Annotated in this window: 103 protein-coding genes (1 of these 103 running past the window's edge); 59 read left to right on the forward strand and 44 right to left on the reverse strand. The window is 63.1% G+C overall.

Going from position 1 to position 112283, the window contains the following annotated elements; genetic code table 11:
• Positions 1 to 185: 185 nt before the first annotated feature.
• The gene (gene rhtA / locus QRN70_RS24885; protein ID WP_285420528.1) at positions 186 to 1073 is read left to right on the forward strand and encodes a threonine/homoserine exporter RhtA; all 888 of its coding nucleotides are present in this window, start codon (positions 186 to 188) and stop codon (positions 1071 to 1073) included.
• A gap of 169 nt (positions 1074 to 1242) precedes the next feature.
• Complete coding sequence (locus QRN70_RS24890; protein WP_285420529.1) at positions 1243 to 1524, forward strand: hypothetical protein; 282 nt, start codon at positions 1243 to 1245, stop codon at positions 1522 to 1524.
• A 12-nt stretch (positions 1525 to 1536) separates the two neighbouring features.
• Here the strand turns inward: QRN70_RS24890 and QRN70_RS24895 are convergent, their stop codons facing one another.
• Positions 1537 to 2106 carry a TetR/AcrR family transcriptional regulator gene (locus QRN70_RS24895; RefSeq protein ID WP_285420530.1) on the reverse strand — a complete coding sequence of 190 codons (570 nt, stop codon included), beginning with the start codon at positions 2104 to 2106 and terminating at the stop codon, positions 1537 to 1539.
• Positions 2107 to 2196: 90 nt separating this feature from the next.
• Between QRN70_RS24895 and QRN70_RS24900 the strand changes: the two genes are divergently transcribed.
• Both QRN70_RS24900 and QRN70_RS24905 read left to right on the forward strand, forming a co-directional pair.
• Complete coding sequence (locus tag QRN70_RS24900; protein WP_285420531.1) at positions 2197 to 2925, forward strand: SDR family oxidoreductase; 729 nt, start codon at positions 2197 to 2199, stop codon at positions 2923 to 2925.
• 30 nt (positions 2926 to 2955) lie between these two features.
• On the forward strand, positions 2956 to 3546 hold the full coding sequence (locus tag QRN70_RS24905; protein ID WP_285420532.1) for a 2-hydroxychromene-2-carboxylate isomerase: 591 nt from the start codon (positions 2956 to 2958) through the stop codon (positions 3544 to 3546).
• Positions 3547 to 3624: 78 nt separating this feature from the next.
• Here QRN70_RS24905 and QRN70_RS24910 read toward each other — a convergent pair whose 3' ends face one another.
• The 4 genes from QRN70_RS24910 to QRN70_RS24925 form a co-directional block, all read right to left on the reverse strand.
• Positions 3625 to 5433, reverse strand: a complete 1809-nt coding sequence (locus QRN70_RS24910; RefSeq protein ID WP_285420533.1) for an aminopeptidase P family protein — start codon at positions 5431 to 5433, stop codon at positions 3625 to 3627.
• A 60-nt stretch (positions 5434 to 5493) separates the two neighbouring features.
• On the reverse strand, positions 5494 to 6660 hold the full coding sequence (locus QRN70_RS24915) for an aminotransferase class V-fold PLP-dependent enzyme (protein ID WP_285420534.1): 1167 nt from the start codon (positions 6658 to 6660) through the stop codon (positions 5494 to 5496).
• 205 nt (positions 6661 to 6865) lie between these two features.
• Positions 6866 to 7480 (reverse strand): LysE family translocator, encoded by a 615-nt coding sequence (locus QRN70_RS24920; RefSeq protein WP_285420535.1) that lies wholly within the window; start codon positions 7478 to 7480, stop codon positions 6866 to 6868.
• A gap of 100 nt (positions 7481 to 7580) precedes the next feature.
• A complete protein-coding gene (locus QRN70_RS24925; protein WP_285420536.1) occupies positions 7581 to 7850 on the reverse strand; it encodes a hypothetical protein in 270 nt (89 codons plus the stop codon).
• A 395-nt stretch (positions 7851 to 8245) separates the two neighbouring features.
• Between QRN70_RS24925 and msuE the strand changes: the two genes are divergently transcribed.
• From msuE to QRN70_RS24945, 4 genes are all read left to right on the forward strand, one after another.
• A complete protein-coding gene (msuE, locus tag QRN70_RS24930; RefSeq protein ID WP_285420537.1) occupies positions 8246 to 8809 on the forward strand; it encodes an FMN reductase in 564 nt (187 codons plus the stop codon).
• 10 nt (positions 8810 to 8819) lie between these two features.
• Positions 8820 to 9965 carry an FMNH2-dependent alkanesulfonate monooxygenase gene (ssuD, locus tag QRN70_RS24935; RefSeq protein WP_285420538.1) on the forward strand — a complete coding sequence of 382 codons (1146 nt, stop codon included), beginning with the start codon at positions 8820 to 8822 and terminating at the stop codon, positions 9963 to 9965.
• A gap of 106 nt (positions 9966 to 10071) precedes the next feature.
• A complete protein-coding gene (locus QRN70_RS24940) occupies positions 10072 to 11259 on the forward strand; it encodes an acyl-CoA dehydrogenase family protein (RefSeq protein WP_285420539.1) in 1188 nt (395 codons plus the stop codon).
• A 22-nt stretch (positions 11260 to 11281) separates the two neighbouring features.
• Positions 11282 to 12385: a sigma-54 interaction domain-containing protein gene (locus QRN70_RS24945; protein ID WP_285420540.1), complete on the forward strand. Its 1104-nt coding sequence runs from the start codon at positions 11282 to 11284 to the stop codon at positions 12383 to 12385.
• Here the strand turns inward: QRN70_RS24945 and QRN70_RS24950 are convergent.
• Positions 12382 to 12747, reverse strand: a complete 366-nt coding sequence (locus tag QRN70_RS24950) for an antibiotic biosynthesis monooxygenase (RefSeq protein WP_285420541.1) — start codon at positions 12745 to 12747, stop codon at positions 12382 to 12384. The genes QRN70_RS24945 and QRN70_RS24950 overlap by 4 nt on opposite strands.
• Positions 12748 to 12841: 94 nt before the next feature.
• Here QRN70_RS24950 and soxR point away from each other — a divergent pair, with 94 nt between their 5' ends.
• Positions 12842 to 13288, forward strand: coding sequence for a redox-sensitive transcriptional activator SoxR (gene soxR, locus QRN70_RS24955; protein WP_285420542.1), 447 nt, complete (start codon positions 12842 to 12844; stop codon positions 13286 to 13288).
• A 41-nt stretch (positions 13289 to 13329) separates the two neighbouring features.
• Here the strand turns inward: soxR and QRN70_RS24960 are convergent, their stop codons facing one another.
• The 3 genes from QRN70_RS24960 to QRN70_RS24970 all read right to left on the reverse strand — a co-directional run bounded on the left by QRN70_RS24960 (position 13330) and on the right by QRN70_RS24970 (position 16066).
• Entirely contained in the window at positions 13330 to 14100 is a 771-nt protein-coding gene (locus QRN70_RS24960; protein WP_285420543.1) for a MetQ/NlpA family ABC transporter substrate-binding protein, read from the reverse strand.
• A gap of 83 nt (positions 14101 to 14183) precedes the next feature.
• Entirely contained in the window at positions 14184 to 14849 is a 666-nt protein-coding gene (locus QRN70_RS24965; RefSeq protein WP_285420544.1) for a methionine ABC transporter permease, read from the reverse strand.
• Positions 14850 to 14851: 2 nt separating this feature from the next.
• A complete protein-coding gene (locus QRN70_RS24970; protein WP_285420545.1) occupies positions 14852 to 16066 on the reverse strand; it encodes an SfnB family sulfur acquisition oxidoreductase in 1215 nt (404 codons plus the stop codon).
• A 270-nt stretch (positions 16067 to 16336) separates the two neighbouring features.
• On the opposite strand from QRN70_RS24970, the gene QRN70_RS24975 reads away from it, so the two are divergent.
• The 10 genes from QRN70_RS24975 (at position 16337) to QRN70_RS25020 (ending at position 24252) form a co-directional block, all read left to right on the forward strand.
• Positions 16337 to 16795 carry a VOC family protein gene (locus tag QRN70_RS24975; RefSeq protein WP_285420546.1) on the forward strand — a complete coding sequence of 153 codons (459 nt, stop codon included), beginning with the start codon at positions 16337 to 16339 and terminating at the stop codon, positions 16793 to 16795.
• Positions 16796 to 17024: 229 nt separating this feature from the next.
• Positions 17025 to 17909 carry an alpha/beta fold hydrolase gene (locus QRN70_RS24980; protein ID WP_285420547.1) on the forward strand — a complete coding sequence of 295 codons (885 nt, stop codon included), beginning with the start codon at positions 17025 to 17027 and terminating at the stop codon, positions 17907 to 17909.
• Positions 17910 to 18103: 194 nt separating this feature from the next.
• On the forward strand, positions 18104 to 19303 hold the full coding sequence (locus tag QRN70_RS24985; RefSeq protein WP_285420548.1) for a PepSY-associated TM helix domain-containing protein: 1200 nt from the start codon (positions 18104 to 18106) through the stop codon (positions 19301 to 19303).
• Positions 19300 to 19842: a PA2404 family protein gene (locus tag QRN70_RS24990; protein WP_285420549.1), complete on the forward strand. Its 543-nt coding sequence runs from the start codon at positions 19300 to 19302 to the stop codon at positions 19840 to 19842. The genes QRN70_RS24985 and QRN70_RS24990 overlap by 4 nt, the downstream gene beginning before the upstream one ends.
• A gap of 20 nt (positions 19843 to 19862) precedes the next feature.
• A complete protein-coding gene (locus QRN70_RS24995; RefSeq protein ID WP_502941679.1) occupies positions 19863 to 20171 on the forward strand; it encodes a hypothetical protein in 309 nt (102 codons plus the stop codon).
• The gene (locus tag QRN70_RS25000; RefSeq protein ID WP_285420551.1) at positions 20168 to 20743 is read left to right on the forward strand and encodes a DUF6162 family protein; all 576 of its coding nucleotides are present in this window, start codon (positions 20168 to 20170) and stop codon (positions 20741 to 20743) included. Before QRN70_RS24995 ends, QRN70_RS25000 begins: the two co-directional genes overlap by 4 nt.
• Positions 20744 to 20777: 34 nt before the next feature.
• Complete coding sequence (locus tag QRN70_RS25005) at positions 20778 to 21707, forward strand: metal ABC transporter substrate-binding protein (RefSeq protein ID WP_285420552.1); 930 nt, start codon at positions 20778 to 20780, stop codon at positions 21705 to 21707.
• Complete coding sequence (locus QRN70_RS25010; protein ID WP_285420553.1) at positions 21704 to 22447, forward strand: metal ABC transporter ATP-binding protein; 744 nt, start codon at positions 21704 to 21706, stop codon at positions 22445 to 22447. The genes QRN70_RS25005 and QRN70_RS25010 overlap by 4 nt, the downstream gene beginning before the upstream one ends.
• Complete coding sequence (locus QRN70_RS25015; protein ID WP_285420554.1) at positions 22447 to 23346, forward strand: metal ABC transporter permease; 900 nt, start codon at positions 22447 to 22449, stop codon at positions 23344 to 23346. The genes QRN70_RS25010 and QRN70_RS25015 overlap by 1 nt, the downstream gene beginning before the upstream one ends.
• Positions 23347 to 24252 carry a metal ABC transporter substrate-binding protein gene (locus QRN70_RS25020; protein ID WP_285420555.1) on the forward strand — a complete coding sequence of 302 codons (906 nt, stop codon included), beginning with the start codon at positions 23347 to 23349 and terminating at the stop codon, positions 24250 to 24252.
• Positions 24253 to 24414: 162 nt separating this feature from the next.
• Here QRN70_RS25020 and QRN70_RS25025 read toward each other — a convergent pair whose 3' ends face one another.
• The 5 genes from QRN70_RS25025 to QRN70_RS25045 all read right to left on the reverse strand — a co-directional run bounded on the left by QRN70_RS25025 (position 24415) and on the right by QRN70_RS25045 (position 28901).
• Positions 24415 to 24639, reverse strand: coding sequence for an MbtH family protein (locus QRN70_RS25025; protein ID WP_123534988.1), 225 nt, complete (start codon positions 24637 to 24639; stop codon positions 24415 to 24417).
• A gap of 83 nt (positions 24640 to 24722) precedes the next feature.
• Positions 24723 to 26135 (reverse strand): aspartate aminotransferase family protein, encoded by a 1413-nt coding sequence (locus QRN70_RS25030; RefSeq protein ID WP_285420556.1) that lies wholly within the window; start codon positions 26133 to 26135, stop codon positions 24723 to 24725.
• Between the two features lie 142 nt (positions 26136 to 26277).
• Positions 26278 to 26763 (reverse strand): GNAT family N-acetyltransferase, encoded by a 486-nt coding sequence (locus QRN70_RS25035; protein ID WP_285420557.1) that lies wholly within the window; start codon positions 26761 to 26763, stop codon positions 26278 to 26280.
• Positions 26764 to 26898: 135 nt separating this feature from the next.
• On the reverse strand, positions 26899 to 28221 hold the full coding sequence (locus QRN70_RS25040; protein WP_285420558.1) for an ATP-binding protein: 1323 nt from the start codon (positions 28219 to 28221) through the stop codon (positions 26899 to 26901).
• The gene (locus tag QRN70_RS25045; protein WP_285420559.1) at positions 28221 to 28901 is read right to left on the reverse strand and encodes a response regulator; all 681 of its coding nucleotides are present in this window, start codon (positions 28899 to 28901) and stop codon (positions 28221 to 28223) included. The genes QRN70_RS25040 and QRN70_RS25045 overlap by 1 nt, the downstream gene beginning before the upstream one ends.
• A gap of 153 nt (positions 28902 to 29054) precedes the next feature.
• On the opposite strand from QRN70_RS25045, the gene dsbD reads away from it, so the two are divergent.
• Genes dsbD through dsbG form a run of 3 tightly spaced genes read left to right on the forward strand, consistent with a single transcriptional unit; the run spans position 29055 to position 32403 of the window.
• The gene (gene dsbD, locus QRN70_RS25050) at positions 29055 to 30788 is read left to right on the forward strand and encodes a protein-disulfide reductase DsbD (RefSeq protein ID WP_285420560.1); all 1734 of its coding nucleotides are present in this window, start codon (positions 29055 to 29057) and stop codon (positions 30786 to 30788) included.
• A complete protein-coding gene (locus QRN70_RS25055) occupies positions 30788 to 31657 on the forward strand; it encodes a TlpA disulfide reductase family protein (protein ID WP_285420561.1) in 870 nt (289 codons plus the stop codon). Before dsbD ends, QRN70_RS25055 begins: the two co-directional genes overlap by 1 nt.
• A complete protein-coding gene (gene dsbG, locus QRN70_RS25060; RefSeq protein WP_285420562.1) occupies positions 31633 to 32403 on the forward strand; it encodes a thiol:disulfide interchange protein DsbG in 771 nt (256 codons plus the stop codon). Before QRN70_RS25055 ends, dsbG begins: the two co-directional genes overlap by 25 nt.
• 34 nt (positions 32404 to 32437) lie before the next feature.
• On the opposite strand, the gene QRN70_RS25065 is transcribed toward dsbG, so the two are convergent.
• From QRN70_RS25065 to QRN70_RS25075, 3 genes are all read right to left on the reverse strand, one after another.
• Positions 32438 to 33475 (reverse strand): hypothetical protein, encoded by a 1038-nt coding sequence (locus QRN70_RS25065; protein ID WP_285420563.1) that lies wholly within the window; start codon positions 33473 to 33475, stop codon positions 32438 to 32440.
• A gap of 31 nt (positions 33476 to 33506) precedes the next feature.
• Positions 33507 to 34331, reverse strand: coding sequence for an alpha/beta fold hydrolase (locus QRN70_RS25070; RefSeq protein WP_285420564.1), 825 nt, complete (start codon positions 34329 to 34331; stop codon positions 33507 to 33509).
• Positions 34332 to 34559: 228 nt separating this feature from the next.
• Positions 34560 to 47558, reverse strand: a complete 12999-nt coding sequence (locus tag QRN70_RS25075) for a non-ribosomal peptide synthetase (protein WP_285420565.1) — start codon at positions 47556 to 47558, stop codon at positions 34560 to 34562.
• Positions 47559 to 47939: 381 nt separating this feature from the next.
• Here QRN70_RS25075 and QRN70_RS25080 point away from each other — a divergent pair, with 381 nt between their 5' ends.
• Positions 47940 to 48494, forward strand: a complete 555-nt coding sequence (locus QRN70_RS25080; RefSeq protein WP_285420566.1) for an RNA polymerase factor sigma-70 — start codon at positions 47940 to 47942, stop codon at positions 48492 to 48494.
• 110 nt (positions 48495 to 48604) lie between these two features.
• On the opposite strand, the gene QRN70_RS25085 is transcribed toward QRN70_RS25080, so the two are convergent.
• The 3 genes from QRN70_RS25085 to QRN70_RS25095 all read right to left on the reverse strand — a co-directional run bounded on the left by QRN70_RS25085 (position 48605) and on the right by QRN70_RS25095 (position 51216).
• Positions 48605 to 49618, reverse strand: coding sequence for a GNAT family N-acetyltransferase (locus tag QRN70_RS25085; protein WP_285420567.1), 1014 nt, complete (start codon positions 49616 to 49618; stop codon positions 48605 to 48607).
• An 85-nt stretch (positions 49619 to 49703) separates the two neighbouring features.
• Positions 49704 to 50501, reverse strand: coding sequence for a substrate-binding periplasmic protein (locus QRN70_RS25090; RefSeq protein WP_285420568.1), 798 nt, complete (start codon positions 50499 to 50501; stop codon positions 49704 to 49706).
• Between the two features lie 91 nt (positions 50502 to 50592).
• On the reverse strand, positions 50593 to 51216 hold the full coding sequence (locus tag QRN70_RS25095) for a TetR/AcrR family transcriptional regulator (protein WP_285420569.1): 624 nt from the start codon (positions 51214 to 51216) through the stop codon (positions 50593 to 50595).
• Between the two features lie 187 nt (positions 51217 to 51403).
• On the opposite strand from QRN70_RS25095, the gene QRN70_RS25100 reads away from it, so the two are divergent.
• The 8 genes from QRN70_RS25100 (at position 51404) to ppnP (ending at position 60660) form a co-directional block, all read left to right on the forward strand.
• Positions 51404 to 53194, forward strand: coding sequence for an acyclic terpene utilization AtuA family protein (locus QRN70_RS25100; protein WP_285420570.1), 1791 nt, complete (start codon positions 51404 to 51406; stop codon positions 53192 to 53194).
• 12 nt (positions 53195 to 53206) lie between these two features.
• Complete coding sequence (locus QRN70_RS25105) at positions 53207 to 54076, forward strand: SDR family oxidoreductase (RefSeq protein ID WP_285420571.1); 870 nt, start codon at positions 53207 to 53209, stop codon at positions 54074 to 54076.
• Positions 54077 to 54079: 3 nt separating this feature from the next.
• Positions 54080 to 55696: a geranyl-CoA carboxylase subunit beta gene (atuC, locus tag QRN70_RS25110; protein ID WP_285420572.1), complete on the forward strand. Its 1617-nt coding sequence runs from the start codon at positions 54080 to 54082 to the stop codon at positions 55694 to 55696.
• 30 nt (positions 55697 to 55726) lie between these two features.
• Positions 55727 to 56884 carry a citronellyl-CoA dehydrogenase gene (atuD, locus tag QRN70_RS25115; RefSeq protein ID WP_285420573.1) on the forward strand — a complete coding sequence of 386 codons (1158 nt, stop codon included), beginning with the start codon at positions 55727 to 55729 and terminating at the stop codon, positions 56882 to 56884.
• Positions 56881 to 57678, forward strand: a complete 798-nt coding sequence (locus QRN70_RS25120) for an enoyl-CoA hydratase-related protein (protein WP_285420574.1) — start codon at positions 56881 to 56883, stop codon at positions 57676 to 57678. Before atuD ends, QRN70_RS25120 begins: the two co-directional genes overlap by 4 nt.
• A gap of 52 nt (positions 57679 to 57730) precedes the next feature.
• Positions 57731 to 59692 (forward strand): acetyl/propionyl/methylcrotonyl-CoA carboxylase subunit alpha, encoded by a 1962-nt coding sequence (locus tag QRN70_RS25125; RefSeq protein WP_285420575.1) that lies wholly within the window; start codon positions 57731 to 57733, stop codon positions 59690 to 59692.
• A 70-nt stretch (positions 59693 to 59762) separates the two neighbouring features.
• Entirely contained in the window at positions 59763 to 60305 is a 543-nt protein-coding gene (locus tag QRN70_RS25130; protein WP_285420576.1) for a 3'-5' exonuclease, read from the forward strand.
• 70 nt (positions 60306 to 60375) lie between these two features.
• Complete coding sequence (ppnP, locus tag QRN70_RS25135) at positions 60376 to 60660, forward strand: pyrimidine/purine nucleoside phosphorylase (RefSeq protein WP_045058110.1); 285 nt, start codon at positions 60376 to 60378, stop codon at positions 60658 to 60660.
• A 71-nt stretch (positions 60661 to 60731) separates the two neighbouring features.
• Here ppnP and QRN70_RS25140 read toward each other — a convergent pair whose 3' ends face one another.
• Both QRN70_RS25140 and QRN70_RS25145 read right to left on the reverse strand, forming a co-directional pair.
• Positions 60732 to 61538 carry an MOSC domain-containing protein gene (locus QRN70_RS25140; RefSeq protein ID WP_285420577.1) on the reverse strand — a complete coding sequence of 269 codons (807 nt, stop codon included), beginning with the start codon at positions 61536 to 61538 and terminating at the stop codon, positions 60732 to 60734.
• 91 nt (positions 61539 to 61629) lie between these two features.
• Positions 61630 to 62565: a chemotaxis protein CheV gene (locus tag QRN70_RS25145; protein ID WP_003226705.1), complete on the reverse strand. Its 936-nt coding sequence runs from the start codon at positions 62563 to 62565 to the stop codon at positions 61630 to 61632.
• Positions 62566 to 63018: 453 nt separating this feature from the next.
• Here QRN70_RS25145 and QRN70_RS25150 point away from each other — a divergent pair, with 453 nt between their 5' ends.
• The 3 genes from QRN70_RS25150 to QRN70_RS25160 all read left to right on the forward strand — a co-directional run bounded on the left by QRN70_RS25150 (position 63019) and on the right by QRN70_RS25160 (position 65526).
• Positions 63019 to 63489 (forward strand): hypothetical protein, encoded by a 471-nt coding sequence (locus tag QRN70_RS25150; RefSeq protein WP_285420578.1) that lies wholly within the window; start codon positions 63019 to 63021, stop codon positions 63487 to 63489.
• Positions 63490 to 63976: 487 nt separating this feature from the next.
• A complete protein-coding gene (locus QRN70_RS25155; RefSeq protein WP_285420759.1) occupies positions 63977 to 64870 on the forward strand; it encodes a sensor histidine kinase in 894 nt (297 codons plus the stop codon).
• Positions 64867 to 65526 carry a response regulator transcription factor gene (locus QRN70_RS25160; RefSeq protein ID WP_285420579.1) on the forward strand — a complete coding sequence of 220 codons (660 nt, stop codon included), beginning with the start codon at positions 64867 to 64869 and terminating at the stop codon, positions 65524 to 65526. The genes QRN70_RS25155 and QRN70_RS25160 overlap by 4 nt, the downstream gene beginning before the upstream one ends.
• On the opposite strand, the gene yegS is transcribed toward QRN70_RS25160, so the two are convergent.
• Positions 65510 to 66427: a lipid kinase YegS gene (gene yegS / locus QRN70_RS25165; RefSeq protein ID WP_285420580.1), complete on the reverse strand. Its 918-nt coding sequence runs from the start codon at positions 66425 to 66427 to the stop codon at positions 65510 to 65512. The genes QRN70_RS25160 and yegS overlap by 17 nt on opposite strands.
• A gap of 315 nt (positions 66428 to 66742) precedes the next feature.
• On the opposite strand from yegS, the gene QRN70_RS25170 reads away from it, so the two are divergent.
• Positions 66743 to 67051 (forward strand): hypothetical protein, encoded by a 309-nt coding sequence (locus tag QRN70_RS25170; RefSeq protein ID WP_285420760.1) that lies wholly within the window; start codon positions 66743 to 66745, stop codon positions 67049 to 67051.
• Positions 67052 to 67107: 56 nt separating this feature from the next.
• Here QRN70_RS25170 and QRN70_RS25175 read toward each other — a convergent pair whose 3' ends face one another.
• Positions 67108 to 68295 (reverse strand): molybdopterin molybdotransferase MoeA, encoded by a 1188-nt coding sequence (locus QRN70_RS25175; RefSeq protein ID WP_285420761.1) that lies wholly within the window; start codon positions 68293 to 68295, stop codon positions 67108 to 67110.
• Positions 68296 to 68317: 22 nt separating this feature from the next.
• Positions 68318 to 68857 carry a molybdenum cofactor biosynthesis protein B gene (moaB, locus tag QRN70_RS25180; RefSeq protein ID WP_285420581.1) on the reverse strand — a complete coding sequence of 180 codons (540 nt, stop codon included), beginning with the start codon at positions 68855 to 68857 and terminating at the stop codon, positions 68318 to 68320.
• 81 nt (positions 68858 to 68938) lie between these two features.
• On the opposite strand from moaB, the gene mobA reads away from it, so the two are divergent.
• The gene (mobA, locus tag QRN70_RS25185) at positions 68939 to 69541 is read left to right on the forward strand and encodes a molybdenum cofactor guanylyltransferase MobA (RefSeq protein ID WP_285420582.1); all 603 of its coding nucleotides are present in this window, start codon (positions 68939 to 68941) and stop codon (positions 69539 to 69541) included.
• A gap of 78 nt (positions 69542 to 69619) precedes the next feature.
• Complete coding sequence (locus QRN70_RS25190; protein WP_039770418.1) at positions 69620 to 69841, forward strand: YgdI/YgdR family lipoprotein; 222 nt, start codon at positions 69620 to 69622, stop codon at positions 69839 to 69841.
• Between the two features lie 83 nt (positions 69842 to 69924).
• Here the strand turns inward: QRN70_RS25190 and QRN70_RS25195 are convergent, their stop codons facing one another.
• The 3 genes from QRN70_RS25195 to QRN70_RS25205 form a co-directional block, all read right to left on the reverse strand.
• Positions 69925 to 70815, reverse strand: coding sequence for a pseudouridine synthase (locus QRN70_RS25195; protein ID WP_285420583.1), 891 nt, complete (start codon positions 70813 to 70815; stop codon positions 69925 to 69927).
• An 80-nt stretch (positions 70816 to 70895) separates the two neighbouring features.
• Positions 70896 to 71213 (reverse strand): transcriptional regulator, encoded by a 318-nt coding sequence (locus QRN70_RS25200; RefSeq protein ID WP_285420584.1) that lies wholly within the window; start codon positions 71211 to 71213, stop codon positions 70896 to 70898.
• A gap of 161 nt (positions 71214 to 71374) precedes the next feature.
• A complete protein-coding gene (locus QRN70_RS25205; protein ID WP_285420585.1) occupies positions 71375 to 71611 on the reverse strand; it encodes a glutaredoxin family protein in 237 nt (78 codons plus the stop codon).
• Positions 71612 to 71817: 206 nt separating this feature from the next.
• Between QRN70_RS25205 and QRN70_RS25210 the strand changes: the two genes are divergently transcribed.
• Positions 71818 to 73533, forward strand: coding sequence for a monovalent cation:proton antiporter-2 (CPA2) family protein (locus tag QRN70_RS25210; RefSeq protein ID WP_285420586.1), 1716 nt, complete (start codon positions 71818 to 71820; stop codon positions 73531 to 73533).
• Here QRN70_RS25210 and QRN70_RS25215 read toward each other — a convergent pair.
• Positions 73530 to 74738: an ammonium transporter gene (locus tag QRN70_RS25215; protein WP_285420587.1), complete on the reverse strand. Its 1209-nt coding sequence runs from the start codon at positions 74736 to 74738 to the stop codon at positions 73530 to 73532. The genes QRN70_RS25210 and QRN70_RS25215 overlap by 4 nt on opposite strands.
• Before the next feature lie 305 nt (positions 74739 to 75043).
• Between QRN70_RS25215 and QRN70_RS25220 the strand changes: the two genes are divergently transcribed.
• The 8 genes from QRN70_RS25220 (at position 75044) to QRN70_RS25255 (ending at position 86393) form a co-directional block, all read left to right on the forward strand.
• Positions 75044 to 75358, forward strand: coding sequence for an ElaB/YgaM/YqjD family protein (locus QRN70_RS25220; protein ID WP_025113166.1), 315 nt, complete (start codon positions 75044 to 75046; stop codon positions 75356 to 75358).
• A gap of 2 nt (positions 75359 to 75360) precedes the next feature.
• Positions 75361 to 75747, forward strand: coding sequence for a phage holin family protein (locus QRN70_RS25225; protein WP_285420588.1), 387 nt, complete (start codon positions 75361 to 75363; stop codon positions 75745 to 75747).
• The gene (locus tag QRN70_RS25230) at positions 75744 to 76082 is read left to right on the forward strand and encodes a hypothetical protein (RefSeq protein WP_285420589.1); all 339 of its coding nucleotides are present in this window, start codon (positions 75744 to 75746) and stop codon (positions 76080 to 76082) included. Before QRN70_RS25225 ends, QRN70_RS25230 begins: the two co-directional genes overlap by 4 nt.
• Before the next feature lie 124 nt (positions 76083 to 76206).
• A complete protein-coding gene (locus QRN70_RS25235) occupies positions 76207 to 77370 on the forward strand; it encodes an EAL domain-containing protein (protein WP_285420590.1) in 1164 nt (387 codons plus the stop codon).
• A gap of 68 nt (positions 77371 to 77438) precedes the next feature.
• Positions 77439 to 78764 (forward strand): deoxyguanosinetriphosphate triphosphohydrolase, encoded by a 1326-nt coding sequence (locus QRN70_RS25240; protein WP_285420591.1) that lies wholly within the window; start codon positions 77439 to 77441, stop codon positions 78762 to 78764.
• A 355-nt stretch (positions 78765 to 79119) separates the two neighbouring features.
• Positions 79120 to 79746: a response regulator transcription factor gene (locus QRN70_RS25245; protein WP_285420762.1), complete on the forward strand. Its 627-nt coding sequence runs from the start codon at positions 79120 to 79122 to the stop codon at positions 79744 to 79746.
• An 8-nt stretch (positions 79747 to 79754) separates the two neighbouring features.
• Positions 79755 to 83399 carry a transporter substrate-binding domain-containing protein gene (locus tag QRN70_RS25250; protein ID WP_285420592.1) on the forward strand — a complete coding sequence of 1215 codons (3645 nt, stop codon included), beginning with the start codon at positions 79755 to 79757 and terminating at the stop codon, positions 83397 to 83399.
• Positions 83400 to 83447: 48 nt separating this feature from the next.
• Positions 83448 to 86393, forward strand: a complete 2946-nt coding sequence (locus tag QRN70_RS25255) for an HD domain-containing phosphohydrolase (RefSeq protein WP_285420593.1) — start codon at positions 83448 to 83450, stop codon at positions 86391 to 86393.
• On the opposite strand, the gene msrC is transcribed toward QRN70_RS25255, so the two are convergent.
• Together msrC and QRN70_RS25265 are read right to left on the reverse strand one after the other, a co-directional pair.
• Complete coding sequence (gene msrC / locus QRN70_RS25260; protein ID WP_285420594.1) at positions 86394 to 86876, reverse strand: free L-methionine (R)-S-oxide reductase MsrC; 483 nt, start codon at positions 86874 to 86876, stop codon at positions 86394 to 86396.
• Positions 86873 to 87763 (reverse strand): ATP-binding protein, encoded by an 891-nt coding sequence (locus tag QRN70_RS25265; RefSeq protein WP_285420595.1) that lies wholly within the window; start codon positions 87761 to 87763, stop codon positions 86873 to 86875. Before QRN70_RS25265 ends, msrC begins: the two co-directional genes overlap by 4 nt.
• 166 nt (positions 87764 to 87929) lie before the next feature.
• Here QRN70_RS25265 and QRN70_RS25270 point away from each other — a divergent pair, with 166 nt between their 5' ends.
• On the forward strand, positions 87930 to 90251 hold the full coding sequence (locus QRN70_RS25270; RefSeq protein ID WP_285420596.1) for a hybrid sensor histidine kinase/response regulator: 2322 nt from the start codon (positions 87930 to 87932) through the stop codon (positions 90249 to 90251).
• On the opposite strand, the gene QRN70_RS25275 is transcribed toward QRN70_RS25270, so the two are convergent.
• The 3 genes from QRN70_RS25275 to msrB all read right to left on the reverse strand — a co-directional run bounded on the left by QRN70_RS25275 (position 90235) and on the right by msrB (position 91698).
• The gene (locus tag QRN70_RS25275; protein ID WP_285420597.1) at positions 90235 to 90696 is read right to left on the reverse strand and encodes a MarR family winged helix-turn-helix transcriptional regulator; all 462 of its coding nucleotides are present in this window, start codon (positions 90694 to 90696) and stop codon (positions 90235 to 90237) included. The genes QRN70_RS25270 and QRN70_RS25275 overlap by 17 nt on opposite strands.
• Positions 90693 to 91178 (reverse strand): glutathione peroxidase, encoded by a 486-nt coding sequence (locus QRN70_RS25280; RefSeq protein ID WP_285420598.1) that lies wholly within the window; start codon positions 91176 to 91178, stop codon positions 90693 to 90695. Before QRN70_RS25280 ends, QRN70_RS25275 begins: the two co-directional genes overlap by 4 nt.
• A gap of 124 nt (positions 91179 to 91302) precedes the next feature.
• Positions 91303 to 91698 (reverse strand): peptide-methionine (R)-S-oxide reductase MsrB, encoded by a 396-nt coding sequence (msrB, locus tag QRN70_RS25285; protein ID WP_285420599.1) that lies wholly within the window; start codon positions 91696 to 91698, stop codon positions 91303 to 91305.
• 224 nt (positions 91699 to 91922) lie between these two features.
• Here msrB and QRN70_RS25290 point away from each other — a divergent pair, with 224 nt between their 5' ends.
• Together QRN70_RS25290 and htpX are read left to right on the forward strand one after the other, a co-directional pair.
• Positions 91923 to 93134, forward strand: coding sequence for a pyridoxal phosphate-dependent aminotransferase (locus QRN70_RS25290; RefSeq protein WP_103304753.1), 1212 nt, complete (start codon positions 91923 to 91925; stop codon positions 93132 to 93134).
• A gap of 305 nt (positions 93135 to 93439) precedes the next feature.
• Complete coding sequence (htpX, locus tag QRN70_RS25295; RefSeq protein ID WP_217830802.1) at positions 93440 to 94327, forward strand: protease HtpX; 888 nt, start codon at positions 93440 to 93442, stop codon at positions 94325 to 94327.
• A gap of 199 nt (positions 94328 to 94526) precedes the next feature.
• Here htpX and QRN70_RS25300 read toward each other — a convergent pair whose 3' ends face one another.
• Positions 94527 to 95174, reverse strand: coding sequence for a thiopurine S-methyltransferase (locus tag QRN70_RS25300; RefSeq protein ID WP_285420763.1), 648 nt, complete (start codon positions 95172 to 95174; stop codon positions 94527 to 94529).
• A gap of 102 nt (positions 95175 to 95276) precedes the next feature.
• Between QRN70_RS25300 and QRN70_RS25305 the strand changes: the two genes are divergently transcribed.
• Positions 95277 to 96044, forward strand: coding sequence for a DODA-type extradiol aromatic ring-opening family dioxygenase (locus QRN70_RS25305; RefSeq protein ID WP_285420600.1), 768 nt, complete (start codon positions 95277 to 95279; stop codon positions 96042 to 96044).
• A gap of 77 nt (positions 96045 to 96121) precedes the next feature.
• Here the strand turns inward: QRN70_RS25305 and QRN70_RS25310 are convergent, their stop codons facing one another.
• Positions 96122 to 97795, reverse strand: coding sequence for a DEAD/DEAH box helicase (locus QRN70_RS25310; RefSeq protein ID WP_285420601.1), 1674 nt, complete (start codon positions 97793 to 97795; stop codon positions 96122 to 96124).
• A 421-nt stretch (positions 97796 to 98216) separates the two neighbouring features.
• On the opposite strand from QRN70_RS25310, the gene QRN70_RS25315 reads away from it, so the two are divergent.
• Positions 98217 to 99008, forward strand: a complete 792-nt coding sequence (locus QRN70_RS25315; RefSeq protein ID WP_285420602.1) for a crotonase/enoyl-CoA hydratase family protein — start codon at positions 98217 to 98219, stop codon at positions 99006 to 99008.
• Positions 99009 to 99140: 132 nt separating this feature from the next.
• Here QRN70_RS25315 and QRN70_RS25320 read toward each other — a convergent pair whose 3' ends face one another.
• A complete protein-coding gene (locus QRN70_RS25320; RefSeq protein WP_285420603.1) occupies positions 99141 to 99896 on the reverse strand; it encodes a spermidine synthase in 756 nt (251 codons plus the stop codon).
• Positions 99897 to 100046: 150 nt separating this feature from the next.
• Here QRN70_RS25320 and QRN70_RS25325 point away from each other — a divergent pair, with 150 nt between their 5' ends.
• Positions 100047 to 101393 (forward strand): class II 3-deoxy-7-phosphoheptulonate synthase, encoded by a 1347-nt coding sequence (locus QRN70_RS25325; protein WP_064383296.1) that lies wholly within the window; start codon positions 100047 to 100049, stop codon positions 101391 to 101393.
• A 93-nt stretch (positions 101394 to 101486) separates the two neighbouring features.
• On the opposite strand, the gene QRN70_RS25330 is transcribed toward QRN70_RS25325, so the two are convergent.
• Both QRN70_RS25330 and QRN70_RS25335 read right to left on the reverse strand, forming a co-directional pair.
• On the reverse strand, positions 101487 to 102713 hold the full coding sequence (locus QRN70_RS25330; protein WP_285420604.1) for a winged helix-turn-helix domain-containing protein: 1227 nt from the start codon (positions 102711 to 102713) through the stop codon (positions 101487 to 101489).
• 64 nt (positions 102714 to 102777) lie between these two features.
• Positions 102778 to 102993 carry a DUF1127 domain-containing protein gene (locus tag QRN70_RS25335; RefSeq protein WP_285420605.1) on the reverse strand — a complete coding sequence of 72 codons (216 nt, stop codon included), beginning with the start codon at positions 102991 to 102993 and terminating at the stop codon, positions 102778 to 102780.
• Between the two features lie 97 nt (positions 102994 to 103090).
• Here QRN70_RS25335 and QRN70_RS25340 point away from each other — a divergent pair, with 97 nt between their 5' ends.
• Positions 103091 to 103945 carry a LysR substrate-binding domain-containing protein gene (locus QRN70_RS25340; RefSeq protein WP_007908606.1) on the forward strand — a complete coding sequence of 285 codons (855 nt, stop codon included), beginning with the start codon at positions 103091 to 103093 and terminating at the stop codon, positions 103943 to 103945.
• Here the strand turns inward: QRN70_RS25340 and QRN70_RS25345 are convergent.
• Entirely contained in the window at positions 103935 to 104684 is a 750-nt protein-coding gene (locus QRN70_RS25345) for a sulfite exporter TauE/SafE family protein (RefSeq protein ID WP_285420606.1), read from the reverse strand. The genes QRN70_RS25340 and QRN70_RS25345 overlap by 11 nt on opposite strands.
• Before the next feature lie 109 nt (positions 104685 to 104793).
• Between QRN70_RS25345 and QRN70_RS25350 the strand changes: the two genes are divergently transcribed.
• The 4 genes from QRN70_RS25350 (at position 104794) to QRN70_RS25365 (ending at position 108074) form a co-directional block, all read left to right on the forward strand.
• On the forward strand, positions 104794 to 105750 hold the full coding sequence (locus tag QRN70_RS25350) for a LysR family transcriptional regulator (RefSeq protein ID WP_285420607.1): 957 nt from the start codon (positions 104794 to 104796) through the stop codon (positions 105748 to 105750).
• A gap of 84 nt (positions 105751 to 105834) precedes the next feature.
• On the forward strand, positions 105835 to 106299 hold the full coding sequence (locus tag QRN70_RS25355) for a MarR family winged helix-turn-helix transcriptional regulator (protein WP_285420608.1): 465 nt from the start codon (positions 105835 to 105837) through the stop codon (positions 106297 to 106299).
• A 307-nt stretch (positions 106300 to 106606) separates the two neighbouring features.
• Positions 106607 to 107026, forward strand: coding sequence for an organic hydroperoxide resistance protein (locus QRN70_RS25360; protein ID WP_135844416.1), 420 nt, complete (start codon positions 106607 to 106609; stop codon positions 107024 to 107026).
• A 34-nt stretch (positions 107027 to 107060) separates the two neighbouring features.
• Positions 107061 to 108074 (forward strand): alpha/beta hydrolase, encoded by a 1014-nt coding sequence (locus tag QRN70_RS25365; RefSeq protein WP_285420609.1) that lies wholly within the window; start codon positions 107061 to 107063, stop codon positions 108072 to 108074.
• A gap of 65 nt (positions 108075 to 108139) precedes the next feature.
• On the opposite strand, the gene QRN70_RS25370 is transcribed toward QRN70_RS25365, so the two are convergent.
• Both QRN70_RS25370 and earP read right to left on the reverse strand, forming a co-directional pair.
• Positions 108140 to 108709 (reverse strand): elongation factor P, encoded by a 570-nt coding sequence (locus QRN70_RS25370; RefSeq protein WP_007955690.1) that lies wholly within the window; start codon positions 108707 to 108709, stop codon positions 108140 to 108142.
• A gap of 48 nt (positions 108710 to 108757) precedes the next feature.
• Positions 108758 to 109900, reverse strand: coding sequence for an elongation factor P maturation arginine rhamnosyltransferase EarP (gene earP, locus QRN70_RS25375; protein ID WP_285420610.1), 1143 nt, complete (start codon positions 109898 to 109900; stop codon positions 108758 to 108760).
• Positions 109901 to 110024: 124 nt separating this feature from the next.
• Between earP and QRN70_RS25380 the strand changes: the two genes are divergently transcribed.
• Together QRN70_RS25380 and QRN70_RS25385 are read left to right on the forward strand one after the other, a co-directional pair.
• Entirely contained in the window at positions 110025 to 110432 is a 408-nt protein-coding gene (locus QRN70_RS25380) for a hypothetical protein (protein WP_285420611.1), read from the forward strand.
• 2 nt (positions 110433 to 110434) lie between these two features.
• Complete coding sequence (locus QRN70_RS25385) at positions 110435 to 110917, forward strand: GreA/GreB family elongation factor (protein WP_285420612.1); 483 nt, start codon at positions 110435 to 110437, stop codon at positions 110915 to 110917.
• Positions 110918 to 110926: 9 nt separating this feature from the next.
• Here the strand turns inward: QRN70_RS25385 and cysB are convergent, their stop codons facing one another.
• Both cysB and QRN70_RS25395 read right to left on the reverse strand, forming a co-directional pair.
• Positions 110927 to 111901, reverse strand: coding sequence for an HTH-type transcriptional regulator CysB (gene cysB / locus QRN70_RS25390; protein ID WP_007908591.1), 975 nt, complete (start codon positions 111899 to 111901; stop codon positions 110927 to 110929).
• Between the two features lie 113 nt (positions 111902 to 112014).
• Positions 112015 to 112283: the 3' portion of a universal stress protein gene (locus tag QRN70_RS25395; RefSeq protein ID WP_285420613.1), read on the reverse strand. The gene runs 235 nt beyond the window's last position; the window shows 269 of its 504 coding nt (coding positions 236–504); its start codon lies off the right edge, out of view — the gene reads right to left on this strand; its stop codon occupies positions 112015 to 112017.

Consider the following 112283-nt stretch of genomic DNA (forward strand, 5'->3'; position numbering starts at 1 on the left):
TTCGACTGCGCCGGAAGTGGGGCGAATTATAGACCTCCAGAATCTGCCGTCAACAGTTAATTTCATTTTTCTATCAACCGGCATGAAATGCCCGCTTCTATATAGACGCGCCAGCAATCCATGCGCACTATATTGCCCAATTCAACCAATACCACCTCCTGCTACCCTCTCGGACGACCCGCGCAATGAATGACCAACCCCGCAGCCTGGCCTCAATCCTGTTTCCGGTTGGCCTGCTATTAATAGCCATGGCGTCGATTCAGTCCGGAGCCTCGCTGGCCAAAAGCATGTTTCCGATTGTGGGCGCCCAAGGGACAACGACACTGCGCCTGATATTCGCCAGCGTAATCATGCTGCTCCTGCTGCGTCCCTGGAGAGCGAAGCTGACGGCCAAATCCCTGCGCACGGTGATTGTCTACGGAATGGCCCTGGGCGGGATGAACTTCCTCTTCTATATGTCATTGCGCACGGTGCCACTGGGGATTGCAGTCGCGCTGGAGTTCACCGGCCCCCTGGCAGTAGCCATTTACGCATCCCGCCGCGCCATCGATTTCCTCTGGATCGCCCTCGCCGCCATTGGCCTCTTCCTGCTGATTCCGACGGGAGCGACCTCAGCCGGGCTCGACCTGGTCGGCGCCGGATATGCCTTGGGTGCCGGCGCCTGCTGGGCGCTTTACATTCTGTTCGGGCAAAAGGCCGGTGCCGACAACGGTGTCACCACGGCGGCACTGGGCGTCATGATCGCCGCGCTGTTCGTTGCGCCCATAGGCATCGTCCATGCCGGTGCCGCTCTGCTGACGCCTTCGTTGATCCCGGTGGCCATTGGTGTGGCGATTCTCTCCACTGCCCTGCCCTACACCCTGGAAATGGTCGCCCTGACGCGAATGCCGGCGCGCACCTTCGGTACGTTGATGAGTATCGAGCCGGCATTCGGCGCGCTGTCGGGTTTGCTGTTCCTGCAGGAATACCTGACTTTTGCGCAATGGATGGCGATCCTCTGCATCATTCTCGCCTCCGTGGGGGCCACCATGACGATGGGGGCGGCCGCCAAGCCCGCGGTTGCGGCGGATTGACAGCGGTTTTGACTTAGGTCTGGTATTTGGCGCGCATTTAGGCCATGTTTAGCCGCGTAACCCAATGCCAGGCATGGACTTTTTCGGACAGGGACATCAGAACGCTTACAGCGCCAGCGAATACGGGCAGACCCGGGCGTCAGACTCGAGGCCGCCATTAAGGATGGTAATGAAACGAATTTTGATATTGATCGCCGTACTTGCGGTTACGGGCTGCGCGGCGACATCGAAAACCCAGGTGAAGCACGGCAAGAAAGGCCTGCACATCAATTGCTCGGGGCTCTCGTCCTCCTGGGACAAGTGCTACACCAGCGCCGCCAACTCCTGCGCCCCCAAGGGTTACAAAGTCATCGCCAAATCGGGCGACGCCGTGGAGGAACCGGGTGATTATCCGTTCGGCCTGAACCCGGCCGGCTATACCAGCCGCAGCATGATCGTCATCTGCAAATAGTTCGATGCCACTTCATTCAGCGCATTGCCCATCGAGCTGACGAACGATCTCCTGATGGCTGGACTGCAGGACCCTACGCTGAATCTGCGGCGTGGCCAGCATGCGCGCTACCACCAAAGCCCCGACACATTGCGACAGAATGGCCCAGGCCAGGCTGTCGCTCTCCAGTATGTGTGCCCAGCTCTGCTGCAGCCGGCAGATCCATAGCTCGGCCTGCTCGCGCACCGACTCATCCGCCCGGGCGATCTCTGCTCCCAGCGCCGGCAAGGCGCATCCAGACTCGGGCTGCTCGACATGCGCCATGCTCAGGTAGTGCTTGAGACAGCGCTGCAGACGCTGCCGATCCTGAGTCTCCTCGCCGCCCAGGCGCTCCAGGCTTTGCTTCAGCTCGCGCTCGACGATCGCCGTGAACAACTCGTTTTTCGAGGAAAAATGGCTGTAGAACGCGGCACCGCTCAAGCCGATCGCCTTCATCAGGCCATCGACGCCCACCGAAGAGAAGCCAGACTTCTTCGCCGACAGCGCGCTGCTTTGCAGCAGTTTTTCGCGGGTTTCCAGTTTATGGCTGGCGGAGTAACGCATGGATTGTTCCTCAGAATGGCTGCCTTGACGCTGGGCGGATCCTAGCATAACGTTCGTTCACTTAACGATCGTTTACTAAAGGGATAACCCATGAATAACAACAAGGTCGTATTGGTGGTCGGTGCCGGCGATGCCACCGGAGGCGCCATTGCCCGACGCTTTGCCAAAGAGGGTTTCATTGCCTGCGTCACACGACGCAGTGCTGACAAATTGCAGCCATTGGTGCAAGCCATCCAGGCCGACGGCGGGCAGGCCCACGGATTTGCCTGTGATGCACGCAAGGAAGACGAGGTGATCGCACTGATCGAAGACATCGAAACCCGCATCGGGCCGATCGAAGCGTTCGTCTTCAACATCGGCGCCAACGTGCCGTGCAGCATCCTCGAAGAAACCGCGCGCAAGTATTTCAAGATCTGGGAGATGGCCTGCTTCTCGGGGTTTCTCAATGCCCGTGAGGTGGCCAAACGCATGGTCGAGCGACGTCGCGGCACGATCCTGTTCACCGGTGCCACCGCCGGCTTACGCGGTGCTTCGGGCTTCGCCGCATTCGCCGGGGCCAAGCACGGCATTCGCGCACTGGCGCAAAGCATGGCCAGGGAGCTGGGGCCGATGAACATTCATGTCGCGCACGTGGTGGTCGATGGCGCCATCGATACTGACTTCATCCGCGACAACTTCCCCGACAAATACGCCACCAAGGATCAGGACGGCATCCTCGATCCCGAGCACATCGCCGAGAACTACTGGTATCTGCACCGCCAGCCACGGGACGCCTGGACGTTCGAGCTGGATCTGCGTCCGTGGAACGAACGCTGGTAAATCCCCATAACAAAAAAGAGCGCAGCGACTATGAGCAAAACCGTGGAGTTCTACTTCGACCTTGGCAGCCCCGCTACTTACCTGGCGTACACCCAACTGCCAAAAATCTGTGCCGACACCGGCAGTCAGCTGATCTATATCCCGATGTTGCTGGGCGGGGTGTTCAAAGCCACCGGCAATGCGTCGCCGGCGATGATTCCGGCCAAGGGCCGCTACATGTTCCAGGACCTTGACCGCTACGCGAAACGCTACGGCGTACCGCTGAAATTCAACCCGCACTTTCCGATCAACACGCTGATGCTGATGCGCGCTGTCACCGGCGTGCAACTGCGCCAGCCGCAACGCTTCCTGGCCTTTATCGATTGTCTGTTCACTGCGCTGTGGGTCGAGGGGCGCAGTCTGGACGAGCCAGCAACCGTCGCAGCTGTGCTGGCCGAGCATGGCTTCAATCCTGAGGAGGTGCTGGCGTTGACCCACGACGAGGCCGTCAAAGCCGCACTCAAGGACAACACCGAAACCGCCATCAAACGTGGCGTGTTCGGCGCGCCGAGCATGTTCGTCGGCAATCAGTTGTTCTTCGGCCAGGATCGCCTCGACTTCGTCGCGCAGGCACTGGCCTGACGCTCAGCAGACGCCCTGGCGATTCATAGGCCGAGCACATGCCTCAAGCGCTGGCGACAGCGCCTGAGTTGCATGCCTTCAGATCGCCGCGGTGCGGGTGTGCAACCATTCCAGCGCCGCACCGTCGAGCAACGGGCTCAGGCGCTCGCGCACTTCGGCGTGATAGGCGTTGAACCACTGCTTATCTTCCTCGGTCAGCAGCGCCGGCTCCAGGCAACGGGTGTCGATCGGGCACAGGGTCAGCGTTTCGAACTTGAGGAATTCGCCGAACTCGCTGCTTCCCGCCTCGCGGTTCATCGCCAGGTTTTCGATGCGCACGCCCCAACGGCCCGGACGGTAGGTGCCCGGCTCGATGGAAGTGATCATCCCCGCTTGCATGGCAGTCTGTGGTGCCGGCGCTGCCTGATAGGCGATCACCTGCGGACCTTCATGAACGTTGAGGAAGTAGCCGACGCCATGCCCGGTGCCGTGTCCGTAGTCGACGCTGTCGGCCCAGATCGGCGCGCGGGCGATGGCATCCAGCAATGGCGAGAGAATGCCTTTCGGGAACTGCGCCCGCGACAGCGCGATCACGCCCTTGAGCACCCGGGTGCAATCGCGTTTCTGCTCGGCGGTCGGCGTACCGACCGGCACCATGCGGGTGATGTCGGTGGTGCCTCCCAGATACTGGCCGCCGGAGTCGATCAGCAGCAGGCCATCACCCTCGATCACCGCGTGTTCTTCTTCGGTGGCGTGGTAATGCGGCATCGCGCCATTGGCGTTGAACGCCGCGATGGTGTTGAAACTCAGCGACACATAATCCGGGCGACGCTCGCGGGCGGCGGTGAGTTTTTCGTCGATGGTCAGTTCGGTGATGCGCTCACGCCCCCAGGCCGATTCCAGCCAGGCAAAGAATTCGCACAGCGCCGCGCCGTCCTGCTCCATGGCCCGGCGGATATGCTCGGCGTCGGCCAGGCTCTTCTGCGATTTGGCCAGGGTCGTCGGGTTCAGGCCTTCGACCAGTTTCACCGCGCTGTCGAGGTTATCCAGCAGACCGCAGGTAACGCGCGCCGGGTCGACCAGCAAGCTCGCGCCCGCCGGCACTGCGCGCAAGGCGTCGGCCACTTCGCTGTAGTCGCGCAGGGTGACGCCATCCTGTTCCAGCACCGCGCGCAACTGCGCATCGACCTTGCTCAGGGCGACAAACAGCGTGGCCTGGTCTTTGCCGATCAGGGCGAAGGAGACGAACACCGGGTTGAACGACACGTCACCGCCACGCAGGTTGAACAGCCAGGCAATGTCGTCGAGGGTGGCGATGAAGTGCCAGTCAGCGCCCCGCTCTGCCAGGGTTTCACGCAGGCTGGCGAGCTTTTCGCCACGGCTGACGGTCGCCTGCGGCGGCAGGTGCTGGTAGATCGGTGCGTTGGGCAGCGGCGGACGGTCGCTCCAGACTTGCTGCAGCAGGTCGAGGTCGGTGCGCAGGCGTGCGCCGCGAGCTTCGAGCTTGCTGCCCAGCGTGCGCGCCGAAGCCACGGCCATTACCGCGCCATCGACCGCTACCACGCCACCCTCAGGGGTCTGCTCGGCCAGCCAGTCCAGCGGTCCCGGCTGCCCCGGTTGCAGCTTGACCAGGTCGATACCGCTGCCCTTGAGTTCCTTGGTCGCCTGTTCCCAGTACCGACTGTCGGCCCAGACCCCGGCGAAATCCGCGGTGACAATCAGCGTGCCGACCGAACCGTGGAAACCCGACAGCCACTGCCGGCCCTGCCAGTAACCCGGCAGGTATTCCGACAGGTGCGGGTCGGCGGAAGGCACCAGCAGCGCGTGAATGCCTTCGCGGCGCATCAGTTCACGGGTCTGCGCCAGGCGCCGGGGCACCGCGCCTTCGGTCAAAGTCTGGGTACTCATCATGTCTCCTGCTAACCACTTCATCGTTATTGTTCGGTGCCGATCACGTTCGGCGTTTTTTCACAGCCCGGTCGCCCAGAATGCCGGGGCACTGGCGCAGGCGGTCTTGATCAGTTGCGCGGCCTGCTCGACGTCTTCGGCGCTGGTGAAACGGCCGAGGCTCAGGCGGATGGTGCGGCCGGCGAGACGCGCGTCATGCCCCAGCGCCAGCAGGACGTGGGACGGCGCATTACTGGCGGAATTGCACGCCGACGTCGCGGAAAACGCGATGGCATGACTCAACGCGGCGCTGTCGAACTCGCCTTCGCTGAAGGTCAGGCTCAAGGTGTGCGGGATGCGCTGGCTGGCGCTGCCGTTCAGGCGCACGCCGGGCAGGCTGAGCAGTTGTTCGAGCAACTGCTCGCGCAGCGCAGCGATGCGGGCCTTCTCTTGCGTGAACACCTCGGCAGCCAGGGCAAACGCTGCCCCCATCGCGGCAATCTGATGGGTTGCCAGCGTGCCGGAGCGCAAACCGCCTTCGTGACCGCCGCCATGGATCTGCGCCTGCAGCCGCTGCTGCGCACGCGGACCGACATACAGCGCGCCGATCCCCTTGGGCCCGTAGAGTTTGTGCGCGGAAAACGACATCAGGTCGACGGGCCACTGTGCCAGGTCGATCGCCACTTTACCGGCCCCCTGGGCCGCATCGACATGAAACAGCGCGCCACGGTTGCGCACCACTTCGCCGATGGCCGGGATGTCGTTGACGGTGCCCAGTTCGTTGTTGACCAGCATCAGCGACACCAGGAAGGTGTCCTCGCGCATCGCCTCGCTGACGGCCTGCGCGGTGATGAGGCCCTCGGCGTCCGGTACCAGATAGGTCACGGCGACACCGGCGTCCTGCAATTGCCGGGCGGTATCGAGGATGGCCTTGTGTTCGATCTGGCTGGTGATGATATGGCCGCCGGACACGCCGCGCGCCTGCGCCACGCCCTTGAGGGCGAGGTTGTTGGATTCGGTGGCGCCGGACGTCCAGACGATCTGCTGCGCCTGGGCACCGACCAGGTCGGCGACCTGGCGCCGTGCCTGCTCGACCGTGTGCCGGGCCTGCTGGCCGAACGCATGGGAGCTTGAAGCGGGATTGCCGAAGTTACCGTGCAACCCCAGACACTCGATCATCACCTGGATGACCCGCTCGTCGACCGGCGTGGTCGCGGCGTAATCGAAATACAGCGGACGTTTGTTCATAAAAGACTCGCAGAGCGTGTTCCGGGATCAGGAGGCTCGTGTCTGCAAATGGCACGGCGCAGCCTTGTGGGCCGCGCCGGAATTCGAGAGCGTCATCAATACCTGATCGGATGCCGTTAAAGAAGTAGGGCTTCATTTCAAAGTGCGTAGGAACGCTCCTGCACGCGACTTTAACAGGCATCGGGCCGGCGGTTGAAGCAATGCGTCAGCGAAAGCTTTCCAGCAGCAGCGGATACAGGGAAATCACCAGCAGCGCGGCCATGCCCCAGTTGAACAGACGCAGCCAGCGGCGATCCTTGAGCACGTTGCGCAACAACGTGCCGCACGCCGCCCAGACGCCGACGCTTGGCAGGTTGATGATGGCGAACACCGCCGCGATCACCACCACATTGGTGAAATAACCCTGCATCGGCGTGTACGTGCTGATGGCGCCGATGGCCATGATCCACGCCTTGGGGTTGACCCACTGGAACGCCGCCGCACCGAGGTAGCTGATCGGCTTGGCCTCACCTTGCTCGTTGTCGCCGACGGGACCGGAATGGGCGATTTTCCACGCCAGGTACAACAAGTACGCCGCGCCGACGTAGCGCAACACGGTATAGAGCAGAGGATAGGTCTGGAACACGGCGCCGAGGCCGAAGCCCACCGCGACCACCAACACAAAGAAGCCGCAGCTAATGCCGAGCATATGCGGAATGGTGCGGTTAAAGCCGAAGTTCACCCCCGATGCCAGCAACATGGTGTTGTTCGGCCCCGGAGTGATCGAGGTGACAAGGGCAAACAGGGCAAAGCCCAGCAGCAGGTCGAGAGAGAGGTTCATGGCAGGCAGTCCGTAGGGTCGTTCAGACGTAGACCCTATCGCACCACGCCGGGCGAACCCATGGACAGTTGGGCAAAACTTCGACCAGTACAGTTTTCGATCAGCTAGGACGACCGTGCAGCTGTACGGCTCGTTCGGCGCTCATCTCACCCTTGTTGTCAAAGCCGAAAGTCCTCTGTGGCTGGCCGAGCAATTCGGCTTTTTTCGCGTGGTATTCATCGAAGGACAGGCCCCGACGATTGAGGGTTTCCAACGCCAGTTCGCGAGTTTCTTCCGCCGTGTAGGGGCGCAGTTCCGGGGATACATGGCTGGCACAACCGGCAAGTACGGAGACGGCGAGAAGCAGGGAAACGGTCAGTAAACGATTCATGGGGAGCGTCCTGGCGAGCAATGGGAGTCGATGGAGAAAGGCTACGCCCGGGCTCGTTCGAGCAGAAATCAACACGCTCGATAGTGGCTATCAGGAATGCGAAAACCAGCGCTTTCTTATTCACAAAAGACCTATCAATAGCAATTAACAGTCTTTTACGGAATAACAGGCAGGCTTTATAAAACGTTCATCGCGCTCGCCACTGTTGCTCCAGCAACTGTTGCCAGAGCAACAGCCGTTCAGCAAAGCCGCTGGATAAACACACCGCGCTGCCCCGGACGAACGCTTGAAGCCGCGTAAACCGGGCTTTCCAGGAATTGGTACAGCGCTTGCTCTGCCCCGGTGACTACTTCTGATCACTGCTCGCCGAGCAACTGTTGAAAAAGGAACTGATGATGTCGCGTCCACTGAAAGTCGTTGCCCTGTCCGGCGGAACCTGGCGTCCGTCGCGCACCCTGGTGCTGACCCAGGCCCTGCTGGCCGAACTGTCCGGCCACCTGGCCATCGACAGTCACCTGATCGAACTCGGCGACATCGCCCGCCCCCTCGGTGCGGCCCTGTCGCGCCAGGAACTGCCGGAGGCCATCGAAGCCGAACTGCAAGCCATCGAACAAGCCGATTTGCTGATCGTGGCCGCGCCGGTGTACCGCGGCTCCTACCCGGGCCTGCTCAAGCATCTGTTCGACCTGATCGACCTCAACGCGCTGATCGACACGCCGGTGCTGCTTGCCGCCACCGGTGGCAGCGAACGCCACGCCCTGGTGCTCGATCACCAGTTGCGCCCGCTGTTCAGTTTCTTCCAGGCCGTGACCCTGCCGATCGGCGTCTACGCCAGCGAAGCCGACTTCGCCGATTACCAGATCACCAGCGAGGCGCTCAGAGCACGTATCCGCCTGGCCGCCGAGCGCGCCGCGCCCCTGTTCGGCACGCAAATCAAACCCCTGCTGAAAATCGCCTGAGGAGTCGTTCATGGATGTTTTCTGGTTCCTGCCGACCCACGGCGACGGCCATTACCTGGGCACCACCCAAGGCGCGCGCCCGGTGACCCTCAACTATTTGAAGCAAGTGGCCCAGGCCGCCGACAGCCTCGGCTATTACGGCGTACTGATTCCCACCGGGCGCTCCTGCGAAGACTCGTGGGTGATCGCCTCGGCGCTGGTGCCGTTGACCGAACGCCTGCGCTATCTGGTGGCGATCCGGCCGGGAATCATTTCGCCGACAGTGTCGGCGCGCATGGCCGCCACCCTCGATCGGCTGTCCAACGGCCGCCTGCTGATCAACGTCGTGACCGGCGGCGATCCCGATGAAAACCGCGGTGACGGCAGCTTCCTCAGCCACAGCGAACGCTATGAAGTCAGCGACGAATTCCTGCGGATCTGGCGCCGGGTGCTGCAAGGCGAAGCGGTGGATTTCGAGGGCAAGCATCTGCAGGTGCAGAACGCCAAGGCGCTGTATCCACCGGTGCAGAAACCCTACCCGCCGCTGTACTTCGGCGGCTCGTCCGACGCCGCCCACGATCTGGCCGCCGAGCAGGTCGACGTGTACCTGACCTGGGGCGAGCCGCCGGCCGCCGTCGCGGCGAAACTCGCCGATGTGCGCGAGCGTGCGGCGCGTCACGGGCGGCAAGTGAAATTCGGTATTCGCCTGCATGTGATCGTTCGCGAAACCGCCGAAGACGCCTGGAAAGCCGCGGACAAACTGATCGAGCACATCAGCGACGAAACCATCGCGGCCGCGCAGAACTCCTTTTCCCGCTTCGACTCCGAAGGCCAGCGGCGCATGGCCGCGCTGCACAACGGTCGCCGCGACAACCTGGAAATCGCCCCCAACCTGTGGGCCGGCGTGGGCCTGGTCCGCGGCGGCGCCGGCACGGCCCTGGTCGGCGACCCGCAGCAAGTGGCGGCACGCATCAAGGAATACGCCGACCTCGGCATCGACAGCTTCATTTTCTCCGGTTATCCGCACCTGGAAGAGGCCTATCGCTTCGCCGAACTGGTGTTTCCGCTGCTGCCGGAACCCTACGCGAGCCTGGCCGGACGCGGTGTGACCAACCTCACCGGACCCTTTGGCGAAATGGTTGCCAACGATGTGCTGCCGGCCAACGGCAAGGCCTGAACAATCGCATGCCTTTGAGCGCCGGCCAGCGCTGGCGAGGACACTTGTGCCCTCGCCACTACCGCCCGGCCAGAGGGCGGCCGTCGAGACTGATGAGGAACCCCGTGTGACCGCCAAACCGCAAAGTACCCTGCTCTCCCCGTTGCAGACCGCCCGCCAGCTGGCCGGCGAATTTGCTTTGACCGCCGTCGAACGCGACGAACGCGGCGGCACGCCGAAAGCCGAGCGCGATGCCCTGCGCGACAGCGGCCTGCTGGCCCTGAGCATCCCCACCCGCTACGGCGGCCTCGGCGCGCGCTGGAGCGAAACCCTGGAGATCGTCCGCGAGTTCGCCAGGGTCGACAGTTCGATTGCCCACGTCTTCGGTTTTCACCACTTGATGCTGGCCACGGTGCGACTGTTTTCCCGCCCCGAACAATGGCAGCCGTGGTTCGAGCAGACCGCTCGGCAGAACTGGTTCTGGGGCAATGCCCTGAATCCGCTGGACACCCGCACCGTGGTCAGGGACCTCGGCGGCTGGCGCGAGTTTTCCGGCAAGAAGAGCTTCTGCTCCGGCGCCAGCGATTCGCAGATGCTGATTGCCTCGGCGGTGGACGACAGCAACGGCGGCAAACTGGTGATCGCCGCAATCCCCAGCGGGCGCAGCGGCATCACCCTGCACAACGACTGGAACAACATCGGCCAGCGCCAGACCGACAGCGGCAGCGCCACCTTCGAGCGGGTGCGGGTCGAAGAATCGGAACTGCTGCTCGACCCGGGTCCGCTGAGCACGCCATTCGCCTGCCTGCGGCCACTGATCGCGCAACTGACCTTCACCCACATGTTTCTCGGCATCGCCGAAGGTGCGTTTGCCGAGGCGCGGCAATACACCCTCAGCGAGACCCGCGTGTGGCACAAATCCTCGGTGCGCGAAGTGCGCGAAGACCCCTACGTGCTGGCCCACTACGGCGAGTTCTGGGTTGCGCTGGAAGGCATCCGCCTGCTGGTGGAACGCGCCGCCGCACTGCTCGACGAGGCCTGGGCCAAAGGCCCGCATCTCAGCGCCGAGGAGCGCGGACACCTGGCCACGGCGATTGCCACGGCCAAAGTCGCCGCCAGCCGTCAGGGCCTGGAGATTTGCAGTCGGCTGTTTGAGGTCACCGGCGCGCGTTCGACCCACGCCTCGCTGCGCCTCGATCGCCACTGGCGCAACCTGCGCACGCAGACCTTGCACGACCCGCTGGATTACAAACTCCATGAGCTGGGCGACTGGGCGCTGAACCAGTCCCTGCCGGTACCGACGTTCTATTCCTGATTCCTTTCGTGGAGCGAGCTTTATGCAACTGCTGACCCTACCGCCCTCACCTGCCCTGGCCACGTCGATCCGCGCCACCGCGCAGGTCTTCGAAGATCCGAAATCCCAGGCGTTGCTGGCGCATCTGCAGCAGGTCGCGCCGAGCGAAGCCAGCGTGCTGATCATTGGCGAAACCGGAACCGGCAAGGAACTGGTGGCGCGGCATCTGCATAACCTGAGCAACCGGCGCAACCGGCCGTTCATTGCGGTGAACTGCGGCGCGTTCTCCGAATCGCTGGTCGAGGCGGAACTGTTCGGCCATGAGAAAGGCGCCTTCACCGGCGCCCTCAGTGCCAAGGCCGGCTGGTTCGAAGAGGCGGACGGCGGCACGTTGTTCCTCGACGAGATCGGCGATTTGCCCATGGCGATCCAGGTCAAGCTGCTGCGGGTCTTGCAGGAGCGCGAAGTGGTGCGCCTCGGGTCGCGCAAAAGCATCCCGATCGATGTGCGCGTGCTGGCGGCAACCAATGTGCAACTGGAAAAAGCCATCAACGCCGGGCACTTTCGCGAGGATCTGTATTACCGACTGAACGTGGTCAACCTGGAACTGAGCCCGCTGCGCGAACGCCCCGGCGACATCCTGCCGCTGACCCGGCATTTCATCGAAGCCTACAGCCAGCGCCTGGGTTACGGGCGCGTCAGCATCAGCCCCGGCGCCGAGCACAAACTGCGGGGCTACAGTTGGCCGGGCAATATCCGTGAACTGGAAAACGTCATCCATCACACCCTGTTGATCTGCCGCAACGGCGTGATCGAACGCGATGACCTGCGCCTGTCCAACCTGCGCATCGACCGCCCGGACGATCAGCACGCCAGCGTCGACGACTCGGCGCAGGCGTTGCTCGAACGCGCCTTCCACAAACTCTTCGAGCAGCAGGCCGGGGCGCTGCACGAAAAGGTCGAGGACGCCCTGCTGCGCGCGGCGTATCGCTTCTGCCACTACAACCAGGTGCACACCGCCGCACTGCTCGGGCTGAGCCGCAACGTCACCCGCACGCGGCTGATCAAGATCGGTGAACTGGCGGTCAACAAGCGCCGCGCCACGCAGAACGTGCAAGGCGAGCGTCTGATCCAGCTGTCGATCTAGCCGAGCAGTTGGCAATGCAGCCCGGCATCGGGGCTGCGGGCGATGCTGCTGAGCACCTGGAATGCACCGAAGGTCACGGTGCGGGCCCGATGGGTGCGCAGCAATTGCCAGAAATCCTGCTCGCCGCTTTCAAAGCCCTGCAACGCCGCCTCGCCCGCTTCGCGGGACCGCCACTGGAGAAAACTCAGCACGCGGCGGCCGTCGTCGCTGGCCTGCACGCTGGCGCTGAGAAACCCGGGGTAACGCTGGGCCAGGTGTTCGCTGTGCAATGCCAGCGCCGAGACCAACGCCGATTGCTGGCGGGGCTCGATCTCGAATTCGATCAATTGGCTGAAGCTGCGGTTTTGCGCAGAAGCGTGCATAAAGTCCCCACTCGTGTGTCAGGCGAATCTTGCGACTCGAAGGCCAGAAGGGTAAAACCTCGAGTTAACTAGAGGTCAACAGGTAATTTTGCAAATGATCACCGCCGCCAATGTGCACAAGCAATTGACCGTCGGCGAGGTCGCGGCCCGCAGCGGCGTCGCGGTCACCGCCCTGCATTTTTATGAAGCCAAGGGTTTGATCAAGAGCCAGCGCAATGCCGGCAATCAGCGCCGCTATCCACGGGAAGTGTTGCGCCGGGTGGCGCTGATCAAGGTCGCGCAGCGGCTGGGGATACCGCTGGCAGAAATCGGCGAGGCGCTGAAACAGCTGCCCGATAACCGCGCCCCGACGGCGGCAGACTGGAAGCTCCTGTCCGAACAGTGGAGCCGCGAGCTGGACGCGCGGATCAATCAACTGATGCTGCTGCGCGACCGCCTCAATGGCTGCATCGGCTGCGGCTGCCTGTCGATGGAGGCGTGTCCGCTGCGCAATCAGGGCGACGTGCTGGGTGAGCGCGGACCGGGGGCGCATTATCTGTAAGCGCCTGGCGCCCCCCGACCGGATAACTCACTCAGCGTCCATCAGAAACCGGGAGCAATCTGCCCTTTGTAGCGGGTCAGGATGAACTCGCGCACCGCGTCGGAGTTCAACGCCTTGGCCAGTTTCTGCACGCCCGGGTCGTTGATGTTGTCCGGTCGCGCCACGAGGAACTCGACATACAGGCTCTTGCCCTTCTCGACGATCAGCGCACTGTTGGTATCGATCCCGGCCTCGAGTGCGTAGTTGGCGAACACGAACGCCAGGTCGACCTGACTCACCGAACGCGCCAGCAGCGCACCTTCCAGCTCACGGATTTTCAGATGCTTGGGGTTGTCGATGATGTCGCGCTGCGTGGCCAAGGTGTTGCTGGGGTCCTTGAGTTTGATCAGCCCCGCCTCGTGCAGCAGCACCAGCGCGCGCCCGGTGTTCACCGGGTCGTTGGGGATCGATACGCTGGCGCCATCCTTGAGCTCGGCGATGCTCTTGATTCGGGTCGAGTAAGCGCCGAAGGGTTCGATGTGCACGCCGACCACCGGCACCAGGTCGGTGTGGCGGGTCTTGTTGAAATCATCGAGGAACGGCCGGTACTGGTAATAGTTGGCGTCGAGGTTCTTCAGCGCCAGTTGCTGATTGGGCTGGATGAAATCGGTGAACACCTTGATGTCGAGATCCACGCCTTCCCTGGCCAGGGCCGGTTTGACGAACTCGAGGATTTCCGCGTGCGGCACCGGGGTGGCGCCGACGATCAGTTTTTCATTGGCGTGGGCGCCGAGCGAGAGAACGGCAGCCAGGACGGCCAGTGTCTTTTTCATGTTGTGCTCCAGGGCAGATCAAAATGGCCGTCGTGGGGTGGACGTGGGGCCTAGTCGGGGTTGAATGGTTTTTGCAGCAGTTTTCAGCGGCGGCTGTAGCGCGCCACCAGGCGGTCACCGGTCATTTGCAGGGCCTGCACCAGCATCAGCAGCAAGACCACGGTGACCACCATCACGTCGGTCTGGAAGCGCTGGTAGCCGAAGCGGATCGCCAGGTAGCCGAGCCCGCCGCCGCCAATCACGCCGGCCATCGCCGTGTAGTCCACCAGCACAATCGCCGTCACCGTGACCGCCGCGAGCAAGCCACCGCGGGCTTCCGGCAACAGCGTGTGACGGACGATCTGCCAGGTACTCGCGCCCATGGCCTGGGTCGCCTCGACCACGCCGCGATCGACTTCGCGCAACGCGGTTTCCACCAGCCGGGCGAAGAATGGCGTGCAGCCCACCACCAGCGGCGGGATGGTGCCCGGCACGCCGAGCGAGGTGCCCATCAGCAACGTGGTCAGCGGGATCAGCACAATCAGCAGAATGATGAACGGCAACGAGCGCAGCACGTTGACGATCACCGACAGCACGCGATAAACGCCGAGCGCCTGGTGCAACTGGCGCTTGCCGGTGAGAAACAGCAGCAGGCCCAGTGGCAGCCCCAGCAACACGGTGAACGCCAGTGCCGCCCCGAGCATGCTCAGGGTGTCGAGGCAGGCCTGGCCGATGTCGGCCCAGTACAGGTGTTTGAACCACTCGGCCATGATTACGACCAGTCGTGGCGTGGCGGTTTGACGTCATTGAGCAGCCAGTTCCCAACCACGTGGTACTTCCAGCGCACCGGGTCATGCAGGGTGTGCACTCGTGCATTGCGCCAGTGACGGTCGAAATTGTGTTTCTTCAGGGTCGAACGGGTGCCGCCGAGTTCGAACAGCTTGTTGCTGGCCTCGATGGCGATTTCCGTGGTCAGCACTTTGGCCCTGGCCACCGCTAGGGAGGCGTGGGCGACGTTGTCCTCATCCGGTGCCGAACGCGCCGCGTCCAGCGCGCGGCCGGCCCGTTCGAGCAAGGCTTCGGCGGCTTCCAGGCGAATGTCCAGGGCACCGATCTGGATGATGGTCAGCGGGTCTTCGCTGGCCCGCTCGACCCCGGCGTCGATCCACGGCCGGGCGAACTGACGGACAAACTCGATGGTGTCGCGCAACGCTGCCCGGGCGATGCCGGCGTCGATGGCAGCAGTGGTCAACTGGGCGAACGGTCCGGCCAGGGTCGGGCTTTCATAGGAGCGGTAGGTCGGGAACACATTGAATGACGCAACCGGCAGATTTTCCGCCAGCACGGTTCCGCTGGAGGTGGTGCGCTGGCCGATGCTGTCCCAGTCGTCGACAATCACCAGGCCCGGGGTACCGCGCTCGACGAAAGCCAGTTGGCCCTTCTGTTCTTCATCCAGGGCCAGCACCGCCAACCAGTGCGCGTACAGCGAGCCGGTGCAGTAGCCCTTGCGGCCGTTGATCACATAGCCGTCGCCGTAGCGGCGGATGGTCGCCTGGATGTCCTGGACGTTCTTGCCGCCGGTTTCCGACAGCGCATTGGCGAACCGATGGCCCTGCAACGCCAGTGCAAAGAAATGCGCCTGCTGCGCGGGTGTGCCTTGCAGGCGGATGTCTTCGAGCAGGCAGTAGTGGTTTTGCGGGATCTGCCCCAGGGACGGATCGGCGGCGGAAATGATCGCGATCACCTGCGCCAGCACCGCGTACGACACCTGCGCGCCGCCAAACGCTTTCGGCACGCTGATGCCCCACAGGCCGCTGTTGGAGTAAAGGTCAACGATCGCGGCAGGCACTTCGCGGCTGCGATCACGCTCGGCGGCGTGCTCCTGCAACACAGCGGCGACCTGTGCGGCCACGCGCAAGGCTTCGGCGTCGTCGGCGATCCGGTGGGCGGCGGGCGGGTTGATCGGATAAACGGCAGATTCAGACATACAGGACTCTCGGTAGCAGTGTTGTACCGGGTCATTGCAGCTTCTGTGCCTGACACGCAGGCCTTGGTTTCAGCGGCCTGGCGCGGGTTTCACGGCCGCGCAGGCGATGAAAAGCCGGGCATTGTGTTGCTTCACTGTCGATGGCTGAACAGTGCCGCCGGCTGCTCGTCGGGTACTCGGCCGGGGCGGCGCCACGGATCTATAGTGGAGCGACCGGAAAACCCGGCGAAGGCACACCTTCGATTTCCAATAAAAACAGGGAGTATCGCCATGAGCGTCAAACCCATTCCCGAGGGGTACCACAGCATTACCCCGTATCTCGGCATTCAAGAGGCCGTCAAGGCCATCGACTTCTACAAGCAAGCCTTCGGTGCCACCGAAGTCATGCGCCTGTCCATGCCCGACGGCCGCATCGGCCACGCCGAACTGCGCATCGGCGACAGCGCGATCATGCTTGGCACGCCGTGCGATCAGGGCCCATTGAGCAATCCGGAGCGTGCCGTGTCGGTCGGCTTGCACCTGTACGTGACCGATGTCGACAAATCCTTCCAGCGCGCGGTGGACGCCGGTGCCACCGCGGTGTCTGAGGTGAAGGATCAGTTCTACGGCGACCGCAGCGGCACGCTGAAGGACCCGTACGGGCACCTGTGGTTTCTCGCCACACGCAAGGAGGATCTGACGCAGGAGCAGATCGAGCAGCGGGCGAAGGAGATGTTTCAGCAGGGTTGACTCCCTCCGCACCTGACGCCCGCTCCTGCAGAAGTCGCCGCGTTGCCGGCGAGCCCCCCATTCACCCTGCAGGAGCGGGTTTGCCCGCGATGGCTCACCACAACACTGCTACCCGTGCTCGTTCGACACATTTCATGAACAGTCCGATCACGCTTCGCGCCTTGCCACACAACGCGGCCGCTTTCACGATGCCACTTAGCAGCCTTCCCTCTGAACAAGGATCAGCCCGATGTTTGCCGGATTCGTCAAAGACCAGCGCCACGTCAACGGTGTGGACATTGCCTATCGCCTCGGCGGCAGCGGCCCCGGCCTGCTGTTGTTGCACGGGCACCCGCAGACCCACGTGATCTGGCACAAGATCGCCGAGCAGTTGGCGGAGCATTTCACGGTGATCGCCGCGGACCTGCGCGGCTATGGCGACAGCTCGCGGCCGCCAGCCAGCGCAGAGCACGTCAACTATTCGAAACGCGAAATGGCCCGCGACGGTGTGGAATTGATGCAGGCCCTGGGCTTCACGCAGTTCTCTGTGCTCGCCCACGACCGGGGCGCCCGGGTTGCGCATCGCCTGGCCCTCGACCACCCCGCGGCCGTTGCGCGCATGGTGCTGCTGGACATCGCGCCAACCCTGGCGATGTACAGCCAGACCAACGAAGCCTTCGCGCGCGCCTACTGGCACTGGTTTTTCCTGATCCGTCCGGCGCCGTTGCCGGAAACCCTGATCGAAGCCGATCCCGAAGCTTATCTGCGCAGCGTCATGGGCAGCCGCAGCGCCGGGCTCAAGCCGTTCACCGAGCAGGCTTTCGCCGAGTACCTGCGCTGTCTGCAACGGCCCGGCAGCGCCCGGGGCATCTGCGAGGACTACCGCGCGAGCGCCGGCATCGACCTGGAGCACGACCGCGCCGACCTGGTCGGCGGGCGGCACCTGAACCTGCCGCTGCTGGTGTTGTGGGGCGCCGAAGGGACGGTCGGACGCTGCTTCGACCCGCTCAAGGAATGGCAGCAGGTGGCCAGCAACGTGCGCGGCAAGGCCCTGCCGGCGGGGCATTACCTGGCCGAGGAAGTCCCCGAACGGCTACTGGCCGAAGCGCTGGACTTCCTGCTGCCCGCGCACTGACTGGCTCGATTGCGCGCTGATTACGAGCGCGAAACATTTGCTTTCATATCCCTCATCGGGATTTGCTTCGGTCATCCGTCTTATAGAGATGCGGGCCGGTCGCGTAGGCAAAAGCCACGACCAGGCCCTTCCGGGAGTCCTGTGCTGCGAAGCCCGTAGCCGCGATGCCTCACTCTGAATCAAGACGTTGAATCATGTCGAAGAAATCCCGCTCGAAACTGTGGTTCCTGGTGCATAGCTGGCTGGCGCTGCCGATCTGGTTTTTTGTCCTGATCGTCTGTGTCACCGGGACCCTGGCCGTGGTCAGCCAGGAAATCGTCTGGCTGGCCAACCCGCAGATGCGCGCCAGCCCGCCGTCGGACGACGCACCGCGACTCTCCTACGACCAGGTGCTGGCCGCGATCAAACAAGCCGAACCGCAGACACTGGTCGAAAGCATCAACCGCCCCGACGAATCGCACTTTGCCCTGGATGTCGAAGTCAGCTACCCGGACGGCCGCTCGCTGACCGTGTACGTCAATCCCTACACCGGGGTGATCCAGGGCACGGCGCCGAGCTTCAACTTCAAGGCGTTCACCCGCGCGCTGCACGGCTGGTGGCTGGTGCCGTTCACCAACGGCTTCAGCTGGGGCTGGTATCTGGTGTCGTTCCTCGGCCTGCCGCTGCAGGCTTCGCTGGTCACCGGGCTGGTGGTGTACAAACGCTTCTGGAAAGGCTTTTTCCGCCCCACTCTGCGCTTCAAGCATGGTGCGCGGATCTTCTGGGGCGACTTCCATCGCTTGAGCGGCATCTGGTCGATCTGGTTCATCGCGGTGATTTCGATCACCGGCACCTGGTTCCTGATCCAGGCGCTGCTCTCGGACAACCAGATCTCCATTTCCAGCGAGCCGATCATTCCGGCCATGTCCCGCGAAGCCGTGCCGCTATCGAGCGATGGTTCGCCACCGCCGCGTATCAGCCTGGACCGCGCCATCGAAATCGCCCAGACCCGAATTCCCGGCCTGGAAGCCAGCTTCATCAGCCTGCCGGGCAATGCCTACGCGCACATGGATATCGGTGGACGCGGCTGGTATCCGCTGATGTTCCAGACCGCCACGCTCAACCCGTACAGCGGTGACGTGGCGGCTTCGCGGCTGTTGTCCGATCGCACGTCGCTGGAGTTCGTCACCGAATCCATGCGCCCGCTGCACACCGGCGACTTCGGTGGTCTGTGGATCAAGCTGATCTGGTTCTTCTTCGGCCTGCTGCTGAGCATGATGGTGCTCAGCGGGTTGTTGATCTGGACCAAGCGCACCGCGCTGGCCACCGCCAACGCCCTCAAGCGCGAGCACAAGAAACAGCGCGTACAGGCACAACCGGCCCTGCACCGTGAAACGTCGGAGGCCAACCTGTGAGCAAGTCCACGAGCGTGGCTCAGCCTTCACGGCTGAGCGTGATCTGGCACAAATGGCGCTTCCACATCAACGTGCTGTTGCTGCTGATCCCATTGGGCTTCATGCCCAAATACTTTGCCGACGCCGCCCTGTTTCGTGGCGACAGCGGCCTTGGCGAGCGCGAAATCGGCGAGATCCAGGTCGGGCCGTGGAGTCTGCGCCTGGCCGAATTGCGTGACGAGGCCCCGCGTTCCGACGGCCCGGCAGGCTATCTGAAAGGTTTCAATGCCGCGCTGTGCGAGGCCTGTATCGAGCCGGTCAAGGCCACTTACCTGCGCATCGGCAAGCCGCGCAGCCTGCGTGCCGCCGGTTCGATCTTCTTCGGCACGCCGTACCGCATGGGCACCCAGTTGCCGGTGTCGGAAAAAACCAAAGCCGACGCCGAACTGTGGATCACCATGGAAGGCTGGGACGGCAGTATGCATCAAGCCTCGATTCCGCTGAGCCAGGCCTCGCCCGCCACGGTTGCCTGGCTGAACAAACAAGGAGCCAAACCATGAGCCGTACCTTGCGCCTGAACATGAGCGCTGCATTGCTGGCGCTGTGCGCCGGTTTCAGCGCCAGCGCCCTGGCCCACAACCCGATGTGCGAGTGCAAGGCCATCGACGCCGAGCAGATCCAGTGCACCGGCGGTTTCTCTGACGGCAGCGGCGCGCCGGGGGTGACCCTCGACGTGATCGGCTACGACGAAACCATCCTCGTACCGGGCAAGCTCGGCGCCGACTCGACCCTGACCTTCAAGAAGCCCGGCGCCGAGTTCTATGTGCTGTTCGACGCCGGCCCCGGCCACGTGGTCGAAATCGACCAGGCGGATATCCAGGCCCCATGAGCACGCCAACCACGCAAATCGTCCGCCCGGCCGGTGCCGGCCATGAAACCCTCAACGTCCTGCTGCTGTGCCTGCTGATCCTGGCGGTCGCCGGTTCGCTGGTGATGTGGCGCGGGGTGTCCCATGAGCCGGAACCCGTCGCCAGCCACCAGCTCGATGCGCGACGCGATCTCAGCGCCGCCGAGCAAGGCATTTATGCCGACCTGCGGGTGACCCTCGACGAAATCCGTCTGCTGCGCGTCGAACAGCAAACCCTGCCGACCCCGCAAAACCTCGCCGACGAAGGTTTCGCGCCGTTCGCCCAGGACGCCAGTTCGGTCAGCCGTGGCGCCCACGCCTGGCAGATGCTCGCTGGCACGGCCTATTTCGGCCACAGCCGGGCGCCTGCCGTTGCCGGTTCCTTCGTGATGCGGGTGAGCGCCGATGACCAGGCCGCGCCGGACATCTGGCTCAACCGCAACAGCGACCTCGCGGCGCCAGCGGACTTGTCCGACAGCGCCCTGTCCGCCGCCGGCTGGAAACAGGTCGTCGCGCAATTCGATGCCGGGGTCACCCGCGAACATCGCCACTGATTCATCGCCCGATTCGAGAGAAGAGCGTTTGCCCATGTCTATTGCATCTCCACGCCGACCTTTCCTGCGCCTGCTGCTGATCGGCCTGTGCACCTGCCTGCTGAGTCCGCTGGTCGGCGCCGATCCGGCCAAGCGTCTGCGCATCGGCATCACCCTGCACCCGTACTACAGCTACGTGGCGAATATCGTCGGCGACAAGGCCGAGGTGGTGCCACTGATTCCTGCCGGTTTCAACCCGCATGCCTATGAGCCGCGGGCCGAGGACATCAAGCGCATCAGCGGCCTGGACGTGATCGTGCTCAACGGCGTCGGCCATGACGACTTCGCCGACCGCATGATCGCCGCCAGCGAAACGCCGAACGTCAAGACCATCGAAGCCAACGAAAACGTGCCGCTGCTGGCCGCCACCGGGGTGGCTGCGCGCGGTGCCGGCAAGGTCGTCAACCCGCACACCTTCCTGTCGATCAGCGCCTCGATCGCCCAGGTCAACAACATCGCCCGCGAGCTGGGCAAGCTCGACCCGGAAAACGCCAAAACCTACACCCAGAACGCCCGCGCCTACGGCAAACGCCTGCGACAGATGCGCGCCGACGCCCTGGCCAAACTGACCCAGGCGCCGAATGCCGAATTGCGCGTGGCCACGGTGCACGCCGCGTATGACTATCTGCTGCGCGAATTCGGCCTGGAGGTGACGGCGGTGGTCGAGCCGGCCCACGGCATCGAGCCGAGCCCGAGCCAGTTGAAGAAGACCATCGACCAGCTGCGCGAGCTGGACGTGAAAGTGATCTTCTCCGAGATGGACTTCCCCTCCACCTACGTCGACACCATTCAGCGCGAGTCCGGGGTGAAGCTGTATCCGCTGTCGCACATTTCCTATGGCGAATACAGCGCCGACAAGTATGAAAAGGAAATGACCGGCAACCTCGACACCGTCGTCCGGGCCATTCAGGAGTCGGGCGCATGACCGCACAGCAAACCCTGCAGATCATCGGCAACGGGCCGACCGTGGACTTCACCGAGGTCAGCCTGACCCTCGGGCGTACGACGATTCTCGACAAGGTCAGCTTCCAGGTGCAGCCCGGCAGCGTGCATGCGCTGGTCGGTCCGAATGGCGGTGGCAAGAGTTCGCTGATCAAGACCCTGCTCGGGCAGATGCCGCACCAGGGCCAGCTCAGCCTGCGCTGGCCCGGCGAGCCCGGCACCATCGGCTATATACCGCAGGCGCTGGAATTCGACCGTGGCCTGCCGCTGACCGTCGACGATTTCATGGCCGCCATGTGCCAGCGCCGGCCGGCGTTTCTCGGCCTGAGCAAACACTACGCCGCGGCCATTGGCGAAGCGCTGGAACGGGTCGGCATGCAGGACAAGCGCAAACGACGCATGGGCGCGCTGTCCGGTGGCGAGCGGCAGCGGGTACTGCTCGCCCAGGGCCTGATCCCGACGCCGCAACTGCTGGTGCTGGACGAACCGATGTCGGCCCTCGACGAAGCCGGGATCCAGGTGTTCGAACGCCTGCTCGGCGACTGGCGCGCGGCAGGCATCACCGTGCTGTGGATCGAACACGATCTGGAGGCGGTCAAGCGCCTGGCCAACCGGGTCACCGGGCTCAACCGGCGGGTGCTGTTCGACGCCACGCCGCAACAGGCGTTGACCCCGGAACGCCTGCTGACGCTGTTTTCCAGCCATCCACGGAGCGCTGCCTGATGAGTTATGAAGCCTTTCGCCTGATGGTCCAGGGCTGGGCCGCTGCCGGTCATCTGCCGCAAGCCCTGGCCTACGGTTTTGTCGTCAACGCGCTGCTCGCCGGCCTGCTGATCGGCCCGGTGCTCGGTGGCCTCGGTACGCTGGTGGTGGTCAAGCGCTTTGCCTTTTTCTCCGAGGCGGTCGGCCATGCGGCGCTGACCGGCGTGGCCATCGGCATCCTGCTCGGCGAACCCTACACCGGGCCTTACGGCAGCCTGTTCGGCTACTGCCTGCTGTTCGGCATCCTGCTCAATTACCTGCGCAATCGCACCGGCCTGGCCCCGGACACCTTGATCGGCGTGTTCCTCTCGGTGTCGCTGGCGCTCGGCGCGAGCCTGCTGTTGATCCTCGCCGGCAAGATCAACGTGCACATTCTGGAGAACGTGCTGTTCGGCTCGGTGCTCACGGTCAACGGCAACGATCTGCTGGTGCTGGCCATCGTCGGCACGCTGGTGATGGCGCTGGCCCTGCCGCTGTACAACCGCATCATGCTTGCCAGTTTCAATCCGCAACTGGCGGCGGTGCGCGGGGTGGCGGTGAAGACGCTGGATTACCTGTTCGTGATTCTGGTGACGCTGATCACCGTCGCGGCGGTGAAAGTCATCGGCGCGATTCTGGTCGGTGCACTGCTGGTGATTCCGGCGGCGGCCGCGCGTTTGCTCAGCCAGTCGCTGAAGGGCTTCTTCTGGTGTTCGGTGCTGATTGCCACCGTCAGCACCCTGTGCGGGATCCTCGTGCCGATCGTCTTCGATCTGCCGATTCCGTCCGGTGCCGCGATCATCCTGGTCGCCGGCATCGCCTTCGCCCTCGCCGCCATTGCCCGCGGCGTCGTCCCCAGCCTGAAAGGGAATCTTGGATAAATGTCTTTTTCACTGCGTCAACTGACCCTGGCCCTCGCCCTGTGCGGCATGGTTTCCGCCCCGGTGCTGGCCGCCGACAGCAACCAACCGCTGCGCGTGCTGGCCTCGCTGCCGATCACGTATGGCCTCGGCGAAGTGCTGCTCAAAGGCACCGACGTCAACCTGGAACGCGCTGCGCCGGCCAACCTGCCGGGCAGTCGCCAGACTGCCTATTTCAGCGGTCGCGGTGCCCCGGCCCTGAGCAAATTGGCCAGCGGTGCCGACGCGGTGATCGGCGTGCGTTCGCTGTGGGCCGAGGATCCGCTGTACCCGATGGCCCGCCGCAGCAACATTCGCATCGTCGAAGTCGACGCCGCGCGCCCGGTGGATGGTGCATTGCCCGGCATCGCCGTGCAGCCGGGGCTGAAGGTCGACGGTTTGAACAGCCAGCCATGGCTGGCCAGCAACAACATGGGGCGCATGGCCGACGTGATGGCGGCCGATCTGGTGCGCCTGGCGCCGTCCGCCAAGCCGCAGATCGAGGCCAATCTGGCGGCATTGAAACAGCGCCTGCTCAAGCTCAGCGCCGACAGCGAAGCGCGTCTGGCCGAGGCCGACAACCTGAGCGTGCTGAGCCTCAGCGATCACTTCGGTTACCTGATCGGCAGCCTGAATCTGGAGTTGATCGGCCAGGATCCACGGCCTGATGCCGAGTGGACGCCGCAAGACCTCAAGCAACTCACGGCGACACTCAAGGACAACGACGTGGCGCTGGTGCTGCATCACCGCCAGCCGTCCGAAGCCGTTAAAGCGGCGATTGCCAAGTCGGGGAGTCATCTGCTGGTGTTGAGCAGCGATGCGGCGGATCCGGTGGCGGAGCTGGAAGCGAATGTGGATGCGCTGCTCAAAGGTTTGGCCGGCGCGTAACGCCATGTTCGTGCCCACGCTCGGCGTGGGCATGCCGCCCGGGACGCTCCGCGTGCCTCGCCAAGCGTCCAATGCGGCATTACCAGGCCAAGCGTTGGAACGATCGACATGAAAAAACCCGCTGCCTGTTTCCAGTCCAGCGGGTTTCTTTTTGGCCGGCGATTACTGAGCAGTCGCCTGCGCTTCCATCTTCTGGCGCAGGCTCAGCGGTCGCATGTCGGTCCAGACTTCTTCGATGTAGGCCAGGCATTCCTTCTTCAGGCCGCTCTTGCCCACGGTGCGCCAGCCTTCCGGCACGGCTTTGTAATCCGGCCAGATCGAGTACTGCTCTTCGTGGTTGACCACGACCTGAAAGAGGATGTCCTCGCGGTCGAATACTGACGTCATGCTGTCTCTCCATCGCTGTAAGGGTGGGCCGCGCGACGGGCGCAGCCGGGTATGTAGAAGGAACGTTCGGCGCGGCGAAAAATTTACCCGGCGCCCGTCGCGGCGACCAAGGCCTGGCCGAAGATCTCGGCCACGCGATCGATTTCGCCGGCGGTGATGACCAGTGGCGGCAGGAACCGCACCACCGCGCCATGCCGCCCGCCCAGCTCGAGGATCAAGCCGCGTTTGAGGCATTCGCGCTGCACCAGCGGCGCCAGGCGGGCAAACGCTGGCGGGTGACCGAGGGCGTCCGGGGTGCCCTGTGGATCGACCAGCTCGACCCCGAGCATCAGCCCACGTCCACGAATGTCCCCCAGCTGCGGGAAGTCGCGCTGCAGGATGCGCAGGTGCTCGCTGAGACGCTCGCCCATTGCGGTCGCGTGTTCGCAGACCTTGTGCTCGAGCAGATAGCGCATCACCGCCGAGCCGGCCGCCATCGCCATCTGGTTGCCACGGAACGTGCCGGCGTGGGCGCCGGGCTGCCAGATGTCGAGCCAGTCGCGATAGACCACCACCGCCAGCGGCAGGCTGCCACCGATGGCTTTCGACAGCACCACGACGTCGGGGACGATCCCGGCGTGTTCAAAGGCGAACATCTTGCCGGTGCGGGCAAAACCGCTCTGGATTTCGTCGACGATCAGCGCCACACCGGCCTGCTCGGTGATGCGGCGCAGACCGCGCAGCCACTCGATGTCGGCCGGAATCACCCCGCCCTCGCCCTGCACCGCTTCGACGATGACGGCCGCCGGCAATTGCACGCCGGCCTCGGGATCGTTGAGCAGGCTGTCGAGGTAACTCAGGTTGGCGTTCACTCCGGCCGCGCCACCAAGCCCGAACGGGCAGCGGTAGTCGTAGGGAAACGGCATGAACTGCACGCCGTTGCTGAGCAACGCGCCCAGCGGCTTCTTCGGCCCCAGGCTGCCCATCAGGCTCAATGCGCCCTGACTCATGCCGTGGTAACCGCCGGAGAACGACAGCACGGTGCTGCGCCCGGTGGCGGTGCGGACCAGTTTCAGCGCCGCTTCGACAGCGTCGGTGCCGGTCGGGCCGCAGAACTGGATTTTCGCTTCCCGGGCCAGGGCCGGCGGCAACAGGCCGAACAGGTCCTGGACGAATTGATCCTTGACCGGCGTGGTCAGGTCGAGGGTGTGCAGCGGCAGCTCATCGGCGAGCACCTGCTGGATCGCCGCAATCACCACCGGGTGGTTGTGCCCCAGCGCGAGCGTGCCGGCACCGGCCAGGCAATCGATGAAAGTGCGCCCCTCGACGTCTTCGACGTACAGCCCCTTCGCCCGCTTGAGCGCCAGCGGAATGCGCCGTGGATAGCTGCGGGCATTGGACTCCTGCTGGCTCTGGCGCGCCAGCAGCGGTGACTCGTGAAACTCATACAGGGTTTGCGCCGGCGCCGAGGCGACCCGGGCCGACGACTCTTCGATAAGGCTGGTGGCGACTGACATCTCTCGACCCCTCAATACGCTATGGATAGTGACCAAAACTGCACACCGCGCAGGTACGCGTTCCCGTCACGGGGCGCACATGCAGGTTTCCTGTTCTGGAAACGCACCAGCACGCCGCGGATTTACACCCTTGATCGCGTTGTCAGGCGGGAGAGGTCAGGGGCTTGTCCATGGGAATGGCTTGCAGGCCGTCCTGCGACAGCGCGGGTGCCGATTCGCAGTAGCCCAGCCGCCGGTAGAACGCCGCGCCGGTGCGCGTGCTGCGCAACCGCGCGCGGGGCTGCCCGCGAATGCGCAGCCAGCCTTCGAGATCGCTCATCAGCGCCCGCCCGGCGCCGCGCCGGAACCACTCCGGTTGCACGTGACACCAGCCGATGTCGCCGTCAGCCGTGGCCATGCCGACACCGACCGGTCTGCCGCGCAGCAGGGCGAGATTCAGGTAACGCTGCGGATCGCTCAGCCAGGCGCTGATGCAATCCAGCGATTGCCGGTCGAGCCAGGCGTTGACGAGGTGCGGATCGTTGCGGTGATCGAGCGCGCAGCCGACGCGGATGGAGCGCTCGACGATGCGGCTGATAATGCCGGAGTCGGCCAGTGTAGCCGGACAAACATGAAGGATGGCCTGCATGGCGCGGTTTCCTCAATCCATTGAGTCAAAGCTGCAGCGACCATAGCCGTACGCCCACCCGATGGCTATCGGCGCGAGGTTACATTTGATGTAGTGATCCGCGTCGCCGCACGGGGCGGCAGCGACGCGGCAGGGTCAAACCGGTTGCAACGGCATGCTCAGTTCGACCCGCAGACCGTCCGGGCGACTGTCGAAGTGCAGGGTGCAGCCGCAGCGCTGGACGATGGCCTGGACAATCGCCAGCCCGAGGCCACACCCGGTGCTCTGACCGTTGCGCCAGAAGCGCTGGGTCAGATGCTGCAAGTCATCGGCGGCAATCCCCGGGCCATGGTCGCGTACCACAAAGCGCACGCGATGACCGGTGGTCTCCAGGCTCAGCTCCACCGCGCCGTCCGCCGGGGTATGCCGCAGCGCGTTGTCGAGCAGATTGCGCAGCGCGGCGATCGACAGCACCGCCGGCATTTGCACCGGCGCCGTCGACAGCGGCGTCGGCAGGTGCAACTGGATGCGCTGGCGTTCGCCACCGGCAGCATCCTGGATGGCCAGGCGCGCCACCTGTTCGGCGCTGCATTGCACCCCGTCATCGAACGACAGACTGCCCTCGACCCGGGCCAGCAACAACAGTTGCTCGAGAGTGCGATGCAGGCGGTCGGCCCCCTCCTCCGCGCGCGCCAGCGACTGATCGCGGGCGCTGCCCTCGGTCATCCGCGCCACTTGCAGATGGGTCTTGATCGCCGTCAGCGGGCTGCGCAATTCATGGGCGGCGTCGCCGGTCAGCCGCCGCTCGCGCTCGATGGTCTTGCCGATGCGCTGGAACAGCTGGTTCTGGGTATCGAGCAGCGGCTTCAACTCACTGGGAAACGACTGCAACTGCAGCGGCTCGAGCGAATCGGCGTTACGCCGCATCAGTGCTTCACGCAGGCGATTGAGCGGCGCCAGCCCCTGGCCGATGCCCAGCCACAACAGGCACAGGCAGCCGAGCAGCGCCACGCCGACCGGCACCGATGCCGCCAGCAGGATCGACATATTCAGTGCTTCGCGCTCGATCTGCCGATCCGCCGTGGTGATCCGCACATCACCGCGGGCGAGGGTGAAACTGCGCCACGGCGCGCCGTCGATCATCTGGTCGTGGAAGCCCATTTTCTCCGCTTCCAGGGCCTGCTCCGGATTGTTGTGGCTACGCGCGAGGATCTCCCCGCGCAGCGAGCTGACCTGACAGGCCATGCCGCCAGGGATGTTCAGTTGTTCGGCACTGAAATGGGTGCCCTCGCCCTTGCTCGGCAGCGTCGGCAATTGCTCCAGCAGGCCGGCGACCATCCGTGCCGAAGCCACCAGGCGCTGGTCGAGGGAAAACATCATCTGGTTGCGCAGGTCGCTGAGCATCCAGGCTGCCGCCAGGGCCCAGATCAGCGCGAACGCAGCGCCGAGGGTCAGGCTCAGGCGCAGGCGCAGACTCATCACTTGTCCTGTTCTCCGCCATCGGCCGGGCCCAGGCGATAGCCCAGGCCACGTACGGTTTCGACGATGCCCTTGCCCAGTTTGCTGCGCAGGTGGTGGATGTGCACGTTGAGCGCGTTGCTCTCCAGTTCGTCGTTGAAGCCGTAGACGCTGTCCTTCAACTGCTCGGTGGAGAGCACCCGGCCACGGTTGTGCAACAGCGCCTGCAGCAGCGATTGCTCGCGACGCGAGAGGTCCACCGGTTGCCCGGCAAGGGTGGTTTCCCGACTGCTCGGGTCGTAGGTCAACGCGCCGTGCTCGATCAGGTTGACGCTGCGCCCGGCCACTCGGCGCAGCAGGGTCTGCAGGCGCGCGAACAGCTCACGCAGGTCGAACGGCTTGAGCAGGTAATCGTCGGCGCCAGCCTGCAGGCCATCGACACGGTCGGTGACCGAGTCCCGCGCGGTGAGGATCAGCACCGGAATCTCCAGGCCTTGCTGACGCAGTTGCTGCAAGAGTTTGAGGCCATCTTCGTCCGGCAGGCCGAGATCGAGCACCATCACGTCGAATTCGGCGACCTTGAGCATCGCCCGCGCCTTCGAGGCAGTATTGACGTGTTCCACGGTCAGGCCCTGGGTGGTCAACCCGGCGACGATGCCGCTGGCGATCAACTCATCGTCTTCGCAAACCAATACGTGCATGCTGAGTCCCGTCGAAAATTGCTGATTAGGCCGCTGGCCGATTAAGCCGACATTATGCCCCGAACGCCGCACCGACAAGGGCGTCGCGGTTAATCATCGGTTAATCGCCGCCGCCCATTGTGCACCTCACTTGCACAGGGACAAGGCTCCTCCATGCGTCATTTCTTGCTGTTTTTTGTTCTGTTGATGTCGGGTCTGGCCCAGGCAGGAACGGACCCATTTGCGCCAAAAGCGGAATTCCTGCCGGTCGACAAGGCCTTCGTGCTGACCTCCGAGCGCCTGGAATCCGGCGAAACCCAATTGTTCTGGCAGATCGCCGACGGCTACTACCTGTACCAGAAACGCCTGAAATTCGACGGCCTGGCGGCCGAGCACGCACCGACCCTGCCGGCGGGCGAGTCGCACAGCGACGAGTATTTCGGCGAACAACCGGTTTACCGCCAGGGCCTGGAGCTGAAGCTGCCAGCCGCTGCCAGTGGCCAGATCAAAGTCACCTATCAGGGCTGTGCCGACGCCGGCCTGTGTTATCCGCCGCAGACCCGGGTCATCGACCTCGGCGGTCAGGCGCCTGCGGCGACCGGTGCCGAAGCAGCGGATCAGGCCCTGGCCAGCGGCCTGCAACAGCGGGCGCTGGGCTGGAGCCTGCTGGTGTTTTTCGGCCTCGGCCTGCTGCTGGCGTTCACGCCGTGCTCGCTGCCGATGCTGCCGATCCTGGCCGGGATGATTGTCGGCAGCGGCGCCACACCCCGTCGCGGCTTCGCCCTGGCCAGCAGTTATGTGATCTGCATGGCGCTGGTCTATGCGGCGATGGGCGTGGTGGCGGCCCTGCTCGGCGCGAATCTGCAGGCATGGTTGCAGAACCCGTGGCTGCTCGGCGCATTCGCGGCGATTTTCGTGGTGCTGGCGCTGCCGATGTTCGGCTTCTTCGAATTGCAATTGCCGGTGGCCCTGCGTGATCGCCTGGAACATGCTTCGCGCAGTCGCAGCGGCGGCAGCCTGATCGGCGCCGGGGTGCTCGGCGCGTTGTCCGGGTTGCTGGTCGGCCCGTGCATGACCGCACCGCTGGCCGGCGCCCTGCTGTACATCGCCCAAAGCGGCAACGCGTTGCACGGCGGCCTGATTCTGTTTGCCCTGGGCATCGGCATCGGCGTGCCGCTGTTGTTGCTGGTGACCGTGGGCAATCGTTTCCTGCCCAAGCCCGGCGCGTGGATGAACCTGCTCAAAGGCGTGTTCGGCTTCCTGTTTCTCGCCACGGCGCTGCTGATGTTGCGCCCGGTGCTCGATCCTTCGCTGTGGCTGGGCCTGTGCGGCGCCTTGTTGCTGATCGCCGCGTACAGTGCCTGGCAACAGGCGCAAGGCTTTGGCCGCGTGGCGCAGATGTTCGGCGCCAGCGCGCTGCTGCTCGGTCTGTGGGGCAGCCTGCTGGTGATCGGCGCAGCCGGTGGCAGCGACGATCCGTATCAGCCATTGCGGGTGTACAGCGCCGACCGTAGCGGCGTTGTCGGGGCGGACGCGCATGAAGCCTTCACCACCATCAAGGATCCGGCCGCCCTGCAACAGCAACTTGACGCCGCACAAGCGCAGGGCCAGTGGGTGCTGCTCGATTACTACGCCGACTGGTGCGTGTCGTGCAAAGTCATGGAGAAGCAGGTGTTCGGCCAGGCGCGGGTAATGCAGGCGCTGCGCGATGTGCGCTTGCTCCGACTCGACGTGACCGCCGACAATGCCGCCAGCCGTGAGCTGCTCGGCCGCTACAAGGTGCCGGGGCCGCCGAGTTTTGTCTGGATCGGCACGGACGGCGCCGAACGCCGCAGCCAGCGCATCACCGGCGAAGTCGATGCCGACACCTTCCTGCAACGCTGGACCACCACCCGAGACGCCCGTTAATGCTGACCTTCACCCTCGGCACCTTTGCCATTGCGCTCAACCACCTGCTGCTGATCAGTGCCCTGGCGCTGGCGACTTTTGTCGGCTGGCGGGTGGCCAAGCGCGGTGGCGATAACCCCGAGTCGGCGTTGTTCAGCCTGTTTCTGCTCGGCATGCTGGCGGCGCGCGTGGCGTTTGTCGCCGTTTACTGGGGCCATTACCGCAACGATCCGTGGCAGATCATCGACCTGCGCGACGGCGGTTTTCTTGCCTGGCCAGGGGTGATCGTACTGTTGCTCGCGGCGCTGTACCGCGGCTGGCGGCGGCCGGGCCTGCGCCGGCCGCTGGGCTTCGGCGTGGCCAGTGGCGTGGTGTTCTGGGTGCTGGCGAGCCTGTCGCTGAGCCTCTATGAACAAGGTACGCGCCTGCCGGACATCAGCCTGCGCAACGCCGCCGGGGAAACCGTGAAGCTCTCCGACTATCAGGGCGGACCGCTGGTGATCAACCTGTGGGCCACGTGGTGCCCGCCGTGCCGGCGAGAAATGCCGGTGCTGGAAAACGCCCAGCAGCAACGCCCGGACCTGACCTTTCTGTTCGTCAATCAGGCCGAGAGCATGCAAAGCGTGGCGACCTTTCTCGAAACCCAGGGCCTGAGCCTGTCCAATGTGCTCTTTGATCGCAGCGGGCGCCTGGGTCAGGCCGTGGGCTCCATGGCGTTGCCGACAACCCTTTTCTACAGCCCGGACGGTCGCCTGCTGGGCAGCCACCTGGGTGAATTGTCGAACGCCAGCCTGGCTCGCGCCCTGGAGAATTTCGACACGCCAACCCCGAATGCCACACCGGCCACCTCTGCAAGGAAACTGCCATGCCCCGCCTCCGCCACCTGCTGACGCTGACCCTGGGCGCTGCCCTGCTGCACTTGCCGTCGGTACAGGCCGCCGAAGAGTTGCCTGACGCGATCAAGAAGATTGAAGCCAAGGGTGCGAAAATCGTCGGCCAGTTCGACGCCCCCGACGGCCTGCGCGGCTACGCGGCGCAGTACCAGAATCGCGGCATGGCGCTGTATCTGACGCCGGATGGCAAGCATGTGTTGCTGGGCAACCTGTACGACGCCGACGGCAACGACCTGAGCAGCGCGCCATTGCAGAAACTGGTCTACGCGCCGATGGCCAAGGAAGTCTGGGCCAAATTCGAAGCCAGCAACTGGATTCAGGACGGCAACCCGAACGCGCCGCGCACGGTGTACCTGTTCAGCGACCCGAACTGCCCGTACTGCAACATGTTCTGGGAACAGGCACGGCCGTGGGTCAAGGCCGGCAAGGTGCAATTGCGCCACATCATGGTCGGCATCATTCGCGAAGACAGCCCGGGCAAATCCGCCGCCCTGCTGGCGGCAAAAGACCCGGCCAAGGCCCTGGAAGATCACGAAAAGGCCGGCAAGGCCAGCACGCTCAAGGCCCTGAAGGACATTCCGGCCGCCGTGCAAACCAAACTGGCGGCGAACATGCAGTTGATGGAGGACCTGGATCTGCAGGCGACTCCGGCAATCTTCTACATGGACGACAAGGGTGAACTGCAACAACAGCAAGGCGCGCCGGCGCCGGACAAACTGGCGAAGATTCTCGGGCCGAAGTAACGCCTGGCGGCTCCGGCAGACACTGCCGGAGCCATCACCATTCGCTCGGCTGACACCGGTCAAGGATGTCGTCCAGTTCATCTGTCGCTTCGCGCTCGCGCAAAAACTGCGTCACCTCTTGCGACCACTCGGCATCCGATACGATGCCGGCCCAGGCATGGGTATTTGCCGAATGGCACGGTCGGTCATCAAAGTTCTGGATCAATGCCTGGTTCAAGGTTCGGACATCGAATCCCGGATTCCTTTCGCTTTGCAGCATCAGGGCATTGAACACCCGCTGTTGCGTTTCGGGATTTGGCGTGAGGGGGTAGGCTTGAGTTGAACTCAGGACGATAAACGTCGGTTTGACGTTTTCCGCCAGCGCGGCCTGCAATCGATAGTGACCGTCGATAATCACGTAGGAACATAACGCGCCGACATACCAGAGCAAGACAGGCGGCAGGCTGTCCTCTCTTGCCTTTTTGCGCCACCACTTCATACGCCCGGCATACGGATCGACCGTGTGCAGACCGATCAGGTTGCCCAGATCCCAGTCGAGCCACTCCACCGGTCGTGGCTGAAGATTGTCGAGAATGCCGTCACCACGCGCAGACCAGATCGGTAAATGACTGGTCATCTCTTGTTCTGTCGAGAAATACCAATTGCTCACACCGTCGCCACGTTGTCTGCGCAAGGCTACTGGCATCATGGGCCGTGCCACCCAGTGCCCGGGATACAGAAAGTCCGCACGATGCTCCATCAATTGGTTGATGAAAAATCGGCTCCAGGCCTTCATTCGCTGCCCGACGGGCAAATGGCGGTGGTGTTCGACTTGCGCCGAGTCAATGGCCGCAACGGGAGGCGACGCCCATTGTATCGGAATCGGATTGCGCACCAGCCAGGCACCGTAATACGAAGTCGCTATCGTTCCCCAGAGCAACGGGGTCTCGTTGAACATCAGTTTCAGGCGAGCGTTGTTACCCGTCCGCAGATACAGCTGGGGTTTGCCCTGAGGGGGGCCACTGATCTCGATGCTCAGTCCCCCCCATTGTCCTTGCAGATCTTCAAGATCGCGCCAGAAGTATTGCTTCACGCCAGTCCCTTAAATGAATTCCCGTGCGCAATTACAGCGTATTTCGATTGCGCTCACGCAAAAAACCGAGCAACACCTGCGTCACAAACTCGGGATTCTCCCGACTGGAGATATGCCCCGCCTGCGGCACCAGCACACAGTCGCAGCCGATCAGCTCGGCCATTTCCCGGGCTTCCGACGGGGGACGCGGTTTGTCCTGATCGCCACAGACCACCAGGGTGGTCGCTGCTTCCAGCTCGCGCAGACGCGGCAACAGATCCTCACGGCTGAATGTAATGCGCCCCATCGGCACGATGCTTTCGCGCAGACGATCCGCGGTATACGCCGCCAGTCTGGCGCGGAAATCCTGATACAGCGCCGACTGCGGATCGATGCCCGGACGGAAGAAGATCGGCACCACGATGTCGAGCAGTTGCTCGGAGATTTCGCCGCTTTCTTCGATCTGCTTGAACAGTGAGAAGTAGTACTGCCGGGTTGGCTCCGGCTCGACGCCGAGGTAGGTGTCCAGCAGCACCAGGCCATTGATCCGCTGCGGTGCCGACAGAGCGAGGCGCACGCCCCACATGCCGCCGACCGATAGTCCCGCGAGGGTGATCCGTTCGATCTGCAGATGATCGAGCAAGGCCAACGCCTGGCGTGCGATGTCATCCAGTGAGGTGGTGCCTTCAGGCAAACGCCCCGATTCACCATGGCCCCACAGGTCCAGGGCAATCACCCGATAATGCGATGACAGCGCAGCGATCTGCGGTGCCCACATGGCCGTGTCCCACAGGTAACTGCCCGCCAGCAACACGGCCGGGCCGGTGCCTTGATCAATGTAATGCAGCGCTTGTCCGTCCACCGTGAAGAAAGGCATCGACTACCTCCGCGACAAAAAAGAGAACCGGCAGACTGAGCTGCCGGTTGTTGATCGTCAACCCTGGAAATGTACGTAAATAGGTCGGTTTATTGGCGTTGAATTCGTTGACGCCTTCGCTGGCAAGCCAGCTCCCACAGGGATCGAATGTGTACACAAATCTTGTGTTCACCGTGAAACCTGTGGCAGCTGGCCTGCCAGCGACGGGGCCGGAACAGACGCCGGAAATTACAAGCCTTCCAGCTCCGCCATCAGATCATTCAAGCGATCCACTTTCTCCTCGGTCATGTCACTGGCCGCCAGCCCGTCGATGTACTCGGCCAGTTCCGCCACCGTGCTGCATTCGAACATGGCCCGCAGCGGCACATCGCGTTGCAGGGTTTTCTGCACCCGCGAGGCAATCTGCGTGGCGAGCAGCGAATGGCCGCCCAGTTCGAAGAAGTTGTCGCGCACCCCGACCTGGTCGACCTTGAGCACCTCGGCCCAGATATCGGCCAGGGTCTGCTCCAGCTCGTTGCGCGGCGCCAGGTAATCCTCGCTCTGCAACTGGCCGATTTCCAGTGCCGGCAAGGCCTTGCGGTCGAGTTTGCCGTTGGCGTTGAGCGGCAACCGGTCGAGCCACAACCAGTGCAGCGGCACCATGTATTCCGGCAGTTCGGCGCGCAGGCGCTGCTTGATTCGCTCCAGGCGTTCGCTCGGGTTCAGCGCCGTATCGGCGGCGACCAGGTAGCCGACCAGATGCTTGCCGTTGACACCTTCCTGAACGCCGACAGCGCCATCGCGGACTTCCGGTTGTTCGTGCAGACGCGCCTCGATTTCACCCAGCTCGATCCGGTAACCGCGAATCTTCACCTGATGGTCGACCCGACCGACGTACTCCAGCACGCCGTCACTGCGGCGCCGGGCGAGGTCGCCGGTGCGGTACAGGCGCTCGCCCGGCGCACCGAACGGGTTCGGCACAAACACCGGCGCGGTGCGCAACGGATCGCTGACATAACCGCGCCCCACCCCAGTGCCCGCCACGCACAACTCGCCCACCGCGCCCAGCGGCACCAGTTCCAGCGCGCCATCGAGCACATACAGCAGGTTGTTGTCGGTCGGCGTACCAATCGGCAGGTAACTGCCGCGCGTCGACGCCAGATCGACGCGGAAGAACGCCACGTCATCGGAGCATTCCGCCGGCCCGTAGGCGTTGACCAGACCGATCTGCGGATAACGCAGCAGCCACTGGTGCGCCAGCTCCGGCGGCATCGCTTCGCCGGTCGGCAACATCCAGCGCAGCCCGTCGAGACTCAGGCGATCCGAAGCGAGCATGCCCTGGATCAGCGACGGCACGCTTTCCAGCACCGTGATGCCCTGCTGCTGAACATGTACCAGCAGCCCCTGCGGATCGTGGGCGATGCTGTTCGGCACAATGTCGACCCGCGCGCCGAACAACGGCGCGGCGAGGAACTGCCAGACCGAAATATCGAAGCTTTGCGAGGCGGTCTGCGCAATCACATCGGCGTCCGTCAGTTGCAGGTACGGCACCTTGCTCAGTTGGTTGTTGAGCATGCCGCGCTGCTCGACCATCACGCCTTTGGGCAAACCGGTGGAGCCCGAGGTGTAGATCACATAGGCGAGGTTGTCCGGGGCGCTGAAAATGCCCGGATTGTCCGCCGCGCCCGCCTGCGCCTGCAGCTTTTCCCAGACCAGCAGGCGCGGCCGGTTGGCGCAGCTGAACTCGTCGAGCAGGGTTTGCGCCTGAGCGTGGCAAGCCTCGGTGCACACCAGTACCGGCGTGCGGCTCAGTTCGATGATGCGTTGCAGGCGCTGGCTCGGCAGGCCCGGATCCAGCGGCAGGTAACCGGCACCGGCCTTGAAGCTGCCGATGATCATGCCCAGCAGATCCAGATTGCGTTCGCCCAGCAACGCCACCGGTTGATCCCTCTGCACCCCGGCCGCGACCAGTGCATGGCCGAGCCGGTTGGCGTTGCGGTTCAGTTGCTCGTAGCTCAATTGCTGATCCAGGCAACTGGCGGCGATGCGTTGCGGATGCTGCGCGACCTGCGCTTCGAACAGTTCGACGTAGCTCTGCTGTAGCGGATAGTCGTGCTCGCTCTGGTTGCAGCCGTGGAGCAGGAAGTCTTGTTCCTCATGACCCAGCAGCGGCAGGTCAGCCATGTCGCCATGGAAACCGTCGACCAGCGCCAGCAACAGACGCTTGAACTCACCGAGCATGCGTTCGATGGTCGACTCATCGAAATAGCGCTGGTCGTAGGACAGGTGCAGGCCAAGGTCATCGCCCGGGTAGCACACCGCCGTCAACGGGAAGTTGGTGTGGGTACGACCGGAATCCGAGGTGGCGTTGAGGCTTTGCGCGCGGTCCAGTACGGAGACTTCCACCGGGGCGTTCTCGAACACGAACAGACTGTCGAACAGCGGCTGGCCTTTCGGCAGTTCGCTCTGCTCCTGGATGTTCACCAGCGGCAGGTATTCGTACTCGCGCAATTGCATGTTGCTGTCGAGCAGAGCGCTGAGCCACTGACGCACACTGGTGCGCTGATCGTCCGCCGGGATCTGCACCCGCAGCGCGATGCTGTTGATGAACAGGCCGACCGTGCGCTGCATCTGCGGCATGTCCACCGGACGCCCGGCCACGGTGACGCCGAACAGCACGTCACGATCCCCGCTCAAGCGCCGCAGCACCAGCGCCCACGCCGCCTGGGCGAAGGTGTTGACCGTCAGTTGATGGGCCTGGGCCAGCTCGCGCAGTCGGGCGCCGTCCTCGACGTTGAGTCGGGTGTAGCAGTCGCCGACGATCATGCCGCCGCTTTCGCCGGCGTGCTCGCGCAGGAACGGCCGGTCGCTCGGGATCGGCGTGGTGCGCTCGAACCCTTGCAGGTTGTGCTGCCACCACTGACGCGCCTCGGCCAGACTCTGGCGTTGCAGCCAGGCGATGTAATCGCGGTAGCGCGGCGGCACCGCCAGTTGTGCTTCGCGACCTTCGCCGAGGGCGGTGTAGATCTCGAAGAAATCGTTCATCAGCAGCGAGCGGCACCAGGCGTCGATGAGGATGTGATGGTTGCTCATCATGAACCAGTAGCGGGCCGCGCCGACCTTGATCAGGCGCAGGTGGAACGGCGCCTGGTTGAGCAGATCGAAACCGGTCTCGCGTTCAGTCTTGAGCAAAGTCTGTAGCTTCGGCTCCTGCTCGCTTTCGGCGATGGCGCTCCAGTCCAGGTACTCGACCGGCGTGCGACCCGGGGTATGAATCACCTGCAGCATGTCTTCGCCGACGTTCCAGCAGAACGACGCGCGCAAGGCTTCGTGGCGGGCAACCACCGCTTGCCAGGCCTGGGCGAAACGCTCGGGGTCGAGTTCGCTGTTGATGCGGTAGCGATCCTGCATGTAGTACAGACCGGTGCCCGGTTCGAGCAGGGTGTGCAGCAGCATGCCTTCCTGCATCGGCGTCAGCGGATAGACGTCTTCGATGTACTGGGCCGGCACCGGCAGCGCGTCGAGTTGCGCCTGGGTCAATTTGGCCAGCGGGAAATCCGACGGCGTCAGGCCGCCGGCGGTGTCTTGCAGGCAATGCTCGATCAGGCTCTGCAGCTCGCCGACGTAGGCAGCGGCCAGCGCGCCGATGGTCTGCGCGTCGTAGCGCTCGGCGCTGAAGGTCCAGCGCAGCAGCAGTTCACCCGCGTAGACCTGGCTGTCGACACTCAACTCGTTGGGCAACGGCGCCAGCGGATCGTGGGCGGCGCCGAGCGGTTCGTCCAGCGGCCGGAACAACGCATCGCTGGCGAAGCTCTGGTCGAACTGGCCGAGGTAGTTGAAGGTGATCGGTGCCTTCGGCAACGCGGCCACGCTGCGCTGGCTGAGGTCATCGGCCAGATAACGCAGGACGCCATAACCGAGACCCTTGTGCGGCACCGCCCGCAATTGTTCCTTGATCGCCTTGATCGCAGCGCCCGGCCCGGCGGCCTCGTCACTGGCGGGCGGAGTCAGGCGCAGCGGATAGGCGCTGGTGAACCAGCCGACGGTGCGCGTCAGATCGATCTCGTCGAACAGGGTTTCGCGGCCGTGGCCTTCCAGTTGAATCAGCGCCGACGGCTGACCGCTCCAGCGGCACAGCACGCGGGCCAGCGCGGTCAGCAACAGGTCGTTGACCTGGGTGCGGTAGGCACTCGGCGCCTGTTGCAGCAACTGCCGGGTACGCTCGGCATCCAGGCGCACGCTGAGGGTCTGCGCGTGACGATTCTGGCAGCCACCCTGGGGGTTTTCGCACGGCAGGTCGGCGTTCGGCCCGGCCAGTTGCGCCTGCCACCAAGCCAGTTCTTCGCGCAGCGACTCGCTGCCGGCGTAAGCCTGCAAGCGTGCGGCCCAATCCTTGAAGGCACTGGTTTTCGCCGGCAGTTTTACCGACTGATCGGCGTCGAGCTGACGATACACGGTTTGCAGATCGTCGAGCAGAACACGCCACGACACACCGTCCACCACCAGGTGATGGATGGCGATGAACAGCCGTTGCTGACCGTCCGGTCCATCGACCAGCACCGCCCGCAGCAACGGGCCCTGGGCAAGATCGAGACTGCGCTGGGCATCGGCGAACAGCGCGGCACACGTGTCCATCGACGGCACGCGCACTGGCCACAGCACCGCTGCATCGGTCACCGGTCGATGCGTTGCTTGCCATGCGCCGTTGACCTCGGTGAAACGCAGACGCAGGGCGTCATGCTGCTCGATCAGCGCCAGCAGCGCCTGCTCCAGGCGATGCGGTTCCAGCCTCGCCGTCGGCTCCAGCAGCAACGCCTGGTTCCAGTGTTGACGTTGGGGAATCTCGCTGTCGAAGAACCAGTGCTGGATCGGTGTCAGGCGCGACTCGCCCGACACCAGACCCTGCTCAGCCGTCACGGTTTCACTGCGACTGGCCACGGCGGCCAGGGTCTGCACAGTCTGGTGCTGGAACAGATCGCGCGGGCTGAAATGAATGCCCTGCTGCCGCGCACGACTGACCACCTGGATCGACAGGATCGAGTCGCCACCGAGTTCGAAGAAGTTGTCGTTCAGACCCACTTGCTCGACGTTGAGCACCTCGCACCAGATCTGCGCCAGGGTCTGTTCCAGTTCATTGCTTGGCGCTACGTAATCCTGGCGGTTGAGCTCCGGGTCGGGCGCCGGCAAGGCGCGACGGTCGAGTTTGCCGTTGGCGGTCAGCGGCATGCTCGCCAGCAGGATCAGGTGCGTCGGCACCATGTAGTCCGGCAGTTGCGCCTTGAGCTGCGATTTGAGTGTGTCGCGCAGTGCGGCTTGCGCGGCGGCGTCCTGCCCGGCGACATCGCTGACCAGGTAGCCGACCAGTTGCTTGCCGCTCGGCGCCTCCAGCGCCAGCACCACCGCCTCGCGGATCGCGTCGTGCTCGAGCAGACGAGTTTCGATCTCGCCCAGTTCGATGCGGAAACCACGGATCTTCACCTGATGGTCGATCCGTCCGAGGTATTCCACCAGGCCATCGGCGCGCTGGCGCACCAGGTCGCCGGTGCGGTACATGCGCCCGCCATCGGCGGCAAACGGGTCCGCCACGAAACGCTCGGCGCTGATGCCCGGACGGTCGTGGTACCCCTGCGCCAGCCCCGCGCCGCCGACACACAATTCGCCGGTCGCGCCTTGCGGCACCAGCGCCAGGTCGGCGTCGAGGATATAGGCCACGCGGTCACCGATCACACTGCCGATCGGCACGCTGCCGGCGCCCTCTTCCAGCATGTCCGGTGCCAGACTGGCCAGCGGCATGACCACGGTTTCGGTCGGGCCGTAGGCGTTGAAGAACATCGACGGTTTGAACGCCGCACGAATCCGTTGCAGGTGCTCGCCGGTCAGCGCTTCGCCACCGGTGATGATCATCCGCACCGGGAGGATTTCATTTTGCGTGGCGAGGAACTGCGCCAGTTGGCTGCCGTAGCTCGGCGTGAAGCCGAGCACATTGATCCTGTGGTCGCGGATCAGCGCGCAGATTTCCGCCGCGTCCCACTGCCCCTGCGCCCGCAACACCACGTGTGCGCCACTGAGCAGCGGCACCAGCAGACGCTCGGTGGCGGCGTCGAAATTGATCGAATAGAAGTGCAGTTCGCAGTCGTCCGGGCGCATGCCGAAGCGTTCGATCACGGCCTGGCAATGCATGGCGATTTCACCGTGGCAGACCACCACGCCTTTCGGCTTGCCGGTCGAACCCGAGGTGTAGATCAGATACGCCTGGTGCTGCGGCAGGCTGATCAACGGCAACTCGCTGGCCGGGTAAGCGGCCAGCGCCGCGCCGTCGTCTTCCAGGCACCAGCGCGCCACGCTCGACGGCAGCTCGCCGAGGGCGCTGAACATCGCCCGATCACTGAGGAGCAGACCGATGCGACTGTCTTCGATCATGTAGTGCAGACGGTCGAGCGGGTATTCCGGGTCGAGCGGCACATACGCACCACCGGCCTTGAGGATCGCCAGCAGACCGACCACCATTTCCAGCGAACGCTCCAGCGCCAGACCGACGCGCACCTGCGGGCCGACGCCACGTTCGCGCAAGGCCCAGGCCAGGCGATTGGCGCGAGCGTCGAGTTCGGCGTAGCTCAGCGTCTGTCCGGCGAAGGTCAGGGCCGGGGCGTCTTTGCGCGCCAGTGCCTGTTCGGCAAACACATGATGAATGCACTGATCGAGACGCCGTTCGCCCGGTTCGACAGCGAGGCTATCGAGCAGTTGTTGCTGCTCAGATGGGTCGAGCAGCGGCAATTGGCTCAGGCGCTGTTGCGGATCGGCGATCAGCGCTTCCAGCAGGTTGCGCCAATGCCTGGCCATACGCGCAATGGTCGGTTCATCGAACAGGTCGGTGCTGTACGTCAGGCAGCAACCGAGGCGGTGGTCGAGGTCGGTGACTTCCAGGTTGAGGTCGAACTTGGTCGCCCGCGCATCGTTGGCCAGGTACTCGACGGTCATTCCGGCGAGGGTGCGGCTCTGCTGGAACTCCCAGCGCTGCACGTTGCACATCACCTGGAACAGCGGGTTGTAGGCGGCGCTGCGCGGTGGCTGCAGGGCTTCGACCAGATGATCGAACGGCAGGTCCTGATGCGACTGGCCTTCGATCACCGTGTGGCGCACCTGCTCGAACAATTCGCCGACCGACATCTGTCCGTCGAGCTGGCAACGCAGCACTTGCGTGTTGAGGAACGCGCCGATCAGCCCCTCACTCTCCGGGCGAATCCGGTTGGCCACCGGCGCGCCGATGCGCAGGTCGGTCTGGCCGCTGTAGCGGTAGAGCAAGGTGGCGAGCGCGGCGGTCATGGTCATGAACAGGGTCAGACCGTTCTGCGCATTGAACGCCCGAACGCGGGCGGCAAGGTCGTCGCTCATGTCGAAACGGTACAGCTCGCCCTGATGGCTTTGCACCGGTGGACGCGGACGGTCGCCGGGCAGTTCCAGCAGCGGATGTTCGCGACCGAGTTGTGCAGTCCAATAATCGAGCTGGCGCTGACGCTCACCGGACTCCAGCCACTGCCGTTGCCAGACGCTGTAGTCGAGGTACTGCACCGGCAACGCTTCGAGCGGCGAGTCGCGGTCATCGACGAAAGCTTCGTACAGCGCGCCGAGTTCGCGGGCGAAGATGTCCATCGCCCAGCCTTCGGTAACGATGTGGTGCAGGGTCAGCACGAAGTAATGCTCGTGTTCGGCCGTTTTCACCAGGCAGGCGCGCAGCAGCGGGCCGGTTTCCAGGTCGAACGGCAGATGCGCCTCCTCGTCCGCCAGTTGCTGCACCCTTTGCTCACGCTGGTCAGCCGCCAGTCTGGAAAAATCCTTCCAGCCCATGCGCACGCCGGTTTCGGCACGCACCTGTTGCCGGGCCACGCCATCGACGCTGGGGAACGTGGTACGCAGGGTTTCGTGGCGCAGGATCAGCGCCTGCAAGGCGGCCTCGAAATGCTCGACGTGCAATACGCCGCGCAGGCGCGCCATGCCGCCGACGTTGTACGCCGGGCTGTCGGGCTCCATCTGCCAGAGGAACCACATGCGCTGTTGCGAATAGGACAGCGGCACGGCCTGGCGGCGGTCGACACTGGCGATCGGCGGCTGCTGGTTGGTCTTGCCGCTGGCCTGGATCTGACGGACCTGCTCGGCGAAGTCGCCGAGTTCGCTGTGCTCGAACAAGGTGCGCAACGGCAACTCGACGTCACAGGCCTGACGACTACGGGAGATGATTTGCGTGGCCAGCAGCGAGTGCCCGCCGAGGGCGAAGAAGTCGTCGCGCAGACCGATCCGTGGCAGCCCCAACACTTCGCGCCAGATCGCGGCGATGCGCTGTTCCAGTTCGGTGACCGGCTCGACGTGTTCGCGCACGTGCCACTTCGGTTCGGGCAAGGCGCGGCGATCAAGCTTGCCGCTCGGGCTCAGAGGCATCGTGTCGAGGCGCATCAGTTGCGCCGGCACCATGTATTCCGGCAGCTCGGCGGCCAGTGCGGTTTTCAGCCGAGCGATATGCGCGTCCTGATCGTCATCGGCGTTGCTGGCAGTGAAGTAGCCGATCAGTTGCGGGCCGGCGACGGTTTCCCGCACCAGCACGGCGGCCTGAGCGACGCCCTCCTGAGCCAGCAGCCGCGCTTCGATTTCTTCCGGCTCGACGCGGAAGCCGCGTAGCTTGACCTGCTGATCGAGGCGGCCGAGGTATTCGATCACGCCATCGTGGGTCCAGCGTGCGCGGTCACCGGTGCGGTACAGGCGCGCGCCCTCCTCGCCCAGCGGATCGACCACGAAACGTTCGGCGGTCAGCGCTGGACGGCCGAGGTAACCGCGGGCCAGGCCGATGCCGCTGATGCACAGTTCGCCCGGCACCCCGGCCGGCACAGGATTGAGATCGCTGTCGAGCACACGGCAGACCACGTTGCCCAGCGGCCGGCCAATCGGCGAGCGCTCGCCATCGGCCACGCTGCAATGCCAATGGGTGACGTTGATCGCGGTTTCGGTGGGGCCGTAACGGTTGTGCAGTTGCACCGCCGGCAGTTGCGCGAACACGCGGTTGCGCAGCTCCGCCGGCAACGCTTCGCCGCCGGAGAACAGCCGGCGCAGGCTGCCGCACGCGGCACTCAACGTTTCGTCGATGAACAGCGAAAGCAGCGGCGGCACGAAGTGCAGCGTGGTCACGCCGTACTGCTGCACCAACTCGGCGATGCGATGCGGATCGCGGTGTTCACCGGGGCCGGCGATCAGCAACCGGGCGCCGGTGATCAGCGGCCAGAAGCACTCCCACACCGAGACGTCGAAACTGATCGGCGCTTTCTGCATCAGCACGTCGCTGTCGTCCAGACGATAGGTGTCCTGCATCCATTGCAGACGTTCGGCCAGCGCCGCGTGGGTGTTGCCGACGCCTTTCGGCTGGCCGGTGGAACCGGAGGTGTAGATCACGTAGGCGAGGTTGTCGCCGTGCAGGTGTAGGCCCGGGGCCTGGCTTGGCCAGTTTTCCAGATGCAACGCGTCCATGGCGATCACACTGACGCCTTCGCTGGCCGGCAAGCGGTCGAGCAAGGCAGTCTGGGTCAGGAGCAATTCGACGCCGCTGTCGCTGAGCATGTAGGCCAGGCGTTCGGCCGGGTATTCCGGGTCAAGTGGCACATAGGCGCCGCCGGCCTTGATGATCGCCAGCAGACCGATCAGCAGTTGCGGCGAACGCTCGGCGGCAATCGCCACGCACACATCGGGGCCGACACCTTTGTCGCGCAGGTAGTGCGCCAGCCGGTTGGCCCGGGCATGCAGTTCGGCGAAATCGAGGCTGCCGCCGTCCCACACCAGCGCAGTGCGTTGCGGAGTCTGGCGTGCCTGTTCGTTGAGCAGTTCCGGCAGCCATTGCTGCGCTGGCGGACACGCAGCGACGCTCCATACCTGTTGCTGTTCGTGCTCGCACGGGGTCAGCAATGGCAGATCACCGATCACCTGTTGCGGTTGCTCGCAAACGGCGCGCAGCAGATTGCTGAAGTGTTCGGCCAGACGCTCGATAGTCATCGCATCGAACAATTCATCGGCGTAGTCGAAGGACAGGGTCAGGCGCCCGTTGCGATCTTCTTCGCTGTGCAGTTGCAGGTCGAACTTGGCCTCGCGGCTGTGCCACGGCAGCTCTTCGGCGAGCAGGCCCGGCAGGCGCTTGAGCGCACTCAGGTCGCGCTGCTGGTGGTTGAACATGACCTGGAACAGGCCTTGCTCACGGGCCTGCGGGAAGGCTTCGAGCAGTTGTTCGAACGGCAGATCCTGATGTGCCTGCGCACCGAGCGTGGCCTCGCGGGTCTGCGCCAGCAACTCGACAAACGACAGCCGCGAATCAACCTCGGCACGCAACACCTGGGTGTTGATGAAGAAGCCGATCAGGCCCTGGGTTTCCAGGCGCGGACGGTTGGCGTTGGGGATGCCGATGCGGATATCGCGTTGACCGCTGTAGCGGTGCAGCAGGCTCTGGAAAGCCGAGAGCAACAGCATGAACGGTGTCGATTGATGCGCCTGCGCAGTCTGCTTGATTGCGTCGCTGAGGCTGACACCGAGGCGCACGCTGTGGCGCGCGGCGCTGTGCAGCTGCCTGGCCGAGCGCGGATGGTCGGTGGCCAGTTCCAGCAGCGGATGCTCATCGCCCAACTGCGCTTTCCAGTACGCCAGCTGTCGCTCGCCCTCGCCCTGCGCCAGCCATTGGCGCTGCCAGCTGCCGTAGTCGGCGTATTGGGTCGGCAGCGGCGCAAGGTCGGCGCGCTGGCCTTGAGCGGCAGCGGCGTACAAGCGCGAAAACTCATCGATCAACACGTTCAGCGACCAGCCGTCGGCGATGATGTGATGCAGGGTCACCAGAAGCTGATGATCTTCGTCGTCGAGACGCACCAGCGTCACCCACAGCAGCGGGCCTTTTTCCAGATCGAACTGAGTGCGCGCCTCGTCCTCGCGGATCTGTTGCGCGCGGGCTTCACGCTCGTGCGCGGGCAGGTCGCTGATGTCGATCAGTTGCAGGTTGAATTCCGGCGCGGCGTCGACTTGTTGCAGCGCGACGCCGTCGCGTTCGAAGAAACGCGTGCGCAGCGCTTCGTGGCGTTCGATCAGTTGCTCGAAGCTGGCGCGCAACGCCTCTTCGTCCAGCTCGCCGCGCAGACGCAGGGCACCGGGAATGTTGTAGGCGCTGCTGTGCGGATCGAGCTGCCAGGTGATCCACAAGCGGTTTTGTGCCAGCGATTGCGGCAGTGCTTCGTTGCGCGACAGCGCGCTGATTGCGCCCTGGGCGCTGCCGCCGTCCTGTTGCTGCTGCGCCACGGCGGCGGCGAATGCGCACAGGGTCGGCGCTTCGAACAGCAGGCGCAGGTTCAGTTCCAGATTGAGCTCTTCGCGAACCTTGGCGATCACCTGAGCGGCGCCGATCGAGTTGCCACCGAGCAGGAAGAAGTGATCGTCGGCGTTGACCTGTCTGACGTTGAGTTGCTCGGCCCAGATTCTGCCGATCAACGCTTCCAGTTCGGAGGCGGACACGGTCGACTCGCTGGTTTCAGCGCTGGTCGGTGGGAACACCGCGTAGCTGTCGAGGCTGCCATCGGCCAGACGATGGCGACACGCCGAGCGTTGCAGCTTGCCGCTGGACGTCTTCGGCAGCGCGCCCGGGTTGAGCAGTACCACCACGCTCGGCGCTTCCTGGTACGCCTCGGCCACTGCTTGGCGAATCGCTTTGATCAGCGCTTCGGGCGGCAGGATTTTCTGCACGCTGCGGCTGATTTCCGCGGCGATGCCGATGCCTTCTTCGCCGTCCCGAGTGACCGCGAACGCGGCGACCCGGCCCTTGCGCACCACCTCCACTTCATTCTCGACGGTCTTCTCGATGTCCTGCGGATACAGGTTGTGGCCGCGCACGATCAGCATGTCTTTGAGGCGCCCGGTGATGAACAACTCACCGTTGCGGAGGAAGCCCAGGTCACCGGTACGCAGCCAGGTGCGGCCAGCGTGCTGGACGAAGGTCTTGGCGCTGGCCTCGGGGTTGCGCCAGTAGCCGTGGGCGATGCTCGGGCCGGCGGCCCAGACTTCGCCGACCGCGTTGTCATCGAGCGGTTGCAGGCGGGTGGGTTCGACGATCAGCACCGCATGGTCCGGCTGGCTGATGCCGCAACTCATGATCGGACTGCCGTCGCCCGGTTCGGCGCGATTCTGTGCCAGCGCCTGATCATCGACGCGCAGCGCAGGAATGCCGCTGCCCCGCGGTGTGCCGGCGACGAACAGGGTCGCTTCGGCCAGGCCATATGACGCCATGAAGCTGTCGGCGCTGAAGCCGCAGGCCGCGAACTTCTCGGCGAAGCGCTCGAGGGTGTCGAGACGGATCGGTTCCGAGCCGGAATAGGCCACGCGCCAACGGCTCAGGTCGAGACGTTGCAGCGCCGATTCGCTGACCCGCTCACTGCACAGGCGATAGGCGAAATCCGGCCCGCCGCTGATGGTGCCGCCGTACTGGCTGATCGCTTCGAGCCAGCGCAACGGTCGGCCGAGAAAGTACGCCGGCGACATCAGGATGCACGGCACGCCGCTGAAGATCGGCTGCAGCAGACCGCCGATCAGGCCCATGTCGTGGTACAGCGGCAGCCAGCTGACGATCACGTCGTCCGGGTTCACATCGATGCCGAAACCGTGGCGGATCAGCATCTCGTTGGCCACCAGGTTGCCGTGGCTGACCTGCACCCCCTTGGGCAGCGCGGTAGAACCGGAGGTGTATTGCAGGAAAGCGATGTGCTCGGCGGGCAGTGTCGGTTCCACCCAGCGCTCGGCCAGTGCAGGGTGGAGGGTATCGACGCACAGCAGCGGCGGCGCGCCTTCGATCTGCTGCAAGGCGTCGCGCAGATCGGCGCTGGTCAGCAGCAGGCGTGGCTCGGCGTCGGCAATGATCGACAGCAGGCGCTCCTGGTGGTGCCGACGCGCCGACTCCGGCGGATAGGCCGGCACCGCGATGACCCCGGCGTACAGACAACCGAAGAACGCCGCGACGTAATCCGGGCCGCTGGGAAACAACAGCACCGCGCGCTCGCCAAATCCGGCTTGCGCCTGCAACGCAGCGGCGATCGTCCGCGCGCGCTGATCCAATTCGCGGTAACTGAGCACCACGGCCTGCTCCTCGTTTTCGGCGAGAAAACGCAGGGCCAACCGGTCCGGCGTCAGGGCCGCGCGGCGCTGGAGGGCTTGGACCAGGGTGCTGGGGAGTTCGAACGCGTCGGTCATGAGGTTTCCTGCCTGAATTCGGCTTGCTAGTGGAATCGGGTTGCTGCGTCACGCCGGTCGAAGGCGTGCAGGGCGCGGTCTGTGCCGACCGCGCAAGGCATTGGAATGCTGTCTGGCCGGGGCTGTGCGCCCGCGACCATTCACCAATGAGAACGGATGACCTCGGCGAATAATTAGTCAGCAGATGGCATCGCCCGCGGCCGCCGGCGTCCTGGCCAGGTGCGGCAGCGTGCCGCAGTTCTCAGAACGCACCGACATGGATCATTAATTCTCTTTCTCAATTGACAATCATTATCATTCAACATAATTTGTCGCTCGATGTGTAGGACAGCCCGGCCCTTCAGGGCGTCCCACTAACCTATTGGCAGCAAGGTGATTTCCATGACGGAACAAGTATCCACAAGCAGGTGCGATTCACCGCTACTTCAGGCATTCGTCGACAATCGACTGATTCTGGTCAAGATTGCAGCCCGCATTACCGGCTGCCGTTCGCGCGCCGAAGACGTGGTTCAGGATGCGTTTTTCCGACTGCAATCGGCGCCACCGATCACGTCGTCGATCAAGGCCCAACTGAGCTATCTGTTCCAGATCGTGCGCAACCTCGCCATCGATCACTACCGCAAACAGGCGCTGGAACAGAAATACGCCGGCCCCGAAGAGGAAGGCTTGAATGTGGTCATCCAGGGCGCTTCGCCGGAAACCTCGCACATAAATTTCTCGACCCTGGAAAACATCGCCGACGCGCTGACCGAGCTGCCCAGCCGCACCCGCTACGCCTTCGAGATGTATCGCCTGCACGGCGTGCCGCAGAAAGACATCGCCAAGGAACTCGGCGTCTCGCCGACCCTGGTCAACTTCATGATTCGCGATGCCCTGGTGCACTGCCGCAAGGTGTCGGGCAGCCGTGGCGATGCGGCAGCGATGGGTCGCCGCTAAGACCGCCTCGGCGGGCAAAAAAAGATCGCAGCCTGCGACAACTCCTACAGCACAGGTGTAAACCCTGCAGGAGCTGCCGCAAGCTGCGATCTATTGCTTTCAGCGCGAGATCAAGCCAGCCTGCACCGATCAAAAAAGCGCTCGCGCCCAAGGATCATCAGCGCCGCGCGCTTGTGCGGAAAATCGAATTCCTTTTCGCAGTGGAAGCACTGGTTGTGCATGTGGCCGATCATCTTCGCGTTGTCGGCACGCGGTTCCGCCACCACCCGCTGGGTCCGCGGATCGTCAAGAAACAGATAGTGCACCAGCGCCGACAGCCAGCTCGCCACCTTGTGCGGGCCACGATGATCCTCCTCGCCCACCAGCATATGAATGCCGCGATCGTAGTTGTCGGCCTCATAGAACGGCGCGATGCGATCTTCCTTGGCCCAGTACGCTTCGAAATAAGCGAACGGCTGATCGTCGAAACAGCCGATCAGGGTCAGGGTATGCGGGTCGGCGTCGAGTTTGCCGAGGTACTCGCGATGCTGTTCGAGGCTGCCCTCTTCCTGCCAGAAACTGGCGACTCGCGGGCTGTTCTGCCAACGGTTGAAACGCGCCAGGTCCTGCTCGATCTCCACGGTGCGCAGGGAAATCCACGCGCCGAGCCGGGCATCGAACCGCCGGTAGACTTCGCCACGGGGTTTGACCGGGCGCAGCGGATGGCGCTTGCCGTTGCTGATGACCATTTGCTGCGGATAGCTGCCGCTCGGCGCCAGGCCCAGCCAGGGTTGCGGCAATTGCCAGAACAATGCGCGCTCGCACCGATATTCACCGACCACTTCGGTGCCGACCAACAGGCCGCTGCGCAAGGCTTCGGTCGGCGGCTGATCCAGTTGCCAGAGCAATTGCTGGCGCGCCGGATCACGAGCAAACAGCCAATAGCAGGCAGCCCACAGCGCTTGGCCGGGCGGCAGGGCAAAACGCTCATCGATCTGGATCGGCCCCTGGCCGTCACGGTCCAGCCGCAGACGAATCAGCGGCTGGCCGTCGAGGCTCAGGCTCAGACGGCTTTCAGTGGCATCGGCTTGCAGTGCGCTGCCCGAGGGCAACGCCAGGGCAGTCAGGTCATTCAGATTGGACATGGGTCGGGCTCACGATAATCGTCGACAGTTCAACGATGGGACGTGAGCCGGGGCGGGAAATTTAGGCCTGCAGGGAAAAACGCCCTCAGTGATGGGGCACCGGCACCACGGCAATCCTGTACGGCTGGAAAATCTTCAGCATCTCGCCGTTGTCGCGCAGGCCTTGCAGCAGCTTGCCGAACGCTTCGCCGGTGATCGGCGCGGCGCTACGCAGGATCGCGTAGTGGTGATAGACCTGATCGATGCGTTGCGACACCAGCAATTCGTCACGCACCTTTTCGTTGCGCAGCAGGTAGTCGCTCAGGTACGAGCGCGTCACCAGGGCAATGTCGGCACGCCCGCGCAACACCATCAACAGGTTGCTGTCGTGGGAATAGGTCAGCGTGGCGTTGTAGTTCTGCGCGAGGAATTTCGGATCAGCGTTGAAGTTGGCGAATTCGTAGTGATAACCGCTGAACAGCGCCAGGCGTTTGCCACCGAGATCGGCGAAGTAGCTCTGCTGGCGCCCGGGCTCGTTCTGCGCGACGAAGATTTCCGCGTCTTCCAGGCCCATGTCGACGTCGGCGTGGGGAATTTCCTTCCAGCCCCAGTCGGGATTCTCGAAAATCGCCATGTCGATGCGGCCCTGCTTGAAGTCGCCGAAACGCCGTGGAATCGAGGTGGGCACGAGCACGAACTGATAGTCGCTTTGCAGACGGTTAAGGGCTTCCACCAGTTGCGGCAGCAGGCCGGTATCGGCGCCGTTTTCCGGGCGGATGGTGTAAGGCGGGAAATGCGCGGCGCCCACCCGGACCAGTTGCGCCGACTGCGCGGGCAACCCCCAAAATGCAGCCAGCGCTGCGAGCATCAGCCCCGCGGCCGTCCGAATTGGCGAAGACTTCAAAACACCCCACTCCCCGAAAAAATACCGATCAATGCATTCAAGCTAGGCGGTTTCGCCCAGTTAGCCAGTTTCATGTGCCGATAGGAAGGGCTCAGCGCTCCTCGAGCACCAGAATCAGTGCTTCGTCGGCCAGTTGATCGAGGCTCAGATTGCCGCCGGCCCGGAACCAGGTGGTGGTCCAGGACAGGGCTCCGGTGAGAAAACGGCGGGTAATGAACACATCGCCACGGATGAACCCGGCGGCCTTGGCTTCGCCCAGCACCTGCAGCCAGATCTCTTCATAGATATCGCGCAGCGCCAGCACGCGGGCCTGGCCTTCTTCGGACAACGAACGCCATTCGTACACCAGAACCGCCATGGCTTCGCCGCTGCCGCCCATGATCGACTGCAATTCGCAGCGGATCAGCGCCAGCACCCGTTCGCGCACATTGCCGGCTTCGGCCAGCGCGGCACGCATCAGCGCGGTGTTGTAACGGATGGTTTCCTCCATCACCGCGCGCAGGATTTCGTCCTTGCTCTTGAAGTGATGAAAAATGCTCCCCGACTGGATTCCCACCGCCCCCGCCAGATCGCGCACGGTGGTGCGTTCGTAGCCCTTGTTGCGAAACAGGTGGGCGGCCACCTGGAGCAGTTTGCCGCGAGCGCTGTCCGGGTCGGTCAACTGCCCCGCCTCCACCAGTTCGCGCATGACACCGAGGGCTTTTTGCTCGTCCACCCGTTCTCTCCTACAGTCGATCAGTCGGCTGCCTCCCTGAAACCGCAGGGTGGCGCGGGCAATTTAAGCCGCCAGCGGTGACCAAGCAAGCGCTTGGCCAGAAGATAATTTTCGCTGTTTACAAACCAAGCGCTTGCTTGGTAGCCTCGATGCACTTCTGTCGGAGGTGCCTGTGTCGGAGATAAAAATGCCAACCACCGTACGCATCGGATGCGCCAGTGCATTCTGGGGTGACACCTCGACCGCCGCCGCGCAACTGGTGGACGCCGGTCGACTGGACTACCTGGTGTTCGATTACCTGGCGGAAATCACCCTGTCGATCATGGCCGGCGCGCGGATGAAAGATCCGCAGGCCGGGTTCGCCAGCGACTTCATCGACGTCCTCACGCCGCTGCTGCCGCAACTGGCCGCGCAGCGCATCCGTGTCATCAGCAATGCCGGCGGGGTCAATCCGCAGGCTTGCGCCGCCGCGTTGCAGGCGGCCTGCGACCAGGCCGGGGTCAACCTGAAAATCGCCGTGCTGCTGGGCGATGACCTGCAAGCGCAATTCAAGCACCTGCAAACCCAGGGCATCCGCGAGATGTTCAGCGGCGCCCCGCTGCCGCCCCTGTGCGTCTCCAGCAACGCCTATCTCGGCGCCCCCGGCATCGTCGAAGCCCTGCGCCTGGGCGCCGACATCGTCATCACCGGGCGGGTGGTCGACAGCGCGGTGGTCAGCGCCGCCCTGGTGCACGAATTCGCCTGGTCCTGGCACGACTTCGACAAGCTCGCGCAAGCGGCCCTGGCCGGGCATATCATCGAATGCGGGGCGCAGTGCACCGGCGGTAACTTCACCGACTGGCGCGACGTGCCGGACTACGAACACATCGGCTTCCCGATCGTCGAGGTCAGCGCCGACGGCCAGTTCATCGTCAGTAAACCCGAGGGCAGCGGCGGCCTGGTCACACCGCTGACCGTCGGCGAGCAGATGCTCTATGAAATCGGCGATCCGCAGGCGTACCTGCTGCCCGACGTGGTCTGCGATTTCAGCCAGGTCAAACTCCAGCAACAGGGCAAGAATGCGGTACAGGTGCACGGTGCCAGGGGCTTGCCCCCGAGTGACAGATACAAGGTCAGCGCAACCTACCCGGACGGCTTCCGCTGCACCGCCAGTTGCCTGATCGCCGGTATCGATGCCGTGGACAAGGCGCGCCGGGTCAGCCAGGCAATCATCGCCAAGACCACGGAAATGCTCGAACAGCGCGGTTGGGGCGCCTACAGCGAAACCGATATCGAACTGCTCGGCAGCGAAGCCACCTACGGCCCCCACGGCCAGCGCCGCGACAGCCGCGAAGTGGTGATCAAACTCGCGGTACGCCATCCGAACAAGCAGGCGCTGATCCTGTTCTCCCGGGAGATCGCCCAGGCCGCCACCGGCATGGCACCGGGCCTGACCGGAATCGTCGGCGGCCGGCCGACGGTGTATCCGCTGATCCGGCTGTTCTCGTTCCTGATCGACAAGCAGGCCTGCACACTGCACGTCGACATGGCCGGTCAGCGCCACCCGGTGAGCCTGCCCAGCCTGCCCGCCCTCGACAGCCAGGACTTGCCCCTGCCGCACTCGCCGCCGCAACCCGAGGGCCGCGCCGATGCCAGCGTGCCGTTGCTGAAACTGGCGGTGGCGCGTTCCGGCGACAAGGGCAACCACAGCAACATCGGTGTGCTGCCGCGCCGTCCCGAGTACCTGCCGTGGATCGCCGAAGCGCTGACCCCGGCGGTGCTGGTCGACTGGATGCGGCATGTCCTCGACCCGATCCACGGCCGGGTCGAGCGCTGGTACCTGCCCGGCACCCACAGCCTGAACTTTCTTCTGGAAAACGCCCTCGGGGGCGGTGGCGTGGCAAGCCTGCGCATCGACCCGCAGGGCAAGGCCTTCGCCCAACAGTTGCTGGAAATTCAGATCCCGGTGCCGCAGAGCATCGCCGAGCAACTCGACTAGAGGACTGTCCGAATGGCTTATGCATCGATTTTTCGCGCCGACCTGTTCAGCGGGCAGACCATCCTCGTCACCGGTGGCGGCAGCGGTATCGGCCGTTGCACCGCGCATGAACTGGCGGCCCTCGGCGCCAGGGTGCTGCTGGTCGGGCGCAAGCCGGAAAAACTGCAACGGGTCGCCGCGGAAATCGCCGCCGATGGTGGCCAGGCCCACTGGCAGGCCTGCGACATCCGCGATGAAGAGGCCGTAAAGCGCCTGGTCGGCGAGCTGCTGGGCGAGCACGGGGCGATCCATGGCCTGGTCAACAATGCCGGCGGCCAGTACCCCTCGCCGCTGGCAGCGATCAATCAGAAAGGTTTCGAAACCGTGTTGCGCACCAACCTGGTCGGCGGTTTCCTGATGGCCCGCGAAGTGTTCAACCAGTCGATGAGCAAACACGGTGGCAGCATCGTCAACATGCTCGCCGACATGTGGGGCGGCATGCCCGGCATGGGCCACTCCGGCGCCGCGCGTTCGGGCATGGACAACTTCACCAAGACCGCCGCGTTCGAGTGGGGCCATGCCGGGGTACGGGTCAATGCGGTGGCGCCGGGCTGGATCGCCTCCAGCGGCATGGATACCTACGAAGGTGCGTTCAAAGCGGTGATCCCGACCCTGCGCGAGCACGTACCGCTCAAGCGCATCGGCACCGAATCGGAAGTCAGCGCGGCCATCGTGTTTCTGCTCAGTCCGGCAGCGGCGTTCATCAGCGGCAGCACCTTGCGCATCGACGGCGCGGCCAGCCTCGGCAGCCGCGCCTGGCCGCTGCACAAGGCCAGCCACAGCGAAGCGTTCAACGGCTTCCACCGCGCCTACCTGCCGGACGTACTCAAGGACAAGGAATAAGCCATGCCGCAGATCCAGTCCCAGCTCGACCCCCACAGCGAAACGTTCGCGCGCAACCGCCAGGCCATGCTCGCGGCCATCGAGCACGTGCAGCAGCTTGAACGGAACCTGCTGCACAAGGCCGCCGAAGCCAAGGCGAAATTCGCCAGGCGCGGGCAACTGCTGCCGCGCGAACGCATCAACCTGCTGCTCGATCCCGGTTCGCCGTTCCTCGAACTGGCCAGCCTCGCCGGCTACAAACTGCACGACGACAAGGACGGCAGCAGCGCCGGTGGCGGTCTGATTGCCGGCATCGGTTATGTGTCCGGCGTGCGCGCCCTGGTGGTGGCGAACAACAGCGCGATCAAGGGTGGGACCATTTCCCCTTCAGGCCTGAAGAAATCCCTGCGCCTGCAGCAGATTGCCCAGGAAAACAAACTGCCGGTCATCACCCTGGCGGAAAGCGGCGGCGCCAACCTCAATTACGCGGCGGAGATTTTCGTCGAAGGCGCGCGCAGCTTCGCCAATCAGGCGCGGATGTCGGCCATGGGCCTGCCGCAGATCACCGTGGTGCACGGCTCGGCCACCGCCGGTGGCGCCTATCAGCCGGGGCTGTCGGATTACGTGGTGGTGGTGCGCGGCAAGGCCAAGCTGTTTCTCGCCGGTCCGCCGCTGCTCAAGGCCGCCACCGGCGAAATCGCCACCGACGAAGAACTGGGCGGTGCCGAGATGCACGCACAGGTCGCCGGCACCGCCGAATACCTCGCCGAGAACGATGCCGACGGCATCCGCCAGGTACGGGAAATCGTCAGCCTGCTGAACTGGAACGAGCAACTGCCGTGGCTGCCCGAACCGCAATACAAAGAACCGCTGTACCCCATCGACGAATTGCTCGGGCTGATTCCCGACGATCCGAAAAAACCCTACGACGCCCGTGAAATCATCGCGCGGATCGCCGACGAGTCACGCTTCCTCGAGTTCAAGGGCGAGTTCGATCAGCAAACCCTCTGCGGCCACCTGAAAATCCACGGCCGTGCCTGCGGCTTCATCGGCAACAACGGCCCGATCACGCCGAATGGCGCGAGCAAGGCGGCGCAGTTCATCCAGCTGTGCGACCAGAGCCAGACGCCGCTGCTGTTTTTCCACAACACCACCGGGTTCATGGTCGGTACCGAATCGGAACAGCACGGGGTGATCAAGCACGGCTCGAAACTGATCCAGGCGGTGGCCAACGCGCGGGTGCCGAAGCTGACCATCGTTGTCGGTGGCTCCTACGGCGCCGGCAACTACGCCATGTGCGGGCGCGGTCTCGATCCGCGATTCATCTTCGCCTGGCCCAACAGCCGTACCGCCGTGATGGGCGGCGCCCAGGCCGGCAAGGTGCTGCGCATCGTCACCGAGGCCAAGCAGCTCAAGGACGGCCTGGAGCCGGACCCGAAAATGCTCGACATGCTCGAGCAGGTCACCGCGCAGAAGCTCGACAGCCAGTCCACCGCCCTCTACGGCAGCGCCAACCTGTGGGACGACGGCCTGATCGATCCACGCGATACCCGCACCCTGCTCGGCTATCTGCTGGACATCTGCCACGAAGCCGACGTACGCACCCTGCAACCCAACAGTTTTGGCGTCAGCCGGTTCTGACTGCCACGGATCTCACGGAGAACAATAAAAATGATCTTCACCCAGGAACACGAAGCGCTGCGTCGCACCGTCCGCCAGTTCGTCGAGCACGAGATCAATCCGCACGTGGCGGAATGGGAAAAGGCCGGGCGCTTCCCGATCCACGACATCTTCCGCAAGGCTGGCGACCTCGGCCTGCTGGGCATTTCCAAGCCGGAAAAATTCGGCGGCATGGGCCTCGACTACAGCTACTCGATCGTCGCCGCCGAAGAGTTCGGCACCATCCATTGCGGCGGCATTCCGATGTCGATCGGCGTCCAGACCGACATGTGCACCCCAGCCCTCGCCCGCTTCGGCTCGGATGAACTGCGCGAAGAATTCCTGCGCCCGGCGATCAGTGGCGCGCAGGTCGGCTGCATCGGCGTCTCGGAAGTCGGCGCCGGCTCCGACGTTGCCGGGCTCAAGACCACGGCGCGCAAGGATGGCGACGACTATGTGATCAATGGCAGCAAGATGTGGATCACCAATTCGCCGAGCGCCGACTTCATCTGCCTGCTGGCCAACACCTCGGACGACAAGCCGCACATCAACAAGTCGCTGATCATGGTGCCGATGAACAGCCCCGGCATCAGTCTCAGTCCGCACCTGGACAAGCTCGGCATGCGCAGCTCGGAAACCGCCCAGGTGTTTTTCGACAATGTGCGCGTACCCCAGCGCAACCGTATCGGCCACGAAGGCGCGGGGTTCATGATGCAGATGCTGCAGTTCCAGGAAGAACGCCTGTTCGGCGCGGCGAACATGATCAAGGGCCTGGAATATTGCGTCGACAGCACCATCGAGTACTGCAAGGACCGCAAGACCTTCGGTCACGCGCTGATCGACAACCAGGTGATCCACTTCCGTCTCGCCGAACTGCAGACCGAAATCGAATGCCTGCGGGCACTGGTCTATCAGGCCACCGAGCAATACGTCAAAGGCCAGGATGTCACGCGGCTGGCGTCGATGGCCAAGCTCAAGGCCGGACGCCTGGGCCGCGAGGTCAGCGACAGCTGCCTGCAATACTGGGGCGGCATGGGCTTCATGTGGGACAACCCGGTGGCCCGCGCCTATCGCGACGTGCGCCTGGTGTCGATTGGCGGTGGCGCCGACGAAATCATGCTGGGGATCATCTGCAAACTGATGGGCATCCTGCCGGGGAAAAACAAATGAGCCAGCTGCCCGCCTGCCAGACGCTGCTGCTGGAACTGCACAACAGCGTGCTGCACATCACCCTCAACCGCCCCGACAGTCGCAACGCCATGAACCTGCAAATGGTCGCCGAACTGCGCAGCGTATTCGCCGCCGTGGCGGATGACCGCGAGGTCCGCGCCCTGGTGCTGAGCGGCAGCGGCGGGCATTTCTGTGCCGGCGGCGACATCAAGGACATGGCCAACGCCCGCGCTCACGGTGCCGCTGCCTACCGCGAACTCAACCGGGCCTTCGGCGCCCTGCTCGAAGAAGCGCAGCAGGTGTCGCAGGTGCTGATCACGGTGCTGCAGGGTGCAGTGCTCGGCGGCGGTTTCGGCCTGGCCTGCGTCAGCGATATCGCGATGGCCGATCACCAGGCGCAATTCGGCCTGCCGGAAACCAGCCTCGGCCTGCTGCCGGCGCAGATCGTACCGTTCGTGGTGCAACGCATCGGCCTGACCGAAGCCCGACGCCTGGCCCTGACCGCCGCGCGTTTCGATGGCACCCAGGCCCGGCGCCTGGGCCTGGTGCATTTTGTCGAACATGACCCGCAAGCGCTGGCCGAGCGCCTCGACGAGGTGCTGCAGCACGTCCTCTGTTGTGCGCCGCAGGCGAATGCCGCGACCAAAAAACTGCTGCTGGCCAGTGCCGGGCAGCCTTCGGCCGCACTGCTCGATGAGGCGGCGCAGTGGTTCAGCGACGCGGTCACCGGCGCCGAAGGCAGCGAAGGCACGATGGCGTTCGTGCAAAAGCGCAAACCGCGCTGGGCCATCTGAAGCGTCGTGCGCCGTCCCTCACTCTCACCGCCAGCCATCCGGGGAAATCAGCATGCCCGCCCTCCACAAGATCCTGATCGCCAATCGCGGTGAAATCGCCTGCCGCATCCAGCGTACCGCCCAGGCCCTGGGTTATCGCACCGTCGCCGTCTTCAGCGACGCCGACGCCGACGCACTGCATGTGCAGATGGCCGATCAAGCGGTGCACATCGGCCCGGCGCCGGTGCAGCAGTCCTACCTGAATATCCCGGCGATTCTCGAGGCTGCCCGGCGCAGCGGCGCCGATGCCATCCACCCCGGCTATGGCTTTCTTTCGGAAAACGCCGAATTCGCCCGCGCCTGCGAGCAGGCTGGCCTGACCTTCATCGGCCCCGGCGCCGACGCCATCGAGCTGATGGGCAGCAAGCGTCTGTCGAAACTCGCCATGCTCGAGGCCGGTGTGCCGTGCATTGCCGGCTATCAAGGCGCCGCACAGGACGATGCAACGCTGCTGCGCGAGGCTGCGCGCATCGGCTATCCGCTGATGATCAAGGCCAGTGCCGGCGGCGGTGGCCGCGGCATGCGCCTGGTGCACGACGCCGCCGACCTGCCCGCGCAGCTACGCACCGCACGTTCGGAAGCGTTGCACGGTTTTGGCAGCGCCGAGCTGATCCTCGAACAGGCCCTGATCGAGCCGCGCCATGTCGAAGTGCAGCTGTTTGGTGATCGCCACGGCAACCTGCTGTACCTCGGCGAGCGCGATTGTTCGATCCAGCGTCGCCATCAGAAAGTCATTGAAGAAGCGCCCTGCCCGGTGATGACCGGCGAATTGCGCCAGGCCATGGGTGAAGCGGCCCTCAAGGCCGGGCGCGCGGTGAATTACGTCGGTGCCGGCACCGTCGAGTTTCTGCTCGATGCCCGCGGCCAGTTCTACTTCCTGGAGATGAACACCCGTCTGCAGGTCGAGCACCCGGTGACCGAACTCGTCACCGGGCTGGATCTGGTGGCGTGGCAGCTGCACGTCGCCGAAGGCCTGCCGTTGCCGTTGACCCAGTATCAGGTGCAACTCAATGGCCACGCCATGGAAGTGCGCCTCTACGCCGAGGATCCGGCACAGGATTTTCTCCCGCAGACCGGCCGCATCGCAGCCTGGGAGCCGGCACTGGCGCACGGCGCACGAGTTGACCACGGCGTGTGCGCAGGCCAGTCGATCAGCGCGTTCTACGACCCGCTGCTGGGCAAGCTGATTGCCCACGGCGCCACGCGCGAGGAGGCCCGCCGCAAACTGCTGCGCGCAGTCGAGGACAGCGTGCTGCTCGGCGTGCAGAGTAACCAGCGCCTGCTCGCCAGTCTGTTGCAACACCCGCAGTTCATCGACGGTGCATTCAGCACCGGGTTCATCCCCCGGCACTTTGCCGATCACCCGTGCCTGCAACCCCTTACGCCGAGCGCCGAGCAACTGGCGATCGCCGCGCTGTTGTTCTACCAGGGCACCGCCGCGGCGCACCGTGCGCCGCTGGCCGGTTGGCGCAACAACGCCAGCGAGCCGCTGCTTTATCGGCTGGCCCTGGACGAGCAGGACTGGCCAGTGCAACTGCGTGCCACAGCGCAGGGTCGCTGTCAGGTTGAAGTGGCTGGGCGCACCATCGAGTTGCGGCTTGTCGAACATGACGAGCGCACGGTGACACTCGACCTCGACGGTCTGCGCCAACGCCATGCCTATCGCCTGGACGCCGAGCAACTGTGGTTGTTCACCCGGCCCGGCAGTTTGCGCCTGGTTGACCGAACTCACGCGGTGATCGACAGTCAGACCAGCGTCAGTTCCGGCACCCTGAAAGCACCGATGGACGGCGCTATCGTCGATGTCCTGGTCAGCGAAGGCAGCGTGGTCAGCAAAGGCCAGTTGCTGGTGGTGCTGGAGGCAATGAAAATGGAGCATCCGCTCAAGGCCGGCATCGACGGCATCTTGAAGCGGGTGCAGGTCAAGGTCGGCGATCAGGTGAAAAATCGTCAGGTTCTGTTGCAAGTCGAGTGAGTCGCCGCGCACGTACGCAAGGTTTGACTACGCTCTGATGAATCAGGCCGCGTAAATCAGGAACCCTGCGATGCCCCATTGGCTGGTCATTGATCTGGAAGCCACCACCGATGAAGGTGGGTGGCCGGTTACAGAAATGGAAATCATCGAGATCGGCGCCACCCTGGTGGATCGCTCCGGTCGCGAACAGGATCACTTTCAACGTTTCGTCAGGCCGACGCGACGACCGCTGCTGACGCCGTTCTGCCGCGAGCTGACGCATATCACCCAGGCCAACATCGATGCCGCGCAACCCCTGAGCGACGTCTGGCCGGCCTTCGAACGCTGGCTCGGCCAGCATCAGCCACGCCTCGAAGGCTGGGCCAGTTGGGGCGATTACGACCGCAAGCAACTGCTGCAGGAATGGCAACGCCTGCAACTCGACAGCGGGTTGAGCCGCGTGCCGCACATGAACCTCAAGCAGCGCTTCGCCAAGGCCCGGCGCCTCGAGCGGCCGCTGGGCCTCAACGGCGCGCTGCAACTGGCCGGCATGCAGTTCACCGGGCAGCAGCATCGGGCGCTGGAAGATGCCCGCAATACCGCGCGTTTATTGCCGCTGGTGTTGCCACTCTAGACACGTGACGGCACCGGAAGCCTTGTGCATACTGGCCGGCCCCTTTTTAACCCTTTTCGAGGAATCGCCCATGTTTAAAGTCAACGAGTACTTCGACGGCACCGTCAAGTCGATCGCCTTTGGCACCGCTGAAGGTCCGGCGACCATCGGCGTCATGGCCCCGGGCGAATACGAATTCGGCACCAGCCAGCGCGAAATCATGCACGTCGTGTCCGGCGCACTGACCGTCAAGCTGCCAGACAGCACCGACTGGGAAACCTTCGCCGCCGGCAGCCAGTTCAACGTGCCGGCCAACAGCAAGTTTCAGCTGAAGGTCGCCGTCGACACCGCTTACCTGTGCGAATACCGCGGCTGAAACCCCGGGTTTTCAAGGCGATAAAAAAATGCCCGTGTCCAACGACACGGGCATTTTCATTCGGTCGCGAGCTACTCGAGAATTTCCACCGCCATTCCCACTTCGAGACGACCATTGCTGTCGTTGACCAGGTTCTGCCCGAACATCGCGCCGTCCGCCTGGGCGCGGGTTTTCTGCAGGGTCGCCAGCGGTTCGCGATCGGCGCTGCGTTCGCCGGTCTGTGGATCGATGGTGGTCAGAATGCAGCGTGAGCACGACTTGACCACACGGAACTCGACTTCACCGATGCGGATGCGCTTCCAGCCATCCTCGGCATATGCCTCGCTGCCTTCGATCACCAGGTTCGGCCGAAAGCGCAGCATTTCCAGCGGGCGCCCGACTTCCTGCGACAAATGTTGCAGCGACGCTTCACCGATCAGCAGCAAAGGGAAACCGTCGGCAAACGCCACCTGATCGTCATCGCGGCCGTAGCCCGCCTGGGTGGTGCGGGCGCGATCCAGCGGCACCTGCACCAGGCGCGTCGGCTTGCCGATGAACTCGCTGACCCAGCGCGCGGCCTGCGCACCGGCATCCGGCACAGGCAGGGTGTCGCGCCAGATAGTCACGCCGCGCAGTTCGGCAGCGTTGTCGGGCAAGGCGATGTCCAGCGGGGCATGGCCAGGTGCGCTGAGGGTCAGGCCACCGTCGGCATTCCACAGCGCCGACAACTGGCTCATTTTCGCCTCGGCGCGCTGGGTCAGGAAGCGCCCGCTGGCCTCGTCCACCAGCATCCAGCGGCGGTCACCCTCAAGCCCCAGTTTGTCCAGACCGATCCCTTGCAGGACCTCGCCCTTGGCGGATTTCAACGGGTAACGATAAAGCGCGCTCAGACGCAGCATGGCCAACTCCCTGGTGGCTGAAAAACGCCACCCTATACGAGCTTGGGCAGCGAATCAAAGGCTGCCGCACAGTCAGCTCGCGACCGCCGCGTCAGGCCGGAACTTCGTCAAGCATCAGGCGCTGGCGTACCACATCGACCAGTTTGTCCGGCTGGAACTTGGACAGGAAGTTGTCGCAACCGACCTTCTTCACCATCGAATCGTTGAAGCTGCCGGACAGCGAGGTGTGCAGCACCACATAGAGGCCCCGCAGGCGCGGGTCGTTGCGAATTTCGGTCGTCAGGCGGTAGCCGTCCATTTCCGGCATTTCCGCATCGGTGAAGACCATCAGCAGTTTGTCGGTCATGTTCACCCCGGTGTCGGCCCAGGCCTTGAGCATGTTCAGGGCTTTCAGACCGTCGCTGGCGATATGCATCTTCACGCCCAACTGGCCGAGGGTGTCGCGCAGTTGCGACAGCGCGACATTCGAGTCGTCCACCAGCAGCACTTCGCGGCCACGGGCGCGTTCCAGCACCGGGTCGTCGAGCTTGTCACGGGACACCTTGGCGTTGTACGGGACGATTTCGGCGAGGACTTTCTCGACGTCGATGATTTCCACCAGTTGATCGTCGACCTTGCTGATCGCGGTCAGGTAATGCTGGCGGCCGGCGCTGGTCGGCGGCGGCAGAATGGCTTCCCAGTTCATGTTGACGATGCGGTCGACGCCGCCAACGAGAAAGGCCTGCACCGAACGGTTGTACTCGGTGACGATGATCGTGCTGTTCGGGCCCGGTACCAGCGGGCGCATGCCGATGGCCTGGGACAGGTCGATCACGGGCAGGGTCTGCCCGCGCAGGTTGACCACGCCGCAGACGAACGGGTGACGCTGAGGCATCAGGGTCAGCTTCGGCAGTTGCAGGACTTCCTGAACCTTGAACACGTTGATCGCGAACAATTGGCGTCCGGCCAGTCGAAACATGAGAATTTCCAGGCGATTCTCACCCACCAGTTGCGTGCGTTGGTCTACCGTGTCGAGAATGCCGGCCATCATGACTCCTGGGCTTGTACTGATGAATTCACTATTGGGGGGTTATCGGCAGGATATGGCGGATCTTGATCCCGTCACATCACAGCAGCAAAATGCCATGAACAAGCATTGATGTCACATTAACATCATGCTTTACTGGCCCGGTGAAAATCATCTGCTACATTCTCTTCGGCGCGACCCTGGTTTGCGTTGAAGGTTCCCGCGTCTAAGGGATTCCCCTAGTAACAATCAGGCCCAACCTGATGTTCGCAATATCCAATAGCCATTAATGTGACGCCATTCTCATTGCATGAACGGAGTCAGGCTATTGTGTGCGATCGCAGGTCAGTGGAAACACATCCTCTTGATACCCCCAGTCTGTGCATCGGCACGCCTGGGTGCGATCTTGCGACGGTGCATGACCGTCGACACACACGGCATTCCCTCATCAGACATGACGTTGTGGAGATAAGCATGCCGAACGACCGTAAAGAGTGGGCGCAGCGCTTCCCCGAATTTCTCGTCGAGGCTGAAACGCTCCTGGCCAAAACCGAAGAATGCCTCAGCCATCTGCAGCTGATCAGCAATGACAAGGACGCCATCGACTGCATGCTCAGCACCCTGCTCAAGCTGGCGAACCGCGCCGATGCGCTGGCACTGGAGGCGATTTCCGAATTCTCGCTGCACATTCACGGCCTGCTCAATCAGGCCGTGGACCATATCGACCTGCACGCTCAGGCCCTGGACGCCCTGAAGGACTGCCTGACGCTGATGGCCTGGCAACTGGAACTGATCGACCAGACCACCGGCCAATTGAGTCTCGATCAAAGCGAGCAGCATTCGCTGATTGAAGCCTTCGCCTTCCAGGTTGGACAACATCAGTTTCAGCTGCCGGTCAGCACCAAGCCATTGTCTCTGGTGGCCTGGTCAGAGCGACAGGCGTAAATCGCCATACCGGCGCAAACGGTCGGTTCAGTTTCAGCCTCGAATGTCGCAATTGAATAGTTCATGCCTGCCAGCGACAAATCCGAATAAATAATCTTCCTTGATCAATGCGGAATTTCTACCGCGGGTATCAGGGTTTGCCTGTGTATAAAAATGCAACTTCAGGCAATGTCCATATCAATCGAATAAAACAAATCAACTTTTTCCATAATGGAACCAGCGTCCAACATGGCGTATTTCCTGACTGTTCGGACATATTGGCTAAACGCGACCAACGGTATCTTAAGTGGTATTATGCCGCCCGTTAGTTGCTATCAATTAATGGCACAGTGATTTCAGTGATATGTCTACCGCGAAGTTTTCATTCCACTTTCGATCACTGTGCCGCGTTGAAACCGGCAACATAATCGAGCGTTTTTTCAGACAGAGACTTGCCCGCCATCCAGGCCGGTCTGCCCGCAGCGAACATTCATTGGCTCCATCCGCTATGTACGCCAGCCTCAAGACAATCACCCAATGGCCGCCCTCGCGAGAAACCGCGCGGCGCTTCACACTGCTGCTGTGCCTCGTTTCGGCCCTGGGCAGCGTGCTGACCTATGGCCTGTCTGCCCCGCTGTCGTTCGGCCTGCTGTTGATCAATGTTTCGGCGGCAGCAGGCGTCTGGATCCAGCATTGCCGGTCACGCAAGTCGATCAGGTTCCAGCCCCAGGAGCTTGCCGATCGCTTGCTGCAGGTTCAGGAAAACGAGCGCCATCGCCTCAGCCGCGAACTGCATGACGACATCGGCCAACTGCTGACCGCGGCCAAACTGCAGAGCGAATGGCTCAAGCGACGGCTGCCGGACGAGCTTCAGGAACACTGCAAGGCGCTCAGCGACACCCTGGAAGAAACCCTGAACAAAGTGCGCGACGTGTCGGCCATTCTCAATCCGCGGCAACTGACCAGCCTCGGCCTGGAAGCCAGTCTGCGCGCGCACTTGCTCAAGACCTTGACCAACACCTCGGTGAACTGGAGCCTCGACTGCCAGCAGCGCCTCAATGGCCTCCCCGAGGAAATGGCGGTCGCCGCATTCCGAATCACCCAGGAAGCGGTCACCAACATCCTGCGCCATGCGCAGGCGAAGAATCTGCTGATCCGCATACAACGGCTGCCACAAGGCCTGACCCTGTTGATCAGCGACGACGGCAAGGGTTTCGCCCCCGCCGCCAACCCCGGACGCGAAGGACAACGCGGCATGGCCGGGATGGCCGAGCGGATCGAGCAATTGGGCGGCACCTTGAGCGTGATCAGCGAGCCGGGCAAAGGCACTCAAATCGAAGCACTTTTCCCCTGGGCGCCGCGGGCACTCGAGCGGGCCAGTACGAATAAGGTTATGCGTTGACTTGTAACTTACTTCTGGTGGATGACCACTCGCTGATCAGGGCCGGCGTGCGCGCTCTGGTACTGGATATTCCCGGTTACGCGGTAATCGGCGAGGCCAGTGACGGCTCGCAGCTGCTCGAAATGGTCGAGCAACTGACGCCCGATATTGTCTTGCTGGATATTTCCATGAAGGAGACCAGCGGCTTGCAGGCCCTGCAGCAGCTGCGCCGGGTACGCCCGCAGAGCAAAGTGCTGATCCTTTCGATGCACACCGATCCGGCGTTGATCATGCAGGCCCTGGAGTCCGGCGCGCATGGCTACCTGCTCAAGGACACCACCGCCACCGAGCTCGAGCACGCCCTGGAAGCCTTGCGCAACAACGAGCGCTACCTCAGCCCGGCCATTGCCCATACGGTGATCAACCAGGCCCTGACGCGCAATCAGAAAGGCCAGCCGGAAACCGCCGAATCGCACAACCTGACAGCGCGCCAGCTGGAAATCCTGCGCCTGATCGTGCGCGGCAAATCCACCCGGGAAATCGCCAATGGCCTGGGCCTGAGCATCAAGACCGTGGAAACCCACCGCTCGCAGATCATGAAGCGTCTGCAGATCTACGACGTGGCGGGACTCGTCCTGTTTGCCGTCAGGGAACAGATCATCAGTCTGGACGATTGAGCGCAGCCGGCGTCTGCAGCAGTGGCGAGTCCGGCGGCAGATGCACCTGCAACGCCCCGGGACGCACTTCGAAACGCATGCTGTCGCCTTCCAGCGGCTCACCGTCGAGATTGATGTAAAGCCCTTCGGCGACCTTGATTTCGACCCAGGGCAAACGGGTCCGAACAAACATGTTGTCGATACCGAAGCCGTCGCTCAACAGGGTCTTCAGGGTGCCGACCAGTTCCTGCGGGGCCGGCAGGATGCTGATGTCGAGCAAGCCATCATCGGCCAGCGCCTGCGGACACAGGACATGCCCGCCCCCGGCCTGCCGGCCATTGCCGATACCCAGCGCCAGCAGTTCGCCGCGCCAGTGAAAGTCCGGGCCCTGCAATTCGCCATAGGCGGCATGCAACTCGCTGAAGCGCGACAGACCGGTGAACAGGTAGGCCGCACCGCCCAGGACCTTCTTCAGATCCTCGGAGGTATTGGCCGTGACCTGACTGCCAAAACCGCCGGTGGCCATATTCAGGAAGATCTGCCCGCCGACTTCGCCGAGATCGATGGCCCGGGGTGGCACGTCCAGCAACTCCAGCGCATCGGCCGGTTCCAGCGGAATGCCCGCCGCACGGGAAAAGTCGTTGGCGGTGCCCAGCGGCAACAGCACCAGGCTAGCCTGCTGCGGATGCGCCGCCAGCGCCTCGGCGATGTCCCGCAAGGTGCCATCGCCACCTCCGGCAATGATCTGTCGATACCCCGCCGCCAGGGCCTCCTCGACCAGGCGTTGCGCATCACCGGCCTCCCAGGTCAGGCGCACCGCCAGCTCCCAGCCCTGGTTGCGCTTGCTCTCGACGGCGGCGCGGACTTGCTCATTGAGTGCCTGCTTGCCATGCAGAATCAACAGCGCCCTGCGTTCACTCATAGTGGTCACTCCGGCTATAGATGGGTTACGGGACATGTTGACCACTTCAGCACGCAAAAAAGCCTCAACCCCGCGCAATTAATTCCGCTGGCCGCTCGAGCGTCCTACAAGCCGGTATTTTTTCTTACGAAACATGAGGAATCGGCTCAATTGACCGGATAGGTCCAGTGGTACACCTTGTGCGGGCGGTACCCATCTTCTTTCTGAAAACACACAAGGATGTGCATGTAATGAATGGATACACCTCAAGGGCTTTCAACCGTTCGAGTGGCAGCATCAGCCAACCCGGATCAACAACAGCGAGTGGCCGTTTCCATGCAAAGCCATGAAGCCAGAGCGCCGGTGAGCCCGGTAGCCCCACTTGCCGAAAGCCGTGTCAATCATAAAGCCGACTTCCACAGCGGCGCCAAACCCTCTGGAGGCATTGATATGGAACCTCGCGTCACCGAACTGGAAACCCACCTCAAATACATTTGCAGGGACTTGGCCGAGGTCAGGGGTGACGTCAAGACCATCAAGCATCGCCTGGCCTACATGGCCGGTGCGGCCGCCGTGGTGACGGGTCTGTTGGGCTGGGTGGCCAACAGCCGCTTCGATCAGCTCGTCACGCTGATCAGCCATTGAACCGCAGCGCCTGCAGGCGTCGGCTGTGCCAGCCGAGCCTGCATTGGCCATGCACATCAGCCCAGGAGATCACTCAGGGGAATGAAAAACACCGGTTCACCCTCGGTCAGCGTGCGCCCTTCCAGCACTTCCACCAGACCGTCAGCCCAGGCGGCGCTGCGCAGGACGCCTGAACTTTGATTGCGATAGATCGTTGCCCGGCCTTGCTCCAGGCGTCCGCGCAGGTACTCGCGACGATTACCGGCCACCGGCCAGTCAAAGCCTGCCGGCAGCGCAAACTTCAGCGGCTCGACATCCTGCACCCCCTGGCGTCGCAGCAGATAGGGGCGCGCGAGCAAGGCAAAGGTCACCAGCGTCGAGGCCGGATTGCCGGGCAGGCCGATCACCGGCACGTTGCGAAACTGACCAACCGTCAGTGGCTTCCCGGGTTTGATGGCCAACTTCCACAACGTCAGCTCGCCCTCTTCGCGCAATGCCATGCCGAGAAAGTCAGCCTCCCCCACCGAGACGCCGCCGGTAGATAGAATCAGGTCGACATCCTGCAACTGGCCCAGCCGCAGGCGCGTCGTGGGCAAGTCATCCGGAAGAATACCGGCGTCGACCACCTCGCAGCCCATTCGCTGCAGCCAGCTGCACAACACCACGCGGTTGCTGTTGTAGATCTGGCCCGGTCCCAGCGCCTGGCCGGGTTCGACCAGTTCATCACCGGTGGACAGCACCGCCACGCGAACCTTGCGCACCACGTCCAGCTCCGCACAGCCCAGGGACGCGGCAAGGCCTTGCTCGATCGGCCCAAGCCGGGTCCCTGCGCTGAGGATCAGTTCGCCGACCCGGGTTTCCTGGCCCTGAGGGCGAATATTCTGCCCCGGCGACAGAGGCTCGCGGAAACGCACGCACTGATCCGGCTGGATCTCGACGTTTTCCTGCATCTCGACGCAGTCGGCTCCCTGCGGTACCGGAGCGCCGGTGAAAATCCGTGCACAGGTACCCGGTTTCAACGCTTCTGGTGCCTGGCCGGCAAAGATCTTCTGGCTGACCGGCAACGGTTCGCCCTGCCAGTCGGCCAACGCCAGGGCGTAGCCATCCATGGCGCTGTTGGGCCAGGGGGGCAGATCCAGCGTGGCCATCAGGTCCTCGGCCAGCACCCGACCCTCGACCTGCGCCAACGGCAGTCGCTCACGCTCGACAATGCGCGAGGCTTCGGCCATTTCCAGCAATCTGGCCAGTGCAGCCTCGACCGGCATCAGGCTGCCGGTCTTGCCCGGCTTACCCGCGGGATTCACAAGGCGCCGCCTGTTTCAGGTGAGGAACGAAATTGCAGGGCCGGTGCCGCGAGTCCAGTTGCTCGGCCAGAATGCCGTCCCAACCGGTACGCACTGCGTTGGTCGACCCCGGCAGACAGCAGACCAGCGTGCCGTTGGCCAGACCGGCGAGGGCCCGCGATTGCACAGTGGACGTACCGATGTCGGCCACCGAAATCTGCCGGAACAGCTCGCCGAAACCGTCCACCTGCTTGTCGAGCAGGCATGCGACTGCTTCCGGCGTGCTGTCACGGCCCGTGAAACCGGTGCCGCCCGTGATCAGTACGACCTGCACCACATCGTCGGCAATCCAGTGGGCAACTTGCGCACGAATTTTGTAAAGGTCATCTTTGAGCAGCACCCGCTCGGCGAGATGGTGGCCGGCAGCCGTCAGGCCATCGACGAAGACCTGGCCTGAGGTATCGGTTTCCAGAGTACGGGTGTCGCTTACAGTCAGCACCGCGATATTGAGCGGTGCGAAAGGTACATCAGCCTTGGCTTTCATAGGCTCGTCCAGTTGTAGGAGAAACAGCCCGGTGTTATATCACAGCGCCTCATTTTTTCGCCGCCCGACTGGAGAGCCGAGATGACTTCGACGACGCAATTGCCGCCCTGCTCCATCCTGCTCCTGGCAGGGGGACGCGGCCAGCGCATGGGCGGGCAGGACAAAGGATTCGTGGCGTGGCTGGGCGAGCCGCTGATTGCCCATGTGCAGCGCCAGGTGCGTCCGCTTACCGACGACCTGATCATCTCCTGCAACCGTAATTTCGAGCGCTATGCGCCCTTCGCCGATCAACTGGTTTCGGATCACGAGGGCGACTTTCCCGGGCCGTTGGCCGGCATCCTTGCGGGACTGAAAGTCGCGCGGCATACCCACGTGCTGGTACTGCCCTGCGACGTACCGCGCATTGACGCCGCATTACTGCAAAGCATGCGCGAAGCGGCCAATCAGCAACCTGACAAACCTTTAATGTTGCGCCATGACCAGCATTGGGAGCCCTTGCTTTGCGTGATTCCACTGGCATTATTGCCCGCGTTCGAAAATGCCTGGAACGCCGGTGAGCGCAGCCCCGGACGTGTCATGCGCAACCTCGGCGCCTGCGCGCTGGAATGCCCGGACAACGACCCTCGACTGGCCAATCTAAACACCCCGGAACTGTTAAGCTCGCACAACACTGTGTCAGACTGACAGCATTCAAGGAACTTGCACGCCTTGTATACGTCTCAAGCTCAGTAACCAAAAGAATTTCCCTTCGGAGACACACTCATGACTCAACGGACCCTCGCCACTTTCATGCTCGCACTGGGCCTGGCCACCCTCGCTGGTTGCGCTTCGCCAACAGTGATCACCTTGAATGACGGTCGCGAAATCCAGGCCGTCGACGCGCCTAAATACGATGAAGATTCGGGCTTCTACGAGTTCGAACAACTCGACGGCAAGCACACCCGCATCAACAAGGATCAGGTTCGTACCGTTAAAGAGCTGTAAGCTTTTACGTCGGCACCTAATACAGAAAAGCCCGCAATTTGCGGGCTTTTTCGTGGACGAAAGAAAAGCAGCGGGAACATTCACTACCAGTCCAGAGTGATCCGGCTCGCGAACTCGCGCTCCTGCCCTGTCACGGGATCAATGAATCGCAAACCCTGCGCAAGAAGTTTGAGTGGATTGGCGTAGTCGTCCACGACGTCCTGCAACACCTCGGGATAGAAAGGATCGTTGCAGATGCTCGCGCCCAGGGCCGTCATATGCACCCGCAACTGATGCTTCTTGCCGGTCACCGGGTACAGGCCGTAGCGCCACAGGTCGCCGTTCTTTTCCCGAACCTCCACCGCCGTCTCGGTATTGCTGACGCCAGGACCTTCCTGCATGCGAAAAAACGGCTCGCCATCAATCAGGCGACTTTTGTGCACCAAGGGAAAATCCAGCGCCGGCAGTGCAGGAGCAATGGCTTCGTAGCGCTTGTCGATCTGCCGGGTCGGGAACAACGACTGATAGGCCGAACGACTTTGCGGATTGGCCGAGAAAATCACCAGCCCCGCGGTATGCCTATCAATGCGGTGCAAAGGCACCAGATGCGGATTGTCCAGACGCCGGATCAAGCGACGCAGCAACGTCTGCTCGACGTATTCACCCGCCGGGGTCACGGGCAGGAAGTGCGGTTTGTCCGCCACCACCAGATGCTCGTCGGCGTAGAGGATCGACTCGACCACCGGTATCGGTTTTTCATCCGGCACTTCGCGGAAATAGTGGATGCGCAGACCTTCCTTGTAGGGCAAATCCACGCTGATCGGCTGACCATGAGCATCCAGCACCCTGCCCCGCGCAATCCGATCAAGCCACTGCTCGCGGCCGATCGCACTGAAGTGTTCGCACAGGCAGTCGAGCACCGTGTTCCACGCGCCGGGAGGCAGGTATAGGGTGCTGGCCTGATTGTGTGCGGCGGAAAATGTTGACGTGGACATAGGTAACTCGAACCCTTGATACAGGCCGGCATTATCCAACAGGCAACGACACGAACCTAGCGCAGAATCCAATCCCAGCCTCAGGCCGGAACCGATCGGCCTTGCGCCGCCTCGGTAAACTCCTTGAGCCAGCGCAGGACGTCGACGGCTTCCCAGCGCCCCGGGTCATACAAGGCGTACAACAAACCTTGATAACCGACCACATCGAGCTGCTTGTGATAACCGGCACGCTGGAACAACGCTTCGATTTCGGCGAAACAGGTGTTGAAGTGCAGCTTGTTGAACGGCGTCTTGCCCTCTGTCACCAGCCCGTCCAGACGCAGCTCGAGGACCGCCTCGCGCAGCACATCAACCGACATCCGGTTCACGCTGCTCTTCAATTGTTCGACATTGACCATGGTGCATCCCTCTGACATCCGGATTCACCTGCCCGACCCTTTACCCAGGATCACGGCATAGCAGGCCAACCCAATTACTGTATGCGCATACAGTAACCGAATAAGCCGGAGAGTGCCAAGCAAAGGACAAGCGAAGCGACAAACGCGAGGCGCGGGACAGCTCAGCGCAGGAACGCCACGACCTCGTCGGCGCTGAACGGCCAGTCGAGCTCAGCGCCCGTATCGACCCGCCGCAGCACCGGGATGCGCAGCCTGTACGCCTCGTACCAGGCTTCGTCTTCGGTGATGTCGACCAGTTCCACCAACAGCCCGTGCTCGACGAACTCCATCAACATGGCTTCGGCGACTTCGCACAAATGGCACCCGAGGGTGCCGAACAGCTGACATTCAGGAAGCATGTGGGCTCAACCGAAAAAATTCAAAGCCCATTCTAGGCCCACCCCGAAAACCCGTCGAGACGGCGCGGCCCAAAGGCGGCAGCACCCCGGCCGGGCTGTTCGGCAAAATCCTGACGCACATCAGCCGGGATAAATCGCCTTTGCGCCATGCTCCGGTGTTTTTTGCCTCTACGCTTGATTAGCCAGACCTTGCCTGCGGAGTTTTCGTGTTTGCCAACCTGTTGATCATTCTCGCCTCATCCCTGCTGGTGATTGCCCTTTTCCGTCGCCTGCGGCTGCCGCCGGTACTGGGTTATCTGTGCGTCGGCCTGATGGTCGGGCCAAAGGCGTTCGATTGGGTCAACGAAAGCGAACACCTGCCGGACCTCGCCGAACTCGGCGTGGTGTTCCTGCTGTTCTCCCTGGGGCTCGAGTTCTCGCTGTCGAAGATGATTGCCCTGCGCCAGGTCGTGTTTCGCCTGGGCAGCCAACAGGTGTTGCTCAGCGCCCTGTTGCTGGGCGCGGTGCTGATGCTGCTGGGCATGCCGCTCGCCCCGGCACTGCTGCTCGGCGCCGGCCTGTCACTGTCATCCACGGCGATTGTCAGCAAGGAACTGGGCAGCCTCGGCGAAATATTCAGCAGTCACGGCCAGAATGCCATTGGCGTGCTGTTGTTCCAGGATGTGGTGGCGGTGCTGCTGCTCACCCTGGTTCCGGTGTTCGCCGGCAGCAGCGAGCAACCATGGTACTGGGCGTTGCCAATGACCCTGGCAAAAACCGTGGCGCTGTTCCTCGGCCTGCTGCTGGCCAGTCGCTGGTTGCTGCCGCGGCTGTTTCAGGAAGTCGCGGCGTCCCGCTCGGCGGAGCTGTTCGTGTTGCTGGCCCTGGTGATTGTGCTGCTGACGGCGTGGCTGACCCATCTGCTGGGCCTGTCCCCTGCCCTCGGTGCCTTCCTCGCCGGCATGCTGCTGGGCGAAAGTCATTATCGGCATCAGATCGAGGCCGATATCCGGCCGTTTCGCGACATCCTGCTGGGGCTGTTTTTTGTCAGCATCGGCATGCTGATCGACCTGCAATTATTTTTCAGCCACAGCCTGCCGATTCTTGGCCTGACCCTTGGCCTGCTGCTGATCAAGGGGTTTGTGGTGGCTGCGCTGGTCAAATGGCGCGGCAATGACAGTGAGACCGCGTGGCGCAGCGGCCTGGCCCTGGCGCAGGGCGGCGAATTCTGTTTCGCCCTGATGGCGCAGATGCAGCAGAACCAGCTGCTGCCGGCCGAGCTCGGCGCCTTGCTGCTCGCGGCGACATTCTGCTCGATGCTGCTCACCCCCCTGCTGCTGCGGGCCGCGCCGAAGATCGCCGGCCATCTGCACCGCAAGCCCAATCAGGAAGCGCAGATCGAGCAGATCAGCGCCCTCAACGCCGGTTTCAATCAACACGTGGTGATTTGCGGCTACGGCCGGGTCGGCCAGTCGATCGGACGCTTCATGCACAACGCCGGGCAGGCCTACATCGCCCTGGACAACGACCCGGTGCGGGTCCAGGAAGCCGCCGTCAATGAACGTGACGTGCATTACGGCGACTGTACGCGCGGCGACCTGCTGAGCGCGGTCGGCCTGTTACGCGCCAGGCTGTTGGTGATTGCCGTAGATCAAAGCGATGTCGCCTTGCGAGTGTTGAAGGAGGCACGCCGGCGCAATCCGCACGTGCCGATTCTGGTGCGCACCCGCGACGACAGCCAGTGGGCGGAACTGAAAGCCGCCGGCGCCACCGAAGTGGTGCCGGAGCTGCTGGAATCGAGCCTGATGCTTGCCTCGCACGCGTTGATCATGCTCGGTCTGCCGGCGCATCAGGTGCAGGAGCAGGTCGATCAGGTGCGCATCGACCGTTATCGCCTGCTGCACGGTTTTTATCCCGGAGCCGAAGATGAAGAGAACAACTAGTCCTGGCTTACCGCGCCGATCTTGTGCAGCGACAGGTCCGCGCCGTAATACTCTTGTTCCTGACTCAGGCGCAGACCATGCAACGCCTTGATCAAACCGTACACGGCAAAGCCGCCAACCAGCGCCACGGCCACGCCCAAGGCGCTGCCGATCAACTGGCTGATCAGGCTGACACCGCCCAAGCCACCCAGTGCGGTCTGGCCGAAGATTCCGCAGGCGATGCCGCCCCAGACGCCACACAGGCCATGCAACGGCCACACACCCAGCACATCGTCGATCCGCCACTTGACCTGCGCAGCGGTGAAGCACCAGACAAACAGGGCGCCGGCGATCGCGCCGGTGACCAGCGCGCCCACCGGGTGCATCAGGTCGGAACCGGCACACACCGCCACCAGCCCGGCCAGCGGGCCGTTATGCAGGAAGCCCGGGTCATTGCGCCCGACCACCAGCGCAGCCATCGTCCCGCCGACCATGGCCATCAACGAGTTGACCGCAACCAGACCGCTGACGCCCTGCAGGGTTTGCGCGCTCATCACGTTGAAACCGAACCAGCCGACAATCAGGATCCACGATCCCAGCGCCAGGAACGGAATGCTCGACGGTGCGAAGGCCACCAGGCGCCCGTCACGATAACGACCGTTGCGCGGGCCCAACAACAGCACGGCCGCCAGCGCCAGCCAGCCGCCCATGGCATGCACCACCACCGAGCCGGCGAAATCATGGAAAGCCGCGCCAAACCGCGCGGCCAGCCAGGCTTGCAGGCCGTAGTTGCCATTCCAGATCATGCCTTCGAAAAACGGGTAGATGAACGCCACGATCAATACCGTCGCGCACAATTGCGGCACGAACCGCGCCCGCTCGGCGATGCCGCCGGAGATAATCGCCGGGATCGCCGCCGCGAAGGTCAGCAGAAAGAAAAACTTGACCAGGCCGTAGCCGTGATCGGCACTGAGAACCGCCGCCGGCTGCAGGAAGGTCACCCCGTAGGAAATCCAATAGCCTATAAAGAAGTAGGCCAGTGTGGAGACGGCGAAGTCGCTGAGAATCTTCGACAGCGCGTTGACCTGATTCTTCTGGCGGACCGTCCCGACTTCGAGAAAGGCGAAACCGGCATGCATCGCCAGTACCATCACCGCACCGATCAGAATGAACAGTGTGTTGGAGCTGTGAACCAGCGTGTCCACAGCGCTTTGCAGATTTTCCATAAGGAGGCAGACCCAAGGCTGAAAAAGGCACCAAAGCGGTTCATGCGAACATTTCATGCACCAAGTTGCGCCCGCGCGCTCATGCTCCCGGGTGTCCGGTGAACCGCTTTGGCGCACAAGGTCGATGTCCTGACACGAATCGTCATTACCCGGGCAGAGGTTTGCCCGGCTGCACGCCCGGCAACAGCGCATGGCCGCCGGTCGACGCACCACGAGACAGCAAAAGTTGTACCAGTCATTTGTACTGAACCTTCGCGCAAGGCTCATACTCGAACGCTTCAGAAAGCCACTTACGGAGATCCCCCATGGCCAGCATCAAGGCAAAGACTGCTCAAGAAATCCTGATGAACGACTTTCAGACTCTGGTCGCCGACACTGAGCGGCTGCTCGAACACACCGCCACGCTGGCTGGCGATCAGGCCGATGAGCTGCGCGAACAGATCCACGACAGCCTGCTGCGTGCCCGGGAAACCCTGAAACTGACCGAAGACACCCTGCGTGACCGCGGTCAGGCAGCGGTCACCGCCACCGAAGACTACGTCTCGGCCAACCCTTGGCAATCGGTGGGTATCGCCGCGGGCGTGGGCTTCCTGATTGGCCTGCTGGCCACTCGGCGCTGATTATGTCGATCGGCGAATCCGGCCCGAACCTGGGCACCCGTTCCTCCACGCGGCGCCTGGGCGCCGCCGTCCTCGGCCTGCTGCACAGTCATGTCGAATTGTTCGGCATCGAGTTGCAGGAGCAAAAAGCCCGTACCGTCAGCCTGCTGCTGTTCGCCGGCCTGGCCCTGGTATTTGCCCTGCTGCTATTGGTCGGCCTGTCGACGCTGGTCCTGATCGTGTTCTGGGACACGTACCGTCTCGCGGCGATCATCGGTCTGTGCGTGTTCTACACCCTGGCGGCGATCTTCTGCGGATTGCGCCTCAAGGCCGCGATTTTCGATGAATCCTCGCCCTTCCACGGCACGCTGGAAGAATTGGCCAATGATCGGGAGCGCCTGTTGCCATGAGCCTGCCTCAACTGCCACACAACAGCACTCGCAAAGAGATGCGCAAGGCTCTGATCCGCCTGCGCATGGAAATGCACCGGCAGGAAATCCGCCAGGAAGCCGGGCAGCTCATGCAACCCCTGCATCGTATCCGCGGCATGGGGCAGAACCTGCACGATGGCTTCGGCATCAAGCACGCGCCGTTGTGGGGCGTGGCCGCCGTTACCCTGCTGGGGTTCATCACCGGCAAGGGTGCGAAAAGCGGCGGCGTCGGCGGGCTGACCCGGTTGATTCGCCTGGGCACCAGCCTCGGGCCACTGATCAAGTTGGTCATGCAGAGTTCGGCCAAGCGCTGAGCCCGTGCATCTGGCTGCATTCTTGCAATAGCCGCGGGATTGAATCTCTGATCCGGAGATTCAATCCCGCTTGCCTATCCGGCCGGCAATCATCAGTCAAAACCACGACGTCTAAGGAGGCCCCGTGATCGACGGGCAACCGCTCGCCTGCTTTCAGCCTTTCATCGATACCGCCACGGGACGTATTGCAGGCGTCGAAGCCCTGGGTCGCCTGCGTCAGGCCGATGGTCAACTGGCCTCGGTCGGGCCGCTCTTCGCCGACCCGCGCACGCCGGCCATTGCCCTGCGTCGCCTCGACCGGCAGATTCGAGACAACGCCCTCAGCCGCCTGCATGAAGCCCCGGCGGACTGGTTCCTGAGCCTGAACATGTCGCCGCGCTGGATCAGCCGCCTGCGTGCCGACCAGCCGCTGCCCAGCCTCAAGCAGATGCTGCGGCACGACGTCGATCCGCGGCGTATCGTTTTCGAGATCACTGAACTTGGCGGCAACAGCCAGCGCCTGAGTGAAGTGGTGGCACGCTATCGCGAGGCCGGCGCGCGAATTGCCATCGATGACTTTGGCGCCGGTTATTCGCAACTCGATCGGGTCCTGGCCCTGCAACCCGATATCCTCAAGCTCGACATGCGTCTGTTCCAGGCAGCGGCGCTCGGCGGGCCGAGCAGTGACGTGGTCAAGGCCCTGGCGCAGATGGCGGAGAAAACCGGTTGCTGGATCATCGCCGAAGGGGTCGAGACCGAAGCGCAGCTGAATTTTGCCCTCGAGTGCGGATCGCGCTACGTGCAAGGCTTTCTGTTTGCCCGCGCGCAGGAGGCCTTTTTCGCCACCGACGCCTTCGTCAAGCATTTCGCCGAGCTGCGCCAGCGTTACGTCAAACAGAAACTCGTGGAACGCGGGCGCCTGATGCAGATGCGCCTGCAACTCGGCGAGCTGATGGCCATCCTGCAAGCCTGGGCCCAGGCCCGCGCGCCGCTCAGCGCCTTGCCGCAACTGGACGCGTTTCCCTGGTTACTGCGCTTCTACCAGTGCGACCGCCACGGCACACAGCTCACGCCCAACCTGGAATGGCGCAACAACGGCTGGATCGCCGACAACCGTTATCTGGGCCACAACTGGTCATGGCGACCGTATTTCTATCACCTGCTGGCGGAAGGCTGGGAAGAACGCCGCCTGACCCTGTCCAGCACCTACCGCGACGCGACGAGCAACCAGTATTGCCTGACCGCCGGGCAGTTCTTCGACAATGGCGAACGCCTGCTATTGATCGATATCGACGCCGCCGGGCTGTAGTTGCGCTTGCGCCTGCCAGCCCGAACCGGGAAGCTAGGGCTTCAGTCACCTGACGGAGAGAATCAGCCTTGGATTGGCCAACCCTGCTCAACCGCGAACGCCTCGGAAAACCGCTGCACAGCCCGCAAGAGCTCGGCCGCAGCCCGTTTCACAAAGACCATGACCGCATCATTTTCTCCGGTGCCTTCCGCCGCCTGGGGCGCAAGACCCAGGTGCATCCCGTCTCCAGCAACGACCATATCCACACGCGCCTGACCCATTCCCTGGAAGTCAGTTGCGTCGGCCGCTCGCTGGGCATGCGCGTCGGCGAAACCCTGCGCGGTGCCCTCCCCGACTGGTGCGAGCCGAGTGACCTGGGCATGGTCGTGCAATCGGCCTGCCTGGCCCACGACATCGGCAACCCGCCGTTCGGTCACTCCGGGGAGGATGCGATTCGTCACTGGTTCCAGCAGGCGGCCGGACGCGGCTGGCTGGACGCGATGAGCGACGCCGAACGCGGTGACTTCCTCAATTTCGAAGGCAATGCCCAAGGCTTCCGGGTGCTCACCCAGCTGGAATATCACCAGTTCGACGGCGGCACGCGCCTGACCTACGCGACCCTCGGCACCTATCTGAAGTACCCATGGACCGCCCGTCACGCCGATTCCCTGGGCTACAAGAAGCACAAGTTCGGCTGCTATCAGAGCGAACTGCCGCTGCTCGAACAGATCGCCCACAAGCTCGGTCTGCCACAGCTCGAAGAACAACGCTGGGCACGCCATCCACTGGTGTACCTGATGGAGGCTGCGGACGACATCTGCTACGCCTTGATCGATCTTGAAGACGGCCTGGAAATGGACCTGCTGGAGTACGCCGAAGTCGAGTCGCTGCTGCTCGGCCTGGTGGGCGATGATCTGCCGGAAACCTATCGCCAGCTCGGCCCGCAGGATTCACGCCGGCGCAAACTGGCGATCCTGCGCGGCAAGGCCATCGAGCACCTGACCAACGCTGCCGCCCGCGCCTTCGTCGAGCAACAGGATGCGCTGCTGGCCGGCACCCTGCAGGGTGACCTGGTCGAGCACATGCACGGCCCGGCCAAGCGCTGTGTGCTCAACGCCAAGGACATCGCGCGGAAAAAGATCTTCCAGGACAAGCGCAAGACCCTGCACGAGATCGGCGCCTACACCACGCTGGAAATTCTCCTCAACTCGTTCTGCGGTGCCGCGCTGGAACAGCACAACGGCCGCACGCCGTCGTTCAAGAGCCGGCGGATTCTCGATCTGCTCGGCAACAACGCCCCGGATCCCCATGGCCCCCTGCACGCGTCGTTCCTGCGCATGATCGACTTCATCGCCGGCATGACCGACAGCTATGCCAGCGACATGGCACTGGAGATGACCGGCCGCTCGCGGTAGCCGCCAACGCCCTGACCGGCCCCTGGCACAGGGCCGGTCAAGTGCATGAGGCAAAATTGCAGAATTATTCGCTAATCGACGCGAGTAACTTTTAAACAAGCGCACATTAATTAAACTTCAGACAACAAACGCAAAAAATCCATATCTCGCGGCATGCCGACTATTCAACTTGAAATTTACTGTTTTGCAAAAAACAACTCTTCTCCTTACGCCACACCTAGTTCACCTGTAGTCAAATTCCTCTTTTCTTGTAGGAACAATCCTAGATCACCGCTGAAGCCACGTCCGCTCCTGCGAGCGCTCATTTTTCTGAGCTAAGGTGCGCGCTTTATTCGTGCTTGCATGGGATTTGATTATGAACTCCGTTTTTATTGTCGACGATCATCCGGTTATCCGACTTGCCGTCCGAATGTTGCTGGAACACGAAGGTTACAAGGTTGTCGGCGAGACCGATAACGGGGTCGACGCGATGCAGATGGTCCGCGAGTGCATGCCCGACCTGATCATCCTCGACATCAGCATTCCCAAGCTCGACGGCCTCGAAGTCCTGGCCCGCTTCAACGCCATGAGCTCGCCATTCAAGACCCTGGTGCTGACCGCGCAATGCCCGACGCTGTTCGGTATTCGCTGCATGCAGTCGGGCGCATCCGGATATGTGTGCAAACAGGAAGATCTCAGTGAGCTGGTCAGTGCCATCAAGGCGGTACTTTCCGGTTACAACTATTTCCCCAGCCAGGCATTGAATCCGGTGCGCAGTGATGATGTGCGCTATACCGAACTTGAACTGTTCAAATCCGTCAATGACCGGGAATTGATGGTGTTGCAACTTTTTGCCCAGGGCCGCACTAACAAGGAAATAGCCAAGGGCATGTTTCTGAGCAACAAGACCGTCAGCACTTACAAGAAACGCCTGATGCAGAAACTCAAAGCCAAGTCCCTCGTAGAACTAATCGAAATGGCCAAACGTAACGCACTCGTGTGAGAGCCAGGATGCCCAGCCGTTTAAAGGAATATCTGATCGCCGTGTGCGCAGGCCTGTGCCTGGGCACGCCGGTGTTCGCTCAATCGGCAGACCCGCAGGCGTTCACCCTGCTCAGTCGTTCGGCCATCGGAACGACCCCGGTCATGCTGGAACCTGCGCAACGGCAGTGGCTGCACACTCGCAAGGAACTGGTGATCGGCACCTCCGCGCCGGATTACCCACCCTTCGACATGACGTCCAGCGGGCGCGACTACGAAGGTTTCACCGCCGACTATGCCGGCCTGCTCGGCCAGGCCACCGGCCTGCCGGTACGGGTTGCGCGCTATGCCTCGCGGGATGCGGCCATTCGCGCCCTGGTCGATGGCGAGGTCGACCTGCTCGGCACGGCCAACGCCTACGAGGCCGGCAATCGGCACATCGTCCTGTCCAGGCCCTACGCCATCGACCAGCCCGTGCTGGTCACCCGCGAAGGCGAGACCCGCTCCCTGAGCGAAGGCCTGGCCGGCCTGCGCCTGAGCATGGTCTATCACTACCTGCCGCTGGAGGAGATCAAGGCGCAGTACCCGAAAGCGCTGATCACCTCGTTTCCGTCCTACCAGAACGCAATCAATGCGGTGGCCTTCGACCAGGCCGATGTGTTTCTCGGCGACACCATTTCCACCCACTACATGATCAACAAGGGTTACCTGAACAACATTCGCATGGCCAATTTCGGCAAGCAGGAAGCCCATGGTTTCAGCTTCGCGGTCAATCGCGACAATCCGCAACTGCTCGACATCATCAACCGCGTGCTGGCGGCAGTGCCGGGGAGCGAACGCATCAGCATCGCCAAGCGCTGGAGCGCCGGCAGCGACATTCTGCTGACCGACCAGAAACTGCAACTGACCCGCCGCGAAGAGCTTTGGCTCAAGGAGCATCCGGTGATCAGCGTGCTGGTCAACGAGTCGTTTGCGCCGCTGACCTTCTTCGACAACGACGGCAACTTTCGCGGCATCAGCGCCGATCTGCTCGAGCTGATCCGCCTGCGCACCGGCCTGCGCTTCGATATCCGCCGCAGTCGCAGCGACACGGAAATGATCAAACAGGTCAGTAGCCAGCGCGCCGACCTGATCGCCGCCCTGCTGCCGACGCCGCAGCGCGAGCAACTGCTCAATTTCAGCCGGCCGTACCTGGAAAACTCCTTCGTCCTGCTGACCCGCAAATCCGCCGACAGCCCGACCCACCTGGGCCAGCTCAAGGGCAAGCACCTGGCGATCGCCCAGGGCAACCCGATGATCGAATACCTGCGCCGTGAGTTTCCGCGCATCCAGTTGATCGAAACCCCCGACACCTTCAGCGCGGTGGCGCTGCTGGATGAGGGCAAGGTCGAGGGGGCGGTGAACTCCCTGGTGATCGCCAACTACTTCATTTCATCGCGGATATTCGAACGGCCGCTGCAGATCACCACCACCATCGGCACCCTGCAAGCCGCGTTTTCCCTGGCGACCGCCCGCGACAACAGCGAACTGAGTTCGATCATCGACAAGGCCCTGGCGAGTATTTCGCCGGAGGAACTGGGCATCATCAACGGCCACTGGCGCGGTTACTCGGGGGCCTCGCAAAGCGCCTGGCGCGTCTACCAGCGCCTGTTCTATCAGGTGATCGGCGCGGCTTGCCTGCTCCTGCTGCTGTCCCTGGCGTGGAATGCCTACATGCGCCGGCAGATTCGCCAGCGGCAGAAAGCCGAGCGCGCGCTGAGCGACCAGTACGAATTCATGCGCTCACTGGTCAACGGCACGCCCCATCCGATCTACGTGCGCGACCGCCAGGGCCTGCTGCAAAGCTGCAACGACAGCTATCTGCGCACCTTCAATGCCCGCCGCGAGGACGTCATCGGCAAGAACGTCATGCAGGGTGCCTTGAGCAATGCCTTCGAGGCCCAGGTCTACCAGGCCGACTACCAACGGGTCATCGCCGAGGGCAAGCCGCTGGTGCTGGATCGCCCGCTGCACATCGGCAACCAGCGCCTGACCATCTACCACTGGATCCTGCCCTACCGCGATTCGAGCGGCGAGGTGCAAGGGATCATCGGTGGCTGGATCGACATCAGCGAGCGTCACCAGCTGTTTGCCGAGTTGCGTACGGCCAAGGAGCAGGCCGACGAAGCCAACCGGGCCAAGAGCACGTTCCTGGCGACCATGAGCCACGAGATTCGCACGCCGATGAACGCGGTGATCGGCATGCTCGAACTGACCCTCGAGCGCATGGAACGCAACCACCCCGACCGCTGCTCCATCGAAACCGCGTATCAGTCGGCCAAAGACCTGCTGTGCCTGATCGGCGATATCCTCGACATTGCGCGGATCGAGTCCGGGCGCCTGAGCCTGAGCCCCGAGCGGGTCAATCTCGCCGATACGGTGGGCTCGGTGGTCAACATTTTCGACGGCCTGGCGCGGCAGAAAAACCTTGCCCTGCAACTGACCTGCAATCCCGTCAACCCGGCGGTGGACGTGCATCTGGATCCGCTGCGCTTCAAGCAGGTGTTGTCCAACCTGATCAGCAATGCGATTAAATTCACCGACCGCGGGCACGTCAGGGTCACGGTGGATCTGATGAGCACGGAGGAACCCTCACGCTCGATCCTGCAACTGGCGGTGCAGGACAGCGGCATCGGCATCGGCGCCGAAGACCAGCAGCGTTTGTTCGCGCCTTTCGCTCAGGCCGGCAACGCTCGCCAGCAGGTGCGCGGCGGCGCGGGCCTGGGTCTGGTGATCAGCCGCAGCCTGTGCGAAATGATGGGCGGCCAGTTGCACCTGAGCAGCCAGCAGGGGATTGGCACCCAGGTGTGCATTTCCCTGCCCCTGCAGACCTTCCCCGCCGAAATCGGCAAGCAACGCATCGACGCGCCGATCGTGGTTTCCGATACGCCGCTCAATGTGCTGGTGGTCGACGATCATCCGGCCAATCGCCTGCTGATGTGCCAGCAACTGGAATTCCTCGGCCATGCGTTCAGCGTTGCCGAGGATGGCCAGAGCGGTTTCGCCCTGTGGAAATCCGGACGTTTCGAGCTGGTGATCGCCGACTGCAACATGCCCGTCATGGATGGCTACGAACTGACCCGCGCCCTGCGCCGGCATGAGCGCCAGACCGGACGCCCGCCCTGCACCGTGCTGGGTTTTACCGCCAATGCGCAACCCGAGGAGGTGCAGCGTTGCAAACAGGCCGGGATGAACGACTGCCTGTTCAAGCCGTTGAGCCTGAGCCTGCTCAGCCAGTGGGTGAACAGCGTCCGGCCGGCGCCGGCGGTGGCCGCGTTCAACCTGCAAGGCCTCAACCTGTTGACCGGCGGCAATCCCGCGCAGGCCCAGCGGCTTCTGGTGCAATTGCTCGACAGCAGCCGTGACGACCGCCAGGAACTGCTCGCGCTGTCGCCACAGCATGATCGCCCGGCGCTGGCCGCCATCGCCCACAAGATCAAGGGCGCCGCCCGCATTGCCCAGGCCACGCGCCTGATCGAATGCTGTGAAGCACTCGAGCAGGCCTGCAACCAGGCATTGCCGGCCCATGAGATCGGCGAACGCTGCGAGGCCAGCAAGCAGGCAATGCTCGATCTGGAGCAGGCCTTGCAGCACCAACTGGCGCAATCGGGGTACGGCAAAACCGCCGAGCCTTAACTATGCTTGGACGCTGAGCAGTGCGTTAACCCCCATGGAGAGACCGTGATGCCCAGCCCACTGCGCCCGGAACAACGCCGGTTCCCGCTGCACGTGCACATCAGCGTGATGTTCACGTTTCTGCTGTTGCTGACCGGGGTGGTGCTGGGGCTGTTCAATTATCGGCAGACCACCCAGATCATCCTCGCCAGCAGTGAAAAACTGTTCGAGCGCATCGAGCAGGACGTGCGCCTCGACCTGCAAGCCACCTATGAGCCGATCCGCCACTTGCTGAGCCTGCTGGCGACCAACCCGGACACTCAGGCAACCGCGCTGGCCCAGCGCCTGGCGCTGCTCAAGCCGTTCAGCCAGGCACTCGCCGACAACCCCGACCTGGCCTCGCTCTACGTCGGCTACGCCAACGGCGATTTCTTCATGGTGCGACCGCTGCGCACCAACGCCCTCAAAGCCCTGCTCAAGGCACCCGACACGGCGGCCTATCAGGTGTGGAGCATCGAGCATGACAGCAGCGGCGAGGCGCACTCGCAGTCGGTGTTTTTCGATCAGGCCCTGACGCGCATCGGCCAGCGGGACACCCCCGACGACAGCTACGACCCGCGCCAGCGTGCCTGGTACATCAACGCCCGGCAGCAGAGCGGGCAGATCACCACCGAGCCCTACGTGTTTTTCTCCACCCACAACGTCGGTACCACCCTCGCCCGGCGCAGCGACGACAACACCGTGATCGGTGCCGACCTGACCCTGGAAACCCTGTCGGCGACGCTGACCAAGCACGTGGTGACGCCCTCCACGGAAATCGTCCTGTTCGATGCCGACGGCAACGCGGTGGCTTACCCCGACAGCAGCCGCCTGATCGTCGACGACCGCACCGCGCGTCTGGCCAGGGCCGCGGACCTCAGTCCCGTCCTGCATGCGCTGCTGACCGCCGGGCATCAGGGCAATCGCCTGAACGCCGCGCAACGCCAATGGATCGTTGCCCGCAGCACCTTGCCGGAGGGGGGCCCGCAAGGCTTGCAGATGGCGCTGCTGGTACCCGAGGACGAACTGCTGGTCGACGCCTACCGCCTGCGCTGGCAAGGGGCGCTGATTACCCTGGCGACCCTGCTGCTGTGCCTGCCGCTGGGCTGGCTGATTTCACGGATTCTGGTCAAGCCGTTGCACGCGTTGGTCAAAGAGGCCGACGCGATTCGCAGTTTCGATTTCAACTTCCCGGTCACCCGCCGTTCGCCGGTTCTGGAGGTCGATCAGCTGAGCCTGTCGATGGCCCGGATGAAAGACACCCTGGCGAGCTTCTTCCGCATCACCGACAGCCTGACCGCCGAAACCCGGTTCGCCCCGCTGCTGCAACGGGTGCTGTTCGAAACGGTGCAGATCGCCCAGGCCCAGGCCGGTCTGATCTACCTGCGCGAGAGCGATGGCGACCGCATGGAGCCCTATGGTCTGGTGATCGATGGCCAGGCCCAGACCCTGGCCGCTTTCGACATTCAGGGACGCCATCTCGATGCCGCGCAGAGCCCGGACTGGTTCCGGCAACTGGCGAACAGCGACACCGTGGTCAACAACTTCGGCTTCGAGCAGGCCGCGGACTTGCAGAAAGTACTGCTGGCCATGGCGTCGCCGCGGGTGCACCTGATCGGCATCCGCCTGCGCAACCGCCACAATGAAACCGTCGGCCTGCTGATCCTGCTGATCAGCGACAGCGGTGCCGCAATGGATCTGGAAAAACTGCGCCCGGATCGCATCGCGTTCCTGCAGGCAGTGTCCGGCGCGGCAGCCGTGAGCATCGAAAGCCAGCGCCTGCAAGCCAAGCAGAAACAACTGCTGGATGCGTTCATTCAGTTGCTTGCCGGCGCCATCGACGCCAAGAGCCCGTACACCGGCGGACATTGCCAGCGGGTGCCGGAACTGACCCTGATGCTCGCCCATGCCGCAGCCGCCAGTCAGGAACCGGCGTTCCGTGCCTATCAGCCCAACGAGGATGAATGGGAGGCCCTGCACATCGCCGCGTGGCTGCATGATTGCGGCAAGGTCACCACGCCGGAATATGTCGTCGACAAGGCCACCAAACTGGAAACCCTCAACGACCGCATCCACGAAATCCGCACGCGCTTCGAAGTGCTCAAGCGCGATGCCTGGATCAGTTACTGGCAGGGTCTGGCCATGGGCGGCGATGCCGCACAACTGGCCACCTTGCGCGAAACCACCCTGGCCGGGCTGGACGATGAATTCGCCTTTGTCGCGCGCTGCAATCTGGGTACGGAAGCCATGGCCGAGGCCGACCTGCAACGCCTGGAGCAGATCGCCCAACGGCGCTGGACGCGCACCCTGGACGATCGCCTGGGGGTGTCATGGGAGGAAAACCGCCGCCAGGCGCGCACGCCGGCGCCCACCTTGCCGGTCAGTGAAACGCTGCTCGCCGACAAGCCCGAGCACCTGTTCGAACGCGCCGACAGCGAGCTGATTCCACCGGACAATCCATGGGGGTTCAAGCTCGATGTGCCGCGCTACAAATACAACCGCGGCGAACTGTACAACCTGAGCATCAGCCGCGGCACCCTGACCCGCGAGGAACGCTACATCATCAATCACCACATGGTGCAGACGATCCTCATGCTCAGCCACCTGCCCTTCCCCGGGCACCTGAACAACGTCGCGGAAATCGCCGGCGGCCATCACGAAAAGATGGACGGCAGCGGTTACCCGAAACGCCTGAAACGCGAGGAGATGAGTCTGCCGGCAAGAATGATGGCGATCGCCGATATCTTCGAAGCGCTGACCGCGGCCGATCGCCCCTACAAGAAGGCCAAGAGCCTCAGCGAAGCGCTGGGGATCATGGCCACCATGTGCCGCGAGGCGCATATCGATGCCGAGCTGTTCGGCCTGTTCATCAACGACGGCGTTTACCTGGAGTACGCCCGGCGCTTCCTCGATCCGCGGCAGATCGATGCCGTCGACCCTGCCGGCCTGCTGCGCAAGGCCGGCCTGACGGCGTGATCAGCAGTCGGTCAGGCGCAGGAAGATCGCCGCCAGTTGCTCGATACCGGCCTGATCCTCGGTGGTGAAGCGCGCCAGTTTCGGGCTGTCGAGGTCGAGCACGCCGATCAGGCGGCCGTCCTTGACCAACGGCACCACCAGTTCACTGTTCGACGCACTGTCGCACGCGATGTGACCGGGGAAGGCATGAACGTCTTCGACCCGTTGCGTTTGCAGGCTGGCAGCCGCCGCGCCGCAGACCCCACGGCCGAAGGGAATGCGCACACAGGCAATCTGCCCCTGGAACGGGCCGAGCACCAGTTCTTCCTGGCGATTGAGGTAAAAACCGGCCCAGTTGAGGTCGTCCAGCTGGTTGAACAGAAACGCCGAAAACTGTGCGGCGTTGGCGATGAAATCGCGCTCGTCCGCCAGCAGCGACTCCAGTTGCGCGGCCAACATGCCATAGCCTTCGAGGCCCTGGCCGCTCTGTTGCAAATCAATCATGCCTTGTGCTCCAACAATTTCAGTCCCACCCAGTAACGGGCGAATTGGTACGCGCAACGTCCGTTGCGGTTGCCGCGGCCGGTAGCCCAGCGCACGGCGAGAATGTCCAGTGCTTCGTCGCGCTGCCAGGTCAGGTTGGCCTTGGCGGCCAACTGGCCGATCCAGTGCTCGACGACATTGAGAAAGTGTTCCTGGGTAAACGGATAGAACGACAGCCACAGGCCGAAGCGATCCGACAGGGCGATCTTGTCTTCCACCGCTTCGCTGGGGTGCAGCTCGCCGTCGACGCGCTTCCAGTTTTCGTTGTCGCTTTCCTTCTCCGGCACCAGGTGGCGACGGTTCGAGGTGGCGTACAGCAGGACGTTGTCCGGGGCCTGTTCCAGCGAGCCGTCGAGCACGCTTTTCAGCACGCGGTAATCACCTTCGCCGGATTCGAACGACAGGTCATCGCAAAACAGCACGAAGCGCTGCGGCAGCTTGGCGATCTGCTCCACCACCCGGGGCAGGTCGGCGAGGTGATCGCGCTCGATCTCGATCAGGCGCAGGCCGGCCTTGGCGTGCTCGGCGAGCAAGGCGCGTACCAGCGACGACTTGCCGGTACCGCGCGAACCCCAGAGCAGCGCATGGTTGGCCGGCATGCCGTCGAGAAACTGCTGGGTATTGCGGCCCAGTTGCTCGAGTTGCCGGTCGACACCGATCAGGTCCGACAGGCGCATGTCGAGGCTGACTTCCAGCGGCAGCAGGTAACCGCTGCGACCGTCCCGCTGCCAGCGCGCAGCGAGGCAACTGTTCCAGTCGATGACCGGGCGAGGCGCCGGCAGCAATGGCTCGATTCGCGCCAGAACCGACTCGGCGCGTTCAAGAAAAGCATTCAATCGGGAATCCACGTCTTTTCCTCGGGCACGTTCACAGAGATGATGGCGGTACAGCGCCGAAACACAGACTTCAACAGCCGCCCCGGCCGTTGTTACAAGGCGATTCGGGAAGCACGGTATCCATACGTGATCGACTATGCTTGAGCAGCGAAGGGAAACGGAAGTGGTTCAACACCCCATGGATATCAAATTCACCCACCGGCTGTCTTACAAGCAAGCCCGGCTGACCGTGCTTGTCGGCTTCATTCTGGGCACGCTGCTCAGCCTGCTGCAAATCGGCATCGATTATGCCAGCGAAGACGCCTCCATCAACCGTGAAATCCTGTCTTTGCTGGAAATCAGCCACAATCCCGCTTCGCGTATCGCCTACAACATCGACGCCGAACTGGCGCAGGAACTGACCCTCGGCCTGCTGCGCTCGCCGGCGATCATTTCCGCCCAACTGACCGACAACAACGAAACCGTCCTGGCCAGCGTCAAGCGCCCCGAGCTGCAAAGCGGCTATCGGGTGATCAGCGACTTCCTGTTCGGCGCCAAACGTCGCTTCGAAGACCGCCTCTATCTCGATCACCTGCCCAGCGAATCCCTCGGCAGCCTGAGCCTGGAAGTCGACACTTACGCATTCGGCAGCCGTTTCCTGCGCCGCGCCGAAGTCACCCTGCTCAATGGCTTTGCGCGCAGCCTGATTCTCACCGGAATCCTCCTGGCGCTGTTCTACGTGATGCTGACCAAACCACTGGTGCGGGTCATTCGCGAGCTCAGCGGCCGCGATCCGCGCAGCGCCGAGCCGACCACCCTGGAATGCCCGGCCGGGCACGCCAACGATGAAATCGGCGTGCTGGTGAAAGTCGCCAACCAGCAGTTCGACAATATCGCCACGGAAATCCAGCAACGACGCAACGCGGAAAACCGCCTGACCGACTACCTCGGGCAACTGGAAAACATCGTTTCGGCACGCACCGCCGAGCTCAAGGCCATCAACGCCCGCCTCAGCCAGTCCAACCAGGAACTGGAAGTGGCGCGCAGCACGGCGTTGGACATGGCCGAGGCGCGCTCGGCATTCCTTGCCAACATGAGCCACGAGATTCGTACGCCGCTCAACGGCCTGCTGGGGATGATCGCGCTGTCGCTGGACGGCCCGCTGAACGCCGAGCAGCAACAACAGCTGTCGATCGCCCACGACTCGGGCAAGGTGCTGGTGGAACTGCTCAACGATATTCTCGACCTGTCGAAATTCGATGCCGGGCAACTCGAGCTCGAGCACATCCCGTTCGACCTCGGCGCGTTGATCGAAGACACCGCCAACCTGCTGTCGCAGAACGCGGCGCCGAGTGTCGAGCTGACCTGCCTGATCGACCCGCATTTCCCGGCGCTGGTGCTCGGCGACCCGACCCGGGTGCGGCAGATCGTCAGCAACCTGTTGTCCAACGCCCTGAAATTCACCCGCTTCGGCCGTGTCGATGTGCGTCTTTCGACATCTGCCGAGGGTGTGCGCATCGAGGTCTGCGACACCGGCATCGGCATTGCCCAGGAAGCCCAGGTGAAGATCTTCCAGCCGTTTACCCAGGCCGGTGCCGGCATCACTCGCCAGTACGGCGGCACCGGCCTGGGGCTGGCGCTGACCTACAACCTGTGCGAAGCCATGCAGGGCCGGCTGACGATCAGCTCCGAAGCCGGTTTCGGCAGCCAGTTCTGCGCCGAACTGCCGCTACCCTGCCACACCCGCGCCGTGACCCCGCCAGCACTGGCGGGCAAGGTACTGGCGATCACTGCCGCCAGCAGTGGCCTGGCGGAACTGCTCAACAGCCTGCTGACGGTCTGGGGCCTGGATTATGAGCAACGGACCATCGATGACTCGTTGCTGGGGCTGGCGCCGGATGTGCTGATCACCGATTGCCCGGAATGCCTGTTCGGCTTGCGCCCGACGATCAGCGCACCGGTTTTGCTGGTGACCGCCTACGGCAGTTTCATGCCCAGCGAGGAAGCCGCGGCCCTGGCGCCGCTGCAGCAACAGGCCCGGCCATTGGCGCGCAATGCGCTGTATCAGAACCTGCGACGGATTCTCCAGCCGGATATCACCACCCTCGACAGCGCACGCCTCGAGGCGCCGCCGTCCCAACGACGTGGTCGCGTGCTGCTGGTGGAGGACAACCCGGTCAACCAGTTGGTGGCCAAAGGCATGCTCGGCAAACTCGGCTGCGACGTGGTCGTGGCGGCGCACGGCGCGGAAGCGCTCGACCAGCTGGAACACGACACCTTCGATCTGGTGCTGATGGACTGCAATATGCCGGTGATGGATGGCTATGAAGCGAGCCGGCAGATCCGCCAGAGCGGGCGCTGGCCACATCTGCCGATCGTCGCCCTGACCGCCAACGCCATGTCCGAGGAACGCGAACGCTGCCGCGCGGCGGGCATGAGCGACTACCTGGCCAAGCCGTTCCGGCGTGAAGAGCTGGCCGCCCTGCTCGATCAATGGATTGCGCCTAAGACGTCGCCTTGATCTGCCCAAGCAGGTAATCCAGGCCCTCGCGCAATGCCTCCAGGCGCTGCAGATCCACCGTGCTGTCGCAAAGCAACCGGGCTTTGAGCGGCCCGACCTGCTCGCGCAGGCCCTGGCCCTCGGCGGTCAGACTCAGGTGAACCTCGCGCTCGTCCCGGGCCGAGCGCTGACGCTGCACCAGTTGCAGTTGCTCCAGGCGCTTGAGCAACGGCGTCAGCGTCCCCGAATCCAGCGCCAGACGCTCGCCGAGGGCCTTGACCGTCGGCTGCTGCGGAGCGTTCTCCTGCCATTCCCACAACACCAGCATCGCCAGGTATTGCGGGTAGGTCAGGCCGAGCTGATCGAGCATCGGCTTGTAGGCACGGATCACCGCACGCGAGGCGGCATACAGCTTGAAGCACAACTGGCTGTCGAGCTTCAGCGAATCGGCTGACAGAACGTTCATTTCAACAGGGCTTCGATCTCACGGCTCAAGTCCTGCGGCTTGGTGGCCGGAGCGAAGCGCTTGACCAACTGACCGTCCTTACCGATCAGGAACTTGGTGAAGTTCCACTTGATGCCTTGGGAGCCCAGCACGCCCGGGGCGCGCTGCTTCAACTGGGCGAACAGCGGATGGGCGCCGGCACCGTTGACTTCGATTTTCTTGAACAGCGGGAAGCTGACGCCGTAGTTCAGTTCGCAGAACTCACTGATCGCGCCTTCGTTGCCCGGCTCCTGCTTGCCGAACTGATTGCACGGGAACCCGAGCACGACCAGGCCCTGGTCCTTGTAGGTCTGCCACAGCTCCTCAAGACCTTTGTATTGCGGGGTGAAACCGCACTTGCTGGCGGTGTTGACCACCAGCAACGCTTTGCCCGCGAAATCGGCGAGGGTCTTTTGCTCACCCTTGATGGTGGTGCACGGAATGTTCAGCAGGTTGTCGCTCATGGTGCGCACTCGAAAAATGGCTAAGGCGCAAAAATAGCGAGCAATTGAATTGTGTGCAATTTAAATATCGAAAAAACCGACGACGGGAGCCGCCATGGATTCGGCAGCTCCCGTGCCTGCCGGATTACTCGCGCGGCTCGAGGTTCAGGCACACCGAGTTGATGCAGTAGCGCAGCCCGGTCGGTGGCGGACCATCGGGAAACACATGCCCCAGGTGCGCATCGCAGCGCGCGCACTTCACTTCGGTGCGAATCATGCCGTGGCTGGTGTCGCGGATCTCGGTCATCGCGCTCTCGCCGATCGGCGCGTAAAAACTCGGCCAGCCGCAGCCGGAATCGAACTTGGTGGTGGAGTCGAACAGGGGTTCGTTGCAGCACACGCAGTGATAGACGCCATCCGTCTTGGTGGCGTTGTATTTACCGGAGAACGGTCGCTCGGTGGCACTGAGACGGCACACGTTGTATTGCTCGGGGTCGAGCATCGCACGCCATTCGTCCAGGGACTTTTCTATCTTTTCCATCATCACACCTCAGCGGCTGAAAAAGCCCGATCTGTACCTTTTCCACGGATCGGGTGGCACGTATGATTGCGCCTCGTCATACGCCAGTCTGGCAGCGGGGCCCGGCGCATTCAAACGGATTCTGGGAACCGCCGTCCACGACCATCGCCTGTGTAAAGACGCAGGATTCCCAGCACGGTTGTCCATCCGCCGCCTGGATCGTTCATTTTCGGGATCACATTGCCATGCAGTTCAGCAAATCGAACAAGCTCGCCAACGTCTGCTACGACATTCGCGGCCCGGTGCTCAAGCACGCCAAACGCCTGGAAGAGGAAGGCCAGCGCATCCTCAAGCTGAACATCGGCAACCCGGCGCCGTTTGGTTTCGAAGCGCCGGACGAAATTCTCCAGGATGTGATCCGCAACCTGCCCACCGCCCAGGGCTACAGCGACTCCAAAGGCCTGTTCAGCGCGCGCAAGGCGGTGATGCAGTACTACCAGCAGAAAAACGTCGAAGGTGTCGGCATCGAAGACATCTACCTGGGTAACGGTGTCTCCGAGCTGATCGTGATGTCGCTGCAGGCGCTGCTCAACAACGGCGACGAAGTGCTGGTGCCGGCCCCGGACTATCCGCTGTGGACTGCCGCCGTCAGCCTGGCCGGTGGCAACGCGGTGCATTACCTGTGCGACGAAGGTGCCGACTGGTTCCCGGACCTGGCCGACATCAAGGCCAAGATCACCCCAAACACCAAGGCCATGGTGATCATCAACCCGAACAACCCGACCGGCGCGGTGTATTCGAAGGAAGTCTTGCTGGGCATGCTCGAGCTGGCGCGCCAGCACAACCTGGTGGTGTTCTCCGACGAGATCTACGACAAGATCCTCTACGACGATGCCGTGCACATCTGCACCGCCTCGCTGGCACCCGACCTGTTGTGCCTGACCTTCAACGGCCTGTCCAAGTCCTATCGCGTGGCCGGTTTCCGTTCCGGCTGGATCGCCATTTCCGGGCCGAAACACAACGCCCAGAGCTACATCGAAGGCATCGACATGCTGGCCAACATGCGCCTGTGTGCCAACGTGCCGAGCCAGCACGCAATCCAGACCGCGCTGGGCGGCTACCAGAGCATCAACGACCTGGTGCTGCCGCAGGGCCGTCTGCTGGAGCAGCGCAACCGCACCTGGGAGCTGCTCAACGACATTCCCGGCGTCAGCTGCGTGAAGCCGATGGGGGCGCTGTACGCGTTCCCGAAAATCGACCCGAAAGTCTGCCCGATCCACAACGACGAGAAATTCGTCCTCGACCTGCTGCTCTCCGAGAAGCTGCTGGTGGTGCAAGGCACGGCGTTCAACTGGCCGTGGCCGGATCACTTCCGCGTCGTCACCCTGCCCCGCGTCGATGACCTGGAAATGGCCATCGGCCGCATCGGCAACTTCCTCAAATCCTATCGCCAGTAACCGGCCATCAGTGCGCAACGGCCCGAACGTTGCGCACTGTCTGATTCAGCAACACTTCTGCCCGCCCCGCCTTCATCGACCTTCTACACTTGCGACTCGTACCGGCCATGTGGTCCCGGCGTAATGGCTACGGGGTGGCCGCTGAGGATCGTGGCTGTCAGCGCGGGCGGTGGGAAATGCCCTGCATGCCAGGGATTTCGCTGTAGGACACAGTTTGAAATAGTCACCCGGTTGAATAGCCCGGTGCCGCACCTTATATACCCCGCAGTACGCTACATCTTTAGCTTGAGGAGATTTCTACAACCATGATGCGCATCCTGCTGTTTTTGGCCACTAACCTGGCGGTCGTGCTGATAGCCAGCATCACCCTGAGCCTGTTCGGCTTCAACGGGTTCATGGCGGCCAACGGGGTTGATCTCAACCTCAGTCAGCTGCTGGTTTTCTGTGCGGTCTTTGGTTTTGCCGGTTCGCTGTTCTCGCTGTTCATCTCCAAGTGGATGGCGAAGATGAGCACCAGCACCCAGATCATCAGCCAACCGCGCACCCGTCACGAACAATGGCTGTTGCAGACTGTCGAGCAACTGTCCCGCGAAGCCGGGATCAAGATGCCCGAAGTCGGGATCTTCCCGGCCTACGAGGCCAACGCGTTCGCCACCGGCTGGAACAAGAACGACGCGCTGGTCGCGGTCAGCCAAGGCCTGCTCGAGCGTTTCTCGCCGGACGAAGTGAAAGCCGTACTGGCTCACGAAATCGGCCACGTGGCCAACGGTGACATGGTCACCCTGGCGCTGATCCAGGGCGTAGTGAACACCTTCGTGATGTTCTTCGCGCGGATCATCGGCAACTTTGTCGACAAGGTGATCTTCAAGAACGAAGAAGGCCAGGGTATTGCCTACTACGTGGCGACGATTTTCGCCGAACTGGTGCTGGGTATCCTGGCCAGCGCGATCGTCATGTGGTTCTCGCGCAAACGCGAGTTCCGCGCCGACGACGCCGGTGCTCGCCTGGCCGGCACCGCCGCGATGATCGGTGCGCTGCAACGCCTGCGCGCCGAACAGGGCCTGCCGGTGCACATGCCGGACACCCTGAATGCCTTCGGCATCAACGGTGGCATCAAGCAGGGCTTCGCCCGCATGTTCATGAGCCACCCGCCGCTGGAAGAGCGTATCGACGCCCTGCGTCGTCGCGGTTGATCCGACCGGCGTAACAAATAAAAAGGCCCGCAGCAATGCGGGCCTTTTTTGCTGCCTGGATTTAATCGGCTGTTGCCGATGCCCATCGCTGGCACGCCAGCTCCCACGAAATCTCGGGTGTCTTGAGATTCCCTAAACACCACTGATCACTGCAGGAGCAGGCTTGCCAGCGCTAAGATCGGTACCAGCAAAAGACAATCTATCGGCTGCAAACACGGTAAACCCGCTCCTCAAGCCGCGTCACGCCTGCCTGCAGAAACTTCCAGCTGTCGCCCAGTACGTCCTGTTCCTCCAGCACCTGCATTTGCCAGACATCGCCGAGCAAGCGCTGCACTTCCTCATCCGCCACCGCAAAAGGTGGTCCCGGCATCTGCGCCTGGTCGTAATCCAGTGTAATCAGCAGCCCCTGCACACCCTGCGCAAGGATCTGTTGAAGATGCGCCGCATAGCGTTCACGCATCGGTGCTGGCAAGGCGATCAACGCGGCGCGATCGTAGAGTGCAGTGCAATCGGCGACATCGTCGGCAGTCAGCGCAAAGAAGTCACCGCACCACAGTTCTATGGCATCACCGCGATAGACCTTGAACGCGCCTTTCGAGCTGATCTGCGGTTGCACCTGATGCTCATTGAAAAAGTCCTCGACAGCCTTTTCCGACAGTTCCACCCCGAGCACCTGATGACCGCGTCCGGCCAGCCACGACAAATCCAGACTTTTCCCACACAAAGGCACGAGCACGCGCGCCGTCGCCGGTGCCGCCCAGTGTCGCTGCAAATATGGATTCACCTCCGGCAGGTGAAAACCGATCTGGTTCGCCGCCCACTTCTTGTGCCAAAACTCAGGCTGCATAGATAACCTCAAAAATTCGATCAAAAAGCGTTAAAACTTATATTAGATTTAGATCAATGATCTGACTGAAGATGGGCCATCTTACCGCTCAGGAACCCATCCATGTTTCCCAGCCTGTTCATCTCCCACGGCTCGCCGATGCTGGCGCTGGAGCCCGGTGCCAGCGGCCCGGCGCTGCAGCGGCTGGCGGCCGAGCTGCCCCGGCCCAAAGCCATCGTCATCGTGTCCGCCCACTGGGAAAGCCATGAGCTGCTGGTCAGCAGCCACGCGCAGCCGGAAACCTGGCACGATTTCGGTGGTTTTCCCCGTGCGCTGTTCGAAGTGCAATACCCGGCACCGGGCGATCCGCAACTGGCGGCCGACGTCGCCGCCCTGCTGACCGCCGCGCATCTGCCGGCACGCCTGGATCCGCAGCGCCCGTTTGATCACGGCGTTTGGGTGCCGCTGTCGCTGATGTACCCGCAAGCCGATATCCCGGTGGTTCAGGTGTCGCTGCCCAGCCGTGGCGGGCCGGCCCTGCAGACCCGAGTCGGCGAAGCGCTGACCGGTCTGCACGATCAGGGCATCCTGCTGATCGGCTCCGGCAGCATCACCCATAACCTGCGCGAACTGGACTGGCACGCCGGCCCGGAAAGCGTCGAGCCGTGGGCCAAGGCCTTTCGCGACTGGATGATCGACAAGCTCGCTGCCGACGATGAAGCCGCACTGCACGATTACCGCCAGCAAGCGCCGAACGCCGTGCGCAGTCATCCGAGTGATGAACATCTGTTGCCGTTGTATTTTGCCCGCGGTGCCGGCGGTGAGTTCAGCGTGGCGCACCAGGGCTTCACCATGGGTGCACTTGGCATGGACATCTATCGTTTCGGTTGAAACGCACAAGACAGACAAAAAAAATCCCCGAACCAGTCGGGGATTTTTTATGTTCGATCAATCAGCCCGAGGGCGGATCAATCTTCGCGGTAGCGACGCAGTTTCAGCTGCTTGCCAGCGACGCGAGTGTCCTTGAGCTTGGTCAGGAGTTTGTCCAGACCATCTTCCGGCAGTTCGACGAGGCTGAAGCTGTCACGCACCTGGATGCGACCGATCGCTTCACGGGCCAGGCCACCTTCGTTGAGGATGGCGCCCAGCAGGTTCTTGGCGGCGATACCGTCACGCGCGCCCAGCGCGGTACGGCAACGGGCACGACCTTCGCCCAGAGGCATCGGTGCGCGACGCTCGCGGTCACCACGCTCAGGACGATCACCGGAGCGCTCGGGACGGTCGCCACGCGGTGCGTTGTTCGGCACCAGTGGACGCTCCTTCTCGATCGCTGCCAGGTTCAGCGCCTGACCGTTGGTAGCCTTGCGCAGCAGGGCTGCAGCCAGGGCACGCGGCGAGCAACCGATGTCGGCGGTCAGACGATCGAGCAGATCGCCGTGAGTCGCTTCGGCATCAGCCACCAGCGGCGACAGGCTGTTGGTCAGTTTCTTGATGCGCGCATCGAGAACGGCCTGGGCGTCCGGCAGACGCACTTCGGCAACCTTCTGACCGGTCACACGCTCGATCACCTGCAGCATGCGGCGCTCACGCGGCGTCACCAGCAGCAGCGCGCGGCCTTCGCGACCGGCACGGCCGGTACGGCCGATACGGTGCACGTAGGATTCCGGATCGTACGGCATGTCCACGTTGAACACGTGGGTGATGCGCGGTACGTCCAGACCACGGGCGGCAACGTCGGTCGCGACAACGATGTCCAGACGGCCATCCTTGAGCGAGTCGATGACGCGCTCACGCTGGTTCTGGGCGATGTCACCGTTCAACGCAGCGGCTTTGTAGCCTTTGGCGTCGAGGGCACTGGCCAGATCCAGGGTCGCTTGCTTGGTGCGTACGAACATGATCAGCGCGTCGAAATCTTCCACTTCCAGCAAGCTGAGAACGGCCGAAGTCTTCTGGTCAGCGTGAACCAACAGGTGAGCCTGTTCGATCGCGGTAACGGTCTGGGTCTTGCTCTGGATTTTCACGTGCTTCGGGTCGCGCAGGTGGCGCTCGGCGATGGCACGGATCGACTGCGGCAGGGTCGCCGAGAACAGTACGGTCTGACGGGATTCCGGCATGGCCTTGAAGATCACTTCGAGGTCGTCCATGAAGCCCAGTTTGAGCATTTCGTCCGCTTCGTCGAGAACCAGGTGGTTCACGGTGGCGAGGACTTTTTCGTCGCGACGCAGGTGGTCGCACAGACGGCCCGGGGTAGCGACAACGATCTGTGCGCCATTCCGGATTGCTTTCAGTTGTGGGCCCATCGGCGCGCCGCCGTAGACAGCCACAACAGTTACGCCCGGCATTTGCTTGGCGTAGGTTTCGAAAGCGGTTGCAACTTGCAGCGCCAACTCACGGGTTGGGGCCAGGATCAGAGCTTGCGGCTCGCGCTTGGACGGATCAATGCGGTGCAGGATAGGCAGGGCAAAGGCAGCGGTTTTACCGGTACCGGTTTGCGCCTGACCAATCATATCGTGACCGGCGAGGATGATCGGGATCGACTGCTGCTGAATGGCCGAAGGCTCTTCATAGCCGGTAGCGACTACTGCAGCGACAATATTGGGATGAAGTTCAAGAGCGGCGAAGCCGCCGATTTCCTGGGTCATGGGTCTGCCTCTAAGTGCATCCGCAAAGACCCATGCTCCAAAGCTGCACATGCCGTGTTGAGACTCAAGAGTCGCCCTGGCAGCTTTGTCGGCGGGGATTTGCGAAAACGAATGAATGAAAAAGAATCGTCAAGGAAGAGCCCGCAGTGCGGACGTGCAGCCGAAGCTGACTTCGGGGAATTGCGCTACCTAAACGCGGCCCGGTTAAAGGCCGGCGCGCACTATACCGGAATTTGCCCGAAAAGGGAGCTTTTTTTATCGGTTTGATCCGGTTGTCAGCGTTGTGTAACGGGGTTTTGCGGATAACCGGGCAAAGGTCTATTTTGCAAAGGCCCGGCCCTGTGGGCGATGGCGCTTAAACGATTCACTGATGTGCGGCATACCGTCGCTGCACCCTTCTTTCCCGTCCGAGGAAATACCCATGAATCAGCCCTGCCCCGGCCGCGTCAGCCGTGAACGCCGTGGACACGTGCAGTTGATCGGTCTCGATCGAGCCGCCAAGCGCAATGCTTTCGACCTCGACCTGCTCAATGACCTGAGCCTGGCCTACGGCGAGTTCGAAGCCGACAGCGCGGCGCGGGTAGCGGTGGTGTTCGGGCATGGCGAGCACTTCACCGCTGGCCTGGACCTGGTCAACGCCAGCTCCGCCCTCGCCCAGGGTTGGCAGGTGCCGCCCGGCGGTTGCGACCCGTGGGGCGTGTTCGTCGGGCCACGGGTGAGCAAACCGGTGATTGTCGCGGCGCAGGGATATTGCCTGACCATCGGCATCGAACTGATGCTCGCCGCCGACATCAACCTGTGCGCCAGCAACACCCGTTTCGCCCAGATGGAAGTGCAGCGTGGGATCTTTCCGTTCGGTGGCGCGACGTTACGTTTTCATCAGGTCGCCGGTTGGGGCAACGCGATGCGCTGGTTGCTCACCGGGGATGAGTTCGATGCTCACGACGCGCTGCGCCTGGGTCTGGTGCAGGAGGTGATGGCCAGTGAAGACCTGTTGCCACGCGCCATCGAACTCGCCGAACGCATTGCGCGCCAGGCGCCGCTGGGGGTGCAGGCAACGCTGATGTCGGCACGCCAGGCGCGCTATGAAGGTGAAACGGCCGCGGCGCAGAGCTTGCCGCCGCTGGTGAAGAAGTTGTTGGCCACTGAGGACGCCAAGGAAGGTGTGCGCTCGCTGGTGGAGCGGCGACCCGGTGTCTTCAAAGGGATCTGAAATGAGTGGTGGTCATCGCGCCGCCTTCGCGGGCAAGCCCGCTCCCACTGTGACCGGGTCGTTCACACATTTTGCGCACGGCGCGAACTCTGTGGGAGCTGGCTTGCCCGCGAAGGGGTCATCACTGACCACTCAGGTGGCTGGGCGGATACTGTTGATCAACGCCTGCAACGAGTAGCCCAACCGCGGCGCCAGCGCCTCAGCCCGGGCGGTCAGCGCCTGGCTGTCCAGTTGCTGATCGAGGTCCGCCGGCACGATCAGGATCACATTGCCCTCCTTCACCGGCAGCTCCCAGTAATGCCGGTGATAGAGGCCGCGCAACAGTGCGGCACCCAGCGGCTTGCCGTCATCGGTGGCCCACTGGTTGATCACCAGCCAGCCGCCCGGATTCAGACGTTTCTGACAATCGCCGAGGAAATTCCACGCCAGGTGCCCGGCGCCGGGGCCGACGTCGGTATACAGGTCGACGAAGATCAGGTCCGCCGGCTCGGCGGTCGGCAGCAGTTCGAGGGCATCGCCGACACGGATGTACAAGCGCGGATCGTCATCCAGGCCGAGGTATTCGATGGCCAGGCGCGGCACGTCCGGCCGCAGCTCAATGGCCTCGACATCTTCCAGCGGCAGGAACTTGAGGCAGGCCTGCGTCAGCGTACCGGCACCGAGGCCGAGAAACAGCGCGCTCTCCGGCTGCTCATGGCACAACGCGCCGATCAGCATCGCGCGGGTGTAGTCGTACTCCAGCCAGCTCGGATCGGCGGTGAACACGCAGCTCTGTTCGATGGCATCGCCAAACTCCAGAAAGCGGTAATCGGCCACTTCCAGCACGCGGATCACGCCGAACTCGTCCTGTACCTCGGCGAGCAAAAGCTCGACGCGCTCCTCAGTCATTTCAGCTCCTGATGGTCACCGGGCGCGGTGACGCGATGGCACCGTTATGGCGCCGTGACAAAGCGGCGATTGTCGGCGAAGCGGCGGGAACAGGTCACGCACTAATTGCTGCTAACATGGCCGTCCGTGCGTAAAACCTTAGAGACCGTGATGAGCCAACCCTGGAGCCCTGACAGCTGGCGCGCCCTGCCGATCCAGCAACAACCCCAATATCCCGACGCCGCGCACCTGCGCCAGGTCGAGCAGACCCTGGCCAGTTATCCGCCACTGGTGTTTGCCGGCGAGGCCCGGGAGTTGCGTCGTCAGTTTGCCGAAGTCACCCAGGGCCGGGCGTTCCTCCTGCAGGGCGGCGACTGCGCGGAAAGCTTCGCCGAATTCTCTGCCGCGAAGATCCGTGACACCTTCAAGGTGCTGCTGCAAATGGCGATCGTCATGACCTTCGCCGCCGGTTGCCCGGTGGTCAAGGTCGGGCGCATGGCCGGGCAGTTCGCCAAGCCGCGCTCGGCCAACGATGAAACCATCGACGGCGTGACCCTGCCGGCCTACCGTGGCGACATCGTCAACGGCATCGGCTTCGACTCGGCCAGCCGCGTGCCCGACCCGGAGCGCCTGCTGCAGTCGTATCACCAGTCCACGGCTACCCTCAACCTGCTGCGCGCCTTCGCTCAGGGCGGCTTCGCCGACCTGCATCAGGTGCACAAGTGGAACCTCGACTTCATCGCCAACTCGGCGCTGGCCGAGAAGTACAGCCACCTGGCCGACCGCATCGATGAAACCCTGGCCTTCATGCGCGCCTGTGGCATGGACAGTTCGCCGCAACTGCGCGAAACCAGTTTCTTCACCGCCCACGAAGCGCTGCTGCTGAATTACGAAGAAGCCTTCGTCCGTCGCGACAGCCTGACCAACGATTACTACGACTGCTCGGCACACATGCTGTGGATCGGTGATCGCACCCGCCAGCTCGATGGCGCCCATGTCGAATTCCTGCGCGGGGTGAATAACCCGATCGGCGTCAAAGTCGGCCCGAGCATGAACCCCGATGACCTGATCCGCCTGATCGACGTGCTCAACCCGGACAACGATCCGGGGCGCCTCAACCTGATCGCGCGGATGGGTGCGAACAAGGTTGGCGATCACCTGCCGGCGCTGATTCGCGCGGTGCAGCGCGAAGGCAAGCAGGTGCTGTGGAGTTCCGACCCGATGCACGGCAACACCATCAAGGCCAGCAGCGGCTACAAGACTCGCGACTTCGCGCAGATCCTCGGCGAGGTCAAACAGTTCTTCCAGGTGCACGAAGCCGAGGGCAGCTACGCCGGTGGGATTCACATCGAGATGACCGGGCAGAACGTCACCGAGTGCATTGGTGGTGCGCGGCCGATTACCGAAGATGGCTTGTCGGATCGCTATCACACCCACTGCGATCCGCGGATGAATGCCGATCAGTCGCTGGAACTGGCGTTCCTGATTGCCGAAACCCTGAAACAAGTCCGGCGCTGAGATCGGAAATCTCTATTGCCTGAACCGGCCTCTTCGCGGGCAAGCCCACTCCCACCACCGGTGGGAGCCTGGCTTGCCACTGATGATGTCAGCTCAGTCACAGCCAATTGCAGACATTGCCAGGCGCAGCCGCCCTGCACTCTCGCGCTGACAATTGAGCTGCACTCGCGCAAGCCCCAGCCAGGCGGCCATTTGCCGCAAATTCAAGGCCAGCGCCAACATTCCCTCATCATCCAGCCCCGGCTCCTCCTCGTGCACCGCATGCACCGCCAGCCGTCCCGACGCGCGCTCGGCACGCAGATCGACCCGCGCGGCAATCCGCTCATGGTGCAAAAACGGCAGCACGTAATAGCCGTAGACGCGTTTGGCCTGGGGGGTATAAATCTCCAGCCGATAGCGGAAATCGAACAGCCGCTCCGTGCGGCTGCGCTCCCAGATCAGCGAGTCGAACGGCGACAACAGCGCACTGGCGCTGACCTTGCGCGGCACTTTCGGCTCGGGCAGGCAATAGGCGATCTGCCGCCAGTCGCCGACTTCACAGGTCTGCAATTGCCCGTCCTCGACCAGTTCCGCCAGGCGCGGGCGGGCATCGGCCGGGTTCAGGCGGAAGTAATCACGCAGGTCTTTTTCCGTGCCGACACCCAGCGCCGTGGCCGCGTGCAGCAGCAATCCGCGTTGCGCGGCAGCCTCGTCGGGCCACGGTTGCTGCAGGATCGACGAGGGAATCACTCGCTCCGGCAAGTCATACAAGCGCTCGAAACCGCGTCGGCCGGCGACCGTGACTTCGCCGGCAGCGAACAACCATTCCAGCGCATGCTTTTCCGCACTCCAGTCCCACCACGGCCCGGCCTTGTCCTCGCGGGTCGACAAGCTGCCGGCACCCACCGCACCCTGTGCCTGGACGCAGGTCAGCACCCGGCGAATGGTGTCTTGCTGCTCACGTCCGAACTTCGCCAGTTGCTGATAGATGTCCTCGCCGCGTTTGGCGCGCTGCATGCGCCAGCCCAGCAACGGATACATCGACAGCGGCAACAGCGACGCTTCATGGCCCCAGTATTCGAACAGCGTGCGGCGCCGCCCGGAACTCCAGGCAGCCTGGTCGAGCAACAAGGAAGGATAGGAACCCAGACGGGAAAACAGCGGCAGGTAGTGCGAGCGCACCACGGCGTTGACGGAATCGATCTGCAGCAGGCCCAGCCGTTCGATCAGCCGATTCAGATGTGCGGCCTTGACGGTCGGCGGCTGGCGCCCGTTGAACCCTTGGGCAGCCAGCGCCAGACGTCGCGCCTGTTGAATGGAAAAGGACAGCGTTGCGGGCATGTGTACCTCCATGTCTGCTCGCAACCTACCTCACCTGAAGTGGGTTTGTGTAGCGATCGCCTCATCATTTATGCATCGGATCGTCCCAGAACGGCCGCACCGCTTCGTGCTCGACGTCGGCACGGCTGACGCCGATGTCCTTCAGCGCTTCGTCGCTCAGGCTGGCCAGCAGCTCACGTTCGCGGTGCAGTTCGTACCAGCGGCTAAACTTGTGCAGCAGATCGGAAACGATATGGCCGGAAAATTTTTCTTCGCCTACATACTCTCTTTGACCTTTCATCGTGTTGCCCTCCTTTAGGGATGGCTCAAGTCTCGCGCCGGGGCTACGATCAATCCAACGAATGTTTCTGATGGCATGCATCTCGGAGATTGATGATTTGTCCGCCTACCCCAGTATCGATACCGATGTCCTGCGCACCTTCGTGGCGATTGCCGACCAGGGCGGTTTCACCCGCGCCGGGGAAATGGTCAACCGCACCCAATCGGCGGTGAGCATGCAGATGAAGCGTCTGGAAGAAGACGTGTTGCAGCGCCAGTTGTTCGAGCGCGACGGCCGCCAGGTGCGCCTGACCGCCGAAGGCCAGGTGCTGCTGGGCTATGCGCGGCGCATCCTGAAACTGCACAGCGAAGTGTTCAACACCCTGCGCGAGCCGCACATGGTCGGCACCGTGCGCATCGGCACGCCGGACGATTACGTGATGCGTTTCCTGCCGGGCATCCTCTCGCGTTTTGCCCAGTTCTATCCGTTGATCCAGATCGAAGTGCATTGCGAGTCGACCAAGCAGCTGTTGCAGCGCACCGATCTCGATCTGTCGATCGTCACCCGCGAACCGGGCAATGAGATCGGTCAACTGCTGCGCAAGGAACGCTTCGTCTGGGCCGAAGCTCAGAACTTCAGCGCACACGAACAGACGCCGCTGCCGCTGGCGATGTTCAACAGTGACTGCTTCTGCCGTTTGTGGGCCTGCAACGCGCTGGATGCCATGGGGCGCGAATATCGCATCGCCTACAACAGCACCAGCCTCTCGGCGCTGATGGCGGTGGTGAGCGCGGGCCTGGCGATCACCGCGCAACTGGAAAGCCTGATCACCCCGGACATGCGCATTCTCGGCGCCGCCGAGGATCTGCCGCTGTTGCCCGAGGCGAGCATCATGCTGATCCGCAACCTGAACAATCCGTCGCCGATCACCGAGTGCCTGGCCGAGCACATCGTCGAAGGCTTCAAACTTTAAAGGCGAGCATCACCGCGCACAGCACCAGAAAGCCGCAGAACAGCCCGCGCAGGAGTTTCTCCGGCATGGCGTGGGCCACTTTCACGCCCCAACTGATGCTCGCCAGGCCACCGATGGCCAGCGGCAGGCCGATCAGCCAGTCCACTTCGTGATGCACCGCGTAAGTCACCAGGGTGACACCGGTGCTCGGCAATGCCAGCGCCAGCGACAGGCCCTGGGCGACCACCTGCGTGGTGCCGAACAGGCTGGTCAGCACTGGCGTTGCCACCACCGCCCCGCCCACGCCGAACAGACCGCCCATGGCCCCGGACGCTGCGCCGAGCACGCCCAGCCATGGCCAGCCGTAACGCATCTGCGAGGTCGCCGCCGGGCGGTGACCGAACATGCGCAGCAGGTTGTAGGCCGACAGCGCGACAAGGAAGGCGACAAACCCGATGCGCATGGTTTGCGCGTCGATGCCCACGGCCCAGATCGAACCGATCCAGGCAAAACAGAAGCCCATCACCGCCAGTGGCAATGCATGGCGCAACTCGATGCGGTTGCGCTGGTGGTAACGCCATAGCGCCAGCATCACGTTCGGCACCACCATCACCAGCGCGGTGCCTTGGGCGATCTGCTGATCGAGGCCAAACCATACGCCCAGCAGCGGAATGGCGATCAAACCGCCACCGATACCGAAGATTCCCCCCAGAGTGCCCAGGGCGGCGCCAAACAGCAGGTACAGCAAAAACTCCATCACAGCCGAATTCCTCTCGCGTCAGGCGATTCATCCTACGCAATCGCCGCTGGCACGGAAACGCACAGCAACGCACAATGGCTGTGCCAAATTCGCATAAGCATTGCCTGCCATGAATCCCAATCAACTTACCGATCAGCTCGGCCTGTTCCTCGATGTGCTGGAAAGCGGCAGTTTTTCCGCCGCCTCACGCCGGCATCCGCTGACGCCTTCGGCCGTCGCCCGACGCATCGACAGCCTGGAAAGTGCGGTGGGCAGCCAGTTGTTCATTCGCAGCACCCACGCAGTGCGCGCCACACCGGCAGGCCTGGCGTTTGCCGAACGGGCGCGGCGCATCGTCGCCGAGCTGCAACTGGCCCGCGCCGAGGCGGTATCCCTGAGCAGCGCGCCGGAGGGCTTGATCCGCGTCGACGCGCCCGCGGCGTTCGGCCGTCGCCATCTGGCGCCGGTGATCGCCGATTTTCTCGTGCTGTATCCGGGGCTGGATGTGCAACTGCATTTGATCGACAGCTTCGTCGACATGGACGGCTCCAGCCTGGGCAAGGTCGATCTGGTGCTGCGCGCCGGGCAACTGGGCGACACGCGGCTGGTCGCCACGCCGCTGGCGAGTATGGTGCGCATCGCCTGCGCCAGTCCCGAGTACCTCAAACGTCGCGGCGTGCCGAGCGAACCGGCGCAACTGGGCGAGCATGACGGCCTCGACTGGGAAGGCCTGGCGCCACCGTTCGCCTGGCGCTTCGAACAGGCCGGACAGATGCAGCTGCACCGCCCGGCGCGCATCCGCATGAGTGCCAACAATGCCGAGGCGCTGGTGTGCGGCGCACTGGCCGGGCTGGGCATCGCGCACTTGCCGACCTGGCTGGCCAGCGAATACCTGCTGCGCGGCGAATTGCTGCCGCTGTTCTGCGCCAACGGCCTGCCCAAACCGGAAAGCACCGGCATCTATGCCCTGCGCCTGGAGCAGCAGGCCAGTTCACGCAGCCGCCTGTTGCTGGAATACCTCAAGACCCGCTTCAGCCCGGTGCCGCCGTGGGACCTGGCACTGCAACGCGATCTCGGCCGGCACTAGCCGAAACGGCACCGGGCTACAATTGTCTGGCGCATTAAAGGTTCGAGCGCTAGATTCATCACGATCACCGTTCAAGGCAATGACATGACCACCGACCGCGACACCGCCGCCCCCTGCGAAGACCTGCTGCTCGACAACCAGGCCTGCTTCGCCCTGCACTCCACTTCGCTGACCATGACCAAGGTCTACAAACCACTGCTGCAAGCGCTGGGCCTGACCTATCCGCAGTACCTGGCGATGATCGTGCTGTGGGAAAAGGATGGCTTGACCGTCGGCGAAATCAGCTCGCGCCTGCTGACGGATCCGGGCTCGCTGACCCCGCTGCTCAAACGCCTGGAAGCCGAAGGCCTGCTCAGCCGTACGCGCAGCCGTGAAGACGAGCGCGTGGTGATCATCGAACTGACCGAACAAGGCCGCGCCCTGCGTGACAAAGCCCGGAGCATTCCGCAATGCATCCTCGGCGCCAGCGGTTTTACCCTTGAGCGCCTGCAACATCTGCAGGCGGAACTGCAGGCATTGCGCAGCCATCTGCAGGACAGCATGGCCTGAGCGCAAACCATGTCCCTTCCCTCAGGCATCGTGCATCGATTGCCTGATCGCCGTCGTGAGCAGGTTTGCTCCTGCACGCGGCATGGCGCTCGGTAGCTCCGCGGAAAATTTTCTGCTGCCGATCTTTTTCAAAAAATCCTTCTGAATCAAATAGTTAATCCGCACCCGTTAACCATTGACGGGCTCTGCATGGATTTTCTTCAAAAATTTATCTTGCGCACTAAATATTAGCGCGATACATTCACCTCGCACTTAGTTAACGCGCAAACAATTAGCGCACAAATACACATCTGAAGAGGCTCACACCATGCAAACTCTCTACACCGCAATCGCAACCTCCACTGGCGGCCGTGACGGTCGTGCGATCTCCAGCGACAACATCCTCGACGTCAAACTGGCCACGCCGAAAGAACTCGGTGGTGCTGGCGGTGCGGCGACCAACCCTGAGCAACTGTTCGCTGCCGGCTACTCGGCCTGCTTCATCGGCGCGCTGAAATTCGTCGCCAGCCAGAGCAAACGCAAGATCCCGGACGACGCGTCGATCACCGCGCACGTCGGCATCGGCCAGATCCCCGGCGGTTTCGGTCTCGACATCGACCTGCATATCAGCCTGCCGGGCCTGGAACAGACCGACGCCCAGAGCCTGGTCGACGCTGCCCACCAGGTCTGCCCGTACTCCAACGCCACCCGTGGCAATGTCGATGTGCGCCTGCACGTCACCGTCTAAGCGCTGAAGCCCCAGGCCCGAACAGGAAAAGCACATGAACACTTTCAGCAAAGTCTTGACCGGCACCCTTCTCGCCCTGTCCATCCACAGTGCATTCGCCGGTGAGGTTGAACACAACACCCAGGCATTCCTCGATGCATTGAATGCCGGCACCGGCAAACCGATGGAACAGCTGACCCCGAAAGACGCCCGCGCCGTGCTGGTGGGCGCGCAGGCCGGGGTCAAACTGACACTGCCCAAAGCCGATGTCAGCGAGAAGACCATCCAGGTCGATGGCCAACCGTTGAGCCTGACCATCGTCCGGCCGGCCGGGGTCAAAGGCGAGTTGCCGGTGTTCATGTTCTTTCACGGCGGTGGCTGGGTGCTGGGGGATTTCCCGACTCACGAACGGCTGGTACGCGACCTGGTGGTCGGCTCGGGGGCGGCGGCGGTGTTCGTCAACTACACGCCTTCGCCGGAAGCGCATTATCCGGTGGCGATCAACCAGGCCTACGCGGCAACGAAATGGGTGGCCGAACACGGCAAGGACATCAACGTCGATGGCAAGCGCCTGGCGGTGGCGGGCAACAGCGTCGGCGGCAACATGGCGGCCGTGGTCGCCCTGATGGCCAAGGACAAAGGCACGCCGGCGATCAGATTCCAGGTGCTGCTGTGGCCGGTGACCGATGCCAATTTCGATACCGGTTCGTACAACCAGTATGCCGAGGGACACTTCCTCACCCGCAACATGATGAAGTGGTTCTGGGACAACTACACCACCGACGCCAACCAGCGCAACGAGATCTACGCCTCGCCGCTGCGGGCCACGACCGCGCAATTGAAAGGTCTGCCGCCTGCACTGGTTCAGACCGCCGGAGCCGACGTGCTGCGTGACGAAGGTGAAGCCTACGCTCGCAAACTCGACGAAGCCGGCGTGCCGGTGACCTCGGTTCGCTACAACGGCATGATCCACGACTACGGTTTGCTCAACGTGGTCAGCCAGGTCCCGGCGGTGCGTTCGGCAATGCTGCAGGCCTCGGAAGAACTGAAGCAGCACCTGCAGAAGTAATCTTCACCAGGCACAAAAAAGCCCGACTCAATGGTCGGGCTTTTTCTTTCCGCAAAAAGCAGTGCTTATTTGGCACGGCCTTTGTAGGAACCGCCTTCGCGGGTATCGATCTCGATCATGTCGCCGATTTCGATGAAGTCAGCTACCGACAGTTCGGTGCCGTTCTTCAGTTTGGCAGGCTTCATCACCTTGCCGGAAGTGTCACCGCGAGCGGAGCCTTCGGTGTAGTCAACCTGACGCACGATGGTGGTCGGCAGCTCTACGGAAACCAGACGGCCTTCGAAGAACACGGCTTCGCAAACGTCGGTCATGCCTTCTTCCACGAATGGCAGAACGCTTTCGATGTCTTCGGCGTTCAGCTCGTACATGGTGTAGTCAGTGGTGTCCATGAACGTGTAGGAGTCACCGCTGATGAAGGACAGGGTGGCTTCCTTGCGATCCAGGATCACGTCGTCCAGCTTGTCGTCCGCACCGTAAACGGTTTCGGTCTTGTAACCGGTCAGCAGGTTCTTCAGCTTGGTCTTCATGATCGCGCTGTTACGGCCCGACTTGGTGAATTCAGCTTTCTGAACCAGCCAAGGATCGTTGTCGATACGGATCACGGTACCGGGTTTGAGTTCTTTACCAGTTTTCATTGCGAATATCCGAATTTGGATGGGATTTACAAAAATCTAGGCCGCGTATCATATCCAATTTCGGTAAAACTGTACCAGCGCCGTCGCAAGATCGGCCTGCAAGGCCTGTTCCAGACACCATTGTTCGGCGTTTTCCTGCAGTTGCGGCCAGTGTTTGCGGGCCGCCAGCCAGTGTTCACCGATCGGTTGGCCAGCGCTCCAGGCCCGCCACAGACCGTTCATCGCCTCGGCTGCCGCTGGCGCAAGGCCTTTCGTATAGAGCGCGAGAAAGGCATCGAGCTTGTCCAGATGGATGTCTTCGTCCTGCTGATAGATGTGCCACAGCAGCGGCCGCCCCGCCCATTGCGCTCGCACGAACGAGTCCTCACCGCGCACCGCGTTGAAATCGCAGCACCAGAGCAAATGGTCGTATTGGTCCTGACGGACGAACGGCAGCACCTGCACCGTGAGTGCCTGACGCACGTTCAGGTCGCCGACCTCCAGGGTATCGACATCGAGCCAGCGCGCGACATCACCGAGGATCCGTCCTTCCGGCACCAGCAGGTGGGTCGGCGTCGAGTCGGCGGCCAGCACGTCCAGCCAACTGGCAAGCCCGGCATTTTCGTAGGCAAACAGCGAAATCAGTTGTGCATCGGCTGCCGGCTCGACGCCCAGACCGTGCAGGAACTGTCGCCGTGCAGCGCCATCCTGCTGAAACTGCCGACGTCGCTCGAGCAGATCGCGCTCGCGCAACAGGCCGCCCGTGCCGGGCTGAAACCCGGGAAAGAAGAAGAACTTCTGCACCGACCTGTATTTCACCGACGGCAGGCCGTGGCAACCGACGACCCAATCCTCGGCACTCAGGTAATCCAGGTTCATCCACAACGGTGGCGTCGCCCGCTCGGCCATGGCATCCATGTAGGCACTCGGCAACTGACAGGCAAACGCCGCGATGACCACGTCGGCCGCGGCGGTCGGCGCCCATTCGGCCGACCAGTGGCGGACTTCGACGCCCTGCTGCGATTGCTGCTCGAGATTGACCTCGATCTGCGGGCAGATTCGTTCGAACGCCCGCAGGTCATCGACCCACAGCCGCACCGCCAGCCCGTGTTCGGCCACCAGTTGGCGGGCCAGGCGCCAGGTCACGCCGATGTCGCCATAGTTGTCGACCACGGTGCAGAAGATATCCCAGCGGGTTTTCCGATCCGACATCCAAGACTCCCGTTGGCAAAAACCTCGATTGTCCGCATAAATGTCGGCGTGCAGAAGAGCCGCCGACGATTTATCTTCGTGCGACAATCGCCACTTGCCCGCAATCACCCGCCAGGAGGCAGTCATGCCCTACCGCCCCAACCCGCGTCGCCCCTTGCCTGTTCAGCTTAGCGCGCTGCAATTGACCGGCAGCATCGCCCTGGGCATGTGGCTGGGGTTCCTGGCGATTGCCCTGACCTGCTGGCTGATCTCGCGCTTCCTGCTCAGCGAACAACTGGCGCCCGTGGCCCAGGCCGTTCAGCAACTGGCCACGCCGCCCGCCGTGCAAACGGTGCCGGACACGCCGCCACAGAGCCCGCTGTTCGAGCAATACGAAGAAAACCTGCGCAAGAACGAACAACAGGCACGCCTGGATCAGGCTCGTGGCAGCACGCGCAACCTGTCCAACCCGAAATGCCAGTTCTGGCTGCAGCAGGATCAGACAGCGCCGAGCGAAAAGAGCCGCGCCAACGTCCTGCAATTCTGCGATTGATCATGAACAAACAGACCGTCCACCAACTGATCCTCGACAAGCTGCGTGTCGACCTCGATATCGCCGAGCGCGCCGCACAAACCGCTTACGAAACCGCGACCCACGAAGAAAACATCGCCGAGAACAAGTACGACACACTCGGCCTGGAAGCCTCCTATCTGGCGGCCGGGCAAGCCAGGCGGGTCGAGGAAATCCGCCAGGCTCTGGCGTTGTGCCAGAACCTGACGCTGCGCGCATATGACGATCAGCGCGGGATCGCCATCGGCGCCCTGCTCGGCCTGGAAGACGCCAGGGGCCGCGAGCAATGGTTGTTCCTGGCCCCGGATGGCGCCGGCCTGAAAGTTGATGTGGTGGGTCAGCCGATTACCGTCATCACCCCGCGCTCGCCGCTGGGCAGAAGCCTGCTGGGCAAGTTCGAGGGCGATGAGGTGGAGATTCTGGTGGCGGGCGCTCGGCAACAGTTCACTGTCACCGAGGTGCACTGAGACACAAGCTTAGTGGACGGGCAGTTCAACGCCGTCGAACAGCTCTTCCAGTTCCTGTTTGTTGTGGCACTGGATCGCCTTGGCCATGACTTCGCGGGTCAGGTGCGGGGCGAACTTCTCGATGAAGTCGCACATGAAGCCACGCAGGAAAGTGCCGCGACGGAAGCCGATCTTGGTGATGCTCGACTCGAACAGTTCGCTGGCATCGAGCACCACCAGGTCGTTGTCGAGTTTGGTGTCGACGGCCATTTTCGCCACGATGCCGACACCCAGGCCCAGACGCACATAGGTTTTGATCACGTCGGCGTCGGCGGCGGTGAACACCACTTTCGGCGTCAGGCCACGATGACTGAAGGCTTCGTCGAGCTTCGAACGGCCGGTGAAACCGAACACGTAGGTCACGATCGGGTATTCGGCGAGGGCTTCGAGGGTCAGTTTCGGCAGTTTGGTCAGCGGGTGGCCCTGCGGCACGACCACGCAGCGGTTCCAGCGATAGCACGGCATCATCACCAGGTCGCCGAACAGCTCCAGCGCTTCGGTGGCGATGGCGAAATCGACGGTGCCGTCAGCGGCCATCTCGGCGATCTGCATCGGCGAACCCTGGTGCATGTGCAGCGCCACGTCCGGGTACTGCTTGATGAAATTGCTGATCACCGGCGGCAACGCGTAACGCGCCTGGGTGTGGGTGGTGGCGATCGACAGGGTGCCTTTTTTCTCGTTGGAGAATTCCTGGGCGATCTGCTTGATGCTTTCGACCTTGCGCAGGATTTCGCCAGCGGTGGTGATGATGCGCTCGCCGGCCGGAGTGACGCGGGTCAGGTGCTTGCCGCTGCGGGCGAACACTTCGACGCCCAACTCGTCTTCCAGCAGACGGATCTGTTTACTGATGCCCGGTTGCGAGGTGTAGAGGCTTTGGGCTGTAGCGGAAACGTTGAGGTCGTGGTGCGCCACTTCCCAGATGTAGCGCAATTGTTGAAGCTTCATATGTATCCCTCAAAGCAGGTAGACGCCACGGGCATCAGCGACGGTATATAACTATATTAATGGTTTGAAGAATAAATCTAGAACTTTTTTATCAAAGTGCCATTATTCCTGCCTCAGCGATCCTCCCGCCGCCGACGCTCCACCAGCGGCACCAGATAAACCGGTACCTTGGCCAATTGCAGCACCCGGGCCGCCGTGCGCCCCAATGGCGTTTCCGCCCCTACCCCGTGGCTGTGACTTCCTACGATCAGCAAATCGACAGAGAGTTTCTGCACCTGGTCGAGAATCACCTGCGACGGATCGCCCTGCACCACGCGCACGGCGCGGATGCGCAACAGATCCTGCTCGCCCTCGTCCCCCAGTTCCTCACGAAAACTGTCGA

The sequence above is a fragment of the Pseudomonas sp. efr-133-TYG-5 genome, assembly GCF_030209175.1.
GTDB lineage: Bacteria > Pseudomonadota > Gammaproteobacteria > Pseudomonadales > Pseudomonadaceae > Aquipseudomonas.

What these genes read in the sequence shown, in the direction of transcription:
- rhtA (WP_285420528.1), top strand. Translation starts at nt 186, where the DNA reads ATGAATGACCAACCCCGCAGCCTGGCCTCAATCCTGTTTCCGGTTGGC.
- QRN70_RS24890 (WP_285420529.1), top strand. Translation starts at nt 1,243, where the DNA reads ATGAAACGAATTTTGATATTGATCGCCGTACTTGCGGTTACGGGCTGC.
- QRN70_RS24895 (WP_285420530.1), bottom strand. Translation starts at nt 2,106, where the DNA reads ATGCGTTACTCCGCCAGCCATAAACTGGAAACCCGCGAAAAACTGCTG.
- QRN70_RS24900 (WP_285420531.1), top strand. Translation starts at nt 2,197, where the DNA reads ATGAATAACAACAAGGTCGTATTGGTGGTCGGTGCCGGCGATGCCACC.
- QRN70_RS24905 (WP_285420532.1), top strand. Translation starts at nt 2,956, where the DNA reads ATGAGCAAAACCGTGGAGTTCTACTTCGACCTTGGCAGCCCCGCTACT.
- QRN70_RS24910 (WP_285420533.1), bottom strand. Translation starts at nt 5,433, where the DNA reads ATGAGTACCCAGACTTTGACCGAAGGCGCGGTGCCCCGGCGCCTGGCG.
- QRN70_RS24915 (WP_285420534.1), bottom strand. Translation starts at nt 6,660, where the DNA reads ATGAACAAACGTCCGCTGTATTTCGATTACGCCGCGACCACGCCGGTC.
- QRN70_RS24920 (WP_285420535.1), bottom strand. Translation starts at nt 7,480, where the DNA reads ATGAACCTCTCTCTCGACCTGCTGCTGGGCTTTGCCCTGTTTGCCCTT.
- QRN70_RS24925 (WP_285420536.1), bottom strand. Translation starts at nt 7,850, where the DNA reads ATGAATCGTTTACTGACCGTTTCCCTGCTTCTCGCCGTCTCCGTACTT.
- msuE (WP_285420537.1), top strand. Translation starts at nt 8,246, where the DNA reads ATGTCGCGTCCACTGAAAGTCGTTGCCCTGTCCGGCGGAACCTGGCGT.
- ssuD (WP_285420538.1), top strand. Translation starts at nt 8,820, where the DNA reads ATGGATGTTTTCTGGTTCCTGCCGACCCACGGCGACGGCCATTACCTG.
- QRN70_RS24945 (WP_285420540.1), top strand. Translation starts at nt 11,282, where the DNA reads ATGCAACTGCTGACCCTACCGCCCTCACCTGCCCTGGCCACGTCGATC.
- QRN70_RS24950 (WP_285420541.1), bottom strand. Translation starts at nt 12,747, where the DNA reads ATGCACGCTTCTGCGCAAAACCGCAGCTTCAGCCAATTGATCGAATTC.
- soxR (WP_285420542.1), top strand. Translation starts at nt 12,842, where the DNA reads ATGATCACCGCCGCCAATGTGCACAAGCAATTGACCGTCGGCGAGGTC.
- QRN70_RS24960 (WP_285420543.1), bottom strand. Translation starts at nt 14,100, where the DNA reads ATGAAAAAGACACTGGCCGTCCTGGCTGCCGTTCTCTCGCTCGGCGCC.
- QRN70_RS24965 (WP_285420544.1), bottom strand. Translation starts at nt 14,849, where the DNA reads ATGGCCGAGTGGTTCAAACACCTGTACTGGGCCGACATCGGCCAGGCC.
- QRN70_RS24970 (WP_285420545.1), bottom strand. Translation starts at nt 16,066, where the DNA reads ATGTCTGAATCTGCCGTTTATCCGATCAACCCGCCCGCCGCCCACCGG.
- QRN70_RS24975 (WP_285420546.1), top strand. Translation starts at nt 16,337, where the DNA reads ATGAGCGTCAAACCCATTCCCGAGGGGTACCACAGCATTACCCCGTAT.
- QRN70_RS24980 (WP_285420547.1), top strand. Translation starts at nt 17,025, where the DNA reads ATGTTTGCCGGATTCGTCAAAGACCAGCGCCACGTCAACGGTGTGGAC.
- QRN70_RS24985 (WP_285420548.1), top strand. Translation starts at nt 18,104, where the DNA reads ATGTCGAAGAAATCCCGCTCGAAACTGTGGTTCCTGGTGCATAGCTGG.
- QRN70_RS24995 (WP_502941679.1), top strand. Translation starts at nt 19,863, where the DNA reads ATGAGCGCTGCATTGCTGGCGCTGTGCGCCGGTTTCAGCGCCAGCGCC.
- QRN70_RS25000 (WP_285420551.1), top strand. Translation starts at nt 20,168, where the DNA reads ATGAGCACGCCAACCACGCAAATCGTCCGCCCGGCCGGTGCCGGCCAT.
- QRN70_RS25005 (WP_285420552.1), top strand. Translation starts at nt 20,778, where the DNA reads ATGTCTATTGCATCTCCACGCCGACCTTTCCTGCGCCTGCTGCTGATC.
- QRN70_RS25010 (WP_285420553.1), top strand. Translation starts at nt 21,704, where the DNA reads ATGACCGCACAGCAAACCCTGCAGATCATCGGCAACGGGCCGACCGTG.
- QRN70_RS25015 (WP_285420554.1), top strand. Translation starts at nt 22,447, where the DNA reads ATGAGTTATGAAGCCTTTCGCCTGATGGTCCAGGGCTGGGCCGCTGCC.
- QRN70_RS25020 (WP_285420555.1), top strand. Translation starts at nt 23,347, where the DNA reads ATGTCTTTTTCACTGCGTCAACTGACCCTGGCCCTCGCCCTGTGCGGC.
- QRN70_RS25025 (WP_123534988.1), bottom strand. Translation starts at nt 24,639, where the DNA reads ATGACGTCAGTATTCGACCGCGAGGACATCCTCTTTCAGGTCGTGGTC.
- QRN70_RS25030 (WP_285420556.1), bottom strand. Translation starts at nt 26,135, where the DNA reads ATGTCAGTCGCCACCAGCCTTATCGAAGAGTCGTCGGCCCGGGTCGCC.
- QRN70_RS25035 (WP_285420557.1), bottom strand. Translation starts at nt 26,763, where the DNA reads ATGCAGGCCATCCTTCATGTTTGTCCGGCTACACTGGCCGACTCCGGC.
- QRN70_RS25040 (WP_285420558.1), bottom strand. Translation starts at nt 28,221, where the DNA reads ATGAGTCTGCGCCTGCGCCTGAGCCTGACCCTCGGCGCTGCGTTCGCG.
- QRN70_RS25045 (WP_285420559.1), bottom strand. Translation starts at nt 28,901, where the DNA reads ATGCACGTATTGGTTTGCGAAGACGATGAGTTGATCGCCAGCGGCATC.
- dsbD (WP_285420560.1), top strand. Translation starts at nt 29,055, where the DNA reads ATGCGTCATTTCTTGCTGTTTTTTGTTCTGTTGATGTCGGGTCTGGCC.
- QRN70_RS25055 (WP_285420561.1), top strand. Translation starts at nt 30,788, where the DNA reads ATGCTGACCTTCACCCTCGGCACCTTTGCCATTGCGCTCAACCACCTG.
- dsbG (WP_285420562.1), top strand. Translation starts at nt 31,633, where the DNA reads ATGCCCCGCCTCCGCCACCTGCTGACGCTGACCCTGGGCGCTGCCCTG.
- QRN70_RS25070 (WP_285420564.1), bottom strand. Translation starts at nt 34,331, where the DNA reads ATGCCTTTCTTCACGGTGGACGGACAAGCGCTGCATTACATTGATCAA.
- QRN70_RS25075 (WP_285420565.1), bottom strand. Translation starts at nt 47,558, where the DNA reads ATGACCGACGCGTTCGAACTCCCCAGCACCCTGGTCCAAGCCCTCCAG.
- QRN70_RS25080 (WP_285420566.1), top strand. Translation starts at nt 47,940, where the DNA reads ATGACGGAACAAGTATCCACAAGCAGGTGCGATTCACCGCTACTTCAG.
- QRN70_RS25085 (WP_285420567.1), bottom strand. Translation starts at nt 49,618, where the DNA reads ATGTCCAATCTGAATGACCTGACTGCCCTGGCGTTGCCCTCGGGCAGC.
- QRN70_RS25100 (WP_285420570.1), top strand. Translation starts at nt 51,404, where the DNA reads ATGCCAACCACCGTACGCATCGGATGCGCCAGTGCATTCTGGGGTGAC.
- QRN70_RS25105 (WP_285420571.1), top strand. Translation starts at nt 53,207, where the DNA reads ATGGCTTATGCATCGATTTTTCGCGCCGACCTGTTCAGCGGGCAGACC.
- atuC (WP_285420572.1), top strand. Translation starts at nt 54,080, where the DNA reads ATGCCGCAGATCCAGTCCCAGCTCGACCCCCACAGCGAAACGTTCGCG.
- atuD (WP_285420573.1), top strand. Translation starts at nt 55,727, where the DNA reads ATGATCTTCACCCAGGAACACGAAGCGCTGCGTCGCACCGTCCGCCAG.
- QRN70_RS25120 (WP_285420574.1), top strand. Translation starts at nt 56,881, where the DNA reads ATGAGCCAGCTGCCCGCCTGCCAGACGCTGCTGCTGGAACTGCACAAC.
- QRN70_RS25125 (WP_285420575.1), top strand. Translation starts at nt 57,731, where the DNA reads ATGCCCGCCCTCCACAAGATCCTGATCGCCAATCGCGGTGAAATCGCC.
- QRN70_RS25130 (WP_285420576.1), top strand. Translation starts at nt 59,763, where the DNA reads ATGCCCCATTGGCTGGTCATTGATCTGGAAGCCACCACCGATGAAGGT.
- ppnP (WP_045058110.1), top strand. Translation starts at nt 60,376, where the DNA reads ATGTTTAAAGTCAACGAGTACTTCGACGGCACCGTCAAGTCGATCGCC.
- QRN70_RS25140 (WP_285420577.1), bottom strand. Translation starts at nt 61,538, where the DNA reads ATGCTGCGTCTGAGCGCGCTTTATCGTTACCCGTTGAAATCCGCCAAG.
- QRN70_RS25145 (WP_003226705.1), bottom strand. Translation starts at nt 62,565, where the DNA reads ATGGCCGGCATTCTCGACACGGTAGACCAACGCACGCAACTGGTGGGT.
- QRN70_RS25150 (WP_285420578.1), top strand. Translation starts at nt 63,019, where the DNA reads ATGCCGAACGACCGTAAAGAGTGGGCGCAGCGCTTCCCCGAATTTCTC.
- QRN70_RS25155 (WP_285420759.1), top strand. Translation starts at nt 63,977, where the DNA reads ATGTACGCCAGCCTCAAGACAATCACCCAATGGCCGCCCTCGCGAGAA.
- yegS (WP_285420580.1), bottom strand. Translation starts at nt 66,427, where the DNA reads ATGAGTGAACGCAGGGCGCTGTTGATTCTGCATGGCAAGCAGGCACTC.
- QRN70_RS25170 (WP_285420760.1), top strand. Translation starts at nt 66,743, where the DNA reads ATGCAAAGCCATGAAGCCAGAGCGCCGGTGAGCCCGGTAGCCCCACTT.
- QRN70_RS25175 (WP_285420761.1), bottom strand. Translation starts at nt 68,295, where the DNA reads ATGCCGGTCGAGGCTGCACTGGCCAGATTGCTGGAAATGGCCGAAGCC.
- moaB (WP_285420581.1), bottom strand. Translation starts at nt 68,857, where the DNA reads ATGAAAGCCAAGGCTGATGTACCTTTCGCACCGCTCAATATCGCGGTG.
- mobA (WP_285420582.1), top strand. Translation starts at nt 68,939, where the DNA reads ATGACTTCGACGACGCAATTGCCGCCCTGCTCCATCCTGCTCCTGGCA.
- QRN70_RS25190 (WP_039770418.1), top strand. Translation starts at nt 69,620, where the DNA reads ATGACTCAACGGACCCTCGCCACTTTCATGCTCGCACTGGGCCTGGCC.
- QRN70_RS25195 (WP_285420583.1), bottom strand. Translation starts at nt 70,815, where the DNA reads ATGTCCACGTCAACATTTTCCGCCGCACACAATCAGGCCAGCACCCTA.
- QRN70_RS25200 (WP_285420584.1), bottom strand. Translation starts at nt 71,213, where the DNA reads ATGGTCAATGTCGAACAATTGAAGAGCAGCGTGAACCGGATGTCGGTT.
- QRN70_RS25205 (WP_285420585.1), bottom strand. Translation starts at nt 71,611, where the DNA reads ATGCTTCCTGAATGTCAGCTGTTCGGCACCCTCGGGTGCCATTTGTGC.
- QRN70_RS25215 (WP_285420587.1), bottom strand. Translation starts at nt 74,738, where the DNA reads ATGGAAAATCTGCAAAGCGCTGTGGACACGCTGGTTCACAGCTCCAAC.
- QRN70_RS25220 (WP_025113166.1), top strand. Translation starts at nt 75,044, where the DNA reads ATGGCCAGCATCAAGGCAAAGACTGCTCAAGAAATCCTGATGAACGAC.
- QRN70_RS25225 (WP_285420588.1), top strand. Translation starts at nt 75,361, where the DNA reads ATGTCGATCGGCGAATCCGGCCCGAACCTGGGCACCCGTTCCTCCACG.
- QRN70_RS25230 (WP_285420589.1), top strand. Translation starts at nt 75,744, where the DNA reads ATGAGCCTGCCTCAACTGCCACACAACAGCACTCGCAAAGAGATGCGC.
- QRN70_RS25245 (WP_285420762.1), top strand. Translation starts at nt 79,120, where the DNA reads ATGAACTCCGTTTTTATTGTCGACGATCATCCGGTTATCCGACTTGCC.
- QRN70_RS25250 (WP_285420592.1), top strand. Translation starts at nt 79,755, where the DNA reads ATGCCCAGCCGTTTAAAGGAATATCTGATCGCCGTGTGCGCAGGCCTG.
- QRN70_RS25255 (WP_285420593.1), top strand. Translation starts at nt 83,448, where the DNA reads ATGCCCAGCCCACTGCGCCCGGAACAACGCCGGTTCCCGCTGCACGTG.
- msrC (WP_285420594.1), bottom strand. Translation starts at nt 86,876, where the DNA reads ATGATTGATTTGCAACAGAGCGGCCAGGGCCTCGAAGGCTATGGCATG.
- QRN70_RS25270 (WP_285420596.1), top strand. Translation starts at nt 87,930, where the DNA reads ATGGATATCAAATTCACCCACCGGCTGTCTTACAAGCAAGCCCGGCTG.
- QRN70_RS25275 (WP_285420597.1), bottom strand. Translation starts at nt 90,696, where the DNA reads ATGAACGTTCTGTCAGCCGATTCGCTGAAGCTCGACAGCCAGTTGTGC.
- QRN70_RS25280 (WP_285420598.1), bottom strand. Translation starts at nt 91,178, where the DNA reads ATGAGCGACAACCTGCTGAACATTCCGTGCACCACCATCAAGGGTGAG.
- msrB (WP_285420599.1), bottom strand. Translation starts at nt 91,698, where the DNA reads ATGGAAAAGATAGAAAAGTCCCTGGACGAATGGCGTGCGATGCTCGAC.
- QRN70_RS25290 (WP_103304753.1), top strand. Translation starts at nt 91,923, where the DNA reads ATGCAGTTCAGCAAATCGAACAAGCTCGCCAACGTCTGCTACGACATT.
- htpX (WP_217830802.1), top strand. Translation starts at nt 93,440, where the DNA reads ATGATGCGCATCCTGCTGTTTTTGGCCACTAACCTGGCGGTCGTGCTG.
- QRN70_RS25300 (WP_285420763.1), bottom strand. Translation starts at nt 95,174, where the DNA reads ATGCAGCCTGAGTTTTGGCACAAGAAGTGGGCGGCGAACCAGATCGGT.
- QRN70_RS25305 (WP_285420600.1), top strand. Translation starts at nt 95,277, where the DNA reads ATGTTTCCCAGCCTGTTCATCTCCCACGGCTCGCCGATGCTGGCGCTG.
- QRN70_RS25310 (WP_285420601.1), bottom strand. Translation starts at nt 97,795, where the DNA reads ATGACCCAGGAAATCGGCGGCTTCGCCGCTCTTGAACTTCATCCCAAT.
- QRN70_RS25315 (WP_285420602.1), top strand. Translation starts at nt 98,217, where the DNA reads ATGAATCAGCCCTGCCCCGGCCGCGTCAGCCGTGAACGCCGTGGACAC.
- QRN70_RS25320 (WP_285420603.1), bottom strand. Translation starts at nt 99,896, where the DNA reads ATGACTGAGGAGCGCGTCGAGCTTTTGCTCGCCGAGGTACAGGACGAG.
- QRN70_RS25325 (WP_064383296.1), top strand. Translation starts at nt 100,047, where the DNA reads ATGAGCCAACCCTGGAGCCCTGACAGCTGGCGCGCCCTGCCGATCCAG.
- QRN70_RS25330 (WP_285420604.1), bottom strand. Translation starts at nt 102,713, where the DNA reads ATGCCCGCAACGCTGTCCTTTTCCATTCAACAGGCGCGACGTCTGGCG.
- QRN70_RS25335 (WP_285420605.1), bottom strand. Translation starts at nt 102,993, where the DNA reads ATGAAAGGTCAAAGAGAGTATGTAGGCGAAGAAAAATTTTCCGGCCAT.
- QRN70_RS25350 (WP_285420607.1), top strand. Translation starts at nt 104,794, where the DNA reads ATGAATCCCAATCAACTTACCGATCAGCTCGGCCTGTTCCTCGATGTG.
- QRN70_RS25355 (WP_285420608.1), top strand. Translation starts at nt 105,835, where the DNA reads ATGACCACCGACCGCGACACCGCCGCCCCCTGCGAAGACCTGCTGCTC.
- QRN70_RS25360 (WP_135844416.1), top strand. Translation starts at nt 106,607, where the DNA reads ATGCAAACTCTCTACACCGCAATCGCAACCTCCACTGGCGGCCGTGAC.
- QRN70_RS25365 (WP_285420609.1), top strand. Translation starts at nt 107,061, where the DNA reads ATGAACACTTTCAGCAAAGTCTTGACCGGCACCCTTCTCGCCCTGTCC.
- QRN70_RS25370 (WP_007955690.1), bottom strand. Translation starts at nt 108,709, where the DNA reads ATGAAAACTGGTAAAGAACTCAAACCCGGTACCGTGATCCGTATCGAC.
- earP (WP_285420610.1), bottom strand. Translation starts at nt 109,900, where the DNA reads ATGTCGGATCGGAAAACCCGCTGGGATATCTTCTGCACCGTGGTCGAC.
- QRN70_RS25380 (WP_285420611.1), top strand. Translation starts at nt 110,025, where the DNA reads ATGCCCTACCGCCCCAACCCGCGTCGCCCCTTGCCTGTTCAGCTTAGC.
- QRN70_RS25385 (WP_285420612.1), top strand. Translation starts at nt 110,435, where the DNA reads ATGAACAAACAGACCGTCCACCAACTGATCCTCGACAAGCTGCGTGTC.
- cysB (WP_007908591.1), bottom strand. Translation starts at nt 111,901, where the DNA reads ATGAAGCTTCAACAATTGCGCTACATCTGGGAAGTGGCGCACCACGAC.